Annotated in this window: 103 protein-coding genes and 4 pseudogenes (2 of these 107 running past the window's edge); 54 read left to right on the top strand and 53 right to left on the bottom strand. The window is 65.9% G+C overall.

The genetic code is table 11. From position 1 onward, the window contains the following. On the bottom strand, positions 1–1,655 hold the 5' portion of the coding sequence (locus AC5RT3_RS03125; protein ID WP_494009598.1) for a BCCT family transporter. The gene continues 19 nt to the left of window position 1, outside the view; 1,655 of the gene's 1,674 nt are visible here — the first part of the coding sequence; the start codon lies at positions 1,653–1,655; the stop codon falls past the left edge of the window. Positions 1,656–1,772: 117 nt separating this feature from the next. Beyond that, positions 1,773–2,723 (bottom strand): flavin reductase, encoded by a 951-nt coding sequence (locus AC5RT3_RS03120; RefSeq protein ID WP_494009597.1) that lies wholly within the window; start codon positions 2,721–2,723, stop codon positions 1,773–1,775. Between the two features lie 117 nt (positions 2,724–2,840). Between AC5RT3_RS03120 and AC5RT3_RS03115 the strand changes: the two genes are divergently transcribed. From AC5RT3_RS03115 to AC5RT3_RS03085, 7 genes are read left to right on the top strand one after another with little or no spacing between them, the layout of a single operon-like run. Next, the gene (locus AC5RT3_RS03115) at positions 2,841–3,548 is read left to right on the top strand and encodes a GntR family transcriptional regulator (protein WP_494009596.1); all 708 of its coding nucleotides are present in this window, start codon (positions 2,841–2,843) and stop codon (positions 3,546–3,548) included. Positions 3,549–3,601: 53 nt separating this feature from the next. Further along, on the top strand, positions 3,602–4,267 hold the full coding sequence (locus AC5RT3_RS03110; RefSeq protein ID WP_494009595.1) for an amino acid synthesis family protein: 666 nt from the start codon (positions 3,602–3,604) through the stop codon (positions 4,265–4,267). Further along, positions 4,264–4,815 carry an amino acid synthesis family protein gene (locus tag AC5RT3_RS03105; RefSeq protein WP_494051839.1) on the top strand — a complete coding sequence of 184 codons (552 nt, stop codon included), beginning with the start codon at positions 4,264–4,266 and terminating at the stop codon, positions 4,813–4,815. The genes AC5RT3_RS03110 and AC5RT3_RS03105 overlap by 4 nt, the downstream gene beginning before the upstream one ends. A 5-nt stretch (positions 4,816–4,820) precedes the next feature. Beyond that, on the top strand, positions 4,821–5,552 hold the full coding sequence (locus AC5RT3_RS03100) for an alpha/beta fold hydrolase (RefSeq protein ID WP_494123468.1): 732 nt from the start codon (positions 4,821–4,823) through the stop codon (positions 5,550–5,552). Continuing rightward, positions 5,549–7,030 carry an aldehyde dehydrogenase gene (locus AC5RT3_RS03095; RefSeq protein ID WP_494051837.1) on the top strand — a complete coding sequence of 494 codons (1,482 nt, stop codon included), beginning with the start codon at positions 5,549–5,551 and terminating at the stop codon, positions 7,028–7,030. Before AC5RT3_RS03100 ends, AC5RT3_RS03095 begins: the two co-directional genes overlap by 4 nt. 9 nt (positions 7,031–7,039) lie before the next feature. Continuing rightward, on the top strand, positions 7,040–7,240 hold the full coding sequence (locus tag AC5RT3_RS03090; RefSeq protein WP_494051836.1) for a tautomerase family protein: 201 nt from the start codon (positions 7,040–7,042) through the stop codon (positions 7,238–7,240). Between the two features lie 51 nt (positions 7,241–7,291). Next, entirely contained in the window at positions 7,292–8,359 is a 1,068-nt protein-coding gene (locus AC5RT3_RS03085) for an LLM class flavin-dependent oxidoreductase (RefSeq protein ID WP_494051835.1), read from the top strand. A gap of 62 nt (positions 8,360–8,421) precedes the next feature. Here the strand turns inward: AC5RT3_RS03085 and AC5RT3_RS03080 are convergent, their stop codons facing one another. From AC5RT3_RS03080 to AC5RT3_RS03045, 8 genes are all read right to left on the bottom strand, one after another. Then, on the bottom strand, positions 8,422–9,816 hold the full coding sequence (locus tag AC5RT3_RS03080) for an MFS transporter (RefSeq protein ID WP_494051834.1): 1,395 nt from the start codon (positions 9,814–9,816) through the stop codon (positions 8,422–8,424). Between the two features lie 247 nt (positions 9,817–10,063). After that, positions 10,064–10,972 carry a carbohydrate ABC transporter permease gene (locus AC5RT3_RS03075; RefSeq protein WP_494051833.1) on the bottom strand — a complete coding sequence of 303 codons (909 nt, stop codon included), beginning with the start codon at positions 10,970–10,972 and terminating at the stop codon, positions 10,064–10,066. Further along, positions 10,969–11,841, bottom strand: coding sequence for a carbohydrate ABC transporter permease (locus AC5RT3_RS03070; protein WP_494051832.1), 873 nt, complete (start codon positions 11,839–11,841; stop codon positions 10,969–10,971). The genes AC5RT3_RS03075 and AC5RT3_RS03070 overlap by 4 nt, the downstream gene beginning before the upstream one ends. 3 nt (positions 11,842–11,844) lie before the next feature. Next, the gene (locus tag AC5RT3_RS03065; RefSeq protein ID WP_494009586.1) at positions 11,845–12,759 is read right to left on the bottom strand and encodes a phosphotriesterase family protein; all 915 of its coding nucleotides are present in this window, start codon (positions 12,757–12,759) and stop codon (positions 11,845–11,847) included. Beyond that, a complete protein-coding gene (locus AC5RT3_RS03060) occupies positions 12,749–13,528 on the bottom strand; it encodes an SDR family NAD(P)-dependent oxidoreductase (protein ID WP_494123467.1) in 780 nt (259 codons plus the stop codon). Before AC5RT3_RS03060 ends, AC5RT3_RS03065 begins: the two co-directional genes overlap by 11 nt. Continuing rightward, the gene (locus tag AC5RT3_RS03055; RefSeq protein WP_494009906.1) at positions 13,504–14,607 is read right to left on the bottom strand and encodes a pyridoxal-phosphate dependent enzyme; all 1,104 of its coding nucleotides are present in this window, start codon (positions 14,605–14,607) and stop codon (positions 13,504–13,506) included. Before AC5RT3_RS03055 ends, AC5RT3_RS03060 begins: the two co-directional genes overlap by 25 nt. 23 nt (positions 14,608–14,630) lie before the next feature. Beyond that, positions 14,631–16,196 (bottom strand): N-acyl-D-amino-acid deacylase family protein, encoded by a 1,566-nt coding sequence (locus AC5RT3_RS03050; RefSeq protein ID WP_494051831.1) that lies wholly within the window; start codon positions 16,194–16,196, stop codon positions 14,631–14,633. Next, positions 16,193–17,542 carry an ABC transporter substrate-binding protein gene (locus tag AC5RT3_RS03045; protein WP_494009583.1) on the bottom strand — a complete coding sequence of 450 codons (1,350 nt, stop codon included), beginning with the start codon at positions 17,540–17,542 and terminating at the stop codon, positions 16,193–16,195. The genes AC5RT3_RS03050 and AC5RT3_RS03045 overlap by 4 nt, the downstream gene beginning before the upstream one ends. Positions 17,543–17,661: 119 nt before the next feature. On the opposite strand from AC5RT3_RS03045, the gene AC5RT3_RS03040 reads away from it, so the two are divergent. Next, a complete protein-coding gene (locus AC5RT3_RS03040) occupies positions 17,662–18,678 on the top strand; it encodes a sugar kinase (RefSeq protein WP_494051829.1) in 1,017 nt (338 codons plus the stop codon). After that, positions 18,662–19,396, top strand: a complete 735-nt coding sequence (locus tag AC5RT3_RS03035) for an IclR family transcriptional regulator (RefSeq protein ID WP_494009581.1) — start codon at positions 18,662–18,664, stop codon at positions 19,394–19,396. Before AC5RT3_RS03040 ends, AC5RT3_RS03035 begins: the two co-directional genes overlap by 17 nt. Here the strand turns inward: AC5RT3_RS03035 and AC5RT3_RS03030 are convergent. Beyond that, the gene (locus AC5RT3_RS03030; protein WP_494009580.1) at positions 19,393–20,367 is read right to left on the bottom strand and encodes a Gfo/Idh/MocA family protein; all 975 of its coding nucleotides are present in this window, start codon (positions 20,365–20,367) and stop codon (positions 19,393–19,395) included. The two genes, AC5RT3_RS03035 and AC5RT3_RS03030, sit on opposite strands and share 4 nt — an antisense overlap. 98 nt (positions 20,368–20,465) lie before the next feature. On the opposite strand from AC5RT3_RS03030, the gene AC5RT3_RS03025 reads away from it, so the two are divergent. Beyond that, the gene (locus AC5RT3_RS03025) at positions 20,466–21,563 is read left to right on the top strand and encodes an amidohydrolase family protein (RefSeq protein ID WP_494009579.1); all 1,098 of its coding nucleotides are present in this window, start codon (positions 20,466–20,468) and stop codon (positions 21,561–21,563) included. Here the strand turns inward: AC5RT3_RS03025 and AC5RT3_RS03020 are convergent. Next, positions 21,532–22,821 (bottom strand): ABC transporter substrate-binding protein, encoded by a 1,290-nt coding sequence (locus tag AC5RT3_RS03020; RefSeq protein WP_494123466.1) that lies wholly within the window; start codon positions 22,819–22,821, stop codon positions 21,532–21,534. The genes AC5RT3_RS03025 and AC5RT3_RS03020 overlap by 32 nt on opposite strands. Here AC5RT3_RS03020 and AC5RT3_RS03015 point away from each other — a divergent pair. After that, positions 22,779–23,417 (top strand): bifunctional 4-hydroxy-2-oxoglutarate aldolase/2-dehydro-3-deoxy-phosphogluconate aldolase, encoded by a 639-nt coding sequence (locus tag AC5RT3_RS03015; protein ID WP_494123465.1) that lies wholly within the window; start codon positions 22,779–22,781, stop codon positions 23,415–23,417. The genes AC5RT3_RS03020 and AC5RT3_RS03015 overlap by 43 nt on opposite strands. Then, the gene (locus AC5RT3_RS03010; protein ID WP_494123464.1) at positions 23,410–23,793 is read left to right on the top strand and encodes a RidA family protein; all 384 of its coding nucleotides are present in this window, start codon (positions 23,410–23,412) and stop codon (positions 23,791–23,793) included. Before AC5RT3_RS03015 ends, AC5RT3_RS03010 begins: the two co-directional genes overlap by 8 nt. A 90-nt stretch (positions 23,794–23,883) precedes the next feature. Here the strand turns inward: AC5RT3_RS03010 and AC5RT3_RS03005 are convergent, their stop codons facing one another. Continuing rightward, complete coding sequence (locus AC5RT3_RS03005) at positions 23,884–24,933, bottom strand: LacI family DNA-binding transcriptional regulator (protein ID WP_494123463.1); 1,050 nt, start codon at positions 24,931–24,933, stop codon at positions 23,884–23,886. Between the two features lie 290 nt (positions 24,934–25,223). Here AC5RT3_RS03005 and AC5RT3_RS03000 point away from each other — a divergent pair, with 290 nt between their 5' ends. The 6 genes from AC5RT3_RS03000 to AC5RT3_RS02975 all read left to right on the top strand — a co-directional run bounded on the left by AC5RT3_RS03000 (position 25,224) and on the right by AC5RT3_RS02975 (position 33,968). Beyond that, complete coding sequence (locus AC5RT3_RS03000) at positions 25,224–26,588, top strand: ABC transporter substrate-binding protein (protein ID WP_494123462.1); 1,365 nt, start codon at positions 25,224–25,226, stop codon at positions 26,586–26,588. Between the two features lie 79 nt (positions 26,589–26,667). Further along, the gene (locus AC5RT3_RS02995) at positions 26,668–27,606 is read left to right on the top strand and encodes a carbohydrate ABC transporter permease (RefSeq protein ID WP_494123461.1); all 939 of its coding nucleotides are present in this window, start codon (positions 26,668–26,670) and stop codon (positions 27,604–27,606) included. Next, a complete protein-coding gene (locus AC5RT3_RS02990) occupies positions 27,606–28,535 on the top strand; it encodes a carbohydrate ABC transporter permease (RefSeq protein ID WP_494123460.1) in 930 nt (309 codons plus the stop codon). The genes AC5RT3_RS02995 and AC5RT3_RS02990 overlap by 1 nt, the downstream gene beginning before the upstream one ends. A gap of 46 nt (positions 28,536–28,581) precedes the next feature. Continuing rightward, on the top strand, positions 28,582–30,135 hold the full coding sequence (gene arfA / locus AC5RT3_RS02985) for an arabinosylfuranosidase ArfA (protein WP_494123459.1): 1,554 nt from the start codon (positions 28,582–28,584) through the stop codon (positions 30,133–30,135). An 84-nt stretch (positions 30,136–30,219) separates the two neighbouring features. Further along, positions 30,220–31,953: an ABC transporter ATP-binding protein gene (locus AC5RT3_RS02980; RefSeq protein WP_494009573.1), complete on the top strand. Its 1,734-nt coding sequence runs from the start codon at positions 30,220–30,222 to the stop codon at positions 31,951–31,953. After that, a complete protein-coding gene (locus tag AC5RT3_RS02975; RefSeq protein WP_494123458.1) occupies positions 31,950–33,968 on the top strand; it encodes an ABC transporter ATP-binding protein in 2,019 nt (672 codons plus the stop codon). Before AC5RT3_RS02980 ends, AC5RT3_RS02975 begins: the two co-directional genes overlap by 4 nt. Positions 33,969–34,049: 81 nt before the next feature. On the opposite strand, the gene AC5RT3_RS02970 is transcribed toward AC5RT3_RS02975, so the two are convergent. Both AC5RT3_RS02970 and AC5RT3_RS02965 read right to left on the bottom strand, forming a co-directional pair. Continuing rightward, positions 34,050–35,411 (bottom strand): aspartate aminotransferase family protein, encoded by a 1,362-nt coding sequence (locus tag AC5RT3_RS02970; RefSeq protein WP_494009571.1) that lies wholly within the window; start codon positions 35,409–35,411, stop codon positions 34,050–34,052. A gap of 30 nt (positions 35,412–35,441) precedes the next feature. Next, entirely contained in the window at positions 35,442–36,500 is a 1,059-nt protein-coding gene (locus tag AC5RT3_RS02965; RefSeq protein WP_494009570.1) for a phosphotransferase, read from the bottom strand. A 254-nt stretch (positions 36,501–36,754) separates the two neighbouring features. Here AC5RT3_RS02965 and AC5RT3_RS02960 point away from each other — a divergent pair, with 254 nt between their 5' ends. Further along, entirely contained in the window at positions 36,755–37,429 is a 675-nt protein-coding gene (locus tag AC5RT3_RS02960) for a haloacid dehalogenase type II (protein ID WP_494009569.1), read from the top strand. A 59-nt stretch (positions 37,430–37,488) separates the two neighbouring features. Here AC5RT3_RS02960 and AC5RT3_RS02955 read toward each other — a convergent pair whose 3' ends face one another. Together AC5RT3_RS02955 and AC5RT3_RS02950 are read right to left on the bottom strand one after the other, a co-directional pair. Beyond that, entirely contained in the window at positions 37,489–38,163 is a 675-nt protein-coding gene (locus AC5RT3_RS02955) for a GntR family transcriptional regulator (protein ID WP_494009568.1), read from the bottom strand. A 168-nt stretch (positions 38,164–38,331) separates the two neighbouring features. Then, positions 38,332–39,255, bottom strand: a complete 924-nt coding sequence (locus AC5RT3_RS02950; RefSeq protein WP_494009567.1) for an ABC transporter substrate-binding protein — start codon at positions 39,253–39,255, stop codon at positions 38,332–38,334. A gap of 323 nt (positions 39,256–39,578) precedes the next feature. Between AC5RT3_RS02950 and AC5RT3_RS02945 the strand changes: the two genes are divergently transcribed. The 4 genes and pseudogenes from AC5RT3_RS02945 (at position 39,579) to metH (ending at position 45,408) form a co-directional block, all read left to right on the top strand. Further along, positions 39,579–39,809 carry a cupin domain-containing protein gene (locus AC5RT3_RS02945; protein ID WP_494009566.1) on the top strand — a complete coding sequence of 77 codons (231 nt, stop codon included), beginning with the start codon at positions 39,579–39,581 and terminating at the stop codon, positions 39,807–39,809. A gap of 244 nt (positions 39,810–40,053) precedes the next feature. After that, positions 40,054–40,662 (top strand): annotated as a pseudogene (locus AC5RT3_RS02940) (ABC transporter ATP-binding protein); the annotation flags it as partial. 28 nt (positions 40,663–40,690) lie between these two features. Further along, on the top strand, positions 40,691–41,515 hold the full coding sequence (locus tag AC5RT3_RS02935) for an SNIPE associated domain-containing protein (RefSeq protein ID WP_494051821.1): 825 nt from the start codon (positions 40,691–40,693) through the stop codon (positions 41,513–41,515). 245 nt (positions 41,516–41,760) lie between these two features. Continuing rightward, positions 41,761–45,408, top strand: coding sequence for a methionine synthase (gene metH / locus AC5RT3_RS02930; protein ID WP_494123457.1), 3,648 nt, complete (start codon positions 41,761–41,763; stop codon positions 45,406–45,408). On the opposite strand, the gene AC5RT3_RS02925 is transcribed toward metH, so the two are convergent. Continuing rightward, positions 45,398–48,274: an ATP-binding cassette domain-containing protein gene (locus AC5RT3_RS02925; RefSeq protein WP_494123456.1), complete on the bottom strand. Its 2,877-nt coding sequence runs from the start codon at positions 48,272–48,274 to the stop codon at positions 45,398–45,400. The genes metH and AC5RT3_RS02925 overlap by 11 nt on opposite strands. After that, a complete protein-coding gene (locus AC5RT3_RS02920) occupies positions 48,271–48,828 on the bottom strand; it encodes a hypothetical protein (RefSeq protein WP_494123455.1) in 558 nt (185 codons plus the stop codon). The genes AC5RT3_RS02925 and AC5RT3_RS02920 overlap by 4 nt, the downstream gene beginning before the upstream one ends. 362 nt (positions 48,829–49,190) lie before the next feature. On the opposite strand from AC5RT3_RS02920, the gene AC5RT3_RS02915 reads away from it, so the two are divergent. The 10 genes and pseudogenes from AC5RT3_RS02915 to AC5RT3_RS02870 all read left to right on the top strand — a co-directional run bounded on the left by AC5RT3_RS02915 (position 49,191) and on the right by AC5RT3_RS02870 (position 57,639). Further along, positions 49,191–49,544 (top strand): ArsR/SmtB family transcription factor, encoded by a 354-nt coding sequence (locus AC5RT3_RS02915; protein ID WP_494123454.1) that lies wholly within the window; start codon positions 49,191–49,193, stop codon positions 49,542–49,544. Positions 49,545–49,821: 277 nt separating this feature from the next. After that, positions 49,822–50,430: a gluconate 2-dehydrogenase subunit 3 family protein gene (locus AC5RT3_RS02910; RefSeq protein WP_494123453.1), complete on the top strand. Its 609-nt coding sequence runs from the start codon at positions 49,822–49,824 to the stop codon at positions 50,428–50,430. Next, entirely contained in the window at positions 50,423–52,141 is a 1,719-nt protein-coding gene (locus AC5RT3_RS02905; protein ID WP_494123452.1) for a GMC family oxidoreductase, read from the top strand. Before AC5RT3_RS02910 ends, AC5RT3_RS02905 begins: the two co-directional genes overlap by 8 nt. Positions 52,142–52,156: 15 nt before the next feature. Beyond that, a pseudogene (locus tag AC5RT3_RS02900) lies at positions 52,157–52,366 on the top strand (tautomerase family protein); the annotation flags it as partial. Between the two features lie 83 nt (positions 52,367–52,449). Further along, positions 52,450–53,262, top strand: coding sequence for a cyclase family protein (locus tag AC5RT3_RS02895; protein WP_494009558.1), 813 nt, complete (start codon positions 52,450–52,452; stop codon positions 53,260–53,262). 64 nt (positions 53,263–53,326) lie between these two features. Further along, a complete protein-coding gene (locus AC5RT3_RS02890; RefSeq protein ID WP_494123451.1) occupies positions 53,327–54,736 on the top strand; it encodes an MFS transporter in 1,410 nt (469 codons plus the stop codon). A gap of 72 nt (positions 54,737–54,808) precedes the next feature. After that, positions 54,809–55,219, top strand: coding sequence for a GlcG/HbpS family heme-binding protein (locus AC5RT3_RS02885; RefSeq protein ID WP_494009556.1), 411 nt, complete (start codon positions 54,809–54,811; stop codon positions 55,217–55,219). A 9-nt stretch (positions 55,220–55,228) separates the two neighbouring features. After that, positions 55,229–55,984 carry an SDR family NAD(P)-dependent oxidoreductase gene (locus tag AC5RT3_RS02880; RefSeq protein ID WP_494009555.1) on the top strand — a complete coding sequence of 252 codons (756 nt, stop codon included), beginning with the start codon at positions 55,229–55,231 and terminating at the stop codon, positions 55,982–55,984. A 125-nt stretch (positions 55,985–56,109) separates the two neighbouring features. Further along, complete coding sequence (locus AC5RT3_RS02875) at positions 56,110–56,628, top strand: OsmC family protein (RefSeq protein ID WP_494009554.1); 519 nt, start codon at positions 56,110–56,112, stop codon at positions 56,626–56,628. A gap of 537 nt (positions 56,629–57,165) precedes the next feature. Next, a complete protein-coding gene (locus AC5RT3_RS02870) occupies positions 57,166–57,639 on the top strand; it encodes an SRPBCC family protein (RefSeq protein ID WP_494123450.1) in 474 nt (157 codons plus the stop codon). A 127-nt stretch (positions 57,640–57,766) separates the two neighbouring features. On the opposite strand, the gene AC5RT3_RS02865 is transcribed toward AC5RT3_RS02870, so the two are convergent. After that, a complete protein-coding gene (locus tag AC5RT3_RS02865; protein WP_494123449.1) occupies positions 57,767–58,771 on the bottom strand; it encodes a matrixin family metalloprotease in 1,005 nt (334 codons plus the stop codon). Positions 58,772–59,059: 288 nt separating this feature from the next. Here AC5RT3_RS02865 and AC5RT3_RS02860 point away from each other — a divergent pair, with 288 nt between their 5' ends. After that, a complete protein-coding gene (locus AC5RT3_RS02860) occupies positions 59,060–60,136 on the top strand; it encodes a response regulator (protein ID WP_494123561.1) in 1,077 nt (358 codons plus the stop codon). Between the two features lie 74 nt (positions 60,137–60,210). On the opposite strand, the gene AC5RT3_RS02855 is transcribed toward AC5RT3_RS02860, so the two are convergent. The 4 genes from AC5RT3_RS02855 to AC5RT3_RS02840 form a co-directional block, all read right to left on the bottom strand. Further along, positions 60,211–62,091, bottom strand: a complete 1,881-nt coding sequence (locus tag AC5RT3_RS02855; RefSeq protein WP_494123448.1) for a pectinesterase family protein — start codon at positions 62,089–62,091, stop codon at positions 60,211–60,213. After that, a complete protein-coding gene (locus tag AC5RT3_RS02850; protein ID WP_494051810.1) occupies positions 62,091–63,458 on the bottom strand; it encodes a pectate lyase family protein in 1,368 nt (455 codons plus the stop codon). The genes AC5RT3_RS02855 and AC5RT3_RS02850 overlap by 1 nt, the downstream gene beginning before the upstream one ends. A 265-nt stretch (positions 63,459–63,723) precedes the next feature. Next, a complete protein-coding gene (locus AC5RT3_RS02845; RefSeq protein WP_494123447.1) occupies positions 63,724–64,197 on the bottom strand; it encodes a GNAT family N-acetyltransferase in 474 nt (157 codons plus the stop codon). A gap of 32 nt (positions 64,198–64,229) precedes the next feature. After that, the gene (locus AC5RT3_RS02840) at positions 64,230–64,589 is read right to left on the bottom strand and encodes a VOC family protein (RefSeq protein WP_494051809.1); all 360 of its coding nucleotides are present in this window, start codon (positions 64,587–64,589) and stop codon (positions 64,230–64,232) included. A 77-nt stretch (positions 64,590–64,666) separates the two neighbouring features. On the opposite strand from AC5RT3_RS02840, the gene AC5RT3_RS02835 reads away from it, so the two are divergent. After that, complete coding sequence (locus AC5RT3_RS02835; RefSeq protein ID WP_494009547.1) at positions 64,667–65,410, top strand: GOLPH3/VPS74 family protein; 744 nt, start codon at positions 64,667–64,669, stop codon at positions 65,408–65,410. A gap of 3 nt (positions 65,411–65,413) precedes the next feature. Here the strand turns inward: AC5RT3_RS02835 and AC5RT3_RS02830 are convergent, their stop codons facing one another. The 4 genes from AC5RT3_RS02830 to AC5RT3_RS02815 form a co-directional block, all read right to left on the bottom strand. Further along, positions 65,414–67,099: a DUF5671 domain-containing protein gene (locus tag AC5RT3_RS02830; protein ID WP_494123446.1), complete on the bottom strand. Its 1,686-nt coding sequence runs from the start codon at positions 67,097–67,099 to the stop codon at positions 65,414–65,416. After that, complete coding sequence (locus AC5RT3_RS02825; protein WP_494009545.1) at positions 67,096–67,563, bottom strand: LpqB family beta-propeller domain-containing protein; 468 nt, start codon at positions 67,561–67,563, stop codon at positions 67,096–67,098. The genes AC5RT3_RS02830 and AC5RT3_RS02825 overlap by 4 nt, the downstream gene beginning before the upstream one ends. Before the next feature lie 170 nt (positions 67,564–67,733). Beyond that, entirely contained in the window at positions 67,734–68,519 is a 786-nt protein-coding gene (gene surE / locus AC5RT3_RS02820; RefSeq protein ID WP_494123445.1) for a 5'/3'-nucleotidase SurE, read from the bottom strand. Next, positions 68,516–69,502, bottom strand: coding sequence for a PfkB family carbohydrate kinase (locus tag AC5RT3_RS02815; RefSeq protein ID WP_494123444.1), 987 nt, complete (start codon positions 69,500–69,502; stop codon positions 68,516–68,518). The genes surE and AC5RT3_RS02815 overlap by 4 nt, the downstream gene beginning before the upstream one ends. Positions 69,503–69,895: 393 nt before the next feature. Here AC5RT3_RS02815 and AC5RT3_RS02810 point away from each other — a divergent pair, with 393 nt between their 5' ends. From AC5RT3_RS02810 to AC5RT3_RS02800, 3 genes are all read left to right on the top strand, one after another. Further along, entirely contained in the window at positions 69,896–71,251 is a 1,356-nt protein-coding gene (locus tag AC5RT3_RS02810) for an MFS transporter (protein WP_494009542.1), read from the top strand. A 51-nt stretch (positions 71,252–71,302) separates the two neighbouring features. Next, positions 71,303–72,556, top strand: a complete 1,254-nt coding sequence (locus AC5RT3_RS02805) for a M24 family metallopeptidase (RefSeq protein ID WP_494009541.1) — start codon at positions 71,303–71,305, stop codon at positions 72,554–72,556. A gap of 84 nt (positions 72,557–72,640) precedes the next feature. Beyond that, positions 72,641–73,465 (top strand): IclR family transcriptional regulator, encoded by an 825-nt coding sequence (locus tag AC5RT3_RS02800; protein ID WP_494009540.1) that lies wholly within the window; start codon positions 72,641–72,643, stop codon positions 73,463–73,465. A 9-nt stretch (positions 73,466–73,474) separates the two neighbouring features. Here the strand turns inward: AC5RT3_RS02800 and AC5RT3_RS02795 are convergent, their stop codons facing one another. Then, entirely contained in the window at positions 73,475–75,043 is a 1,569-nt protein-coding gene (locus AC5RT3_RS02795; RefSeq protein ID WP_494123443.1) for a PucR family transcriptional regulator, read from the bottom strand. A 106-nt stretch (positions 75,044–75,149) separates the two neighbouring features. Here AC5RT3_RS02795 and AC5RT3_RS02790 point away from each other — a divergent pair, with 106 nt between their 5' ends. From AC5RT3_RS02790 to AC5RT3_RS02775, 4 genes are read left to right on the top strand one after another with little or no spacing between them, the layout of a single operon-like run. Further along, complete coding sequence (locus tag AC5RT3_RS02790; RefSeq protein ID WP_494123442.1) at positions 75,150–76,685, top strand: purine-cytosine permease family protein; 1,536 nt, start codon at positions 75,150–75,152, stop codon at positions 76,683–76,685. Positions 76,686–76,741: 56 nt separating this feature from the next. After that, positions 76,742–77,689: a polysaccharide deacetylase family protein gene (locus AC5RT3_RS02785; protein ID WP_494051802.1), complete on the top strand. Its 948-nt coding sequence runs from the start codon at positions 76,742–76,744 to the stop codon at positions 77,687–77,689. Between the two features lie 13 nt (positions 77,690–77,702). Further along, positions 77,703–77,981, top strand: coding sequence for a hypothetical protein (locus tag AC5RT3_RS02780; protein ID WP_494009536.1), 279 nt, complete (start codon positions 77,703–77,705; stop codon positions 77,979–77,981). Continuing rightward, positions 77,978–78,187, top strand: coding sequence for a hypothetical protein (locus AC5RT3_RS02775; RefSeq protein ID WP_494051800.1), 210 nt, complete (start codon positions 77,978–77,980; stop codon positions 78,185–78,187). The genes AC5RT3_RS02780 and AC5RT3_RS02775 overlap by 4 nt, the downstream gene beginning before the upstream one ends. Before the next feature lie 208 nt (positions 78,188–78,395). Here the strand turns inward: AC5RT3_RS02775 and AC5RT3_RS02770 are convergent, their stop codons facing one another. The 5 genes from AC5RT3_RS02770 to AC5RT3_RS02750 form a co-directional block, all read right to left on the bottom strand. Beyond that, on the bottom strand, positions 78,396–79,769 hold the full coding sequence (locus AC5RT3_RS02770; protein WP_494051799.1) for a DUF3100 domain-containing protein: 1,374 nt from the start codon (positions 79,767–79,769) through the stop codon (positions 78,396–78,398). Beyond that, complete coding sequence (locus tag AC5RT3_RS02765; protein ID WP_494123441.1) at positions 79,766–80,992, bottom strand: amidohydrolase; 1,227 nt, start codon at positions 80,990–80,992, stop codon at positions 79,766–79,768. Before AC5RT3_RS02765 ends, AC5RT3_RS02770 begins: the two co-directional genes overlap by 4 nt. A gap of 30 nt (positions 80,993–81,022) precedes the next feature. Then, entirely contained in the window at positions 81,023–82,570 is a 1,548-nt protein-coding gene (locus tag AC5RT3_RS02760; RefSeq protein ID WP_494123440.1) for an aldehyde dehydrogenase family protein, read from the bottom strand. Positions 82,571–82,602: 32 nt separating this feature from the next. Then, positions 82,603–83,466 (bottom strand): NAD(P)-dependent oxidoreductase, encoded by an 864-nt coding sequence (locus tag AC5RT3_RS02755; protein WP_494123560.1) that lies wholly within the window; start codon positions 83,464–83,466, stop codon positions 82,603–82,605. Positions 83,467–83,545: 79 nt separating this feature from the next. Then, positions 83,546–84,451, bottom strand: a complete 906-nt coding sequence (locus AC5RT3_RS02750) for a MurR/RpiR family transcriptional regulator (RefSeq protein WP_494123439.1) — start codon at positions 84,449–84,451, stop codon at positions 83,546–83,548. 150 nt (positions 84,452–84,601) lie between these two features. On the opposite strand from AC5RT3_RS02750, the gene AC5RT3_RS02745 reads away from it, so the two are divergent. Then, positions 84,602–85,240, top strand: coding sequence for a GOLPH3/VPS74 family protein (locus tag AC5RT3_RS02745; RefSeq protein WP_494123438.1), 639 nt, complete (start codon positions 84,602–84,604; stop codon positions 85,238–85,240). A gap of 129 nt (positions 85,241–85,369) precedes the next feature. Here AC5RT3_RS02745 and AC5RT3_RS02740 read toward each other — a convergent pair whose 3' ends face one another. Next, on the bottom strand, positions 85,370–85,792 hold the full coding sequence (locus AC5RT3_RS02740; RefSeq protein WP_494123437.1) for a universal stress protein: 423 nt from the start codon (positions 85,790–85,792) through the stop codon (positions 85,370–85,372). A 115-nt stretch (positions 85,793–85,907) separates the two neighbouring features. Next, complete coding sequence (locus AC5RT3_RS02735) at positions 85,908–87,230, bottom strand: HNH endonuclease (protein ID WP_494123559.1); 1,323 nt, start codon at positions 87,228–87,230, stop codon at positions 85,908–85,910. A gap of 323 nt (positions 87,231–87,553) precedes the next feature. On the opposite strand from AC5RT3_RS02735, the gene AC5RT3_RS02730 reads away from it, so the two are divergent. Both AC5RT3_RS02730 and AC5RT3_RS02725 read left to right on the top strand, forming a co-directional pair. Further along, a complete protein-coding gene (locus tag AC5RT3_RS02730) occupies positions 87,554–88,372 on the top strand; it encodes an oxygenase MpaB family protein (protein ID WP_494123436.1) in 819 nt (272 codons plus the stop codon). Beyond that, on the top strand, positions 88,365–89,264 hold the full coding sequence (locus AC5RT3_RS02725) for a DUF817 domain-containing protein (protein WP_494123435.1): 900 nt from the start codon (positions 88,365–88,367) through the stop codon (positions 89,262–89,264). The genes AC5RT3_RS02730 and AC5RT3_RS02725 overlap by 8 nt, the downstream gene beginning before the upstream one ends. Positions 89,265–89,433: 169 nt before the next feature. Here the strand turns inward: AC5RT3_RS02725 and AC5RT3_RS02720 are convergent, their stop codons facing one another. Further along, positions 89,434–90,813 (bottom strand): LLM class flavin-dependent oxidoreductase, encoded by a 1,380-nt coding sequence (locus tag AC5RT3_RS02720; protein WP_494123434.1) that lies wholly within the window; start codon positions 90,811–90,813, stop codon positions 89,434–89,436. A gap of 317 nt (positions 90,814–91,130) precedes the next feature. On the opposite strand from AC5RT3_RS02720, the gene AC5RT3_RS02715 reads away from it, so the two are divergent. Next, the gene (locus AC5RT3_RS02715) at positions 91,131–92,294 is read left to right on the top strand and encodes a PQQ-dependent sugar dehydrogenase (protein ID WP_494123433.1); all 1,164 of its coding nucleotides are present in this window, start codon (positions 91,131–91,133) and stop codon (positions 92,292–92,294) included. 12 nt (positions 92,295–92,306) lie between these two features. On the opposite strand, the pseudogene AC5RT3_RS02710 reads toward AC5RT3_RS02715, so the two are convergent. Continuing rightward, positions 92,307–92,713, bottom strand: a pseudogene (locus AC5RT3_RS02710) (MmyB family transcriptional regulator); the annotation flags it as partial. 2 nt (positions 92,714–92,715) lie between these two features. Here AC5RT3_RS02710 and AC5RT3_RS02705 point away from each other — a divergent pair. The 3 genes and pseudogenes from AC5RT3_RS02705 to AC5RT3_RS02695 form a co-directional block, all read left to right on the top strand. Continuing rightward, a pseudogene (locus AC5RT3_RS02705) lies at positions 92,716–93,435 on the top strand (NAD(P)-dependent alcohol dehydrogenase); the annotation flags it as partial. Positions 93,436–93,615: 180 nt separating this feature from the next. Next, on the top strand, positions 93,616–94,389 hold the full coding sequence (locus AC5RT3_RS02700) for a hypothetical protein (RefSeq protein WP_494009527.1): 774 nt from the start codon (positions 93,616–93,618) through the stop codon (positions 94,387–94,389). Positions 94,390–94,442: 53 nt separating this feature from the next. After that, positions 94,443–94,622, top strand: coding sequence for a hypothetical protein (locus AC5RT3_RS02695; protein ID WP_035753009.1), 180 nt, complete (start codon positions 94,443–94,445; stop codon positions 94,620–94,622). A 9-nt stretch (positions 94,623–94,631) separates the two neighbouring features. Here AC5RT3_RS02695 and AC5RT3_RS02690 read toward each other — a convergent pair whose 3' ends face one another. The 13 genes from AC5RT3_RS02690 to AC5RT3_RS02630 all read right to left on the bottom strand — a co-directional run bounded on the left by AC5RT3_RS02690 (position 94,632) and on the right by AC5RT3_RS02630 (position 106,889). Beyond that, on the bottom strand, positions 94,632–95,228 hold the full coding sequence (locus tag AC5RT3_RS02690) for a GNAT family N-acetyltransferase (RefSeq protein ID WP_494123432.1): 597 nt from the start codon (positions 95,226–95,228) through the stop codon (positions 94,632–94,634). Continuing rightward, a complete protein-coding gene (locus tag AC5RT3_RS02685; protein ID WP_494123431.1) occupies positions 95,225–97,315 on the bottom strand; it encodes a penicillin acylase family protein in 2,091 nt (696 codons plus the stop codon). Before AC5RT3_RS02685 ends, AC5RT3_RS02690 begins: the two co-directional genes overlap by 4 nt. A gap of 126 nt (positions 97,316–97,441) precedes the next feature. Beyond that, a complete protein-coding gene (locus tag AC5RT3_RS02680) occupies positions 97,442–98,473 on the bottom strand; it encodes a nitronate monooxygenase (protein WP_494123430.1) in 1,032 nt (343 codons plus the stop codon). 149 nt (positions 98,474–98,622) lie between these two features. Beyond that, complete coding sequence (locus tag AC5RT3_RS02675) at positions 98,623–99,102, bottom strand: carboxymuconolactone decarboxylase family protein (RefSeq protein ID WP_494123429.1); 480 nt, start codon at positions 99,100–99,102, stop codon at positions 98,623–98,625. Between the two features lie 121 nt (positions 99,103–99,223). Continuing rightward, positions 99,224–99,913, bottom strand: coding sequence for a TetR/AcrR family transcriptional regulator (locus AC5RT3_RS02670; RefSeq protein ID WP_494123428.1), 690 nt, complete (start codon positions 99,911–99,913; stop codon positions 99,224–99,226). Between the two features lie 38 nt (positions 99,914–99,951). Continuing rightward, positions 99,952–100,980 carry a LacI family DNA-binding transcriptional regulator gene (locus AC5RT3_RS02665; protein WP_494102640.1) on the bottom strand — a complete coding sequence of 343 codons (1,029 nt, stop codon included), beginning with the start codon at positions 100,978–100,980 and terminating at the stop codon, positions 99,952–99,954. A gap of 133 nt (positions 100,981–101,113) precedes the next feature. Further along, on the bottom strand, positions 101,114–101,959 hold the full coding sequence (locus AC5RT3_RS02660) for a CPBP family intramembrane glutamic endopeptidase (protein WP_494123558.1): 846 nt from the start codon (positions 101,957–101,959) through the stop codon (positions 101,114–101,116). An 82-nt stretch (positions 101,960–102,041) separates the two neighbouring features. Then, on the bottom strand, positions 102,042–102,986 hold the full coding sequence (locus tag AC5RT3_RS02655) for a tetratricopeptide repeat protein (protein WP_494123427.1): 945 nt from the start codon (positions 102,984–102,986) through the stop codon (positions 102,042–102,044). Positions 102,987–103,113: 127 nt separating this feature from the next. Beyond that, on the bottom strand, positions 103,114–103,311 hold the full coding sequence (locus tag AC5RT3_RS02650) for a hypothetical protein (RefSeq protein ID WP_494123426.1): 198 nt from the start codon (positions 103,309–103,311) through the stop codon (positions 103,114–103,116). A 187-nt stretch (positions 103,312–103,498) separates the two neighbouring features. Continuing rightward, positions 103,499–103,678, bottom strand: a complete 180-nt coding sequence (locus tag AC5RT3_RS02645; RefSeq protein ID WP_494009518.1) for a hypothetical protein — start codon at positions 103,676–103,678, stop codon at positions 103,499–103,501. A 216-nt stretch (positions 103,679–103,894) separates the two neighbouring features. Next, positions 103,895–104,710, bottom strand: coding sequence for an ABC transporter ATP-binding protein (locus AC5RT3_RS02640; protein ID WP_494123425.1), 816 nt, complete (start codon positions 104,708–104,710; stop codon positions 103,895–103,897). Between the two features lie 2 nt (positions 104,711–104,712). Then, positions 104,713–105,816 (bottom strand): FecCD family ABC transporter permease, encoded by a 1,104-nt coding sequence (locus AC5RT3_RS02635; protein WP_494123424.1) that lies wholly within the window; start codon positions 105,814–105,816, stop codon positions 104,713–104,715. Next, a complete protein-coding gene (locus tag AC5RT3_RS02630; RefSeq protein ID WP_494123423.1) occupies positions 105,813–106,889 on the bottom strand; it encodes a FecCD family ABC transporter permease in 1,077 nt (358 codons plus the stop codon). The genes AC5RT3_RS02635 and AC5RT3_RS02630 overlap by 4 nt, the downstream gene beginning before the upstream one ends. A gap of 125 nt (positions 106,890–107,014) precedes the next feature. Here AC5RT3_RS02630 and AC5RT3_RS02625 point away from each other — a divergent pair, with 125 nt between their 5' ends. From AC5RT3_RS02625 to AC5RT3_RS02615, 3 genes are all read left to right on the top strand, one after another. Next, positions 107,015–108,025 carry an ABC transporter substrate-binding protein gene (locus AC5RT3_RS02625; RefSeq protein WP_494123422.1) on the top strand — a complete coding sequence of 337 codons (1,011 nt, stop codon included), beginning with the start codon at positions 107,015–107,017 and terminating at the stop codon, positions 108,023–108,025. Between the two features lie 8 nt (positions 108,026–108,033). After that, entirely contained in the window at positions 108,034–108,945 is a 912-nt protein-coding gene (locus tag AC5RT3_RS02620; protein ID WP_494123421.1) for a siderophore-interacting protein, read from the top strand. Positions 108,946–109,036: 91 nt separating this feature from the next. Next, positions 109,037–109,771 (top strand): GAF and ANTAR domain-containing protein, encoded by a 735-nt coding sequence (locus AC5RT3_RS02615; protein ID WP_494051775.1) that lies wholly within the window; start codon positions 109,037–109,039, stop codon positions 109,769–109,771. Positions 109,772–109,784: 13 nt separating this feature from the next. Here the strand turns inward: AC5RT3_RS02615 and AC5RT3_RS02610 are convergent, their stop codons facing one another. After that, positions 109,785–110,537 (bottom strand): type 1 glutamine amidotransferase family protein, encoded by a 753-nt coding sequence (locus AC5RT3_RS02610; protein WP_494051774.1) that lies wholly within the window; start codon positions 110,535–110,537, stop codon positions 109,785–109,787. Positions 110,538–110,639: 102 nt separating this feature from the next. Between AC5RT3_RS02610 and AC5RT3_RS02605 the strand changes: the two genes are divergently transcribed. Beyond that, on the top strand, positions 110,640–110,972 hold the full coding sequence (locus AC5RT3_RS02605; RefSeq protein ID WP_494051773.1) for an ArsR/SmtB family transcription factor: 333 nt from the start codon (positions 110,640–110,642) through the stop codon (positions 110,970–110,972). A gap of 12 nt (positions 110,973–110,984) precedes the next feature. After that, on the top strand, positions 110,985–111,482 hold the full coding sequence (locus tag AC5RT3_RS02600) for an SRPBCC family protein (RefSeq protein WP_494051772.1): 498 nt from the start codon (positions 110,985–110,987) through the stop codon (positions 111,480–111,482). A 43-nt stretch (positions 111,483–111,525) separates the two neighbouring features. Here AC5RT3_RS02600 and AC5RT3_RS02595 read toward each other — a convergent pair whose 3' ends face one another. Next, positions 111,526–112,041 carry the 3' portion of a PaaI family thioesterase gene (locus AC5RT3_RS02595; RefSeq protein WP_494051771.1) on the bottom strand. Its footprint extends 18 nt past the window's final position, so only the last 516 of its 534 coding nucleotides appear in the window; the start codon falls outside the window, past its right edge — the gene reads right to left on this strand; its stop codon occupies positions 111,526–111,528.

Genomic DNA, 112,041 nt, shown 5'->3' with positions numbered 1-112,041 from the left:
TCCGGAGCGAGGAGCTTGTTGAGGTCGCTTTGGGTCAGGACGCGGGTCCGCTCGAATCGGGGGTCGTTTCGGAGTTCGATGACCAGGCCGATGCCGAGCAGGGCGACGATGACGGTGAACGGCAGGGCTGAGAGCATAGCTGCCTGCTGGAGTGCGCCCAGGCCGCCGACGATGAGCAGTACCACTGCGCACAGGCCGGTGAGTAAGCCCCATGTAGTGAGGATGGGCTTGGTGGGTTTGAGGGTTCCGCGGGAGGACATCATGCTCAGGACATAGGTGTTGGCATCAGCACCGGAGACGAAGTACATGACCACGAGGCAGATCGAGATGACCGAGGTGACACCGGACAGCGGGAGTTCGGCGAGGGTGGCGAAGAAGGCTGAGTTGACGTCCTCGAGGGCCGCTGCGCCGATCTGGCCGCCGTTGTCCATGTCGAACTTGATGGCGGAGCCGCCGAAGATGGTGAACCAGGCGAAGAAGACGACGCTGGGAACGATCATGACGCCGGCGACGAATTCACGGATGGTGCGTCCCTTGGAGATCTTGGCCAGGAAGACGCCCACGAAGGCACCCCAGCTAAGCCACCAGGCCATCATGAAATAGGTCCACCACTGCATCCACTGGACGTCTTCGGGAGTGCTCGGGGTGAGCAGGCTGACGGCGAAGAATTCGCTGGCGTACTGGCCCAGGGAGCGGAAGAACAGGTTGGAGATGAAGTTCGTGGGGCCAGTGAACAGTACGTAGAGTCCCAGGCCCGCGGAGAGAACCATGGTGGTCTGGCTCAGGTATTTGATGCCCTTGTGCACGCCGGAGAGGGCGGACAGGGTGAAGAGCACGGTGATGACGGCGATGATGATGATCTGGCCCACGAGGTTCGAGGGGATGCCCAGGACGCGGTCGATTCCTTCGCCAATCTGGGAGGCGCCCAGTCCAAGGGATGTGGTGGTTCCGAACAGGGTGGCGATGATGGCGAAGACGTCGATCATCTTGCCGAACCAGCCGTCCACCAGCTTGCCGAAGATCGGGCGGAGCATCGGTGAGACCAGGCCGGCGTTGCCGCGGCAGTGGGTGGAGTAGGCGATGGCGAGGCCGAAGACACCGAATACTGCCCAGGCGTGGGGTCCCCAGTCGAAGTAGGAGAACTGCATGGCCCGGACGGCGGCTTCCATCGTCCCGGCCTCGGCCAGGCCGTGGGGCGGTGAAGCGAAGTGGGAGATGGGCTCGGCGACGCCGTAGCTGATGAGGCCGATTCCCATGACGGCGGAGAGGATCATGGCCAGCCAAGCCCAGGTGCTGAACTCGGGTTTGGCGTCCTGGGCGCCGAGTCGGATGCGTCCGAAGCGGCTGGTGCCGATGTAGATGAGGAGGCCGATGCAACCCAGGGTGACAACGAGGTAGCTCCAGCCGACGCTCTGAGCCACCCAGTCCATGGCAGTAGTCATGACGCCGCTCAGGCTCTCCGGTGATACCGATGCCCAGATGGTGAAGGCCCCGATGAGTCCAATGGAGGCCCAGAAGACGGCTCCAGGCCTGTTCCGCAGGCGGTCTGCCGTTTCCATAGCAGTTTCGCTGGCATTGGGGGAGTTGAGGGGATTGCGGGTATCGCCGGAGGCTGTGGTGTCCATCAGGTCTTCGGCATTTTTGGTATGGCTCATGGGGGGCTCCAGATTGCGACGCTGCAGTGGGATGAAGTGGGGGCCTTCACGAATGGAAGTGATGGCGGGCCGGCCCGGGGGACTGGGGGCGCCGGGGCCGGTCCGCTTGACGGTGGATCAGAGTTCCTCGAGGCGTGCGCCGTCGAAGAAGTGGCCGGCTTTGTAAATCATGGGGTCGACGTCGGCCACTTCGGCGTGCCGTACGCGGCCGACGAAGATGGTGTGGGTTTTGGCTTGGAAGCGTTCCTTGATTTCCGCTTCGAGCGAGGCGGCGGAGCCGTCGATCAGGGGGACACCGTTGGGTCCGGCGTGCCATTCCAGGTCGGCGAACTTGTCCGGGGCCTTCGAGGCGAAGGTCTTTACGGTGCCGAGCTGATCGTTGCTGAGGATGTTGATCCCGAAGTGGGTCGATTGGAAAAGCGCCGGGTAGGTGGACGATGTCTTCTGGACGCAGACCAGGACCAGCGGCGGGTCAAGGGAGATCGAGGCGTAGGAGTTGGCGGCAAGGCCTCGCGGCGTGCCGTCCTCATCGGTGGTGGTCACCACGGTGACGCCGGTAATGAACTGCCGGTTGAAGCCCTTCATGATCTCCAGCGGGAGGTTGCCGGAGAGATTGTCGACGACTACTTCCGGGGTTTCCTCCTCGAAGGCGGAGCCAAGGGACGGAATACCAACGTGGGCAAGGAGTTCGACGGCGTCCCACGTCACCTGTTCGTAGGCGATCCGGCCGTCGCGCAGGGTGAGGGCATTGGAGCCACGGGTTTCCACGACGCGTCCTGTGGGCGGCACTCCCCGCAGCGGGCTGGTGAAAGTTCCGGTGGAGGTCCAGAAGATGGCCATGTCGTCACCATTGGCGATGACCTTCTCGATCCGGGTGGTGAGGTCCGGGAAGGCGGCCCGGACGTCGAGGATTTCCTGCTGCAGCTCTTTCAGGCCGGACACCTTTTTTGTGCCGGCGCTTTCCCGCTGGTAATCGGGGGTGACGATGGCGTCAAAAGCGGTGACATCCCCTTCGTCCCACGCTGCTGTCCAGGCGGCGGTCACGGTGTCATTGATTGTCTGTTGCATGCCACAACCGTAAGACGTCATGTGATCTGCGTCAATAGGAAGCTCAGAATCTCATACTGAGCCGCGACTTTTGGGGAACTCTTGACGGCCTTCTTGTATGCAACGTAGATTTGATGCATGCAAGAAACCACCCAGTTGCGGAAAGACCCGCAGGCGAACGGAAACCAGAGCAGCCTCCTGGCCAAGCTGCGGAAGCTGGTGCTAAGCGGTGAATACCCTCCCGGCGCGCCACTACCGGAGCTTTTCCTGGCAGAGGAATTTGAGGTAAGCCGTACCCCGGTGCGGGAAGCCCTCAAGCAGCTGGAAAACGAGGGCCTAGTAGAAATCAGGCCCAAGGTGGGGACCTTCGTGCGGATCCCCACGCGGCGCGAAATTGTGGAACTCTTCCAGTTGAAGGAAAGCCTCGAGGGCCTGGCCGCCAGCCTCCTCGCCCGGCGGGGACCCGTTCCGGAGTTGGACATCCTGAAACGCAACATCGAAGAGTCAGAGCGGGCCGAACGAAGGGCTGACACTGCCCGGTACGCGGAACTGGTCCACGAGTTCCACTGGACCATCGTCAAGGGCTCGGACAACTCCAAGCTTGTGGAGCACTACGGGCGGCTCATGAATCAGCTCGCCTACCACCGGATTGTCCTCGAAACCGTGGAGCGTCCCGCCCGCATGCGGGCCTCCATCCGCGAACACCAGTCCGTCGTGGATTCACTCCTGGAGAAGGACCCTGTAGGTGCCGAGCTCGCCATGCGCGGGCACGTCAACGCCTCTAGCCTGGCCGCAGCGCGCGGCGTAGATACCGGCACCGTCGCCGGTTCTGAAAACGAAGCTTAGCCACCGAAAGGAACCCCATGACTGTCGCTAATTACCCAAAGAAGGGTTGAACCGTGCCCGAAACAACTACCCCCGTCGCTGAGGGAAACAAGCCTGCGTCCCACATCGATGATCTTGCGCGCGCAGTGGGTGTCCGCAAAATCACCGTCCTGACCGAAGAAGTCCTCCGGGATGGTTCCTGCGCACTGCCCGCCAGCGTGACGCGGGCGGCCGCGGCGGCCGTCATCCGGAACCCCTGGATTGGCTCGGCTGTCTCCACCGACCTTGCGCCCGAAACGGAACGCATCGCCCCCGTGCTGGCAAAGATCCTCACCGATCGCCTCACCGCCGCCCTGGGCGGTGCCGGAGAAATCGAGGCCTTCGGAAAGTCCGCTGTGGTGGGGCTGAAGGGCGAGGTTGAGCACGCCGCGGCGCTGATCCATACACCGTACTTTGGCAACCTCGTTCGGGAGTTCCTCGAGGGCACGTCAATCCTGTCCTTCTCGGATGACCGGGCAGAACCGGGAATTTCCATCGCCGTCCCCATGTGGCACAAGGAAGCGGCCTCAACCCGCAGCCACTACCAAACCATCACGCTGAGCCTGAATGACGCCCCGCATCCCAACGAAATTGTTGTGGTTGCAGCCGCGTCAACGGGTTCGCGGCCGCACCCACGCATCGGCGACCGCACAACTGACCAGCCCGTAACCGCCCAGATCCTCGAAGGAATCCTGCAATGAACATCCGCAAAATCGTAACCCTGTCCGAAGAGATCCTGACCGAAGGCGGCCGTCCCGTAGAGCCCGGAGCGCGGGTGGCCATCGCCGTCGCGGTCCTGGAGAACCCGTGGGCCGGGCAGGGCTTCGTGGAGGACCTGACCGAGGGCATTGACGCCACCGCCTCGGACCTCGGCGCTCTCCTGACCCCCAAAGTCATCGAAGCGCTCGGTGCACCCGTCGAGGCCTACGGCAAGGCCGCCATCGTGGGCATCGAGGGGGAGATCGAGCACGGTTCGGCGCTGATCCACACCCTTAAGTTCGGTGACCACTACCGCAAAGCCGCGTCAGCCACCACGCTGCTTCCCGCCGTCGAAAAGCGCGCCCCCGCAGGGACAGTCTTCGACATCCCGATGAAGCACATCACGGACGCCACCATCCGGTCCCACCACCAGAGCGTGGAGGTCAGGATTGCCGATGCTCCCCACGCCGGGGAAATCCTCATCGCCCTGGCCGCGTCCGCCCAGGGCAGGCCGCAGGAGCGCCTGGCACCCTTGTCCACGGAGCAATGAGCCCCATGCCCGAAACGCCCGTAGCCCTCCTGCACGGCGTTGGCCTCGACTCCACCATGTGGGAGCCCGTCCGGGACGCCCTCAAACGGAACTCTGTGGCCATCGACCTGCCCGGCCACGGGCAGCAGCCGGCACTGCAGCATGAAACCTCGCTCGCCGAACTCGCCAGGGACGTGCTGGTCCGCCTTCCCGAGAAGAGCCACCTGGTGGGATTCTCCCTCGGGGCACTGATCGCACAGTACATCGCCCGGTTCAACCCGGAGCGGGTGGAGACCCTCACATGCGTGAACTCGGTCTGCCGCCGGACAGAGACCGAAGCCCAGGCAGTCCTGGCCAGGCTTGCCTCTGCGGAGCAGGACTTCCCCGCGACCGTTGAGGCCTCCATCGACCGCTGGTACGCCGGCACTTCCGTCCCCACGGACCTGGTGGAGGCAACCCGCCGCACCCTGGCGGCAAACGACGTCGGCTCCTTCGTCCACGCCTACCGCGTCTTCGCCACTGGAGATGCGGTGATCGGCCCGGAACTCGGCAACATCACCGTCCCTACCCTGGCCGTCACGGGCGAGCTGGACCCCGGATCAACACCGGACATGACAAGGCGCCTGGCAGAGGCAGTTCCAGGCGCAAAAAGCCTCATTGTGCCGGGCGCCCGGCATATGCTGCCCGTCCAGGACGCCGATGTCCTGGCCGGAGCCATCAACGACTTCATCCAAGAATCCGAAGGAGAACGGGCATGACGCTTCGACTCGACCACTTCATCGGTGGTACCTGGTCCGCTCCCGCTGGCGGCGAATACTTCGCCAGCACCAACCCCGCAACCCTGGAGGTCCTCTACGAGGCCGCCCGCGGAACCGAAGAGGACGTCCGCCGCGCCGTCGCGGCCGCTAAGACCGCTTTCGAGTCCCCGCTCTGGCGCGGACTCACGGCCACCAAGCGCGGGCACCTCCTGCGCCGTCTCGGCGACCTGATCGGTGAGCACGCAGAGGAGCTCGCCGAACTTGAAACGCTGGACAACGGCAAGCTCCTGCGCGAGATGCGCGGCCAGCTCGCCGGCCTGCCCGAGTACCTCTACTACTACGCCGGGCTCGCGGACAAGGTCCAGGGCAGCCAGATCCCCACCAACTCGGTCACCATGCTCAACTACACCCAACGGGAGCCGCTGGGTGTCGTCGGGGCGATCACGCCGTGGAATTCCCCGCTGACGCTGACGACGTCGAAGCTCGCCCCCGCACTGGCCGCCGGCAACACCGTGGTCATCAAGCCCAGCGAGTACACGTCCCGGACCATCCTCCGCGTGGCCGAGCTGGCCTCCCAGGCCGGTTTCCCGGACGGCGTGGTCAACGTTGTCACCGGGTTCGGCCAGGAGGCGGGAGCCGCACTGGTCAGCCACCGCGACCTCGCCAAGATCTCCTTCACGGGATCCACGCAGACCGGAGCCCGCATCGCCGCGGAAACCGCGTCACGGTTCATCGGCTCCACCCTGGAGCTTGGCGGCAAGAGCCCCAACATCGTGTTCAACGACGCGGACGTGTCCAACGCCGCGATGGGCGTCATCGCCGGGATCTTCGCCGCCGCAGGGCAGACCTGCATCGCCGGCAGCCGGGTCTTCGCGCACCGCAGCATTTATGACGAACTCGTCGAACGCGTGGCGGAGCGGGCGGCATCGATCATCATAGGTGACCCGCGGCTGGCAGAGACCGAGCTGGGCCCCCTGGCTTTCGGCGCCCAGCTGGACAAGGTCAGCTCCTACGTGGACATCGGCGTCAAGGAAGGCGCCACGGTCCGCACCGGCGGCCACCGCCCGGAGATCGACCTCCCGGGCTACTTCTTCTCGCCCACGGTCCTGACCGACGTCGACAACTCCATGCGGGTTGTCCGGGAAGAGATCTTCGGGCCGGTCGCCGCGATCATGCCGTTCGATTCCGAAGACGAGGTGGTTGGCCTGGCCAACGACACCGAGTACGGGCTGGCCGCAGGGGTTTGGACCCAGAACCTGGCACGCGCCCACCGGATGGCCCGCCGTCTTGAGGCCGGCACGGTGTGGGTCAACACCTACCGCGCCATGTCCCCGATGTCACCGCGCCAGGGTTTCAAAAACTCAGGCGTAGGCATCGAGCACGGCCTCGAGTCCATGCATGAATACACCCGGCTCAAGAGCGTCTGGATCAACACCGACGAAGGCCCGGTGTCCGATCCGTTCGTCCTGCGCAGCTAAGGAAACCCAATGCCACTCATCGAAGTCTCCATCGCCCGCGGCCGGACCCCCGAGCAGCTCCGCTCGCTCATCGCCGAGCTGCACAAGGCAGCCGAAACCTCAGTGGGAGCGGTGCCGGAAAACACCACCGTCATCGTCCGCGAAATCGAGCACGAACACTGGTCCCGCGGCAACCAGACCATCGCCGAACGCAACGCGGCAAACCGCTAAGCAGCAGCCAACCGCCACCGGCGAACGCCACACATCACAAGGAGCCACCACATGCGCTTTTCACTTTTTGTCCACATGGAACGCTGGGACGAATCCGTCTCTCACCGCGAATGCTTCGAGAATCTGACCGAGCTCACCCTCATGGCTGAAGCGGGCGGGTTTAGCACGGTCTGGATCGGTGAGCACCATTCCATGGAGTACACCATCTCACCCAGCCCCATGCCCCAGCTCGCCTACCTGGCCGCCCGTACGTCCAAAATCCGTCTGGGTGCCGGGACCATCATCGCGCCCTTCTGGAATCCGCTCCGGGTAGCTGGGGAGTGCGCGCTCCTGGACGTCATCAGCAACGGGCGGATGGAAGTGGGGCTTGCCCGCGGCGCCTACCAGTTCGAGTTCGACCGCCTGCTGGACGGCATGCCGGCGGTCGACGGCGGCAAGCACCTCCGCGAGCTGGTCCCGGCCGTGCGGAAGCTCTGGGAAGGCGACTACGCGCACGACGGCGAGGTGTGGAAGTTCCCGACGTCCACCAGCGTCCCCAAGCCGATCCAGAAGCCGACGCCGCCCATGTGGATCGCCGCCCGCGACATCTCCTCGCACGAGTTCGCGGTCGCCAACGGCTGCAACGTCATGGTGACCCCGCTCATGAAGGGCGACGAGGAGGTCGAGGACCTGGCACGCAAGTTCGATACCGCCGTCGAAAACAACCCCGGCGTCCCTCGCCCGGACCTCATGGTCCTACGGCACACCCACGTCCACTCCGCGGACGACCCCGAAGGCTGGCGCCGGCCCGCCGAAGGGATCAACAAGTTCTACCGCACCTTCGATGCCTGGTTCGGCAACAAGGCCACTCCGGTCAACGGCTTCCTCGAGCCCAGCCCGGAAGAGAAGTTCGCCGAGCGCGCGGAGTTCACGCCCGAGTCCCTCCACCGCACCGCCATGATTGGAACGCCGGAAGAGGTGATCGAGCGGATCCGCCATTACGAGTCGCTCGGCGTCACCGAGTTCAGCCTCTGGTCGGACAACAGCCTCACGCACGAGGAAAAGAAGCGTTCGCTCGAGCTCTTCATCGAGCACGTCGTGCCGGCCTTCCAGGAGCAGCCGGCGGTTGCCGCGCAGTAGGGTTCAAAAAGCAGGACGGCCGGCTGGTATCCACCAGCCGGCCGTCCCGCTTTTTCCGGCAGTTAGCGCGCCGTCCCCGCCAGCTCATCCGGCTGGACAGATTCGTTGGCCTTGCGGTCCTCGAGGTCATCCAGCGACTTGCCCCGGGTATCGGGGGACAGGAGGGTGGCCAGCGCGGCCACGGCGCAGATGCCGAACGTGGTCAGCCCGATGACCACGGGAATGTTGGTGGAGCCCGGGGGCGCCACCGCCGTGAAAATGCTCGGGAAGAACGAGGCGATCATGAGGCCCAGGTTCTGCGACACCGCGAAGCCGGTGACGCGGATCCGCATGGGGAACTGCTCCTGGAAGAACGTGGCGAAGGTGGCGTTCCACATTTGGAAGAAGAGGCCCTGCACAATGACGATGCAGACGAAGACCATAGCAAGGCTGCCCTGTTCGATGGCCCAGAGGTAGCCGCCGGCCAGCGCGCCGCCGCCCAGTCCGCCCGCCACCATCAGCATCCGCCGGCCGATCTTGTCCGAAAGTGCACCGAACAGCGGAATGGTGGCGACGGCGGCGATGTTGGCCACAAGGGTCACCCACAGGAAGTCGCTGCTGGAGAAGCCGTTGCCGTAGCCCTTCTGCGTTGCGTAGGAGACGCCGAAGATGAGGGTCGCCATGCCGATCACGTTGGTGAAGGTCATCAAGATGCAACGGACCAGGACCCATGGGTAGCTGCGGACCAGGTCAACGAGCGGGAACCGCTGCTTGGCCTTGCCCTCTGCGGACTGTGCCGCATACGCCGGCGGCTCCTGCACGCGGCGGCGGATCACGTAGCCGGCTAGGATCACGAAGGCGCTGAGCAGGAACGGGATGCGCCAGCCCCAGGACTGGAACTGGTCGGCGGGCAGGATCGCGGCAAGCGGGAGCAGGACCGCGGTGGCCAGGATGGAGCCCACCTGCGTGCCCTGGAGGCTGAAGCTTGCGAAGAAGCCGCGCTTGGCGTCGGGGGAGTGTTCCACGATCATTGCGCTGGCGCCGCCCAGTTCACCTGCGACGGCGAAGCCCTGGATGAGCCGGAGGATCACCAGCAGGATCGGCGCCAGGATGCCCACCTGGCCGTACGTGGGCAGCAGGCCGACGGCGAAGGTGGCGAAGCCCATCAGCAGCATGGCGAAGACGAGCACCTGCTTGCGGCCGTGCCGGTCACCGTACGCACCGAGAACGACGGCGCCTACCGGGCGGGAGACGTAGCCCACCGCATAAGTGGCGAGCGACGCGATGATCCCCACGGTGGGGTTCTCAGTGGGGAAGAAGATGGCGGGGAAGATGAGCGTCGCGGCCAGCGAGTACAGCGCAAAGTCGTAGTACTCGAGTGCGCTGCCGATCCAGCCGCTCATCGCGGCTTTCTTGGGGTCCCTCTTGCCGGGACTGGCTTCGGGGACTGGGGACACTGCCCCGGGGGTGGTGCTCATGTGGTGATCCTTCGTCGTCATTGGCAAGGAGCCGGAACCTGGTTCCGTACGGTCAATATGACCTTTGTCGTCCTGCAACGGCTCGTGGAAAGCCCGGCCTTTGAATCGTTTCATCAAGAATACGGCGTGATCCGGGTTACGTCAAAGGTGGATCGTCCGAGACATTCCCGGACGATCCACCTGACTTCCAGTTGTGAAATTCTGCGGCAGAGCCGCGGCGTCGACGAAACCCCTCTCGGGCTACCTGTCAGTCGACGAGGCCGCCCGAAAGTCCCTTCCCCAGCCACTTACGAGCGAGAATGCCGAAGATGACAGGCGGAAGGATGCCAAGGGTGCTGGCCGCGAACATTGATCCCCACTCGACCTGGAAGGCGCCGAAGTATCCGGGGATCGTTGTGGGGAAGGTATTCGCCGTCCGCTGGGTCAGGACGAAGGCGTAGAAGAATTCGTTCCACGTGAGAATGAAAACCAGGGTGGCGGTGGCTATGACACCCGATGCGGCCATGGGCAGTGAAAGCTTCCGGAAGACGCCCCACTCCGAGAGGCCGTCCACCAGTCCGGCCTCTTCGACTTCAGACGGGATGTCCAGGAAGAAGCCGTGCATCATCCAGATACCGAAGGCAAGGTTGTAGACGATGTAGACGGCGATGATTCCAGCGTATGTATCGATGAGGCCTGCGCCTGCTGCCAGCAGATAGATCGGCAGTGCGAAGACCACCGCAGGACCCATGCGTGTGCCCAGGACCAGGAAGAGGAAGCGGTCCTTGTGCTTGCCCTTCATCCGTGCGAGCGCGTGGCCTCCCATTGCGGACAGCACGACGACGATGGCCGTGGTGACCAGTGCGATAAGGAAGCTGTTGAGCAATGCACGGGGGAATGTGCTGCCCAGAACGCGTTCGAACGAGGACCAGTCAGGTGCCTGCAACCAATCGATGGGGATCTGGCGCCAATCGACCTGGGGAGTGACTGCGATGCGGAGCATCACCGCCACCGGCACCAGGCACACCAGGCTGACCAGGATCATTGCAACATAGTTGGGGATGTCCCAAATCTTCCGGGAGTGGAACTGCCGGGGAGGGGTCGACGCGGCCGGGCTGGGACTCCGGGGCGGGACCTCGGCGGCGGTCCTGCGCCTTGAGGTGGTGTGCGAGGTCATTCTGATACTCCCTTGCTTGCTCGGAAGAATTTGACGATGAAGGTGCTGACAACGCTGATGATGACCAGCACTACGAAGCCGACGGCGGCTGAGAAGCCGAGATCCAGATACTGGAAGGCGTTGCGCCAGAGATAGATCGGAAGGGTTTCTGACGACGTCCCGGGCCCGCCGTTGGTCATGATGAAGAGCTTGTCGAACTCACGGAAGCTGTCCATAAACCGAATGAGGGCAACGAGCACCAGCAGCGGACGGATCTGCGGGAGGATGAAGTGCCACAGCTCCTGCCAGGCGTTGGCGCCGTCGATCTTTGCAGCCTCCATGACGTTTTTGGGGACCGTTTCCATGGCTGCCCCCACCACAATCGCCACGAAGGGAGTCCACTGCCAGGCGTCCACGAACGCGACCGTGACCAGTGAGACGCCCGGGATGGACAGGAAACTCGGAGCTGTGAGCCCCACCAGGCTGAACATCCAGGGAATGAACCCGCCCGAGTCAAGGAGGAACCGGAACATGGCTCCGACGACGAGGGGTGCCAGCACCATGGGAACGATCAGGATGATGCGGAAGAGGCCGTGCCCGCGCAGTCTGCGGGCTACCAGCAGGGCGATGGCAATGCCCACGGGGATGCTTACGGCCATCGAGACGGCTGAGAAGGCCGCAGACTGGCCTGCCGCTTGCCAGAACCTCTCGTCCCCGGCAAGGCGGGTGAAGTTCTCGAAGCCGATGTAACGGTTCCCTGCAGGAGCTGTGAGGGTCTCCCGCTTGAACATCAGATTCATGATGTAGATGGTGGGGAAGACCAGGACGACCAGGAAGATCAGTGCTGAGGGTGTCAGCGAAAGAAGCGTGTATCCCCGGCTTGTTTTCATTTCCTATTTCACCTCGTTCGATGCCAGCCACTTCAGGGGGTTGGCTATTGTGAGCTGCGCGAAGATGTCACGTTGGAGTCCAGCCTCCAGCGCGCGGTGCCGGAAGGACTCCGGCAGGTAGGAGATATCGCTGAAGGTGTGGCCTGCAATCGCCTCCGGACCCGTGAACTGCTGGACACTGTCGTGGCTTAGCAGGATCCTGCCGTCCAGTCCCTCGGCGGCGAGCTTCTGGATGAGTTGGATCCAGTGATCGTCGCTGTGGGAGGTATGCCCGATCCTGTCAAAGCCGACGAAAGCTCCCCGCCGGGCTATGTCGATGGCGTATCCAGGAGGTTCCTCGTCGGCGCACACGTGCGAGATGAGGACTTTGGCCAGGTCCACGCCAAATTCGGAGTAGAGCCCGGCCTGTTCGATGCCCAGCGAGCCGGTTGTATGGCTCACTATGGGCGCGCCGGTTTCCCGGTGGGCTTGCGCCGCGGCTTTGATGGCTTTGATCTCGTTGTCCGTAGCTTCACCCTGGCTCGTAGCTACCTTGATGACCCCGCAGCCGCGGCTGAGCTCGGCGGTGAAGGCAGCAGCCAGGTCTTCGACGGCGGCGCGGCGCACCCACGCGGGCTGGTCACTCCACTGCTCGCAGAACGTCCCTGTGCTGGCGATGATGTGGACGCCGCTCCGCTCGCTGACGCGCTGCAGGAAGTCCAGGTCCCGTCCATAACCCGGCGGCGTGCAGTCCACGATGGCCTGGACGCCCATCGTCGGGAGGGCCTTGAGGGCCCGTACGCAATCGTCCTCCGTGGCAAGCGTGGGCGGGGGTGCGTCTCCTTCCTTTTGCCGGTAGTCGATGATGACGTGTTCGTGGGGCAGTACAGCCAGGGCGGGGTCGAGTTCGGCCATGCCCCGTACGGTCTTAACGTGCATATGATCCTCCTCCGGAGAATGAGTCGCCGTAGTCGAACGAAGCGGTAAGGCCGCCGTCGACGACGATGTTGGTGCCGGTCATCGCACCTGCTGTTTCGGGAAACAGCAGGTGCACGATCGAGGGTGCGATGTCCTCCGGGGTGAGGAGTCGGCCAAGTGGATGGCGCCGGGTCAGATGCTCCTGCGCCTGGTCCCCCGCCGGGATGCTCTTGAAGTGGCGTTCCAACAGGGGAGTCATGGTGGTGCCGGGGCACACCGAGTTGACCCGGACGCCGTAGGGTGCCAGCTCTATCGCCAGTGCGCGGGTAAGGGCGACCACGGCGCCCTTGGAAGCCACATAGGCTGCGGAGCGGTCCTGCCCGACGAGGGCCGCGACCGAGGCGACATTGACGATGCTTCCCCGCGATGCGGTGAGGAGGTCCCACAGTTCCCTGGTGCCAACGAGTACCGAGCGGACATTCGTTGCGTAGGTGGCATCAATCTGGGCGTTGGTGGTCTCGGTGAGGGGCGCTATCGGGGCAATGCCGGCGTTGTGGACCAGGGCATCGAGGCGGCCGTACTTCTCGCCGAGGTGACTGGCGAATCCTGCCCAGGCCTCGGCGTCGCCCACGTCAAGGCGGTAAGGGGACAGGCCCTCTTGTTCAGCGGCGGCAAGCGCGGTCCCATCGCGGTCGGCGACGACGGTGGGGCCGTCGGCGACGAGCCTGCGTGCAACTGCCAGGCCGATGCCGCTGGCTCCGCCGGTTACAACTGATACTCGTGGAGCCACAGGTCCACCTCCTTCGCGCCGGCGGGGTCGTTGAGGACCGAACCAAAAAATTCGTCGACGCCGGTGCCCGGCGGAGCGGGCTCCCAGCCCGTAAGGGTTTCCTTCACGCCTGAGCCGGTGAGGATGCACACTGATTCCTCGCCGCCCAGCCCCGCGGCGATGAGGGCTGTCACGGCGGCGCAGGATGACAGTTCGACGTCCAGCCCGTCATAGCGGGCAAGGTCAGTCCTGATGTCACGGAGCAGGGCGTCATCGGCGGCGCTCATGGTGCCGTTGCTGGCCCGGACGCGGTTCAGGAAGAACGTGCCCTCGGGGGCGTACCCGGTAAGCCTGTCCGCGATCGAGGTGGCCTTTGTCAGGACGGGCCCGTCCCACGGCTGGACCTCCTGGCGGCCCTCGGAAAAGGCAGCGGCAATCGGGGCGCAGCCCGCTGCCTGTCCGGCCACCAGGCGGGGGGAAGGCCGTCCTGATTCGGTGAGCCCGCGGGCCGCACCCAGAAGGACCGGGCCCACGCTGACGGCGGCGGCGAGGGAGGCAACGTGCCGATCCTTTAGCTGGGCGGAGATTTCGTGTCCGATGGATCTGCAGGCCCACTCGCAGCCGGAGGCGCCGAAGGTGGAGGCGAGGTTCGGCAGGCCGTATTTGTCTGAGACGAGTTTGGCCAGGTGATGCGCGGCCGCAGGGCCTTCGCCCACGCGGAGGGTGGTGCCCCCGCGCAACTGCACCATGGCCACGATGGGGGTGGGGACCTGTTCCGGGACCAGGACGAGGAGGGGCAGGCCCGCGCGGGCGCAGTGCGTCGCGGCGGCCACTGCCGCGTTGCCTGAGGAGGCGACGACGGCTCCAGGGGCTCCTTCGGCCACCGCTTCACGAACGAGTACGTCCATGACGCGGTCCTTGAAGGACCCGCTGGGATTGGCCCCCTCGACTTTCAGCCAGGTGCCTTCGAGTCCCGGGATCCTGCTCCGGACCAGCGGCGTGTGTGAGGGGGCGCTGTCCGGCCGGGCAGTCCACGGGTCCGTCCTAAGGCACACTCCTCCACACACGGCGCAGTGCCCGGAGGTGCCGGGAAACGCCATTCCGCAGCTCTGGCAGACGGTTTTCATGCCGGCACTTCCCTTCTGGCCGCGAGGCCGGGGAGCTTGGAACCCTGCCACGATCCCTGGCTGATGACCGGAACACCCCCAATAAAGGAGTGCTGCAGTGCGCGGGGGGTGTAGGGGCCCATGGACGGGCCTTCTTCAAGCTTCTCCGGCTGGATGACCAGGACGTCGGCGGGCATCCCGGTCGCAAGGCGCCCGGTGGAAAGACCGAAACGTGCCGCGGTGCGGGACGTCATCCGGGCCACCATCTGCTCGACGGATACATCCAGCAGGCCGCGGTGTGCCCAGTCCAGGAACCGGTAGAAGCTGTTGGTTGCCCGGGGGTGGGGGATGCCGGAGCCGAGGATGCCGTCGGACCCCACGAGGTGGTTGCCGGTGCTGGCAAGGGTTCGGATGTTGTCCGTATGGCCCTGGTCCACCAGTACGCATGCGCGGCCCTGCGCTTGGACGAAGAGCTGCAGGACGGCCCGGCCGCAGGAAATGGCTGCCTCTTCGGCAATGCGCGCAATGGACCAGTAGTCCCAGCGTTCCAACGGGGTCCCCTGGAGGCCTGCCACAAAGATGGCATCCCAGCCCGCCGCGAAGGTGGGGCCGGGACCGCGGACATCCAGCTCAGCAGCAAGGTCCGCTGCCCAAGCCGCGTCGCCCGTGCGGGCGAGGAGGTCCGGCGTGTTCAGGGACTGGATGGAGCGTGGCAGAAGCGCGCCGATGAAGGTGCAGCCGGCTGTATAGGGATAGGTGTCCCACGTGACCTCCTGCCCGGCACGGTGGAGGCGCTCAACGAACTCCCCCGCCATGCCGGCCCGGCCGGGACCGGAGATATGGAAATGTGACAGATGCAGTGACAGGCCGCTGCTGCTGCAGACCTTCAGTGCCTCCTCCAGCGACTCCTCCAGGCCAGGCCCGTAGTCCCGCAGGTGGGTGACATACGGTGTGCCCCTCGGAAGCTCGCCGGTGACATCGATCAACTCGGTGGTTGTCGCGGCCAGCGCCGGGGCATAGCTCAGCCCCGTGGACAGCCCGACTGCGCCCTGGTCCATTCCGGTCTGGAACAGGCGGCGCATCGCTGCGCGCTCTTCTTCTGATGCGTCCCGGAGCCGCCTGCCCATGACCTTTGCGCGGACAGTGCCATGCGGAACCAGGGTGGCCACCCGTGCGAAGGCTCCGCGGTCGGCGAAATCGAGGTAGGACTGCGTGTCGGGGAATTCCTCGTCCGGGAGGGTCCCGGCGATCGGCTCAAGGGTGTCCGCCATGATCCGGCGCGACCCACCATTGGCGAAGGACAGTCCCAGGCCGTCCTGCCCCACTATCTCGGTGGTGACCCCCGCCAGGGCCCTGGCTTCCATGCTTTCCCCTGTCAGCACCGCCGCGTCGGCGTGGGAATGGGCGTCGATGAATCCGGGCACCACCCACAGGCCTCCGACGTCGATGCCGGTGCTGCCATCGACCGGCAGGTCCGGGCCGAGCTCGGCAATCCCTCCATCGACAATTCGCAGGTCTCCCGGGAACCTGCGCGGGGAGACACCGTCAAACACGGTGCCTCCCCGGAGCAGGTAGCTGGTCACTTCAGGTGCCCGGCGTTCTTCATGATGGTGGTCAGCTCCGACTGGGCAGTTTCCAGCGCGTCGTCCACAGACTTGCTGCCGGCGATGGCCGCCGAGATCTCCTTGGTGAAGGTGTCACCAATGGAGGTGAACTCCGGGTAGAAGGGCCAGTGTTCTGCCGTGGTGCCTTCCCAGCTTGCCTGGAGGGCGGTGCTGAATTCCTCGAGGCCCTTCGAGGCCATGTAGTCGGAGTACTCCGTGCTCTGCAGGACGTTCAGGTTTGGCACGTCAGTACGGTTCAGCTGAGTCAGCTCCTTCATGGTGGTGTCCCGGGACATCCGCCACTGGAGGAACAGCCAGGCGGCGTTCTTGTTCTTGCTCTTCGCCGTGATGGCCAGGCCCTCGTTGTACAGCCACTGAAGCTTCTTGCCGCTGGGGCCGGTGGGAAGGGTGTACCCGACCTTTCCGGCCACCTGGGACTGCTTGGCGTCTTCAAAGATGGTGCCGAAACCGGAAGTATCGAACATCATCGCTGCCTGGCCGGAGGAAAATTTCTCACCGGCCTGCGTGAAGGTCAGGGTCGCGGCGTCGCTGGGCCCGTAATCCTTCATGAGCGTGACAAAGTCGGCCATGGCCTTCTTCATCTCCGGACTGTTGGCCTGCGGATTGCCGTCCTTGTCGAACAGGAGTGCGTCGTAGCCGTAGGACCAGCCGATCTCGGTGCCGAGCGAAGCGAAAGTGGAGGCTCCGCGGGCGCTGAAGGGGATCAGGTCCGGGCGCCTTTCCTGGATCACCTTCGCTGCGGCGAGGATCTCGTCTGTTGTCTGCGGCGGCTGGATCCCCAACTCCTGGAAGACGTCCGCGCGGTAGAAGAACATACCGCCGATGATGGTGTGCGGAAGGGCGTAAAGCTTGCCGTCGATCGTCATGGAATCGAGTGCACCCTTGGGGATATCCCCCATTTCCAGCCAGTCATCCTTAGCCTTGCTCACATACTCGTCGAGGGGCTCCAACCAGTTGGCCGAGACGAATTCAGGCATGTTCCAGAAGGATCCGGATGTGATGTCGTAGGTTCCCGTTCCCGATGTGGAATCCAGGACGAGTTTCTGGCGGGCAGTGGGCTCGTCGTACACCTCAAGATCGACTTTGATCCCGGTGGCCTCCTCGAATTCCCCCTTGAATTGCTGGATGGCCTGGATCTCGTAGCCCTCCTTGAGCAGCACGCGAAGATTCGTGCCCTGGAAGGACTCCCGACCGCCGGTGGGGGTGGTCTCTGTGACGCCGCCGCCTGCGCATGAAGTGATCATCAGGGCGCTGCTGACAAGGGCCACCAGGCCAGTCAGCAACCCCTTTTTTACTGATTTCATTTAGCCCTCCCGAGCTATTGCATATGATGCAACGGCTGTTGCAAAAGGATGGTTCCATGATTACAGTCGTGGTTTGTAGTGTCAATCACACGCGCGGAGCTGAAACCCAGGGAGTGTTCTTGGAAGAAAAGTCCGGAAAGTCCGCGGCAGACGTCGTCTGCGTGGGCGAGTCCATGGCGATGCTTGTGCCCGAAAACGCTGGTGCGATGGGCTCCGGAACGGCTTTCCGGCTTTCGGTGGCCGGAGCGGAGTCGAATGTTGCGGCGTACCTGTCCATGCTTGGTGCCGATGTCTCATGGATCAGCAAAGTCGGAGCCGACCCCTTCGGCCGCTTCCTTCTGGATGAGATCCACAGCTACGGCGTTGACGTTGGGCACACGGATCAGGACCCCCAGCGCCCCACCGGTGTGGCCTTCAAGGACCGGTCCGAAGCCCAGACCAAGGTCTGGTACTACCGCTCGGGATCCGCGGCGAGCACCATTGGCCCCGAAGCGGCCCGTCTTGTCGGCTCCCTTGGGGCCAGGGTGGTCCATCTCAGCGGGATCACGTCCGCGCTGTCCCCGTCATGCAGGGAGTTCCTGTCTGAGGTCATCAGCACGAGGGCAGCAGGCACCGCTGTGTCGTTCGATGTCAATTGGCGGCCGGCGCTGTGGAAGGGCGACGACGGCCCGCCGGCCATGCTTGCAGTCGCCCGTGCCGCCGACATCGTGTTCGTCGGGCTGGACGAGGCGAACGACCTTTGGGGATCGACACATCCACTGGAGGTGCGGCGGCTCCTCCCCGGCCCTGAGTTCCTTGTGGTGAAGCAGGGCGCTGAAGGCTGCACTGTCTTCCGCCGTGACGAGCAGGTCTTCGTACCCGCCCTCGTCGTCGACGTCGTCGAACCCGTCGGTGCCGGTGACGCATTCGCCGCGGGGTTCCTCTCGGGCTATCTCCGGGGGATGACGATCCGCGACGCCGGGCGCCTTGGGACGATCGTGGCCAGCTGCTCGCTCAGCGTAGTAACAGACATAGGCGCCCTTCCCGGGCGACAATACATAAGTGAGCTGTTGCAGCTCACTGACGAGGCCTGGAGAGGCCATCGGTTCGCGCCCGACCTTACAGAAAGCAGTAGCACACGTGTCCCAAACCGTTGACCGCGCCCTGCAGATCCTTCCGTTCCTGGGGGAGGGCGACAAGGATCTTGCCGAGACCGCGGAGATGCTGGGGGTGCACAAGTCCACCGCCCTGCGCCTGCTCCAGACGCTCGAAGCCCAGGGTTACGTCAGGCACAGCGACACCCACCGCTACCGCCTTGGTCCCCAGCTGTTCAAGCTGGCGGCAGTGGCATTGGGCAGCCTGGACATCCGCCCGATCGCTGCCCCGTACATCCGCATGCTCGGAGAGAAAACCCAGCAGACAGTCCACCTTGCGGCCTTCGACGAAGGCGAGGTGTTCTACATCGACAAGTACGAAGCGCAGACCGCGGTACGCATGTACTCCCGCATCGGGGCCACCGCCCCCCTCTACTGCACCGGCGTAGCCAAGGCGATCATCGCCCAGCGCCCCATCAAGGAGCAGATCGAGCTGGCACACAGGATCAAATACGTCCGGCATACCGAGCGCACCATCGTGACCGCCGAAGCCTATCTGGCGGAACTGGAACAGATCCGCCAGCGCGGTTACGCCATCGACGACCGGGAACACGAGGACTACATCCACTGCGTTGCCGTAGCCATCAGCACCGGATCGGGCACGGTTTCACACGCCATCTCAGTGTCCGCGCCGGTGATCACGTTTCCCCGGGACCAGCTTCTGGAGATCGAACCCCTCCTTCAGGAGGCAGCCGCGGCCATCAGCAGGGAATTCACCTAGGCGCCCGACGCCTGCCGCTGTACTTCGAGGGCCAGCCGCACCGACCAGAGTGCATCTTCAAGGGTCACCGCAGGCTCCTCAACAGTTCCCCGGGTGTGGGCGGCGAAGTACCGGAGCTGATTCGCCAGAGCCCCGGCCGGCACACCATAAACAGACCCCTCAAGCTCGACGGCGGGAGCATATTCTCCCGTGGCGGTCGCAAACGACACCTCTCCCCCGGGGAGGGAAAGGACGGCAAGGGTTTCGTGCGATGAGGCTTCCAGACGCGCGTCGATGTACTTCCGGGTGTGAGGCAGGGTCCAGAGGTTGTCAACGGATGCGATCGTCCCGTCTGCGAACCGGAGGTGGACGAAGACGGCCTGCGGATGGGGCAGGGCCGGGTCGATCCACGATTGGACGGAACTGACATGTTCCAACTCGGAAGGGACCAGGGCACGGATGAGGTCGAAATCGTGGACCATGGCACTCAGGGCGGGATGCGACTCCCCGTGCATCGCCAGGCGCTCACGGGGGACATACCGAACGGCCCGGATGGCCCTGACCGTCTCGCCACGCATCCGCTCCCGCAAGGCGCAGAACGACGGAAGGTAGCGGCTTATGTGGCCCGGGAGTACCAGCCGCCGGAGCTGGGACGGCAGGTTCTCCAGCCCTGCCAGGTCCGCTTCGCTCGTAACCACCGGCTTCTCGACGAGGACCGGAAGACCACGGTCCAGCGCCAGGAGGAGATCCGCCATATGGGCGGCAGGGGGAGTGGCGATGACGACGGCGTCGATCTCGAGCCCTGCGAGGACCGCCTCCAGGCTGCCGAAGGGGCGGGCCCCGTGCAGTTGAGCGGCCTCAAGAGCAGCTGCCTCGTTGCGATCCGCGACCGCGACCAGGTCAAACTCCGGAAGGGCGGCGAGTGTCGCAATATGCCGCCTGCCGAAGTCTCCGGCGCCTACTACCGCGACCCGGATTGATGTGCTGGTCATGGAAACCTCCGATGATTGGTAGGGAGACAATGCATAACGGCATCCGCTTCAAAAAAGCATTCCTCGGCCCGGATTTGGAACCGGCGGACGATGTCTGGATGACCATCAGTGATGGCCTCATTAAGGACCTGGGAACGGGTAAGGGGCCAGGCGACATCCCCCGCCACACCGCCGCCGCGGCCATCCCGGGCCTCGTGGACTGCCACGTGCACCTTGCGCTGTCCGGCGGGGCGGACGTGGAGCAGGAGGCAAGAGCCTCGGACTCTGCTGCCCTGCGAGGCCTGATCGAAACCAACGCCTTCCGCCATCTCCAGTCGGGAGTGACGACAGTTCGGGACCTCGGCAGCCCGGAGGATGCGGTGCTGCATGCGGTAAGGGGCGGCGGTCTGGGTTCCGCGCAAGCCCCGCGGATCGTGGCGGCCGGTGCCATAAGCTCCCCCACCGGCCACGGCAACTTCCTCTCCCGCTGGGCGACGACGCCCGGCGAATATGAGGAAGTTATCGGGGCCATCTCCGGTCTCGCCGCACACTGGATCAAGCTCTTTGCCACTGGCGGTGTAATAACCACCGGCACAGTACCTGGCGCCACCCAGATGGAGCCTTCCCTGATCAGCCACGTGACGGAAGCAGCGCACCGTGCCGGACTGGCGGTGGCAGCCCACGCCCACGGGCGGGACGGGATCAGGAATGCCATCGATGCCGGGGTGGACTCCATTGAACACTTCTCCTACCTCACGGCAGACGAGGCCGCCCTGCTGGCCGGGAGCCGCAGCACGCTGGTCAGCACGCTGGTGGCCACCGAGCGTTTCGTCTCGTCTGACCAGCGGGAGACGGCGAACCCTGAAACCCTGGCCAAAATCCTCGCCCATGCCCCTCACGAGCGCGCCGCGCTGGAACTGGCGGTAGGGACGCACCTGCCCCTGGCTGTGGGAACGGATGCCGGAACAACGTTCAACCCCCACGGGTTCGGGATGCAGGAGCAGGCGCTGCACCTGCACCGCGCCGGCATGGACCCGGCCTCGGTACTTCGCGCCATGACCGTCAACGGTTCCAGGCTCCTGGAGAACGGCACGGGATACCTCGACGTCGGACGGCCGGCGGACATCCTGTGCCTTGACGCCGATCCGCTCGAAGACCTGCGGGCGCTGTACAAGATCAATGAGGTCATCCTGAGCGGCCGTCCTGTTGGTAGGTGACATCGTAGGCCTGGGCAAGGGAGGCATATTTCCCTGAAACCGTCCCGCTGATGGCGCCCATCAGCCGCCGGGCTGCATCCACGAAGTCCACCCGCAGCGGGACGTGACGGAAGTCGATGCCGGACCAGGATTCGTCCACGGCCCGCAGGCACTCCTGCAGCCCCGCCGCGGCAACGAAGTCCCGGTACCAGTCCCTCTCCCGCAGGTCCGCCCGCGGTATGTCGATACGCCGGATGCCTTCAACCTCGGCCCGGAGCACTTCCTCCGAGTGGCGCCACGCGATGAACTGCCGCGCGGCCTCTTCGTTGCGGCAACCGGCAGTGATGCCCAGGCCTTCGGCATAGACGAACTGCGCGGGGCGTGCATCGCCGACGATGGTGTAGCCCATCCGCCCCCGCACCGGCGATCCGGGGTCCTCGAACTGGAAGGCCCAGGCGCTGGTGTCGAAGAGGTGGGAGGCGTGACCGTCGCTCACCAGGTTCCCGACGCCTGCATAGTCCAGCTCTGCCAGGTCCCGGGTTCCACCAGCCAAGGTTTCCACGAGGTCCCCGGCGCCGGCTTCCAAATCCCGTAAGGCGGGTTCACCGGCGTCGGGTAGGAGCTTCACGCCCTTGGCCGCGGCCCAGCCCGAAAAGGTCTCCAGCGAGGAAAACTCTGCGTTGCAGCGTGCCACCAGTCCCATGCCCCGCTCCCGCAGCACAGCGTGTGCGTTGAGAACATCGGTCAGCGACCGTGGGTGCCCCAACCCGGCTGCGTCGAAAGCGTCCTGCCGGTAGGCCAGCATGCCCCCGGTGAGGGTATGGGGCACAGCCCAGAGCAAGCCGTCCCGCCGCAGCGCTCTCAGCGCATGGGGAATGAAGGCACTTTCGTTCAGTCCGACGTCGTCCGTTGCTAGCGGCAGCAGTATGGCTGCGGCCCGCAATTCCTCGACATACCAGAGAGGCACGGTTACCACATCGGCCAACGAGGATCCCTGCACCAGGGCATCATGTGCCACCCCCTCGGGAACTACCTCGAGGGCCACCTCGAGTCCCGTGGAAGCGCGGAATTCCGGCAAAAGACGTCGGATAATTTCGACAGTGTGCCCTGCCTTCAGCCAAACCCGAAGTGACTGCACAATTCCTCCGTTGCAATATGCGCAATGCTCTGGACAGCATGTGCAACAACTATATAGGGTAGTAGCCGCACAGTCTCCCCAAGAATCAAGGAAGCGCCGTGGCCAACGATTCCGACTTCTTCCTCCGCCACCTGCTGGCATCGCCTGTGATCGCGATCCTCCGAGGCCTGCCGGCCGCGGAAACAGTGGAGATGGCTGTCCGCTGCTGGGACTCCGGGATCCGCTTGGTGGAGGTCCCGCTCCAGTCCCAGGAAGCGTTCCTCGCGTTGAAGGAAGCCGCAGAGGCTGCTGCAGGCGGTCCCGACCGGCAGATCGGTGCCGGCACCATCTGCACCCCCGAGGACGTTGACCGTGCGCAGGAGGCAGGCGCCCTGTTCCTGATCGCACCGGGGTTCTTCCCGCCGTCCATCAAGCGGGCCCAGGAGATCGGGCTCCCCATTTTGCCCGGGGTGGCAACGCCCACCGAGATCCACGGTGCGCTCAGCATGTCCCTGAACGTCCAGAAGCTGTTCCCTGCGGACATGGCCGGTCCGGGCACACTGAAGACCCTGGCCGGGCCGTTCCCACAGGTAAGTTTCGTGGCCGTCGGCGGTGTCACCCCGTCCAACGCCCAGGATTTCCTCGATGCCGGCGCGGTGGGCGTGGGGGTGGGCAGCGCCCTCAGTAAACCGTCCGCCCTTGAATACTTCTCCCACCTGGAAAGCCCAACGAAAAGGAAGAACAGTGCAGATGACTAAGCGGGACATCGTTACCGACCTCGCCCCGACGCCCGTTGCCTCCTATTCGCAGGCGGTGAAAGTTGGAACCACCCTGTACCTCGCGGGACAGGGCGGCTTCGACGCCAAAACCGGCGAGCTCGTTGGGGAGGGCATCAAGGAGCAGACCCGCCAGACGCTCCAGAACCTCAAATACGTGATCGAGGCCGCTGGCGGCAGCATGAACGATCTCGTCACGGTACGTGTGTTCATCAGCGAGCACGGGGAGTTCCCCGGCATGAACGAGGTCTACGGGGAGTTCTTCGACAGGCCCTATCCGGCCCGCACCACAGTCTCCGCGGGGCTGGGACCTGGAATGAAGGTCGAGATCGACGGAATCGCCGTGCTCCCGGACTGACTTTAAGGAGACCCTTGCTTCCCGTGTCCCTTAAGTATCCGCCACACCGGGCATAGAGATGGGAAGCTGTAACTGCTGGCAACCAGCGGCCTAGGATGCCTGGGGTGCGGGGCCGCTGCTCTCGCGGATAACGAGTTTCGTGGCGAGTTCGATGCTGCGCGGGTGGGGGTCGGTGCCGCGCGCTATGTCGAGAACCATCCGGACGGCCGATTCTGCCATCTCGGCGAGCGGCTGGTTGACGGTGGTCAGGGACGGGGCCACCCAGGCCGCGAGGGGGAGGTCGTCGTACCCAACAACGGATAGGTCGCGCGGGACCTCTATGTTCTTGTCCCGGGCGGCCCGGAGCACCCCGAGCGCCTGCATGTCGGAGCCGGCGAAGATGGCCGTAGGCCTTTCGGCCCGGGCGAGGAGGGCGGCGCCGTGTTCAAACCCGCCGGCCACCGAGAAGTCGCCCCAGCGGATGGCGTCCTCAAGCAATGGAACGCCTGCTTCGGCGTGCGCGGCGCGGTATCCGTCCACCCGGGCGCGTGAGCACAAAACCTCTTCCGGTCCCGAGATCATGGCGATCCGGCGGTGACCCAGTGACAATAGATGACGCGTGGCCGACAGGCCGCCATACCAGTTGTTGGATCCCACGGCTGGAACGTCACTGGGAGGCTCGCCATCTGTATCGAGCACAACGTAATGGATGCCCCGGGTGTCGAGTTGGCGCCGCTGTTCGGGTGTGAGGGTTGAAAGCACCAGGATCACGGCGAGCGGGCGGCGGGCGAGGACTTCATCCATCCAACCTGGCTGCGGACTGTGCTGTCCGCCGAGGTCGGACAGTGAAACACCGAGCCCGTTCCGCCGGGCGGCATTCTCCACGCCGCGAATGATCTCGATGGACCATGCGGAGTCGAGTTCGTGGAACACCAGCTCCACCAGCGGACTGGAAGGGGTGCCGGTCTGGCCCACGTGGCGCTGGTAGTTGTGCTCCTGAAGCGCCTTCTCGATCTTTAGCCTGGTTGCCGGAGCCACGTCCGAGCGTCCGTTGAGAACCTTCGAGATGGAGGGAGCCGAGACGCCGATTTTCTCAGCGATTTCGGTGATCGTCGGCCGGCCGCTGCCTGTGCCCCGCTTTCGCGATCTTTCGGGTGACATGCGTCCAGTCCTCTTTTTTCGTTTTCGAAAGTTCTGAGGAAACCGTAGCAGTGTTTTGGGCTGTTTCGAGCAGTCGTTTTTCGGACATTCGCAACGGAAGTGGCAGAAAAGCCTTGACAAGGTTAGCGCTAACAATGAGGATTACATCACACGTTTCGCAAAGATTTTCGAAAATTAATACCGGCTCCATTGGCGACGCGTCATACGACAAGCATTTCTCGCGCAGCAACTGCGGCACTCAGGTGTCGCCGACAACGGTGTCTTTGCACCGCGGAAGGACCAGCACCACGATGAACAAGAAAAAAGCCCTGCTTGCAGCGGGGATGACCACGGCTCTAGCCGTAACGCTGATCGGCTGCACCGGTAACAACGGTGGCAATGGCGGAAGCGGCGCCGGAGCGAGCAAAACGAACTGCAGCAACGAGATTAAAGTGCAGGACGTCCCGGTCGTCACGTACTGGGGCTGGTTCGAGGACACCGCCCAGACTGTGGACAACTTCAACGAGAGCCATGACGACGTACAGATCTGCTGGACGAATGCGGGCCAGGGGGCTGATGCCTACACCAAGCTCTCCACGTCACTTCAGTCCAAGTCGGGTGCGCCCGACATCGTCCAGGTTGAGTACGACTGGCTGAACAGTTTCCTCATCCAAGGCGGCCTCGTCGACATGACAGAGCACGGCATCGAGGAGTACAAAGACAACTTCACCGAAGGGGCCTGGCGCGACGTCTCGAGCGGCGACGGCGTTTATGCAGTACCAGTCGACCTGGGGCCGGTCGGAATGTGGTACCGGCAGGACCTCTTCGAAAAGCACGGCATCAAGATTCCGACCACGTGGGACGAGTACGCAACCGCAGCCGAGCAGCTGAGCAAGGCAACGGGCGGTGAAACTCTGATCGGCAACTTCGCGCCCAATGGCCAGGGCCAGCACTACGCATTGCTCGACCAGGCAGGTGCCGTACCCTTCGAGTTCGACAACGGAAACCCGACTGAAATCAGCATCAACCACAACGATGAAGCCAGCAAAAAAGTCTACGAGTACTGGCTTGACCTGGTCGACCGCGGCCTCGTGGGCACTGACCAGGCGTGGACCCCTGAGTTCAACACGGGCCTTGGCGGGGGTCGGTACGCCACCGCCATTTATCCCGCTTGGTACAGCATCCACATTCCCGCGTTCCAGGACGGGGACGCCGATGCCGTGTGGCGCGCCGCTCCGATCCCGCAGTGGGACGCAGCCAAACCCAAGCAGGTGAACTGGGGCGGCAGCACGTTGGCCGTAACCACCCAAGCGGACGATGCGGCGCTGGCCACGAAGGTAGCAGCTGAGCTCTATGGTCCCGAAGAGAACAAGAAACTTGGGGTCGAGGTTGGTGGGCTGTTCCTGGCCTACCCGGAGATGATCGAGTCCGAGTACTTCCAGGAGCGTGGGTACGAATTCTATGGTGGCCAGAAGCTTAACAAAGAGGTCTTCGGTAAAGCCGCCATTGAGTATGAGGGCGTGACGTTCTCACCGTTCTCGCAGTACTACTACGACGAGTCGCAGCGTCTGCTTTCTGAGGCGATCGCCGGCAACATCTCGGCTCCAGAGGCGGCGGACCAGCTCCAGAAGTCGCTTGAGACCTACGCCACCGATCAGGGTTTCACCCTTAAGTGAGCTTGACCCTGTGCGGGCGGGGGAGCATCTCGCCCGCCCGCACAGCAGTCCTCCCATTTGCGTCCCAAGGAAGTGGCACATGTCAACCACCGCACAACTGCAAAAGCCAGACCGACCCCCCATCGTCAAGAGGGGAACAAGTCTGGAACGTAAACACGCACGATTCGGGTGGGTGTTTCTCGCTCCGTTCGCGATCGTGTTTCTGGTATTCCTCGTCCTGCCGCTCGTCTACGCGTTCTGGATGAGTCTGCATACCAACACCCTCGCGGCGGGTGAGAAGTTCGCAGGGCTGACCAACTATGTCGCTGCGTTCAACGACCAGCGCTTCCTGTCGGGAATGGCGCGGGTAGGGGCCTTCGCCGTCGTCTTCGTACCACTGCAGATTGGGCTGGCACTCTTCTTCGCACTGATCCTCGACGAGGTCAAAACTCGGCTCTCCCGGTTCTCCCGGCTGCTCATTTTCGCGCCGTACGCTATCCCCGGCGTGATCGGAGCACTGATGTGGGGATTCCTTTACAGCCCGTCGTTCGGTCCGTTGGTGTCATTCTTCGACTTTCTGAATGTGCAGGCGCCGGACATGCTCAGCCGGGATTCGATCTTCTGGTCCCTGACCAACATCGTCACGTGGCAGTGGACCGGTTACTACATGATCATCATCTACGCGTCGCTTCAGTCGATCGACTCGTCTATCTATGAGGCGGCAAAGATCGATGGGGCATCCAAGCTGCAAACCGCCCTGCAAATAAAAATTCCAATCATCGCGTCATCACTGGTCCTGACAATAGTCTTCGCACTGATTGGGACGCTGCAATTCTTTACCGAACCGCAGGTGCTCGCCCCACTTGCCGGGAACGCGATCGACGCTGCGTATACCCCGAACCTGTACGCATACAACCTGGCGTTCTCATACCAGCAGTTCAACTACGCCTCGGCCATCTCGTTCGCCCTCGGACTTATGGTCTTCCTCGCCTCCATCATTTTCCTGATCGCCACTCGCAAGAAGAGCGGACTCCGCTGATGACGACTTCACCTGCACCACTCCTCGACAAGGCCACCGCCGCGGGCACCCGGAAGCAAAGCAGTAACCCCAGAACGGGGCGGCGCGGCAAATCGGTCGGGCTGCATATTCTGCTCGCCGCCGTGTCCCTCTATTTCCTTCTTCCGATGTGGTGGCTGATCGTTGCGGGAACCAAGAGCACCCAAGGGCTGTTCGCCGGAACGGGAGGACCTCTCTGGTTCGACCGGAACTTCGCCCTCTTAGACAACATCGCCCAGCTGGCGACCTACAACAACGGCATCTACCTGCGGTGGCTCGGAAACTCGTTCCTGTACGCGGTTGCCGGTGGAGTGGGCGCCACGATCCTCGCCGTACTCGCGGGCTATGCCTTCGCCAAATACCGCTTCCGGGGCCGCGCCGTCAGCTTCATGATCCTCCTCGCATCGGTGATGGTCCCGGCGACGGCACTCGTCATCCCGACGTACGTGTTGTTCAATAACCTCGGCCTCACCAACACGATCTGGGCGGTGATCCTCCCGTCTCTGCTGAGCCCGTTTGGGGTGTACCTCATGCGCGTCTATGTCCAGGATGCGATTCCGGACGAACTGCTCGATGCTGCCCGGGTGGACGGCTCCGGAGAACTCAGGACGTTTGCCACCATCGCGCTGCCGCTGATGCGTCCGGCGGTGGTCACGGTGCTGCTGCTTTCGGTGGTGGGCGGGTGGAACAACTACTTCCTGCCGCTCGCAATGATCTCGGACCCGACGTTGCTTCCCGTCACCGTGGGACTCAATGCCTGGCAGGTTCAGTCGAACTCCGCCACCGCGAACAGCCTTATCTGGAACCTGGTCACGAGCGGGTCACTGATCTCCGTGATACCGCTCATCATCGCCTTCCTCATGCTGCAGAAGTACTGGCAGGGTGGGCTGTCGGTCGGCAGCCTCAAGTAACAGCAGTAACCCTGGAACGTCCCGCCACCAAGAATGAAGGAGCAGTATGTCCAAGGCTCTCGTGACTCTCGACCCGAATTTCGTCGTCGGTCCCATCAACCGCCGGCTCTTCGGGTCCTTTATCGAGCACATGGGACGCGCTGTGTACACCGGGATCTACGAGCCCGGGCACCCCACCGCAGACGAGGAGGGCTTCCGTCAGGACGTCATCGAGCTCGTTAGGGAACTGGGTGTCACCGGCATCCGCTACCCCGGCGGCAACTTCGTCTCTGGCTTCCACTGGAGGGACGGTATCGGGCCCAAAGACCAGCGTCCCCGCCGGCTCAGCCTGGCGTGGCGGGCCACCGAGACCAACCAGGTGGGTTTGCACGAGTTCGCCTCCTGGGTGGAGAAGGTGGGCGGTGAACTCCTGTATGCGGTCAACCTTGGTACCGCGGACACGAGGGGCAGCCTCCAAGTGCTCGAGTATGGGAACATTCCGAAGGGGTCCACCCTGGCTGACGAGCGGATCACAAACGGCCGGACCAACCCCTTCGGCATCAAGATGTGGTACCTCGGCAACGAAATGGACGGCCCCTGGCAGCTGGGGCACTCACCGGCCGATGACTACGGCAAGAAGGCCTCGCGCACCGCCAAAGCCCTCCGGCAGCTGGACCCCCAGGTTGAACTCGTGGCATCCGGTTCCTCACACCCAACGATGCCGACCTTTCCATACTGGGACCGTGTGGTTCTGGAACACACCTACGACGACGTTGACTACATCTCCTGCCACGGCTACTACGAGGAGAAGGACGGCGACCTCGGATCCTTCCTGGCCGCCCCGGTCAAGATGGACCGGTACCTTGATGCAGTCATTGCGACCGCTGACCATGTCAAAGCGGCCAAACGCAGCGAGAAGACATTGAACATCTCCTTCGACGAATGGAACGTCTGGTACCTCGGTGAGAATCTTCGGCAGTTTCCACGCCAGGCGGACCGGTTCTATCGGACCGACGAGACCGAAGGAAACGATTGGCCGGAGGCCCCCCGGCTTGCCGAAGACGTTTACTCCGTGGCGGATGCGGTGGTGGTTGGCGGGTTGCTCATCTCCCTGCTCCGGCATGCAGACCGCGTCACTTCAGCTTCCATGTCGATGCTGGTAAATGTCATCGCGCCAATCACCACCGAACCTGGCGGTCCCGCCTGGCGGCAAACCACCTATTATCCGTTCGCTGTCACCGCCAGGCTCGCGGTTGGCGTCGCACTCGACATCCGCGTCGAAAGCGAGCACTACGACACCGATGAACTCGGCAGTGTTCCGGTGGTTGATGCCGGGGCAACCCACGATGCCGACAGCGGACGTGCGGCAGTCTTCCTCGTCAACCGGTCGCTCACTCATGCCGTCACTGTCACGGTGAACCTGGCAGCGCTGGGGGAACTGTCCCTGCTTGAATCCCTCATGATTTCCGATCCGGACGTTTACGCAAGGAACACCAGGGACGCCCCGAACCGGGTGACGCCTTTACCGAACTCCACGGCAAAGCTGGCCCAAGGCATCCTCACGCTGACACTGCCGCCTGTCTCCTGGACAGCGGTGGAACTGGGTAAGCCAACGGCATAATTTTTCCCGCCGCGGGCACGGCCGCCGGAAGTAAACTGACCCTCGCACCACGTTTGTGGACAGACCGTCAGCCGGGAGCCGCCCATGCTCTGGAAACTGCTTGTTGAATACCTGCGGCCGCACCGCACGCTGCTGCTCGTCGTCGTGGTCTTCCAGCTGGCGCAGTCCATCGCGTCGCTGTACCTGCCCACCCTGAACGCGGACATCATTGACGACGGCGTTGCCACCGGGGACACCGGCGTCATCCTCCGGCTCGGGGCCCTGATGCTCGGCATCACGCTGCTGCAGATCGCCTGTGCCATCATCGCCGTCTACTTCGCGGCGAAGGCCGCCATGGGCGTGGGCCGGGACCTGCGCGGCGCCGTCTTCCAAAGGGTGGGGGAGTTCTCCGAGCAGGAGGTCACCAAGTTCGGGGCACCCAGCCTCATCACACGGTCCACCAACGACGTCCAGCAGGTCCAGCAGCTGGTCCTGATGTCCGCCACCATGCTGGTCACCGCGCCCATGCTCAGCATCGGCGGCGTGATCATGGCTATCCGGCAGGACGTGCAGCTGTCCTGGCTGATCGCCGTCGCCGTCCCGGTGCTGCTCATCGCCGTCGGCCTGATCACCGCCCGGATGGTGCCGCTGTTCCGCAAGATGCAGAAGCGGATCGACACCGTGAACCGCGTCCTCCGCGAGCAGCTCACCGGCATCCGGGTGGTCCGCGCCTTCGTCCGCGAGGACATCGAAACGAACCGCTTCGCACAGGCCAACGAGGACGTCACGGACACCGCCCTCCGTGCGGGCCGGCTGATGGCCCTCGCGTTCCCCGTGGTGATGCTGGTGCTGAACGTCTCCAGCGTGGCCGTCATCTGGTTCGGTGCGTTCCGCATCCAGGACGGCTCCATGCAGGTGGGCACCCTGATCGCGTTCCTCAGTTACCTGCTGCAGATCCTGATGTCCGTCATGATGGCCACGTTCATGGCCGTGATGATCCCGCGTGCCGCCGTCTCCGGCGACCGCATCGGCGAGGTGCTGAAGACCGAGTCCAGCGTCCGCCCGCCGGAGCGCCCCGTCACCACCAAGGTGAGGAACGGCGAGCTGGAAATGCGCGACGTCGGATTCGCCTACCCGGGTGCCGACCAGCCGGTCCTCACCGGGATCAGCTTCACCGCCAAGGCGGGGCGCACGACGGCGATCATCGGCAGCACCGGCTCGGGCAAGACCACCCTGGTGAACCTGATGCCCCGGCTGTTCGACGCCACCACGGGCTCTGTTCGGATCGACGGCGTGGATGTCCGCGAGCTGCACCCGGACCTACTCTGGGGGCACATCGGCCTGGTCCCGCAGCGACCCTACCTGTTCAGCGGCACCGTCCGCAGCAACCTGCTCTACGGCAAGCCGGACGCTACCGAGGACGAGTTGTGGGAGGCGCTGGAGATCGCCCAGGCCCGGGACTTCGTGGAGCGGATGGACGGGGGCCTGGACGCGCCCATCAGCCAGGGCGGCACCAACGTCTCCGGCGGGCAGCGGCAGCGGCTGGCCATCGCCCGGGCCCTGGTGAAGCGGCCCGAGCTGTACATCTTCGACGATTCGTTCTCCTCGCTGGACACCGGCACCGACGCCCGCCTCCGGCAGGCCCTCGCGCGCAGTACCGCCGGCGCCACGCTGGTGATCATCGCCCAGCGCGTCTCCAGCATCGTGGACGCGGACCAGATATTAGTGCTCGACGACGGCAGGATCGTGGGGCGCGGAACGCACAGCCAGCTGCTGGAGACATCGGAGACGTACCGCGAGATCGTGTCCTCCCAGCTCGCGGCGGAGGAGACGGTATGAGCCCGGAACCCGCTTCCTCATCCGGTACCAAGGCCGCGCCCGCGTCCGCAACGGGAGGCGCCGCCGTCGTACGCATCCCACGTCCGGCAGGCGGCCCCGGACGCGGGGGACCGTTCGCGGGGATGAACGTCCCGGCGGAGAAGGCGATGAACTTCTGGCCGTCGGCCAGGCGGCTGCTGGGGACGCTGCGGCCGGAACGGGCGTGGCTGCTGCTGGTGTTTGTGACGGCGGTGGCCGGCGTGGCGCTGTCCGTGATCGGGCCGCGGCTGCTGGGGGAGGGCACCAACCTGATCTTCGCGGGCGTCGTCTCCCGCGAGCTGCCGCCCGGCGCCAGCAAGGAGCAGGTGATCGCGCAGCTGCGGGCGGCGGGGGAGAACCAGCAGGCGGACATGCTGACACCCATGGCGCTGACGCCGGGGCAGGGGATCGATTTTGCCGCGCTGGGGAACGTGCTGACGTGGGCGCTGGTGCTGTATGTGCTGTCGTCCGCGTTTATGTGGGTGCAGGCGTATGTGCTGAACGGGGTGGTGCAGCGGACGGTGTTCGGGCTGCGCGGGGAGGTCGAGGCGAAGATCCACCGGCTGCCGCTGCGGTATTTCGACTCGATCCAGCGCGGTGAGCTGCTGAGCCGGGTGACCAACGACGTGGACAACATTTCGCAGAGCCTGCAGCAGACCATCAGCCAGGCGGTCACGTCGGTGCTGACGGTGCTGGGCGTGCTGGTGATGATGTTCATCCTCTCGCCCACGCTGGCGCTGATCGCGCTGGTGACCATTCCGCTGACGCTGGGGATCACGGCGCTGATCGCTAAGCGCTCGCAGAAGCTGTTCGTGGCGCAGTGGAAGCACACGGGGGAGCTGAACGGGCAGATCGAGGAGACCTACACCGGGCATGCGCTGGTGAAGGTGTTCGGCCGGCAGCAGGAGGTGGGCGAGCGGTTCCGGCAGAAGAACGCGGAGCTGTATTCCGCCAGTTTCGGGGCTCAGTTCATTTCCGGGCTGATCATGCCGGCCATGACGTTCATCGGGAACCTGGTGTACGTGGGGATAGCCGTGGTGGGCGGCCTGCAGGTGGCGTCCGGGGCCATGCAGCTGGGTGACGTGCAGGCTTTCATCCAGTACTCGCGGCAGTTCACCATGCCGCTGGCGCAGCTGGGGTCCATGGCCAACGTGCTGCAGTCCGGGGTGGCCTCTGCCGAGCGGGTGTTCGAGCTGCTGGACGAGGAGGAGGAATCGACTGAGCCCGCTGCTTCTGCTTCGCCGGTGTTTGGGCGCGGGCGGCTGGTGTTTGAGGACGTGTCCTTCTCGTACTCGCCGGACAAGCCGCTGATCTCTTCGTTGTCTTTGGTGGCGGAGTCGGGGCAGACGGTGGCGATCGTGGGGCCCACCGGTGCAGGAAAGACCACGCTGGTGAACCTGATGATGCGGTTCTACGAGCTGGACGCCGGGAGAATAACGCTCGACGGCGTCGACGTCACCTCGGTCCCGCGGCGCGAGCTGCGCTCGCGGATGGGGATGGTGCTGCAGGATACGTGGCTGTTCGGCGGGACCATCCGCGACAACATCGCCTACGGCCGGCCAGGTGCTTCCGAATTTGAAATTCTCGAAGCCGCACGCGCGACGTATGTGGACCGGTTCGTGCGCTCACTGCCGGACGGGTACGACACCGTGCTGGACGACGAGGGCGCGAACGTCTCCGCGGGGGAGAAGCAGCTGCTGACGATTGCGCGGGCGTTCCTGGCCCGGCCGTCGGTACTGATTCTGGACGAGGCGACCTCTTCTGTGGATACCCGGACCGAGGTGCTGGTGCAGAAGGCCATGAGTGCGCTGCGGAGCGACCGTACGTCCTTCGTGATTGCGCACCGCCTCTCCACCATCCGCGACGCCGACCTCATCCTGGTGATGGAGGCCGGCCGGATCGTGGAGCAGGGCACGCACGCCACACTGCTGGCCGCCGGTGGGGCATATGCCCGGCTGTACGAGGCACAGTTCGCGGCGCCCGTGGCGGAGGTTTGACCGGCGGGGGTACCGCGTGATGGGCGGCACCCCCGCGTTGGCATCGACGCCAGGATGTCATGTGCTTTCCGGAACTTGCGTCTACCGCAGCGCCTTGAAAGCGCGGCCGATTCCATCCAGGAGGCGGTCGGCGTCGTTGCTGGAGAAGGGCATTGGCGGCCGGAGTTTCAGGACGTTTCCTTGGGCTCCGCAGGCGGAGATGAGGATCCGATCCTCGCGGAGGGCGTTCACGATGCCCGCGGCGGCGTCCCCGTCGGGTGTGAGTGAGGACCGGTCAGTGACGAGGTCAACGCCGATAAAGAAGCCGCTTCCGCGGACTTCTGCCACCTGGTCCAGGCCCTGGGCGAGGTCCTTCAACCCGGTGATGATCTTCTCGCCCACCTTCAAGGCGTTGTCGATCAGGGATTCCTCGCGGATCACGTTCAGGACGGCCTGGGCGGCTGCGATGGCTACAGAGTTGCCGCCGAATGTGTTGAAGTAGCGGATGTTCCTGCCGAACTCCACGAGCAGTTCGGGTTTGAAGATGGCCGCAGCGACGGGAATGCCGTTGCCCATGGGTTTGCCGATGGTGACGATGTCCGGAACGATTGCGTGGCGTTGGAAGCCCCACCAGTCCTGGCCCGTCCGGCCAAAGCCTGGCTGTACTTCATCGGCGATGTACAGGCCGCCGGCGGCGTGAACCTCTTCGATGATCGGGCGCAGGAAGCCTGCCGGGCCCGCGAAGACGCCGTCGGAGGAGAAGATGCTGTCGGCGATGAAGGCCGCCAGTCCAATGCCGTGCCGGTGGAGATCGGCGATGGCTGCACGCACCTGGTTCCGGAGGTGGTCCTCGAGGGAGACCTGATCCGATGAGTATCGCAGGGCGTCCGGGGCGTCGATGACGCGTACGTTTGCGCCAAGGGGCACGCCGATACCCAAGGACGGCGAGAAGGACGCGACCTCCGCTGTCAGGCCGTGGTACGCGCCGGAGGTGACGATGATGCCCTGGTTTCCGGTGGCGTATTTTGCCACGCGCATGGCGAGGTCATTGGCCTCGGACCCGGTGCAGGTGAACATGACATGGCCAAGCCCGGCGGGAAACGTGGACAGGAGGTCCTCGGAGTAATCAAGGATGGATTCCTGGACGTAACGGGTGTTGGTGTTCAGGGTCTGCATCTGTTCGTGGACAGCCGCGATGACCTTCGGGTGGCAGTGGCCCACCGAGGGGACGTTGTTGTATACGTCCAGGTATTCGTTTCCGTCCCGGTCAAAGAGTGTGACGCCCTTGCCGCGGACCACTTCCAGGGGAGCGTCGTAGAAGAGCCGGTATCCGGGTCCGAGGCTCTGGTCCCGTCGCCGGATGTTCTTCCGGATCTGATCCGGGAGCTCATCGGTGCGGTTGGGGTCAAATCCGTTGACCATGGCCTTGGAAGGCTTGCGGATGCTTTGGACGGTATTGCTCATCATTTCTCCTTGACGGCTTGGGTGTCTGACTCAGGGTGTGAAAGGGCAGTTTGGTGCAGGGGCTGCGGCTGTGGCGGCGAGCCGGTCCCAATCCGGTTTCGAGTGGGAGAGGAGATAATCGCGCCTTTGGGGCAGGTGTCTGGCCCGCCACTGCGTAATCAGTGCCCGCAGCAGGAGGCGGGCCTGGGCCGAGACCACCAGGGCTTCAAACTCCTGTCCCGGCAGCGGGTTGACGCTTTGGTATCCGTCCAGGACGGACAGTGCGCGCTCCCAGGGGCTTTCGGGGTCTGCCCCCAACAAATTGGCCATGGTCACGCTGACGTCGAAGATCACGGGAGTTCGGACCACGTCGCCGAAATCGATAATCCCCGTCACGTAGGCCGGGCTATTGGGGTTGACGAGGACATTAAACGGACTGAAATCCCCATGGACAACCTGCGAGGGAAGGGTATCCAGTAGTGGAACTACTTTTGCATCGAACTGGTCGAAAATGCCCTCGGCCAGGGAGCGCTTTTCCTTGTCATCAACGTAGCCAAGTAGCGACCGCATCCTATGAAAGTGCTTGAGGTCCCAAAGGAGCAGACGGTCCGCCCGCGGATGGTCGAAGTCCTGCAAGGCGAGGCCAACGCTTGCCAGGCTTGAGCCAACCAGCTGAAGATGGCCAGCGGACGCGTCGTGCTTGGCCAGCAACTCTCCCGGCATGAAGCGCATCACCCGAAGCACCCTGTCGAAGGGGCCAGTAGGCGCCGGGATGAGGACTTCCGCGGCTCCACCAAGGCTCCTGACAAGGCGCTGGACCGGCAACCCGGGAGCGGTCCGCTCCAGGTGAACCATGCACGCCGTCTGCAGTTGGACAATCCCTGGATCCTCTTCAGGTGAGGAAACCTTCACCAGAAAGGCCTCTTCTCCGCCTTGAAGGCGGAACGTCTCGTCCTTTTCCGTGGGAATCCGTACCAGCTTCCCCTGCAGGCCGTAGAAACGCTCAAGGAGTCGCTTCACAGTCGAGTCAGTGAGCTGCGACTGCTCTGTCAGGAGCCCGCTTTCTGCAACCACGGCATTAAAAAAATCGGAGTCGGTTCGGACGTCCATGGCTCTGGGCTCCTGTCGCTTGGTGAATAGATTCGACATGCTCGGTGCTCTGCTGTTCAACAGTTCTACAGAGTATGACACCGCGCACCCCGCCTGCGCAATGAAATGCCCGGCAGGTCTACTGTTCAACTGTTGACAATTTTGCTTGTGGAGTTTTAAAGTCGTTCTATGAGCGGACTCCCTTGGAGGACCGTAGTGATCACCATTCATCCGCCCTGTGCAGGGCCGCCTACACCTCAACGAACGGACAAACCATGGCTGACAACAACTCCCGGCCGAAGTACATCTCCTTCGATATCTACGGCACGCTGATCAACTGGGACACGGATTCCACTACCCGCCGCCTGCTCGCGGGCAGGCTGCCGGAAGAGCAGTGGCCGGCGTTCAAGAAGGTTTTCCGCGGATACCGCTTCGACGAGGTCCTCGGTGACTACAAGCCCTACGAGGAGATCCTCCAGAATTCCTTTGACCGCGTTTGCAGGTTCTTCGGCATTGGCCCCACTCCCGGCGCCGGCGCGGAGTTCGCTGAGACCGTCCGCGGCTTTGGTGCCCATGATGACGTACCGGCTCCATTGAAGCTCATGGGCGACAACTACAAGCTGGTTGCCCTGTCCAATGCGGACGACAGCTTCCTGGACATCAGCATCCCCAAGCTGGGCGCTAACTTCCATGCGGTGCTGACTGCTGAGCAGGCGCAGGCGTACAAACCGCGCTACCAGGCGTTCGAATACATGCTGGACACCTTGAACGCAAAGCCGGAGGACTTCCTGCACATCGCCTCGCACACCCGCTACGACATGCATCCGATGCACGATATGGGCTTCCGCAACCTCTGGGTGCTGGACCGTGGCTACGACCCCATTACCGGCGGCTACGACTACAACACGGTAAAGTCCCTGGACGAGATCAACCAGCATCTCGGCCTCTAGTTCCAGCCGACCTGGACAGAAAAGTAAAGACCGCGGCCCCAAGGCCGCGGTCTTTACTTTTACGTCGTTGAGTGCCTCTTGGCGATAACGTCGCGGATCGATTCGCGGTACTGGATGATCGTGTCCGAGATGACCTTTTCCGCCAGGACGGGGTCGCGGGAGTCAAGAGCGTCCACGATGTTCTGGTGCTCGGCCTCGAGCGCGTCCGGGTCCTCGTATTCGTGGTGCTCAATCGAAAGCACGAACATGAAGTACCGCAGCTCGGTCACCAGCTGCTGATAGAACGTCCTCAACTTCTGGCTTCCGAGGATTCCCACGATGGCGCTGTGGACCGCAAGGTCCTTTTCGACAATCTTGAAGGGATCGCCAGTTTTCAACACTGCCCGGAACTCCTCCATGGCGGCGTGAACCTCATCGAGGGAGGTGCTTTCGGAGATGCTCCGCGCGGCAGTGGTTTCCAGATGATAGCGCGCGTTATAGACGTCCATGATTTCCGCGTCGGTGGGGTCCCAGACGATGGCTCCCTGGTTTGCCCGGTGGCGGATGAGGCCGCCTGCCTGGACGATGCGGACCGCCTCGCGGACCGTATTCCTGGAAAGGCCGAGGTTCTCCGCAAGGAGGCTCTCCCGGAGGCGCTCACCGGGCTTGAGCCCTCCGCTGAGGATCATGGCTGTGAGCCCGTCCGCAACCTGTTGCACGGTGGACGAGTGCACTATCTTGATCTGCTCAACCATGCGTTTCATCCTACAGTCGTGGTCAACTGTAGGGCAGTGGACCATCTTTTCGGTAGTTTCTCTGGCCGTTGCCCGCCAGGGCCAATGCCCCGCATGCGCGAACGGGTCCGGAGCCAAAGCCGAGGCTTCAACTCCGGACCCGTCCCGCTTTAGGGTGGCACGCAGCCGTTAGCGGATTGCTGCTTCTGAAATAGCCGATTCGGCCAGGCCCCAGTACTCGAGGGATTCCTTGTACTCCGGGCTCTCGAGAACCGACTGGATGGCTGCCTGCAGGGCCGGCGTCAACGGTGATCCCTTCTTCAGCCCCATGGCAACATTGGTATTCGTCCGGGTATCCATCCTGGGCTCCAGGATGGAGAAATGGTCCGGCTGCTGGGCGTCCGCCCAGGCCAGGCCGCTGGCGTCGTAGAAGACGCCGTCGATCCGCTTGGAGTCCAGCTGTGTCAGAGCCTCCTGGACGTTGGGCAGGGTGATTGCGTTGATTGCGGGCTGCCCCTTTTCCTCACAGGTCCACTTGGAGACGTTGGGCAGGTGCTTGAGTTGCTGCGTGGAACCCTTGGTCACGCCGATGTTCCTGCCGCAGAGGGTGTCGTTGGTCAGGTTGAGCGGGTTGCCCTTCGTTACCGCCACGGCCGAGCCGCCCTTGAGGTAGTTGATCATGTCCATGACCTTCAGGCGCTCTTCCGTGGCGGACATGGTGGTCGCTGTGAAGTCGAAACGGCCGCCGTCGATGCCGGGGATGATCGTATCGAAGGCCGTGTTTTCGAACTTCAGCTTCAGCCCCAGCTTCTTTGCCACCAGGCGGGCCAGGTCAGGGTTCACGCCAATGGGCGTCAAATTGTCCTCGGCGAGGAATGTCATGGGCGGGGAACTCAGATCCATCGCGACCGTAAGCTCGCCCTTGGCTTTGTAGGACTCGGGGAGCAGGGCAACTGCCTCCGCATCCGGCTGGACACCTTCTGAGATGTCACGGGTGTTTTGCGTCTTGGGAACGTCAGTTGCCTCGGTGCCCGTGGCCGCGCCGCCACAAGCGCTCAGGGCCAGCAGGACTGCTAGTCCGGCGGCCACCGTCTGGATCTTTTTTCTGCCCATTATGTGCTTCCCTTCAGTGGGCTCAGCGGCAAGTGCCTACTGAGAATGCAGTTCTATCCATGCCTGCCGCTCGGGTATCGATGCGGCACCACGAGGGCTGCTAACCGCCGGCGCAGCAGCGAAGGTGTGATTCAGCTCTCGTTCCAGACACCAATAAAACTCCGCCGGGCGTCGGTTGTCAACAGTAGAACAGTTGAGCTACGGGGGATGTCGCATGTATCCGAGGCCTCGGAGGTTGGGAATATGCATTGGTAGAAGCGCTGCCGGATAGTCCTCTACAGAGCTCAGTCGTCTCCCGGCCGGACGGAAGTTTCCCACCAAATGTGGGCCAGGGAGGATCTCAGGACGGGGATCTGGGAGGTTACCTCGGGCGAAGTCAAGAGCACTGGCCTGGCTACGACGAGATCTGCCAAATCCTCAGCGGGAGCGGAACCATCGCTGAACCGGACGGCAGCAGCTTTGAGGTCGGCCCCGGTACCCTCTTCGTGACTCCCGCCGGCTGGGAGGGTCACTGGACCATCCGCGAGACTGTCCGCAAGATGTGGGTTTGTTAAGAACGTCCCGGCAGCCGCCGAACAGTAAACGTCAAACCTGAGAACGGAGGGCATGGTGCAGCAGTTGCTGCCCATGCCCGCCTTTCTGTGTCTCGCCCTGCCCAACGCGGACTCCAGTTTCCTGGACAGCAGCATTCCCAAGCTCGGCTGCCGTTAACGTCCGGGGCGATGTCCCGGCGTTCATCACGCGGCAGTTCAACATGCCGCTGGCGCGTGGGGCCATGGCCAACGTGCTGCAGTCCGGTTGGTGGGGGAGCCGGGGCAGGCGGCGGCCATTGTGGGGACCACCGGGGCGGACAAGACCAGGCTGGTGAACCTGATGATGCGGTTCTACGAGCTGGATGCGGGACGGATAACGCTCGACGGCGTGGACGTCACCTCGGTGCCGCGGCGAGAGCTGCGCTCGCGGCTGGGGATGGTGCTGCAGGTGGCTGTTCGGCGGGACCATCCGGTACAACATCGCCTACGGCCGGCCAGGTGCTTCCGAATTTGAAATTCTCGAAGCCGCACGCGCGACGTATGTGGACCGGTTCGTGCGCTCACTGCCGGACGGGTACGACACCGTGCTGGATGACGAGGGCGCGAACCCGCGGGGGAGAAGCAGCTGCTGACGATTGCGCGGGCTTTCCTGGCCCGGCCGTCGGTGCTGATCCTGGATGAGGCCACGTCTTCCGTGGACACCCGTACGGAGGTGCTGGTGCAGAAGGCGATGAGTGCGCTGCGGTCCGACCGTACTTCTTTCGTCATTGCCCACCGCCTGTCCACCATCCGCGACGCCGACCTCATCTTGGCGATGGAGGCCGGCCAGATCGTGGAACAGGGGACGCACGCTTTATTGCTGGCCGCAGGGTAGCAAGTTCGTTCGCGACCTTTCTGCCCTGTTGCTTCGTGCCTACAACGCTGAGGCCGAGAACTGTGTAAAGACCGTGAAAGCCGGAAACCTTCACACTGCAGCAGCCCGCCTCGAGAAAGCGCGGGAGCAGATCGCAAAGCGGGGCACAGTGATAGGTCTGCAAATAACCAACGCCTTCCACTCATTGCGCGAGAAGGAACTTGAACTCGCGGCACGGCACCTGGAAGCCGTGGCAATTCAGAAGCAGATGGAAGCCGAGGCGAGAGCCGAAGCCAGGGAGGCTGCCAAGGCGCAGCGAGAGTGGGAAGCGCTAAAGGCCAAGCAGCAGAAGGAGGTCGACCACTATGCCAACGTTCTCATGCAGCTCCAGGCCGCGGGAGACCTTGAAGGTGTCCAGCGTGTCCAGGAGCAGCTCGAGGACGCAGAAGCAAAGCTCGCCGACGCAGAGGACAACGCGCTCAACACTCGCGCTGGGTATGTCTACGTCATCTCTAACCTAGGCGCATTCGGTGAAGGGGTAGTCAAGATTGGAATGACCCGCCGCCTCAACCCCATGGAACGAGTGCGCGAACTTGGCGATGCCTCGGTCCCGTTCCTCTTTGACGTCCACGCCCTGTTCTTCTCCAAGGACGCTGTGGGCATTGAAACGATGCTCCACCAGCATTTTGCTGGCCAGAGAGTGAACTTGGTAAATCTGCGCCGTGAGTACTCTTACGCGTCCCCTTCCGACGTGAAAGACGCCTTGGTGGAGCATCACGTGGAACTGGTGGAATACCACGAGAACGCACCCGCCGAGGAGTTCGCCGCATCCCAAGACCTGCGTGAGGCAGGGCTAATACCGGCCGCCGTCTAACACCACCTGCGGCAGTGAAGTGGAGCGGACTACGGCGGGAAGTTCCGACGTCGTTCGCTCCACTATCTGAGAGACGCACACTCTTGGTCCATTAGAGAGAAGTTACGCGGCCATCCCCGATGGCATCACGCTGCAGTTCGCCATCCGCTCTGAGCCCGCACGACGATCAGTTCGATGCAACCATCCCGACGTAGCACACAGAAACACTAAGCAATGTACTTGGCCTCCCCGCGTAACCTTGTTTGATGCCCCGTTTTGCGCTCGACATCGAATCCGTGCCCCGCCCTGCCCGCGCGCAGGAACTCCTGGACGCCGTGAACCACAGCGTGGTCATTGCCGACGGCGCCATGGGCACCATGCTGCAGGGCCGGGACCTCACCCTCGAAATAGACTTCCAGAACCTGGAAGGCTGCAACGAGATCCTCAACGACACCCGGCCGGACGTCATCGCCGACATCCACGACGCCTACTTCGCCACCGGCATCGACGCCGTGGAAACCAACACCTTCGGCGCCAACTGGTCCAACCTCTCCGACTACGGCATCGACGACCGCATCGCCGAGCTCGCCCTCAAGGGCGCCAAGATCGCCCGCGAACGCGCCGAAGCGGCCGAAGCAACAGACGGCCGGATGCGCTGGGTCCTCGGCTCCATGGGTCCGGGCACCAAGCTCCCCAGCCTTGGCCACACCAGCTACGACTACCTCAAGCAGACCTTCGCACTGCAGGCCGAGGGCCTCATCGACGGCGGCGCGGACGCGTTCCTCATCGAAACCAGCCAGGACCTCCTGCAGACCAAGGCCGCGGTCAACGGCTGCAAGCAGGCCATCGTCTCCCGCGGCGTCCGGCTCCCCATCTTCGTCGAAGTAACTGTCGAGACCACCGGCACCATGCTCATGGGCTCCGAAATCGGCGCCGCGCTCACCGCGCTCGAGCCGCTCGGCGTCGACGCCATCGGCCTGAACTGCGCCACCGGCCCGGATGAGATGAGCGAGCACCTCCGCCACCTCTCCAAGCAGTCCTCCGTCGCCATCGCATGCATGCCCAACGCCGGCCTGCCCGTCCTCGGCGCCAACGGCGCGCACTATCCGCTCTCACCCACCGAACTCGCCACCGCGCACGAGCAGTTCGTCCGCGAATTCGGCCTGGGCCTGGTGGGCGGCTGCTGCGGTACGACGCCGGAACATATGGCCGCCGTCGTCGAACGCCTTGCCCCCTTCCGCGCCCAGGCGACGAAAGCCGGCAGCGGCAAGACGCAGCCCGCCCGCGTGCCCACCGAGCGCGAGGCCGGCATCGCCTCCCTCTACCAGCACGTGAACTTCGACCAGGAATCCGCCTACCTGGCCATCGGTGAGCGCACCAATGCCAACGGCTCCAAGGCGTTCCGCCAGGCCATGCTCGAAGAGCGCTGGGACGACTGCGTGGACATCGCCCGCGAGCAGATCCGCGTCGGCGCGCACCTGCTGGACGTCTGCGTGGACTACGTGGGACGCGACGGCGTCGCCGACGTCAAGGAGATCGTCTCCCGTTTCGCGTCCGCCTCCACCCTCCCGCTGGTCATCGACTCCACTGAGCCGCCCGTCCTGCAGGCCGGCCTGGAACTCATCGGCGGCCGCCCGGTGGTCAACTCCGTCAACTACGAGGACGGCGACGGCCCCAACAGCCGCTTCGCCCGCATCATGCCGCTGGTCAAGGAACACGGCACCGCCGTGATCGCCCTGACCATCGACGAGCAGGGCCAGGCCCGCACCACCGACGGCAAGGTGGCCATCGCCTCCCGCCTCGTCGACGCCCTGGTGGGCGAATGGGGGATGCGCGTCGAGGACATCATCGTGGACGCCCTGACCTTCCCAGTCGCCACCGGCCAGGAGGAAACCCGCCGGGACGGCATCGAAACCATCGAGGCCATCCGCCAGATCACCGCCAAGTACCCCGGCATCAACACCACCCTGGGCGTCTCCAACGTGTCTTTCGGCCTGAACCCGGCCGCGCGCATCGTCCTCAACTCGGTCTTCCTCCACGAGGCCACCGAAGCGGGCCTGACCAGCGGCATCATCGACGCCGCCAAGATCGTCCCGCTCGCCTCGATCCCGGAAGACCAGCGCAAGGTGGCCCTGGACCTTGTCTGGGACCGCCGCGAATACGACGCCGACGGCAACACCACCTACGACCCCCTCGCCATCATGCTCGACATGTTCGCCGGCGTCGACACCGCAGCGCTCAAGGACCAGCGCGCCGCCGAACTCGCGGCGCTGCCCACGGGCGCGCGCCTGGAACGGCGCATCATCGACGGCGAAGGCAAGGGCCTTGAGGAGGACCTGGACCTGGCCCGCAGCGAGGGCCTGACCCCGCTCGGCATCATCAACGACCACCTGCTCGAGGGCATGAAGGTGGTGGGCGAACGCTTCGGCGCCGGCGAAATGCAGCTGCCGTTCGTGCTGCAGTCCGCCGAGGTGATGAAGAACGCCGTCGCCCTGCTCGAGCCGCACATGGAAAAGTCGGACTCCTCCGGCAAGGGCACCATGGTGATCGCCACCGTCCGCGGCGACGTGCATGACATCGGCAAGAACCTGGTGGACATCATCCTCACCAACAACGGCTACAAGGTAATCAACATCGGCATCAAGCAGGGCATTGCCGAGATCATCGCCGCAGCGGAGGAGCACGACGCCGACGTGATCGGCATGTCCGGCCTGCTGGTGAAGTCCACCGTGGTGATGAAGGAGAACCTCGCAGAGCTGCAGTCCCGCGGCCTGGCGAAGAAGTGGCCGGTCATCCTCGGCGGCGCCGCCCTTACCCGCGCCTACGTGGAGCAGGACCTGGCGGAGCAGTTTGACGGTACCGTCCGGTACGCCAAGGACGCCTTCGAGGGCCTCGCCCTCATGGAACCGCTGGTGCGTGTGGCCCGCGGCGAGTCGCCCGACGACGTCGGCCTGCCGCCGCTGAAGAAGCGCATCCACAAGGGCGGTGCCAAGTTCACAGTCACCGAGCCGGAGGCCATGCCCGGCCGGTCCGACGTCGCCGACGACAACCCCGTGCCCGCCCCGCCGTTCTGGGGCACCCGCATTGTGCGCGGCGTGGCGCTGCACGACTTCGCCGCGTTCCTTGACGAGCGCGCAACCTTCATGGGCCAGTGGGGCCTCAAGCCGGGCCGCGGCGAGGACGGCGCCTCCTACGAGGAACTGGTGGAACGCGAGGGCCGGCCGCGCCTGCGCTACTGGCTGGACCGCATCCTCGCCGAGGGCATGTTGGACGCCTCCGTCGCCTACGGCTACTTCCCCGTCGTTTCCGAGGGCGAACAGGTGGTGGTGCTGCACCACGGTGAAGACCGCGACGGCGTCCTCGGCACCCCGGGACTGCTCGCCCCTGACGGCGGTTCCGGCGGCCCGATCGGCACCGAGCGGCTGCGCTTCGATTTCCCGCGCCAGCGCCGCGACCGGCACCTGTGCCTGGCGGACTTCGTGAAGTCCCGCGAATCCGGGCAGATCGACGTGCTGCCCGTGCAACTGGTCACCGCCGGCTCGAAGATCGACGAGTTCACCGCCGAGATGTTCGCCGGTAACCACTACCGCGACTACTACGAGCTCAACGGCCTGGTCATGCAGCTCACCGAGGCACTGGCCGAGTTCTGGCATGCCCGTATCCGCAAGGAGCTCGGCTTCGCCGCCGAGGAGCCGAAGGACACGGCAGGGTATTTCAAGCTCGACTACCGCGGTGCGCGGTTCTCGCTGGGCTACCCCGCATGCCCGGACATGGAGGACCGCCGCAAGGTGACCGAGCTCCTGAAGCCCGAGCGCATGGGCGTGATCCTCAGCGACGAGCTGATGCTGCACCCCGAACAGTCCACGGACGCGTTCGTGTTCCACCACCCGGAGGCGAAGTACTTCAAGGTGTGAGCTGGTGCCGGTCCCCGGCCTTTGCGGACTGGTCCTGGGCGGAACGCCTTTCGGTGCTTCCGCCCGGGCCGGCGACCGGCTTCACCCGCCGGAACGCGGCCAGCACGGCCCGCCCGATGACCGTAATCCCTACGATCGTGGTGACCGCGCGCAGTGTGTCCCAGCCCGCCGTCGACGTGACCAGCGAGTAGAGCAGGAAGCTGCTCAGGTTGGTGGCCAGCGGTGCGCCCGGCTCGTAGGAGATGCCGGTGCCGGTGCCCACCGCGAAGGGCCAAAACCACAGGTTGAGCAGCAGACCGTACAGGTAGGACGCCACCGCACCGTACGCGCAGAGCATCCACAACTCCGCTTTCCCGCGCACCCGCCGGGGGAGCAGGCCGGCCCCGGCCCCCACCCACGCGCAGGCGAAGATCTGGAACGGCGTCCACGGCCCGATCCCGCCCCACAGCACGCTGGAGACGGCGATGGTGGCGGCGCCCAGCAGCAGGCCGAACCGGGCACCGAACGCACGGCCGGCCAGGATCAGCAGGATAAAGACCGCCTCCACGCCGCCGACACCGGTGCTCGCCACCCGCACCGCCGAACCGACGGCTGCCAGGACGCCGAGCAGCGCCACCATGTGTGCCGAGCGGACGGACCCGTCGAGGGACAGGACGACGGCGACGGTGGCCAAGGGTGCGATGGCCAGCGCTGCGTAGGGGACGGCTGCGGCGGCATCCTGCGGGAGGGCCGTGGCGAGCAGCGGCCAGCAGAAGGCGCCGAGGGCCAGCAGGTTTGCGGCCGCGAGGACCGGAAGCTCGACGGCGCGTGGCAGCCGGATGCGGCGCGGTTTCATGGCGCCGGGAAGATCGGTCCGCCGGTCTGTGAACTGCGGTGCCGCGATGGGTGCCGGGGCCGCGCTGGCTGCCGTGGCACTGGACGGGGCTGCTTCGACGGCGGGTGCGGGCGCGACGCCGTCACGCATCGGCAGGATCCGGGCGGCGAGGCCCTGCGCGTAATCGAGGTCGTGGGTGGCAATCAGGACGGCCGCGCCCGCGTCAGCTGCCGCCCGCAACGCAGCCGCGACTGCCGTGCGGGCCGCCGGATCAAGCCCGCGGGTGGGTTCATCGATCAGGAGCAACTGCGGATCATCCATGGTCTGCAGCGCGATGGCCAGGATCCGGCGCTCGCCAGCTGAAAGATCCCGGGGATGCTGGTCCCCGATGGGGATTGCCACGTCTCCCCGCAGCCGGGCAAGGTGGGACGCCGCAAAGCCGGACGCGGGCTGGCCGCCGTCCATTCGGCGTGCAAGGCGGCGCTCTGCCGCGCGGAGCTCGCCGGCGACGGTGTCCCGGGTGAAAAGGTCGTCCGAGGCGTCCGGCACCAGGGCCACCCGGCCGCCGTCGGACGTGATGTTCCCGCTGATAGCGTCACCCGCCTTGCCGTCACGCAGGGCGAGCGCCACCAGCAGGGACGACTTTCCGGCGCCGTTCGGTCCCACGAGGGCAACCACTTCGCCGCGGTGCAGGGTGAGGGACGCGTCGCTCACCAGCGGCTGGCCCTTGCGGTGCACCGCGAGGTTTGCCGCCGTCAGCACGAGGGTTTCCTGCGCCGGCTCGGCCTGGGACGGAAGGACTTCGGCAGCCCGCGGGGAGGCGGGCGGCGCGGCAGCCGGGACCCCTGCAGTTGGGATCAGGGCGCCGTCGTCGATGGTCCACCAGGAGTCGGCGACGGGGATGAACGGTTCCGCGCGGTGCTCCGCGACGATGACGCAGACGCCGGCGTCGCGGGCGAGGGCGTGCAGCACGGCGGTGACGCGTGCGCGTGCTGCGGTGTCGAGGTCGGCCAGGGGCTCGTCCACCAGGAGCAGGGCGGGATGTTCGACGACGGCGGCAGCGATGGCCACGAGCGTAGCCTCGCCCGCAGAGAGGGTGCTGAGGTTGCGGTCCAGCAGCGCGGTCACCCCGACGCTCTCCGCCACCTCCAGCACCCGTGCCTTTGAGGCTTGGGAGGGCACGCCGCGCAGTTCAAGGGCGAGGGAGATTTCGTCCCGGACCCGGGTGCTGGCGAAGGCAGCGCGGGGGTTCTGCAGGACGACGCCGACCAGGCGTGCGGTATCGCGCGGGGGAGTGGCGGCGCGGTCTACCCCGGCCACGCGCACGGTGCCGCCGATAGCGCCGCCGTCGGCATGGGAAAGGAGCCCGGCGATGCCGCGGAGGATGGTGGACTTCCCCGAACCCGTGGGCCCGGTGATGACCGTGATGGACCCGGGTGGCGGCGCGAATTCGCAGACGTGCACCTGCGCGTCACCGATACGGAAGTGCGCGTCCCGGATCAGGACGGGTTCTGCGGTGCCGCGTGCGGGCTGGTGGGACGCCCGGCTGCCGAAGCCGCGCAGCTCGAGGGCGGCGGCGACCCGGCCGGCGTGCTCGAGGGTGCGTTCAAGGATGGGGACAAGGGCGCGGGGCCCGAAGCGTTCGCCCCGCAGCCGGAAGGCCAGGCGGACGGAGTGCACGGCGTCGGCGAGGGCCGGCAGCGCAGCCCACGCCACCACCAGCATCCGGGCGATGCCCTGCATCGGGCCGCCGCGGGCCAGGTGGACGAAGCCGCGGGCCACGTCCACGAAGGAGTTGAGGATGCCGAAGCCCAGGATGATGCCGGCAATCGGCAGGGCGGAGAGGACCGCCTCCCACAGGCCGGATCCTGTGACCGGGCCAAAGAGGACCACATGGGCGTAGGGGGCGGGCAGCCGCACCGGCGGCAGGTCGAGCAGGACCGGGGTGCCCCTGCTGGCGCCGTTGAAGAGGACGCGGTAGATGACCCGCGCCGCGATGAAGATGGCGGCCAGGGCCACCCCAGCACGTAGCGGCGCGGGTCGGAAGGTCATGCCTTGGGTGCGGCCGGTTCGCCGTCGACCGTGTAGAGCAGTTCCAGGCTCTCGCCGGGGCTCACCTTTAGGGTGGCGAGGCCTTCCTGGGCGTAGGCCCACTCACCGTCGGCCGGCTTGACCCAGAGGGACCAGTACGCGAAAGCGGCGGGCATGCCCTTGCATCCTTCCCGGTACGTGCCGGCCTTGTGGGTGATGTCGAGGTCCGCGGCGGGCACGCCGTTCACCCGGCAGACCAGCTCGGTGGGGTACTGCTCGGTGCCCTCGGTTTTGATGTCTGCCTCGGCGAGAATTTCAGATGCCACTGTGGGCTCGGTGACGTCCACGCAGGTGGAGGTGTCGGCGGCGTCCTGCTTCAGGGCGCCGGAATCAACGATGACCTGCACGCCGTCGCAGTCCTCAGAGGCTGCGGCGGACGACGCCGCGGGCGTGGTGGCCGGTGCGGAGGTGGCGGGCTGGGTGGCGGCCGGTGCTGAACAGGCGGCGAGGGAAAACAGGAGACCTGCGGCGGCGAGGGAGCTCGCGGCGGCGGTGCGGAGGTTAGTCAAAGTCACCTGATAAGGGTAGGGCGTGGCCAGGCAGGATCGGGATGCCGCCACGTTGTGTGACGCCGGGCTTCACGTCAGCCGGCGGGACGCCCCATGCGGAACAGAACCGACGACGGCGGGAGGTTCCGCCGTCGACCGCCGGAACGTGCGGCTTCCTGGCTCATACCGTGATGTCTGTACCTGCTCCTCCCCGTCCCACCGGCAAGAACCGGAAGGCGAAGACCGTCCCACAGGTAGGCGGAAGGTCGCATTGATAAAACTGCCCTCTGCAGGTAGGACCCAATCTTGCGATAATGGCATCGGCAGCAGCAACGGCTGGTCGCAGCCGAGCCAGCTGCCTTTGTCCAGTTGATGAAAGCAAGCGCGCTATGACCGAACCGACGCGGGCAGTAGGCGTCCGGCACCCGGTCGAACAGGACCGGCGACGGGTCGAGATGGCCTCCGACACACTGCGGATGCTCGCCGAACCAACGCGGCTGCAGCTGCTCTTGGCGCTGACCGCCGGACCGGCCACGGTCTCGGAGCTGATCGAGGCCACCGGAGCCGGCCGAACCCGTGTGAGCCAGCATCTGGCTAAGCTGCGTGTGAGCGGCTTTATCGATGCCCGCAAAGTCGGTCGCAATGTTATCTACTCCATTCAAGACCGACACCTGAACCGGCTGATTGAGGAAGTCCTGATCTACGCCGGCACCCGCCTCGCAGACGAGTCTGAAGGCGGTTGACTGGCTCCCTGGCTAACGCGCTTTCAGACTTCTGCCCCGGATAGCAGACCCCCGTGAGGGTCAGTCAGAACCTCGTCTTGCGGTCTGTTGACTTATGGTTTGGAGGGGAGCAAAATTCTGATCATATCCGATAGGTGCGCCGGCGCTGTCGTGTTTCTTTGGTAGCCACGCACCGCGCAAACCTCTCGTCCGGGCCTTTTGCTGGTAGTGCCGGAGCAGCCATTGCCACCGCCCTTATCCTGACGCGACGCGGACGACGCTGAAGGAGGCGCTGTCCATGAACGCGATGAGTGGCTCTTCGGGTGCCATCACCTTCCTCAACGCCCATGAGGCGGCGACCCTCGATGTGCTGGCGGGGTTGATAATTCCCGGTTCGGAGGATGATCCCGGGGCCCGCGAGGCGGGAGCTGTCACGTACATTGACCGGGCACTGGCCGGCCCCTACCGGCACCTGCAGCGGTTGTACCGTGCTGGCCTTGCCACCCTCGATAGCAGCTGCCGTGAGCGACAGGGCCGCACGTTCATTGAGCTTGACGAAGGCGAGCAGAACTCCATCCTGGAGCGGCTTGCCCAGGGTGGGCTGGATACTGCCGTTGCCGCCGAACGTTCGGAGGCTGCGGGTGAGGAGATGTTCGGCATCGGATTTCTGCCGTATTTCTTTGCGGTCGTGCGGCAGCACGTGGTCGAGGGCACGTTCGGTGATCCGGCGTACGGGGGCAACAGGAACGCCGCCGGATGGCGCCTGCTGGGCTTCCCCGGAGCCCATTGGGGTTACGGCGAGGAGGAGATGCGATACGGGTTTGATGCCTCCGCACTCCCGATCGTAACCCTCCAGGATCTGCGGAACGAGCGAGAGCAGCGGAAGGGAGAGCCTGATCGTGGCTGAGCATGCTGACATAGTGATCGTCGGTCTGGGAGCTGCCGGCGGAGTGCTGGCGAATGAGATGGCGCAGGCCGGAATGCGCGTCGTCGCCCTGGAAAAGGGTCCGCGCTATGCGGATGAGGATGTCGAGGTCAAGCACGACGAGCTGCGGTACTTCGTCCGTCAGGAAATCTCCCCTCATATGTCCAGCGATCCCATCACCTGGCGGCCTAACGCGGACACGACGGGACAAGTCCTGCCGTGGTCCTCAGGGCCGCTTGCGCTCGGACCTCTGTTCGTCCCTCCGTCCATCGGAGTGGGCGGTGGAACTATCCACTGGGCGGCCTGGGCCTGGCGGTTCCGGGACGCCGAGCTTCGCCTCCGGTCAACGTTGATCGAGCGTCTCGGAAAGGACGCCGTGGCGGATACGGCCATCGTCGATTGGCCGATGGGGTATGACGAGCTGGAACCGTACTACGAGCGTGCCGAGTACGAGATCGGAGTGGCCGGTAAGGCCGGCAACCTCAATGGGGAGATTCAAGACGGGGGCAACCCATTCGAACCACCACGAAGGCGGGAGTATCCGATGCCGCCGCTGCGTATGACGGCCGGGGACAGGCCGTTCTCCGAAGCAGCCAAGCGGCTCGGCCTACACCCGTTCCCCGCCCCGGCCGCGGTGAACTCGGTGGAGTACCAGGGGCGAAGCGCCTGCGTGTACTGCGGTTTCTGCAGGGACTACCCTTGCCACGTCCGTGCCAAGTCCAGCAGCGCAGTGGCGCTCCTTCCCAGGGCCCTGGAGACCGGGAACCTCGACATCCGCCCTTATTCGCGGGTCTTCGAGGTGAAGCGGGACGCGGCCGGGCGGGCCGCCGGGGTCCGTTACCTGGACCTTGTTCGGGAAGAGGAACGTGAGATCGACGCCGGGTACGTGGTGCTGTCGGCGTACGCGCTGGAGAACACCCGGCTCCTGCTGGCTTCGGGCATCGACGGGAACGGCATCGTCGGCAAGTACTTTATGACGCACAACTACGGCTGGTTCACGGGAACGCTGCCAGACTGGAGCAACCCGTTCGCTGGTCCCGCAGTTGCGACCAGCGTCGTGGATGACTACACCTCGGAGCTCGTCACCGGGGACGGCGCGGTCTGGGGCAGCCCCATCATTGGCTTTGGCGGGGACGTCCAGCCGGTGGAAGCCACCAGGAACATGCCCGATTCCGCGCCTAAATTCGGGCAGGGATTCAAGGACTGGATGCGGGACAATTACCGCCGCACCTTCAGCATGTACCATCAGACCGCCACGTTCCCGCGCGAGGAATTCTTCTGCGACCTCGATCCGAAGGTCAAGGATGCCTACGGTCAGCCCGCGCTGCGTATCACCCATGACTGGACCGCCCGGGATCAACAGGACGTGGAGTTCATGCAGGGCAAGAAGCGCCAGATCGCCCGCGAAATGGGAATGCGCGAGTGGTGGGAGGCGCCGAGCGCCCCGCCGTACCACGTCTCGACCCACGAGGTGGGGACTCATCGCATGGGTGATGACCCGAGCACCTCGGTGGTTGATCGACACGGCGAGTGCCACAGAGTGCCCAACCTGTACGTCCTGGGCGGGGGACAGTTCCCCACCTACGGCGCCTACAACCCCACCCTGACGATCTACGCCCTGGCCTACCTTGCAGCCGATCACCTTCGCGCGGAGGCTGGAGCGAAGGCCGCAGGGGAAGCACGTAGCAGCTGACCGGAGAGGTGCAAGGCAGTGCCAGTCGTACAGGTCCACATGCGGGCAGGCCGCTCGGTCGAGGAGAAGCGCCGGCTCATCGAGGCGATAACCGACGCCGTGACTGGGGTCCTGGGCTCAAAGCGGCAAAGAGTGGTGGTCATCCTTGATGAGATCGACCCGGAAAGCTGGGGACAGGGCGGCCAGCTATTGGCTGACGAATTATCAAATCCGGAGAAGGCATGACAGATGCTACTCATGGCCTGGGTATCGGGAAACTATTCACCGGCGTTATCCCCTCTGAGGGGTGACGCGGGAAGTGTCGTGAGATGACTGCCGAATCGGTGGCTTCGCTGCTCACGACGTTCAGCCACGCTACCCTTTATGACCTTGAGCAGCCCCGCTACGCAGGGGCCCCGATCTTCGCTGCACACCGTCCCGGCTTCGTATACACGCTCCACCGCAGGCATGAACCCGGAACAGGTGAACCCAGGACCAGCGCCTCGGGCCTGATCATCACCGCTGAACACTCCGGGACACACATTGATGCCCTCTGCCACCAGGCTCTGGGCTTGCAGATGTTCGGCGGACGCCAAGTGGATGCGCAGGTGCAGACTCCGGCAGGTTTCGGCGAACTCGGGGTGGAAACCATCGCACCCATGGTCACCCGGGGAGTCCTCATCGATGTCCCCCGGTACCGGGGAGTGGACCGGCTCCCGGAAGGCACCACCGTGGGGGCGGATGAGCTGGAGGCAGCCGCCTCCGTCCAGCATGTCTCGGTAGGAGCAGGTGATGTCGTCCTCGTACGAACCGGAGACGGATCACAGTGGCAAGACCCCGAGGCATACCTCCGGGGCTCGGGTATCTCCGCTGAAGCGTCCGAGTGGCTCGCCGGACAGCGCGTGCAGGCAGTAGGAGCCGACAACGTAGCCTGGGACTCCACCCAGCCAGATCCCCAGCGCGGGAGCCTCCCCGGCCACGTGGTCCTCATAGTCCAAAACGGAATCTACATTCTTGAAAACCTCCAGCTCGAAGGGCTTGCCGCATCCGGGCACCAGGAGTTCCTCTTCGTGTGCCTCCCGCTGAAAATGGTCGGCGTGACAGGATCCCCGGTCCGCCCCCTGGCGGTGGTGCCAGCATGAGACCCGGATCTCCATCCAACCAACAACAGCACGGTGACAGCCTGACCTGAGAGGAGAAGGCAAAATGGCAACGGAACAGCCGGCCGGCGGGCCGGAGCGGGCAACTCCCAGGGACCGAGGCCGCGTTCCGGCAACCGCGGTCGGGGCGCTCATTTTCCTGTGGCTGGTCTACGCAATGAACGCCAATACCCGCCAAATCTTCTACTATGTGCTGCCACCGATGGTTGAAGAGTTCGAGCTGTCGCCGGAGGAGGCAGGCATCGTCAGCACAATCGTGACCGTGGCCACGGCAGCGCTGGCAATTCCGGCCGGCGCCTGGTTCGACCGGGGCGGGCACGGCTGGGCACGCAAGTACCGCAACGCAATCGTGGCGGCCGGATATTTCCTGTTCTCCATACTCACCGGCATTGCCGCGCTGACGAAGACGATCTGGAACGTCGTCGTGATCCAGTCGATCAAAAATGCCTTCGGCGGCGCCGGCGAAGCGGTCGAAGTGACTGCAATGGTCGAGTGGTACCCGGTGGAGAAGCGGGGTCTGGCACTCGGGATACAGCACGCCGCCTATCCATGGGGAACGGGTCTCGGCGCCATCGCTACGGGGGCAATCCTGGCAACCTTCGGCCCCGAGAACTGGCGCTACGTCTTCCTGATCATCCCGCTGGCGATGATCCCCATCTGGATTAGCTGGTGGTGGTACAGCTCCCCGAAACGCTACCGGAAGTTCGAAGAGGAAACAGAGGCGGCAGGGCTAACGAAGCCTCTCGCCGCTGGAGCCGGCGGCGCAGAGCAGCAGCACGCCCAACCCGGTGCCTTGCGCCGAAGCCTGGCTAATCCGAACATCCTGGTTCCGGCGCTGGCATCCATGTTCGGGATCATGATTTACACCGGGATCAGCTTCTGGCTGCCCGCATATATCGCCTTCGTGGGCGGCTTCAGCTTCGCGGAAGCCGCCGCCTACAGCGCCGTGTTCACCATCACCGGCGGGATTGGCCAGATCTTCTGGGGCATTGTCTCCGACTACATCGGACGAAAGATCAGTCTGATCATCGCGTTCACATGGCTGGCACTCGGCCTCTACCTGCTGCGGTTCTCTGCGGTGAGTTTGACCGTGCTGATTGTGGTCCAGCTCATCGCGGGCCTGGCCACGAATGCCATCTTCCCTGTCCTCTACGCCTTCGGCTCGGACTCCGCAGAGAGAGGCGCGGTAGGGACTGCGAACTCGATCCTCCTGTTCTTCCTTTACCTTGGAGGTGTCTCCCCCCTCGTCATCGGATGGCTGATCGGACTTGGAGGAGGATTCGCAAATGAAACGGGATACTTCTACGCCCTCTACTTCCTCGTGGCTGTTTCGCTCATCTCTGCAATCCTCATCGCGCTGTTCACCCGCGAAACGGTAGGGCGCTTCAAGGACCGTGACCGCGCCCTGGTCTCCCGCGAACGGACTAATGTGCGGCCGGGACTTCCCCAAGAGTGAGGCCCTTACCTGCCGCCCCCGGGCTGAGGCCCATGTCATTGATCTGATCCGATGAACAAGGAGGAGAAACCGATGGGAATGAGTTACGAGCAGGCACGTCAGGCATTGGACGCGGCACTGGCCAAGGCCAGGGAGATTGGCTCTCCCTCCAGCGTGGCCATCGTCGACGCAGGACGTGAGCTCCTGGCCTTCGCGCGACAGGACGATGCACTCCTGGCCAGCACCGAGATTTCGGCGGGGAAGGCCTACACCGCTTGTTCGATGAAGATGGCAACCAAAGACATCGGGCCGTTGACCCAGCCGGGCCAGCCTCTATACGGCCTAGAGCACACACACCAGCGTCCCCTCATTACCTTCGGAGGCGGACGGCCCTTGGAAATCGGCGGTGAGATTGTTGGGGCCGTTGGAGTCGCCGGCGGCACCGTGGATCAAGACGACGAGATAGCGGCCGCCGCGGCCGCAGCGTTCAGCCAGCAGCCTTAGGAGGACTGGATGCAGCTCGAAGGAAAAAGGGCGATCATCACCGGTGCCGCTACGGGCATCGGGGCAGTCACCGCCCAGATGTTCGCCCGGGAAGGTGCGGCGGTTATCGTAGCGGATATCAACCAGGAGAACGGTCAACGCACCGTCGAGGAGATCCGTAACCAGGGCGGCGCAGCGCACTTCATCCAGACCGACGTGACTAAGGAGAGCGACGTCGAGGCGCTCATCCAGCAGGGAGTAGAGGCACTGGGCGGCCTTGACATCCTATTCAATAACGCAGGAGCACAGCGCTCGGGCCCGATAACCGAGTTCGATCAGACCCAATGGGACCTGCTCATGGCAGTAAACCCCCGTTCTTGCTTCTTCGGAATCAAGCATGCCGTCCCTGTCCTTCGCGCCCAGGGCGGCGGTTCCATCATCAACATGGCTTCCCTGGCCGCCGTGAAGGGAGGCGCGGGCCTGACCGCATACGCCGCGTCAAAAGGTGCCATCGTGGCCTTCACCAAGGCATTGGCCCCGGAGCTTGCCCCGCACGGGATCAGGGTCAACTGCGTATGCCCCGGATGGATAGACACCCCATTCAACAGGCCCGCGATCGATTACATGGGCGGGCCGGAGGAACAGGAACGCGTCGTCAAAAAAATCGTCCCGATGGGCCGGCAAGGAAAGCCTGAGGAAATCGCGCCGATAGTCGTATACCTCGCCTCGGAAGGCTCTTCCTATATGACCGGCCAGGCGCTCGTGGTGGACGGGGGCGTGTACTAGCGTCAAGCAGCTACCGACCGGCTTCAGAAGGTCCAGCATTAGAGCACCGTGATGCTGCACATCAGTGGTTGGAATGATGGGTGCGGGAAGTCCCGGTCAAACATGAACCTGCCGAGGGAGAGCAGATGAGCGAATCACGGATTGCCGAGGCGATTGCATCCGTCAAGGCCTACCTGACTGCCCACCCTGACGAGGCCCGCTACCGGGACTCGGCTGCGTCCGCCGTCGTAGAGGACGGCCTCCGGGTCCGCGTAACCGGAGTCGACGGTGCATCGCTCGTCACGGACATGGTGGCGGGGGTCGGTGGAACGGCATCGGCGCCGTCGCCGGGTTGGCTTTTCCGTGCAGCTTACGCGTCGTGCACCGCCACCTTGATCGTGATGCGCGCCGCCGAACAGGGGGTGGCTTTGTCAGGTTTGAAGGTTGACGTGGACAGCGAGTCTGATGACCGGGGGATCCTCGGGATTACGGAGGAAGTCCCTGCTGGTCCTGCCAGCATGAAAGTCATAGTTCATGCAGCCTCGGACGATGACGAAGGAGCGGTCCGGGAAGTTATCACGTGGGGGCTCAACCATTGCCCTGTGGACGATGCGGTTCGGCGCCATGTTCCGGTTGAGCTCGAGGTCCAAATAACCGAAGTCTAGAAGGAAGGTGCCCCTTTCCTAGGCATTCCTCCTTCCTGTTCTGCCGCATAAATATGGTAAGCACACTTGGTATCTGTGGGGCTAGGGGGATTCTCCTCCCGCCGTCGATTATTTTCGGTTGGACTCCATTTAGCAGCTAACGACGCTTGGTGTTCACGCTGTTGGAACCGGTGCGACCTTGGCCGTTCTTTTGTAGCCGGAAGTCTCATAAGGCATGGCAGCCTGGAGTCCCGTCGCTGGACTGCAAACATCCCTGCTGTTACAAGGAGTACTCCGCCAACGCCACCAACTACGTCCGGTTCAGCGTCGCAGGCAGCTCGGACGGTGCCGAGGTCCTGAGCTGGGAAAAGGCCCCCTTCAGCTCGTAAAGCCGGCACGTCAGTAAGGTAACGACGGCGGGCGCCCACCCGCCGTCGTTCGGGGTCTGGACACGGGCGGCGGCCGGATTTATGGTGCAAATGTGGCGGCTGCCTGACTGGCAGGAAGGCAAATGCTGCCAGTCCGCTGTTGCTGCCGCCCGTCAGAAGGAGGAAGCAGATGGAACACGTCGAAGAGACCGTGGAAGTCGATGTCCCGGTGCGGACCGCGTACAACCAGTGGACCCAGTTCGAATCCTTTCCGCAGTTCATGTCCGGTGTGGAATCCGTAACCCAGCTGACCGACAGGACGAACCACTGGGTCACCAAAGTGGGTGGTGTCAAACGGGAATTTGATACCGAAATCGTTGACCAGGAACCCGACGACCGGATCGCCTGGCGCAGCACCGACGGCAAGTCCCACGCCGGCATCATCAGGTTCACGCCGGTGGATGCCAACCACACCAAGGTCAGGGTCCACTTCGAATGGGCCCCGGAGACCGTCACCGAAAAAGCTGGCGCGGCACTGAAGATCGACGAGATGCAGGTGAAGGCCGACATGCGCAAGTTCAAGGCCTTCATTGAGTCGCGCGGCAGCGAAACCGGTGGCTGGCGCGGCGAAGTCAAGGACACCGGCCCCACCGGGCAGTTCTAGGAGTGCCGGCGGGACCAAGTGGGGAAGCAATGCCCCACAAACAGGAAGCGGACGACGGCGGGTGCCCACCCGCCGTCGTCCGTTTTTCTTTTGTCCTGGTTGCCTTCGAGGCAATTCCAGCCACAGGTTACAGCTGCGGGACGCACTCTCCGGTCCCCAGCAAGGCCAGTCCCGCCCGGTCGCCTGCGCCGAAGTCCAGCTGCCCGGAGTTCTCTGCGTACATCAGCTGGGTGTGGTCGTCCACGTGGTCCAGCCCGATCACGTGCCCCAACTCGTGCATGATGACCGCCCTTACCAGGGCGGGGCCGTCCGGGTATGCCAGTGTTTCTGCCAGGCCGGGCGCGTCGAGATGCACCTGGCCCGTGACGTAGACGTAGGGCTCGCCTTCGACCTGTATGGCTGAGCTGCCGCCGGTTCCCGCAATTTTTCCCGCCAGCCCGGGTGTTTCTTCCGGTGTGGACCACGCGATCAGGATCGGGGCCCACTTCTTGCCGTAGCGGTCGGGCTGGTAGGTATCGCGGGTATCCGAGGGCGCCTCATCGGTGGATCCGTCGAACACGAACTGCAACCCCGTGGCAGCGGACACGGAGGCCACAGACTCATGAATGAGCTGCTCCGATCCCGGCAGCGCGAAGTCCTGCCGGACCACGTAGTGGAGGGGCCGGCACGGGTCGTAGGCGACAAAGGGCTGGCCGGGGTCCGGCGACTCCTGCAGGACATAGGCCGATGAGCCGGTGGTGGCAGCAGGGACACCCAGTGGAGAGGATGCGGCTTCAAACCCCGGCGGAGGGACCTCGGAGCCGGGCAGATGGGGCAGCGCTGCCGAGAGGACGAACCTGTTGAACAGCGTGGGAGTGAAGTAGAGGCCCACCACGAGCGCGAGGCCCAGGACGGTGGCTGTCCTTGAGCTCCACCTGCGGGTGCGCGCCGGTCTTGTTCTACGGAAACCGCGGCGTTTTCCGGTGCCTGCTGCGGGAGGTGTCCGCCAGGGATCAGGCGAATCAAGCTTTCCGAGGGCCTCGTCAATTGCCCACTGGGGGATGCGTCCGCTCGGGGACCGCCGTACCCCAGGGGTTCCGCCCGGGTTGCCGCGCCCCCCGGAAGAATTGCTCCCGCCAAAACCTGCTGCCACCAGCGCCCCCTTGTTCCCCCAAACCATCTCCTTCAATGGTCCGCTCAGCATAGTGGCCCTTCGTCACAGCCGCGAGGAAAGTGTCATAACGCCAAACGCACCGTCGCCGCCCCGGCAGGGCTTTTTCCGTGGGACGATAGCACCAGCGGGCCGCTGGGTGGCCGTGCATGACGATGAATGGCCGGGGGCATCATGGCACTTGATTCGAACTGGACTGCGACGGGAAGGCCTGCGCTTGACATGGCAGCCGTAAAGGCTCCCGGCGTGCCGGACGATCCCCAGGCATCAATGACGGTGCTGGTGGCCGACGACGATGCAGGATCGCTGCTGGTGGCCAAGGCCGCCGTCGAGAAGTACGGGCACCAATGCATCGTGGCCGCGGATGGCGCGACGGCATGGCAGCTGTTCCAGGAGTGGCGCCCGCAGGTGGTAGTCAGCGACCTGGTGATGCCGGGGCTCAACGGGTTTGACCTCTGCCGCGCCATCCGGGCCTCGGAAGCAAGTTCCTACACGTACGTGGTGCTGCTGACCTCCCATGGCGCGCAGGAGGACGTGCTGGAAGGAATGCGGGCCGGAGCGGACGACTACATCAGCAAGCCGCTGGACCCCTTCGTCCTTCACACGCGCCTGCTGGCCGCCCGGCGTGTGACAGCAGTCCACCACGCCCTGGCCGACGCGCTGGATGAGGCCAAGGATAGCAATGAACGGCTCGCTGAATTCACCGGGCGGGTCAGCCATGACCTTCGAAATCCGCTCACGTCCATCCTGGGCTATGTCGAGCTGGGTGCCACGGACGCAGAATCCGGCCACACCGAGGAGGCGGCCGAGTACCTGGAAATCGTGGGTGGCAGCGCGCGTCGGATGCTGTCCATGGTCGAGGAGCTGCTGGCATTCGCTTCCATCGGCGGTTCGCTGTCCAGGGCCCGGCTTTCGCTGGCCAACCTCGTGGAGGAAGTCACCCAGGACCTGCGGCTGGGCCTGCGGGAAGCCGATGCCGTGGTGCACTGTGAGGATTTCGCTTTCGACGCTGACGAAAGCCAGCTGCGCGTGGCCCTGCAGAACCTGATCCAGAACGCCGTGGCCTACCGCCGTCCCGAAGTTCCCCCGGTCATCACCGTCACGGGCCACGCCGCTGGAGCGGGCGTCGCAGTGCGGGTACAGGACAACGGCAAGGGCATCGACGCCGGGGATCGGCGCAAGGTGGTTGAACCGCTGGTCCGCCTGCACCGCGACGGCGATCCGGCCGGCACGGGGCTGGGCCTGGCCACCTGCGCCCGGATCGCCGCCGCCCACGGGGGAAGGCTGGAGATTTCTCCCAGCCCCATCGGCGGGACCACCGTCAGCATCTACCTCGGATCGCCGTAGGGCGCACCTTTCCACCCGCCAGCGATAAAGGGGAACGGACGACGGCGGGAGGTCCCGCCGTCGTCCGCCCCGGCTTAGGCGCCTGCGGCCACTGGCACCAAGCTGCTGTCCGCCGCGGTGCCGGCGAGCTGCGGCGCCCAGCCGTCCGTACGTTGCAGATAGCTCCGGACCGTGTAGTTGCCCGCCTCGCCTGCGGGCAACTGCGGGCGGTCGGCGGTCACCTGCGCGCCGGGGCCGTTGTTGTTGTATTCGTGGAATCGCGCCTCCCGCCAGGAGAAGCCGCTCATGTCCGTCCACGGCGTCCCCGAAATGTGGGCGCCGAGCCAGGAGTCCCTGACCAGGACCTGGGCGACCGCGCGGGGATCGCCGCCGGGGTGCCACGGCCTGCCCAGGTGGACGCTGTTGGCTCCAGCATCCGAGACCAGCCGGCACTGGTCAAAGAGGTAGCCGTACTTGATGGACAGGTCCTGGCTTCCCGCCGTGACGTACCCGTTGTTCGTCGCCGAACCGCGGTCCAAAGACTTGATCTCGCAGCCGCTGAAAACGGCAGTGCCGCGCCCGAAGATGAAGTCCACGTCCCCTTCCACATAGCACTTGTCGAAGTAGAAGCGGGCCGGGACCCCCGTGCCCGGCGAATTGACCAGCAGGGTGTCCTGGTTGCCCAGCATCCTGACGTTGGACAGCACGGACCGGTCGGCCGTGATGTGCAGCGCCACCGCTTGCCGGTCCTTCATGCCCATGTTGGCGGCCTCGTCGAAATCGTTGCTGATGGTCAGGTTCCGGGCCTCGAAGTCGGGGCCATCGATCCGGACCGAGGCACTGCCGGAGGTGCCGTAATTTCCCGTGCCGTCCGGCTTGGGTGTGCCGGAGGCGTTGTTGAAGACCAGCACCACGTCCTCCGGTCTGCCGCCCTGCCCGATGAACGAGATCCGCGGCTTGCTGCTGGGCACCCGGATCATCTCCCGGTAGGTGCCGGGATGGATTCGGATCACGGTCCGCTGGGTGCTGTTGGACGGAACGGAGTCGACGGCGGCCTGCACGGTCGCGAAGGTCCGGCCCGGTCCGACGTCGAGTGTCACCGGGAGGTCGACCGGGCGTTCAGCAGGCCAGTACATGCCGAGCAGGGGGTCCGTGCCGGCGTCGATGTTCAGGAAGTAGCCCGGCGGGACGATCTGCTTGGCCTGGAGTTCGCGGGCTACCAGCTTGGCAACGGCCAGGGCGCCGGCGGCCTGGAAGTGCGTGTTGTCCTCCGAGCCTTGCGGATACTGCGGGTGCTTGCCCGGAGCCAGGAAGAGGAAGTGTTCCTTGGTGCCCTCCGGTCCCAGCTGCTGCCACAGCTGCTTGGAGGAAGCCGTCAGGTCCACCAGCGGGGTACCGGTGGAGGCAGCGAGTTCCCGCACGGCTTGCGGGTAGGCACCGTGCGAATCCTGGGCGGTTCCAAAGGAATCGAAACGGCGGCGTTCCACGCTGGTGACCAGCACGGGCTTGCCCCCGCGGGCCCTGGCACCGTCGATGTACCGGCTCAGATACTCCTTGTAGGAGGTGTCCGGGAGCGTGCCCCGCGCCGGGTCCGCCACCTTTTCGTCGTTGTGGCCGAAGGAGATCAGCAGATAGTCGCCCGGCTGCATCAGCGCCAGCACCCGGTCCAGCAGGCCGGCGTCCGCAAAGCTCTTCGAGGAGGCGCCGGACCAGGCGTAGTCGAAGACGGTGGCCTGCGGCCCCAGCAGGAGCGGCAGCGCCTGCCCCCATCCGGCGCGGGGCCGCTCGGACTGCTGGTACGCCGACGACGTCGAGTCCCCGACCACGAAGATCACCGGCCTGGTGCGGGGTTTGGTTGGATCCGTGTTCGCTTTGGCGATTGCGCCGGCCACGCCCGTGCCGGAGAGGGCCATAACCCCTGCGGTCAGCCCCAGGGAGGTGAGGACAGCCCGCCGGGTGGGCAGAATCGCGGCCATCAGTGTCCTCCTCCTGCGGTGAAGACCGGTCCGGTGTTGTTCTGGAGCAGGGCCGGGACGGCCTGCGCCGGGTGGACCTGCGTACGCAGAGTCGGGGTCCAGGATGTGTCTTCCGCCAGCTGGTCCGCGGGCGCGGCAGCGGCGTTGTAGGCGGCGCGAAGGTCGGTGATCTTCCCGTTGACGGCGTTGCCTACTGTAGTGATCGCGGTTCCCTTGAAGCGGGTGATGAGGTCCGCTGTCTCCACGCCGGCCGGCAACGTGAACGCGTTGGCCTCCGCGTACAGGTGGGAATCGAACCCGGCGCCGAAGGTGTAACCGTAGGGGACGGTGCTGTCCGCGTTCACCTTGAAGTGGTTGTTGTAGACGTCCACCTGGCCGAAGCGGACCCGCGGGGCGCGCTGGCCCACATTTTCGAAGACGTTGTGGTGGATGGTGACCCGCAGCTTGCCCGGGTCGCCGCGTCCGGGTGAATCGGTGGAGCCGATCAGGAGCAGCTTGTCATGGTCCGCGAAACGGTTGTAGGACATGGTCACCAGGTCCGAGCCGTTGGTGACGTCCACCGCGCCGTCATGCACCTGGTAGGGGCGGCCGAAGTAGAGCGGCTGGGAGCTGTCCAGGTTGGGGGCGTCGGTGAATTCGGAGTGGTCGATCCAGACATTGGTGGCTCTGTTGACCACTTGGAGCATGTCGTATTCGCTGTTCCAGTTGCCTTCGGCGCCGTCGGTCGGATCCCAGGACGGGAAGCAGTCGTGGGCATCCCTTACCGTGAGGTTGCGGACGATCACGTTGCTGGCGCCGTTGATCCGCAGTGCTGCGCCGGTGATGGTGCTCTCCGGGGTGGCGCCGACGATGGTGGTGTTGCTGGGAATGTCGATGCGGATGTTCAGGGCCTGCTTAGTGGCGGCTGCCTTCCGGGCGGTTTCCTGCGCGCCGACGGGACCCTGGCTGCGCCCGTAAGTGGCGGGGTCGTAATCCTGAAGGTACTGCTGCAGGCTGTAGCCGGTGCCTTCGGCGTAGTTCTCACAGGTCATGGCGGAACCGTCGGGTGCCGTGTTGGCATCAATAGTTCCGTGGACCCGCACGATTTTCGGGGCGGTTCCGGTGGCCGCGAGTGCGGCCTGAAGCTCTGCTTTGGTGGAGACGTCATAGACGTTGGCGTCCGTTGCCGCGGAACCTCCGGTGGTGCCAGTTCCGGCAGATGCCCAGCCGTTCCCCTCGGCGAGAACCTGGCGCTCCAGCGGCGTCTGTGCCGTCTGGGCTGCGGGGTCGGACGCCGAATTGGGCGACGCTCCGGCCGGAGCCGAGACCATCAGTGCTGCAGCTACTGCCACGGCTGCGGACATGGATAAGGTGCTGCTTTTTCGCATGTTCTCTCTTCCGTCATTGGAATGAACTCGCGCCCCTGCCGGCGGCTGCTATGACGCCGGTTCTTGTTAGCGCTGACATGGACACTACCGAGAAACCGCTTTCTCAGCAAGCGTTTTCCCAGCCTGAGTTGTCACGCTGGGAAGCCACACGCGGTCATGCCGCCACTGCACTCCACCGCCTGGCTTGGGCCATCGAGCCGGAAACGGACCGCATGTCCTGACCGGGCCGCCGTCGAGCCTGACCGGGGCCTGTCATCCGGCTCGGTTAGAGCCGGAGCTCCATGAACACGCTGTTGGGATCCAGCGAGTAGTCCGCAAACGGCAGGCATTCGGTGAAGCCGTGCCGCGCATACAGGCGCCGGGCGGGCGCGAAGTAGTCCTCGGTTCCGGTCTCGAGGCAGACGCGTTCAAGGTTCCGCGCGCGGACGTCGTCGAGGATGTGCCGGAGCATCAGGGTGGCAACGCCCCGTCCGCGTGCGCCCGCCGCGGTGCGCATGGACTTGATCTCGCCGTACTGGGCCGCGCCAGGCGCCAGTCCCAGGAGCTTGAGGGCGCCACACCCCAGCAGCGCTGCGTTCTCGCGGGCGGTCCAGAACGTGATGGAGGGTGCGGACAACGCGGAGTGGTCCAGTGCGTGGACGCTCTCTGCCGGCGAGGTGGCTAACATATCCGCCAGGTGCTCGCTCAGGAGCTGGCGGACGTCAGCGCGTGCGGGATCGTCCCGGTCAATCGAAATCATCGTCTCCAATGTACCGGCAGCGGCCCGGGCAGCTACCCCGCGCTCTTGTCGATCACGCAGAAGCGGTTCCCGTCGGGGTCTTCGAGGACAAGGAAGTCCGGGTCCTCCGGGTACAGGTCCCAGTCCACCCGCCGGGCTCCGAGTGAGACCAGCCGCTCCACCTCCGCCACCTGGTCATCCGCGTACAGGTCCAGGTGGACGCGCGGGTGCTCCTGGACCGGCGTCTCGCTGCGCATCAGCGAGAGCTGGGCTCCCGGGCCCGACGCCGGAACAAGGGTTACCCAGGTGTCGTCACCGGGTTCGCGGGGGACATAGCCGAGGGCAGCGTGCCAGAAGTCGGTGGCGCGGGCGACGTCATTGACGCCGAGGACAAGGGTGCCGATGGTCAACATTTGCCCAGCCTAAACCGGCCGGGCAGAACCTGTCTGCGGGCATTGTGGGAGCGGCGCGCCGGGAGCACCATGGTCATATGGACGCCCAAACACCCGGAACCGTAGAGCTGAACCTGCCCCAGGCCTTCCTCCTGCTGGCCACGAACGATCAAGACGGAAAACTCGAAGTGCCGGTGTTCGCGCTGCGGACCACCCTGGCCGGGGCGATCCTCGCAGAGCTGGACATGATCGGCGCTATCCGCCTGCAGGGAAAGCACGTCCGGGCCACGGGCACCACCCCCGCCACGGATTTCCAGCACGAACTGGACCTCATTCGCCGTAAATCAAGGCCGCACACGCCCAAGGCCTGGGTTTCCATGTTGGAGGGCCGGGCGGAAGTGCAGCGGGTCTACGAGGGAATGGTGTCCCGGGGCATCGTGGAGCATGTGGGGGAGAAGCACCTGGGCGTTTTCCAGACCGTGCGGTATCCGGAGAAGGACCATGCTCCTGAAGCGGCACTCCTGAAAAAGCTCGAAGCCGCATTCAGCGATACGTCGGCACCTCCCCAGGTCCCGGACTCCACGGAAGCAGTCAACGCTGCCTCTGCCGCCGGAGTTCCTGACGCTGCCCCTGCCTCTGCAAAGCCTGCCGCCAAGGCACACGAACCCAGGACCCTGGCCCTGATCGCGCTGCTCGAGGCGGCCGGGCTGCTCCCCAAGCTGTTCCCGGCGGCGGACAGGGTATGGGCGGACGAGCTTGCCAAGGATTATTGGCCGGCCCGCGCTGTGGAGGATGAGCTGCGCATGATCAGGCTCGCTGAGGAAGAAGCCGCAACCCTGTAGCCGTTACGCGCCCCTTCCCTCCAGCGGGATCACCTCCACGCGGGCATCGCCGCCAAGGATCACCAGGACGTGCCGGGCTGTGATGCCCTCGAGGGCTTGTTCCAGCCGGCGCACGCCCTCTCCGGTGGCAGGAAAGGTGCCAGGCCCCGGAGGTGCCGTCCCGCCGTCGTCGGCCCGCCGCCACACCGTAACCCTCGCACCTCCGGTGATCTCGATGAGGGCCTTTTCCATTGCCTCGGAACCGGAACCGGCCACCAGGGTGACCTGGTCGATCATCCGTTTGCGGACGGGACCGGCTGCGGCGAGAAGGGCGCGGTCACGCCGCCACAGCGCGAAGTGGTACCCGGCTACCAGCCCGGCGGCCACCAGGAGCCCGAGCGGTCCGCGGATCCGGTCAACCACGCTGCCGCCCAACACCCCGCCCAGCAGGAACTCGAAGATCCGGTACGCAATCACCAGCAGTGCGATCAGTGCCACCACCGCGCTCACGCCGAAGAACGCGATGAGGTAGATCCGCCTCCCCGGCGGAATCGCATCCGCGCTTGGCGGCTGCTTGTCCGGTTTCCACGCCAGCCACCAGGCCGGGCCACCTACCACCAGGGAACTGATGCCGCCCAGGAGCAGGGTCCGCTCCGTGCCGCCGGCCAGCGGTGATACCGCTGCGGCCAGAAGTGAATTGATGATTACGCCAATCCCGGAGGCTGCCGCGGCCAGGGCAACAGCTGAGGTGACCAGGAGGCTCGCGCGCCGGTTTTCAACGGAACGGTGGACCGCCACCGCCCGGTGGTAGCGCCACACCACCGCCCCGACCAGGCCTGCAGCCAGGGCTGTTGCCAAGGGCTCCAGGATGTCACCGGTCGGATCGGTGGGGTCAAAGGCCAGCCTCAGGAGGACAAACAGCACCACAGCGCTTCCACCCAGCGCGGTAATCCCGGCCGCGAAGATTCCGACGGCGATGGTGCTGACGTCAACGAGCCCTGTCCGAAGCCGGCGTCCGTCCTCGTGAATCCAGTGCCACCACCAGACCGCACCTCCACCGGCCGCCCACACAACAGACCGGAGCACGGCATGCCACCACGGCGCCGCTCCGGTCAGCGAAAGACTGCCGCGGATGGCGGCGTCGAAGAGCCCACCCAACGCGGAAATCGCGGCGATAGTACCGACTACGAGGCCGAAAACCGTTCCGATGGTGGTGCGGATGTCCGCCAGGTGGGCGGCCCCTTTTTCCGGGTGCTGCCACATCCAGCGGTGCCAGACCCAGACGGCGGTCCAGACCAGGCCATTGGCCAACGGGGACGCCCACTGAGCCCGTGACGTGCCGATCCAGGAGGCCGCAAATTCCAACAGCGACGTGGTGGCGATGATCAGCGAGACCGCGTACATCCCGGCCAGGTACAGGCCCCAGCCGGTTGCCGTGCGCTCCGCCTCGTCCAGCCTGCGCCACAGAAACCACCACAGGAGCAGGGCCAGCGGCCCGCCGATCAGGGTGAAGGAAAGTCCGCCGGCGAGCCCCTGCGCATCGGTGGTGGCGAGTACGGACGCGGACTCGAACAGGAGTTCCAGCAGCCCGCTGACGCCGGAGGCTGCAATCGCCACCAGGGCAAACAGGAGGGCGTACTGGATCAGCCGGCGCAGTGTCATCTGGGCGTGGGACAGTGACGAGGTTCCCGGCTGCAGCTGGAGGTTCATGGCCTTGACGCTGTTCCGGTGCAGGAAAGCAGGGTGTACGGGGCCGCGGCGATCTTCCACGCTCCGCCGTCTTTCACGAGCGAGAAGGAGTCCTCTGATTCAAACTCGGACGGGCCGAAGGGGCCGCCGCCGGAAGACTCGACGATGGAGACCGTCACCGTGGCCGAATCCGCCCGTTCGTTGGTGTCCACCAGGACCACCCGGTCGGGACGGGGCATGCCGATGTATTTTCCGTCGCCGCACTGGGCCCGGGCTTCTTCTGTCAGATAGGCGCTGCCCGCTGCGGTGTCCCCGTCGATCACTGCCGCGCTGTACCGCTGGACCACGCCGGCGGGGCTGTTCTCGTCCAGCGGCTTCGGGTCACCCCGCAGGAACACCACGGCCAGCGCAACGGCCACCAGCACGCCAATGACACCGAGCAGAACCGCGAGGATCCGGTCGGGTTTTCCCGCTGCACCATCCATGCCGCAAGTATGGGCTATGGAACGCACATCGGCTGTTGGCTTTCGGGAGCGATTTGGTCACCTTTTCAACACCCGCGGAACGCCTTTGGAAGGCGGGCACGGCAAGCGTACGACGGTGGGAGGCGCCGCCGTCGTACGCCTCCGCCGGGTGTACGCCCGGTTGGGCTGGGTTACCTCCCAGCCGCGGCGCGGGGCAATGCGTCAAGGGACGGCAGCGCCGTCCCGGTAACCGCCTGGAGGGCCGTCACTGTGGCGAAGCCTGCTGCCAGCAGTGCCGCATCGCTGTCCGGGTCAGGCGTCTCGGCCGTGTCCGCGATAGCCAGGCGCACGTGCTGCTGGCCGCGTTCGGCAAGCGTGGTCTGCACGATGCCGAACCTTGTCAGCGTGGCCGTGCGGTACTCGGGCAGCTCAGGGCCTGCGCTGTTGGGGACGTTGAGGTTCAGGACGCTGCCCGGGTCCTGGTCCATCAGGAACGGCAGCAGGCCGGTGGCCAGCTGCGCGGCCGTGTCCCAGTGGATCGTGTCGGGGTTGAGGCCGGTGTCCAGGGAGACCGCCAGGCCACGGACATCATTGATGCCGGCTGTGAGCGCAGCCCCCACGGTTCCGGAGTGCAGGATGGCCCGCCCCACATTGGCCCCGCGGTTCACCCCGGACAGGACAATGTCCGGCGGGGGGCCGAAAGCGCCGTGGGTGGCGATCATGGTGATGAACGCCGGGGCGCCGTGGACGGCGAAGGCTTCAACGCCGTCCAGGTCCTCCAGTTGCCGCTCTTCGATGGAAATCTTTCCGTCCTCTTCCACTGCGGTGATCGAGGAACTGCTGCCGCTCGCCTCGGCGGCAGGTGCCGCGACCACCACGCTCAGGCCCGCGCGCACTGCCCCGGCAGCCAGGGCGTGCAGGCCGGGGGAGCCGATGCCGTCGTCGTTGGTGATAAGGACGCGCGTGGGCTGGTTCATGATGTCCTGACCTTTCGTGCCAGCTCGTCGGGGCTCACCTGCTGCGCCGGTTCGTCCCCGCCGCTGTCCTCCAAGGGAACGATCCGGACAAGCTTGGCCACTTCGTGGATGGCTCCCGCCTCGCCCGATCCCAGGCCGTGGCGGGTGACGTTTTGGGCGCCAGCGGCGGTTCCGAGCACAACGGCGTCGTGCAGGTTTCCACCGTCGGCGAGGACGGCGGCCACGCCGGCGGTGAGGGAATCACCGGCACCGCTGGTTTCCACGGTCTCGAACTGTGGAGCGTGGATCTCGCTGACTTCGCCGTCATGGAGGAGGAGCGAGGGCTGGTTGGCGCGGGTGATAATGACAGTTTCGGCGCCCTCGTCGGCCAGCGTGTGCATGGCCTTGATGAGCTGGTCTGTCTCGGCTGCCTCGGCGCGGCCGCTGTCCACCACTTCGGAATCGGACATTTTGATGACTGCCGGTTTGCCGGCCAGGACGCCCTTGAGCCTTTCACCGGCAAGGTCAGCGATAACCGTGCATCCGGCGGTGCGGAGGTCTGCGGTCAGCCTCCGGTACAGATCGGGTGGAACCGAATCCTCGCGGCCGGTGCCGCTAAGGATCACGGTCCCGACCTCCATCCCTGCCTGCAGCGCCACCCCGTACAGCTCATCCAGCTCATGGCGCGTCAGGCGGTGTCCGGGCGATTCCGCCACGACATCCCGCTCGCCGCCGCGGCGGTCATGCACGTAGGCGCCACTGTTGCCTTCACCGGATACGGCAAGGACCCCGACCCCTTCGTCGTCGATGAGGTGCCGCAAGATACGTCCGGTTTCCCCGGAAAAGACGGCACACATGGTGACGGTGGCGCCGAGCGCCTTCAGCATTCGGGCCTGCCACACGCCCTGGCCGCCGGCATGGACGTGGATGTCGGCGGTGTCCTCGACTTCCTCCACCGTGACGGTGAGGACCGGGGACGGCGCAAAGATCACTACGGAACCCATGCGTCCCCCTGCCCCCTCAGTGCTGCAACTGGAACCGATGCCATGGTTGCCCCTTCCCCGGAGTCCTCCGGTTGTCGTCGGTAAGACACGCCCTTTAATACTAAGCATCCTTAGTAGTTGCCTTGCCAGAGCGTATCGCGGAAGAGGGTACCGGTGCGCCTCCCGAAACAGGATCTCGGTCCGTCATTCTGATGCCCAAGAGCGCTTATGTGGCAACGCGGTTGCATTCCAAGCAACGCATGGGACAGCGCGGGCTGCAAGCCGGGCTGGCCATATCGTCGGAATAACCGAAGAACAACTTTCCTTTGAGCCCTTGACTGTGCCGCACATCACGATCTACCTTTGAGCAACAAGGTTGCAAAGAATGCAACTCCAAATTTTCTTGGTGGTCACATGAGTAACGAATCAACCCCGGCCGGGGCAGAGGTGCTTGCCAACAATGCCAACACCGCTGCCCTGAACCCTGCACCGACGGCGAACAAGGACGTTCGCCGCCGGGTGGTCACGGCCAGCTTCATTGGCAACTTCGTGGAATGGTTTGACTACGCGGTCTACGGCTACCTCGCCGTCACGATCGCGACGGTCTTTTTTCCCGAATCGGATCCCCAGACCGGCCTCCTGCTGACGTTCGCCCTCTTCGCGATTTCATTCCTGGTCCGCCCGCTGGGCGGGTTCGTCTGGGGACACATCGGAGACAAGGTGGGGCGGCGGACAGCCCTCTCGCTGTCCATCCTGATCATGTCCGGAGCAACGTTCTGCATAGCGCTGATCCCCGGCTACGACACGATTGGTATCTGGGCGCCTGTCCTGCTCCTGATCATCAGGGTTGTCCAAGGCTTTTCCGCGTCCGGTGAATACGCCGGGGCGTCAGCCTTCCTGGTGGAGTACGCCCCTGCGGGCAAACGTGGCCTCTACGCTGCGGTGGTACCGGCCAGCACCGCCGCCGGCCTGCTCCTCGGTTCACTGATCGCCGGCCTGCTCACAACCCTATTGTCCGCCGAAGCATTGCACAGCTGGGGCTGGCGGCTTCCGTTCCTCTTGGCAGCCCCGATGGGCCTCATTGGCCGGTATATCCGGAACAAGCTCGAAGACACCCCGGTATTCCGTGAACTGGCCGCCGAGGACCATGCTGACAAGGCGCCCGTGTCCAGCCTGTTCCGGAACCACTGGCGGCAGCTGCTGCAGGCCGTCGGTGCGGTGCTGCTCAACGCCGTCGGCTTCTACGTGATCCTCAGCTACATGCCCACGTACCTGTCCTCGGAGCTGGGCTTGGGCGAAACCGAGTCATTCCTGGCCACAACCATCGCGCTGATCACCTACATCGGCTTCATCTTCCTTACGGGCATGCTCTCGGACCGGTACGGGCGCAAGAAGGTGCTCATCAGCGCGTCCATCGCCTTCATCGTCCTGACCGTCCCTGCCTTCGCGCTGCTGGGGACCGGAAACTTCCTGGTCATCGTCCTGGTTCAGGTCCTCCTCGGCGCCATGCTCACCCTCAACGACGGCACCCTGCCCAGCTTCCTGGCGGAAATGTTCCCAACCCGCGTCCGCTACAGCGGCTTCGCCGTGAGCTTCAACTTGTCCAACGCCCTCTTCGGCGGCACGGCTCCATTCATGGCAACGCTGCTCATTGCGGCCACCGCCAGCGACCTGGCTCCGGCCTGGTACCTCGTAGCTGCCGCCGTCGTCTCCCTGGTGGCCGTGGCTCTCTCCAGGGAAACCGGCAAAGAACCCCTGCGCCACGAATAGCTTCCTTCCAAACCAACACGCATCAAACGCACGATAGAAAGGCAACACCCCATGACCACCACCTTCGACAACGCTTCCTCCATCGCCGAACTCGAGCGCCTCAAGGTCCTCCACAACGGCACCAAGGGCAAGCTCACGTTCTCTGATGCAGAATTCGAGCGCCGCCTGCGCGGCCTCCGCCAGATCATGGCCGCCAAGGACCTGGACGCGGTCATCCTCACCAGCTACCACGGCATCAAGTACTACTCCGATTTCCTGTACACCACGTTCGGCCGCAACTACGCCCTGGTGGTCACCGCCAACGACTCCGTCACGGTCACCGCCAACATCGACGCCGGCATGCCGTGGCGCACCTCGTACGGCGAGAACATCGTGTACACGGACTGGCGCCGCGACAACTTCTACTTCGGCCTGCAGGAGGCCCTGCGCCAGCGCGGCGTCAAGGCGAACCGGCTCGGCGTCGAGGACGACTTCCTGCCGGGCCTGACCCGCGAGAAGATCGCCGCCGCCTTCCCGGGCGCCGAACTCCTGGACGTCTCCCAGGACGCCATGCGCCAGCGCATGTTCAAGTCCGCCGAGGAGATCGAGGTCATCAAGCACGGCGCCCGCATCGGCGACCTCGGCGGCGAGGCCATCCGCGCCGCGATCCGCGAGGGCATCACCGAGTACGAGGTGGCCCTGATCGGCACCGAGGCCATGGTGCACGAGATCGCCAGGACCTTCCCGGACCGGGAAGTCCGCGACACCTGGGTGTGGTTCCAGTCCGGCATCAACACCGACGGCGCCCACAACTGGGCCACCACCCGGAAGCTGCAGCAGGGCGACATCCTGTCCCTGAACTGCTTCCCGATGACCTCCGGCTACTACACGGCCCTGGAGCGCACGCTCTTCCTCGGCCAGCCGGACGAGCGGTCCCTGGAGCTGTGGAACATCAACGTTGAGGTCCACAAGCGCGGCCTGGAACTCATCAAGCCCGGCGCCGTGTGCAAGGACATCGCCGCCGAGCTGAACGAGATCTACATCAGCCACGGCCTGCTGGCCAACCGCACCTTCGGCTACGGACACTCCTTCGGCGTCCTCAGCCACTACTACGGCCGCGAAGCCGGACTCGAGCTCCGCGAGGACATCGACACCGTCCTGGAGCCCGGCATGGTGGTTTCCATGGAACCGATGCTCACGGTCCTGGACGGCCAGCCCGGCGCCGGCGGCTACCGCGAGCACGACATCCTGGTGGTGGGCGAGGACAGCGTGGAGAACATCACCAAGTTCCCGTTCGGCCCCGAGCACAACATCATCGGCGCGTAAGCGCCCAACACCCAGGCGGCGCTGCGGTCCACGCGGCGCCGCTTTCGGCGTCTCCGGCGAAGATAAGGAAAGATGATGCCTACCATGACTCCAGCAGCAGCCAAAGAAACCGACGTCAACGGCACCAACGGAAGTGCGGACACGAAAGGCGCCTCCGTCGTCGTCAATGCCATCGCCGTGCTGCGCACCTTCACCGCCGACGAGCCGCTGCTGGGCGTCACCGAAATCGCCAACCGCGTGGGCATGCACAAGAGTTCCGTCTCCCGGATTTTGGCCACCCTGGAGCAGGAAAACCTGGTGGAACGCGACCCGGAAACCCGCCGCTTCCGCCTGGGCCTTGGGTTGATCGCCGTGGCCGGGCCGCTGCTGGCGGAGATGGAGGAACGCCGCGTGGCCTACCCGGTCCTCCGCCGGCTCACCGAGCAGACCGGCGAAACCAGCGCGCTCATGCTCTGGAACGGCGACGAAGCCATCTGCGTGGAACAAATCGCCAGCCACCACCAGATCAAGCACACCACGCCCCTCGGCGCCCGCTACCGGGACGCCATGAGCGCCTCCGTACAGGTCTTCCTCTCAACCCTGCCCACCGAACGCGTCCGCGAACTGCTCCGCAGCGGCACCATTACCTTCCCCGGAATGGACGACGCCGGCCTGGCCGCCTACGCGGCCCGGCTAAAGGAAGTTGCGGGCCGTGGTTGGGCGGAAAACTACGGCGAATCCTCCATGGACGAGGTGGGGGTTGCCGCGCCCGTCTTCGACCACCGCGGGGACGTTGTTGCCGTCGTACTCATCCCCGCGCCGCGTTTCCGCGTCTCCCGCGAGCGGCTGGAGAACCTGGCCGAGGCCTGCGTCGCTGCGGCTGCGCAGGTGACCACCCGCATGGGCGGACGCGCCGTCGCCGCCAGTTAGGCCGGTGCCCTAAGGCAGGCCCGCCATCCGCACCGCCAGGTGCAGCGCCGCCAGCCTGCCCGTGCCGCGGGGATCGCCGCCGCACAGCTCGAAGATCCGCTGCAGCCGGTGGTGCATCGACTGCCGTTCCAGGTGCAGTTCCCGCGCGGACTGCGCCGTGTTGCACCCGGAGTCCAGCCACACCTGCAGGGTCTCCAGCAGCTGCGACTGGCGCTGTGCATCATGGTCCAGGACGGCCCGCAGCTGCCGGTTCACGAACGCGTCCCGGGCGGAAGCACTAATTCCCTTCAACGCAAGGCTCTCCACGGCGGTGTCCTCGGCATCCAGCACCACCAGCCCATGGGACGGATGCCGCCTGCGCGCTGACGCGTTCCGGCGCCGGATCTGGCGGACATCCAGGGCGCGGCGTGCTTCCGCCAGCGACCAGGCAGCCTCCGCCACCGTGCCTGCCGGTGGCCCCAGGGCAATCGTGGCATCCTGGTCACCGTCCAGCCCCTGCAAGGACTCCAGGAGCTTGCGCCGTCCGCCGGTGGTATCGGTCCCGACGAGGGCCATCATCACCACGAGCTCCGCGTCGTCCTGGTACGCGGCACTGGGAATCCGGCTGGAGCTCAGGAACGATTCGATGGCGCGGCGGAGTTTCTGCGGCGCCGCCGCGTGAATGGCGGCAACTACGGCAGGGGATTCCGGCGGGAACCCGGCGGCCGGAGCCAGCTGCTCCAGCCGCCAGGCAGGCGCGGCCGTCAGGACTGCCCGCATGAGTTCCGCGCCGGCCTGGGCATGGAGCCCGGGTGGGGTGTGCTGCAGGAGGGCCAAACCCAGGATGTCGACGGCGCGGTCACCGGCCACGCGGGCCAGGCCGGCGTCCACGCCGGCCGGGATCTCGATCTCCAGCCGGCCCATCAGCACGCCGCGCACGGGGATGTCCACGTTGATTACCGTCCGGGCGGCCGTGTCCGTAAGGTGGTCCGGCCCGCCCGGGCTGCTGCCGTCGTCGTCCTTTTCCTGCCAGCCGGCGGGGACGGCGCTGCCCAGGGCGACGCCCCACGGCGAGACGAGGCTGACGGCCGAACTGATGATGCCCGCCAGCACGCCCAGGATCTGGTCCAGCGACGCGCCGTGGGCCAGTTCGGCAGCCATGGCGCGGGTGGCGGCATCGGCCTGCTGCAGGTGGCCCGCGGATTCGCTCACCAGGATGGAGTTGATGGCCTGCATGATGCCGACGAACGGCACCACTTTCCGCAGCTCCACCACGGCCAGGCCGTGCTCCCGCGCCGCCTCCAGCATGGCCGGCGGGATCTCCGGCAGGACGCCTCCGGTCTCCACCGCCAGCGCGGCGATGCCGCGCTGGGCAAGATCGCGCACGTAGGCGGCGCGTTTCTCCGGCGTTGCGGACGCCAGCGTGATGCCGCCGCACAGGAGCAGCTCGCCGCCGCGCAGCAGGGGAGCGATGTCCAGCACTTCGCTGGAGTGGACCCAGCGGACGGGCGGGTCCGCTGAAAGGCCGGCGGAGTGCACCACCGGATCGGCGGCGGAAAGGACGGGGTGGGCGAGGATTTCGCCAAGGGAGACTGACATGACATTCCGTACGGTGCTAGAGGTATCTGTTAGACACATCGTATCTTGTTGCTTGTGATGAGGGCCACATAGCCTTGAGGTACTCATTCACCTCATGGAGGCTCCTATGCAAGAAAAGCTTTCTTCAGCAGCGCAAAGACGCGCTGCTGCCGCAGGAACCCAGAGCACGCAAGGCCACTCCGAAGACCACGAGGCCTGGCTCCAGCCCATCCCCGAGTCCGCGCGCACCCGCAAGGTCTCCGGCCAGTTCTGGATCTGGGCGGGCGCCAACCTGGCACCCATCAACTGGGTGCTCGGCGCCCTCGGAATCCACCTGGGACTGGGGTTCGCGGACACCGTGACTGTCTTGGTGCTCGGCAACCTGATCGGCATGCTCCTGTTCGGCTGCTTCGTCCTCCTGGGCCAGAAGACCGGCGCCACCGGCATGGTCCTGGCCCGCGCAGCCTTCGGCCGGAGGGGCAACTATCTTCCCGCCGCCATCCAGGCCCTGCTGGTCATCGGCTGGTGCGCCGTCAACACCTGGATCATCCTGGACCTGGTGATGGCCCTCTTCGGCACCCTCGGCTGGGTGGACCCGAACGCGCAGAACTACGCCTGGAAGATCGCGGTTGCCACCGGCATCATGGCGGCCCAGGTGGCCATCGCCTGGTTCGGCTACAAGGCCATCGCCGCCTTCGAAAAGTGGACCGTCCCACCCACTATCGTTATCCTGGCCGTCATGTCCGCCGTGGCCTGGTTCGGCATGGAGATCGACTGGGGCTACGCCGGGCCTGCCGGCAACATCCTTGAAGGCTCGGAACGAATTGCGGCCATGAGCGCCGTGATGACGGCGATCGGCATCGGCTGGGGCATCACCTGGTTCACCTACGCCGCCGACTACTCCCGCTTTGTCAGCACCGAAGTTCCCAAGAAAAAGGTCTACCTGGCCTCCGTCCTGGGCCAGTTCATCCCGGTGGTCTGGCTGGGCATCCTGGGCGCCAGCCTGGCAACAAACAGCGGCGAGGTTGATCCCGGCAAGCTCATTGTGCAGAACTTCGGCGTCCTGGCACTGCCGGTGCTGCTGATGGTGCTCCACGGACCCATCGCCACAAACATCCTGAACATCTACACCTTCTCCGTGGCCACGCAGGCGCTGGACATCTCCATCAGCCGGCGCAAGCTGAACCTGTTCGTCGGCGTCTTCTCGCTCATCGCCGTCGTCTTCTTCATCTTCCAAGAGGACTTCGCAGCGGTCCTGGACGCCTGGCTGATCGGCCTGGTGGCCTGGGTTGCCGCCTGGGGCGGGGTCATGCTGGTGCACTACTTCTGGCTGGACAAGCGCTGGCCGGGTGACCCCGAGCGGCTGTTCGACGGCGTGGGCACCCACCGGCTTCCCGGCGTCAACTGGGCGGGCGTCACCTCCCTCCTGGCCGGCATCTTCGCCACCTGGCTGTTCATGTACGGGCTCATCCCCGTCATGCAGGGCCCCATCGCCGTGGCCCTGGGCGGCTGGGACCTGTCCTGGCTGGCAGGCGGCCTGACCAGCGCCGGCGTCTACGCGGTCCTCGGCCCCCGGGCCCACGTCCGCTACATCGGCCTCAAGAGCCCCGCCGCTTCCAAGTCCGAGGGCAGCGGCACCACCGCGGTCCTTCCCGTCCTCTAACTTCCTCCACTACTCCCGGGCGGGCGCGCCGGCCGCGCCCGCCGAAAGGATCCATCGTGAACCAGCCCGCCATCGCGGACCTCCTGCATCCCATGACCTGGCCTGAGGGCTTCAAGGCTGCAGCATCCTTCACCTTCGACGTGGACGCCGAGTCCTGCACCATTGCCCACGACCCCGCCAGCACCCGGCGGATGTCGCTGATGACCCACCAGTCCTACGGGCCCAAGGTGGCGGTGCCGCGGCTCCTGAAGATGCTGGAGCGGCAGGACATCCGGGCAACGTTCTTCATCCCCGGCTTCACCGCCGAGTCCTACCCGGACGTGGTCCGCGCGATTGTGGACGGCGGACACGAGGTGGCACACCACGGTTACCTCCACGAGCCGATGCAGGGGATCGACGCCGCCACCGAGGCCCGCTACCTGGACCGGGGCCTGGAGGCCCTCGCCAAGGTGGCGGGGATCCGTCCGGTGGGATACCGGGCGCCGTGGTGGGAGCTGAACTGGCACTCGCCCGGGCTGCTGGCGGACCGCGGCTTCCTCTACGATTCCAGCCTGCTCGACGGCGATGCCCCCTACCGCATGGCCGTCGCCGCCGATGATCCCCGGGACATTGTGGAGATCCCCGTGGACTGGGCCCTGGATGACTGGGAGCAGTACGCCTTCTATCCCGGGGTGACCGGCAGCGGCGTGATCGAAAGCCCGGCCAAGGTGCTGGAGATGTGGACGCTCGAGGCCGAGGCGCACCATTCCCAGGGCAGCTGCTTCGTCCTGACCAACCACCCGTTCATCTCCGGCCGGCCGTCCAAGGCCGTGGCGCTGGAGCAGCTGATCGAGCGGGTCAAGGGCATGGAGGGCATGTGGGTGACCACCATGGAGGAGATCGCGCTTCACACCAAGGCAGCCGTTGACGCGGTCCACACGCACGGCCGGATCGACGTGCCCACCTACCCGGGCGCCGGCGCCCGCCTGGAACCCGCGACGGTGCGGGAGGGCGCGCTGAAGTAGGACCGCAGAAAAGGTGGGCGGACGACGGCGGGCATGCACCGCCGTCGTCCGCCTCCTGCGCCTTCCCGCCGCCCCTGCCGGGTGGGACGATGTCACTATGCAAGAGAAAAAGACTGGCGGCCCGAACGACGCAGGCCCGCACCTGCATGCGCATACGGCACCCACCACGGACCAGATACGTACAGTGGGCCAGCGCCGCCGTGAGGCGGAGGAAAAGCTGGAACAGCACCTCCAGGAGGCGCGCCATAAGAATCAGCAGCACGAGGACGAGCCGGAAGGGGACCCCCAGTGAATGACGACGACAACCTGCATGAAAGCTCCCACATCGCCACTCCGGAAACCATCGCGGAGGAGATCAAGGACGAGATCCACCTGGGTCATGTGCAGGACGACGTCAGCCACGTGCTCGAGGAACGCCTGGAGGAGGAGGGCATCGACATGCGCCCCGAAGACGTGGACGAGCTCGCCGAGGAAATCGAACGGGACGCGTCAACCTGAGTACGCCTGCCTAGTATTGAAGGGCGGGCACGAAACGGCAGGGAACAACCTGGACTAGTGCGCTGGCCGTGTTGGGCGCATGGCTCCGCCAGGAGTCATACCGGTGGTCCAGGTGGCCCGCGCCCCGCAATAGATGGCGATGCGGACGGCGGCGGGAGCCCCGCCGCCGTCCGCATGCCTTGCCGCGCGAAGCGGCGCGCGCCGTGCCCTACTGCCAGAGCCCCAGCGCAAACTCGGCAATCACCGTGGAGAGCAGGAACGATGCCGTGATGGCCACCAGTCCCACGGGGATGATCTTCCAGCCGATGTTCTTCAGCAGCGGGATGTCCTTGCCGAGGGACAGGCCGGCGAGCGTCAGCATCACCGTGGCGATGGACAGGAAGTCAACGGTCTTGACCGCGGCGCTGAGCGGCTCGGCCCCGAAGAACCACGGGCTGGAAATGTACGCACCGATGGTGGTGATAAACACGATGGCCGAGATCTTCCGGGTGGCCTTCGCCAGCGCGATGCTGAGCAGCACCAGGCCAAGCATGACGGCGTACCCGGCCACAATGTCCAGGCTGAAGCCCTTGGCAGCCACCGAGGCCGTGCCGATTCCCAGGATGGTCAGCACGGACAGGGACAGCCACAGGGGAAGCCGGATCGCGGCGGAGGACTCGGCAACGCGCTCGCGGAACCGCCGGTTCTCCTCCGCCTGCGCGGCCTCGCGGTCCAGGTCCGCGGCGGTGCGTTCCGCCGGTGCGCCGGCCGTTACGGCAGCAGCCTGCCGGGCTTCCTGCTTGCGGGTCAGCGCCCGGTAGAACTTGTCCGCCAGCGGCAGGGCGATGTAGATGCCCACGTACACTCCCAGCACGGTGGTGATCAGGTTGGACACCGCGGCCATGCCCAGGATGGCCTCCTGGTCCGCCGGGTAGGCGGCCACAATGCTCGCCGCCGACGCCGCCATCATCGAACCGGATCCCACGCCGGCGCCCATGGCCAGGGCCAGCGGATCGAAGATCTTCCAGTTGGCCACGAGGGACGTCAGCAGCGTGATGAACACGGCCCCGAAGAGCGTGCCGAACACGTACATGGCCAGCACGCCGCGGTACTGGTCCGAGTCAGGCCCGTACTTCTCCGACACCATGGCGAAGGACGGCTCGCGGTCCAGCGAGAACGTGGCGCCAACCGTCGCCTTGCCCATCCGCAGCAGCACGGCCAGGGGGAGGGCCAGCGCAATGGTGCCCAGCAGGTGGCCCACCTCCTGGAGCAGCAGGGCGGGGCCAGCCTTCAGCAGGGTGGGCAGGCTCGGCCCGATATTGAACGCGAGCCGCGCCACGAGCAGCAGCACTGCGACGCCCACCAGGGCGGCCGCGACGCGCTGCAGGTCAAGGCCCAGCGGCTTGAACTTCTGGACCGAGACCAGCAGGCCCAGGATGAGGCCCCAGACCATGGGGAAGATGATGATGGCGCCGATGCCCAGGTCGATCTTCGCCTGGCCGATGAACTGGACGGCGAGGGCGATCACGAATGCGAGGGCGGCGATCGGGACCGTGAGCTTGGTGCCGGCCTTGTCAATCCTGGCCGCTTTGGTGGTGCTCATGATGTGCCTTCCTGGGTGAAAGAACGACGGCGGTACGCCGCTTGGGTGAAGCGTTCACGTTGGGTGGGGGTTGAGGCGGCTCCCGCGACCGTCCAGGCCAGCGCGGTGGCTGCCTCGAACATCACGCCGTACGCCTCGGAGGTGTCCGCAAGCGCGGCAAACGCATGCGAATGGATGGGCACGTCCGCACCGGGAATGCTCAGCCAGGGATGCAGTGACGGGATCACCTGGGAAATGTTGCCCATGTCCGTGGATCCGCCGCCCAGGCCGGCCGACGGCGTCGTGTCCTTGCCGAAGGAAGCCATCGCCCCGGTCCAGTGCGCCGCCAGGTCGTCGTCCTGCAGCAGCGGCTCGTAGAGCGGTTCGGTGTCCTCGAAAACCAGCGTGGTTCCGGTGGCCACCGCCGCGCCCTCGAAGCAGCGGCGGACCCGCTCCAGCAGGGCGTGGAACTCCGGCAGGGTGAAGGCCCGGCACTCAAACTCCACCACGGCCCGCTCGGGGATGATGTTGGTGACGTGCCCGGCTTCGGCAACGTAGCAGGCTATCCGGTGGTCGCCGGGGATCTGTTGCCGGAGCAGGCCGATGGCCACCTGGCTCAGCACGGCGGCGTCGGCCGCGTTCACTGCCTGGTGCGGGGCCGCGGCCGCGTGCGCAGCCTTGCCCGTGAACGTCACCTTGTACCTGCCCACTGCCTGCGCGCTGGTGCCGGCGGGGTTGTACGTGATCCCGTCCTGGACAGGGTGGACCATCAAAGCCAGCCCGACGCCGTCGAACACTCCGCGTTCCAGCATCAGTGCCTTTCCGCCGCCGTGCTCTTCCGCGGGTGTGCCGATGGCCTTCAGCGTGATGCCCAGTTCGTCCACGAATGGCCGCAGCGCCAGGGCGGCGCCTACCGATGCGCCGGCGATCAGGTTGTGCCCGCAGGCGTGCCCGATGTTCGGAAGCGCGTCGTACTCCACGCACAACGCCACGGTGAGCTCACCGGTGCCGGCGCTCGCCGTAAAGGCCGTGGGCAGCCCGCCGGTGCCGCGTTCCACCTCGAAGCCGCCCTCTTCCAGCAGGGCCGCGAGGGCCGCAGACGAGCGGACCTCCTCGAACGAGATTTCCTTGAGGGCGTGGATTTCCCGCGCCACCGCCTGCACCCGCGGTTTCCAGTGTTCGACGCCGTCCGCCAAGGCGCTGCGCAGGGCACCCAGCGCTGGGGTTGTGTCAGTCAGTTCCATAGAAGCGCCTGCCTGTTCTGTTGGGTGGCTTTAGTAGGACAGCGACGGGAACGGGGAACCTGCCGCGCGGGTGGGCACCCAGATGGCCTTGGTCTGGGTGTACTCGTCCAGCACGCCGGGACCGGAGGAGCGGCCGTGGCCGGAATCGCCGAAGCCGCCGAACGGGACCGCCACGTGGATGGTCTTGTACGAGTTGATCCAGAACGTGCCGGCCTTCACCTCGCGGGCCACATGATGGGCGCGGGACACGTCCGAGGTCCACACTGCGCCGGCCAGGCCGAAGTTGGTGTTGTTGGCCCGGGCGATCGCCTCGGCTTCGGTGTCGAAGGCGTCGGCGCCCACCACGGGGCCGAACACCTCGGTGGTTTCGAGCCGGTTCGCGGGGGTGACACCGTCCAGCAGGGTGGGCATCACCCAGTGCCCGCCGGCGAGCCCGGACCCGGCCAGTTCCTTCGGCAGGGTGGCCCCGGTAACCCGGCGGCCGCCGTCGCTCATTCCTGCCTGGATGAGCGTGGTGATGGTGGCGAACTGCTGGGCGGTGATGATGGGGCCCACCTCGGTGTCCGCGTGCAGCGGGTCGCCCACCCGCAGCCGGGCTGCCTTGGCGGCCACCATGTCGACGAACTGGGCGTGCACGCTCCGTTCCACCAGCAGGCGCGACCCCGCCACGCAGGACTGCCCGGCGCCGGAGAAAATGGCCGAGATGGCACCGTCGGCCGCCCGGTCCAGGTCGGCGTCGGCGAAGACGATGTTGGCGCTCTTCCCGCCGAGTTCCAGCAGGGCGGGAATCCCTGCCTGCGCGGCGGCCACTGCCACCCGGCGGCCGGTGGGGACGGATCCGATGAAGCTGACCTTGCCCACCCGCCGGTCCGTGGTCAGGGTGGCGCCCACCGTCTGGCCCAGCCCTGCGGCAACACTGAAAACGCCGGCCGGCAGCCCGGCACCGTGCGCGATCTGGGCGAGCCGGACTGAGGAGGCCGGAGTGAACTCGCTGGGCTTGATGATGACGGCGTTGCCGGCAGCCAGGGGCGCGGCCGAATTCCACCCGGCCGTGAACATCGGGGCGTTCCAGGGGGTGATGGCAACCACGACGCCCCACGGCACCCGCTCCGTGTAGGTGTGCCAGTTGCCCGGGACGGGAATGGTCTGGCCGGTGAGCTTGTCCGCCCAGCCCGAGTAGTAGCCGAACATTTCGGCCACTTTTGCTGCTTCCACGCGGGCATCGCGGATGGGCTTGCCCGTGGTGGCCGATTCGAGGATGGCCAGTTCCTCAGTGTGCTCCTCCACGGCACGGCTGACATCCCGCAGGATGGCCGCCCGCTCAAAGCCGCTCATCGCGCCCCACGTGGCGGCGCCCTCCGTCGCGCTTTCGAGGATGGCTTCGGCACCCTCGGCGCCGGCATCGGCGAACGTGGCGAAGGCTTCGCCGGTCGCCGCGGCGGTGAGGGTGATGCTTTCGCCGCTGCCGGCCAGGATCCGGCCGTCAACGAACGAGCCGAGGCCGGCGGGGAACGAGTCGTCCAGGACTGCCCTGGCGGTGGCTGCCGAGGACGAGGTTGGTGCTGTGGTGATGGTCAAGGTGGGGGTCCTTAGCTGATCTGCGCCTGGGTTCAGGCGGCGGGGGTGGTACCCGGGGCGCCCGCCGGAGTGACCGCCGGGGCAACGGTGCGGGCGATTTCGGTGAAGTCGGCGCGCGGGCCGAGGATTGACAGGGCTTCCTGCCACTGGCTGGCGACGGCGGCGAGCAGAGACGGCGTTTCGCCGATCTGTGCGGCGACGTCCACCGCGAGGGCGGCGTCCCGGGCCATCAGGCCCATCGAGAAGCCGGAATCGTGGGTGCCGGTGAGGACCCAGTTGGGGTACATTGCGGCGGAAACCTTGCTGCCGCCGGAGGCTTCGCTGATGCTGGCCGCAGCTTTGGCTGGGTCGATGCCGTAGGCCTTGGCAACACCCAAAGCCTCACCCACCGAAACCAGGTTGGCCGCCGCCAGTACATTGTTGAGGAGCTTGACCACGTTGCCGCTGCCGGGGCCGCCGATGTGGCTGTACTTGCCGCCCGTGAGGGCGAGCAGGACAGGTTCGGCGGCGGTGAGGGCGGCGTCGGTGGCGCCAACGAAGGCGCTCAGGGATCCGGTGGCTGCGCCGTCACGGCCGCCCGACACCGGGGCGTCAACGAAGGCCGCTCCCTTTGCCTCGGCGAGTTCTGCCATCTGCTTGCTGGTGGCGGGTTCGGAGGTAGTGGTGTCGATGATGGCTATGGTTCCGGGTGCGGCGAGAAGTTGCGGGACGGTGGTCTCCACGATGCTGGCCGCGGGGAGGGAGAGCACCGCGAAGGGGGTGCCGGCAACGTCACGGAGGTTGGCGGTGGTGGCGATGCCAGCTGCTTCTGCGGCAGCGCGGGCGCCGTCGAAGGGGTCGAACCCGGTGACCTCCCAGCCTGCCTTGCGCAGGGTCGAGGCCATTGCCCCGCCCATGGCGCCGAGGCCGATGACGGCGATCCGACGGCTGTTCGTGTGATTCAAGGGGGTACTCCTGAAAGTCTGGGTAGCGGTGTCAGTCGATATAGATGTCAAGGTCTTTCCACAGCTGCTGCGTCCGCCGGATGGCTGCGCGGCTCCGCTCGGGATGCGCCGCCTCCATCCCGGCGAGCAGGCCGTAGACCAGGGAGTTCGCGGCGGTGACGGACTGGAAGAAGGAAATCCCTTCGGAAGCCACCACCAGGAGGTGGTCAGCCGCCGCTGCCAGCCGGCCGCGGCGCATGTCGCTGATGGCGATGACCGTGGCACCGGCCTGCTTGGCCGCTTCGGCAGCCAGGATGATCTGCTTGACGGAGCGCCACATGTTGATAACCACCAGCACGTCGCCCTTGCCCAGGGTGTTGGTGCTGGACGCCAGGTGCACGCCGCCCCGGTTCTCGAGGGAGATGGGGTAGCCCATGGTGGCGCCGAGGTGGGCCATCACGCTGGCGGGGCCGGCAAAGGAGCCAATTCCGACGACGGTGATGGACGTGGCGGCGGCCATCGCCGCGATGGCGGCCTCGGCGTCGTCCGCGGTATTGGAGTCGAGCGTCAGGCGGAGGTTTTCAATGTCGTGGTTCAGGGCGTCGTGGAGCGGGCTGCGGTGTTCCCCGTGTTCGGTGAGCGTGTCCTCGGTGGAGATCATCACCAGGTACCGCGACCGCAGTTCCCGCTGCAGGTCCGGCCAGCCGCGGTAACCCAGGTGCTGGGCCGCCCGGACCACGGTGGAGCTGTTAACGTCCGCGCGCTTCGCGATCTCGGCGATGTCCGCGTAGGAGGAGAGCTGGGGATTGCGGGCGATAACTTCCACCACCCGGCTCTGGGATTTGGTCAGCGGAACGTCCGGAAGCGCGTCGCCAAGCCATGCCTGGGAGCTGTCGGTGGAGCCGGGAACTCCTGCGTCGGCTTCGGCGGCTTCCACTGCTGCGGCATTCGAGTTCAAGGGACGGAACCTGTTTCCTGTAACGCAGATCACTCTGCAAGTGGAATTGCATTAAATGTACTCTGCAATTCTTCTTGCGGCTAGTGGTTATGGGTTTCAGCCGTGTAAATCCTCGTTGTGGTAAGCGCCCGGCAGCGGGACCATGGACATATGGATGCTCAAACTCCGAAGGACTGGGACCTGAGCCTTCCCCAGGCATTCCTTCTCTTGGCTACCAACGACACCGACGGTGAGCCCGAGGTGCCGCAGCCCGTCCTCCAGGCCGGTGTGGCGGGGGCGATTTTGGCTGAGCTTGATCTGCTCGGCGCCATTGAGCTGCGGGGCAAACACGTCTGGGCCACCGGCGTCGACGTGGAGTCCGACTACCACGAGCAGCTGGAACTGATCCGCCATAAGGCGCGGCCGCACACGCCCAAGCGCTGGGTGTCCATCCTGGAGAGCCGTGCCGTGGTGCACCGGATCTACGAGGGAATGGCGGTGCGCGGCATCGTGGACCACGTGGGCGAAAAGCACCTTGGCTTGTTTCGCACCACGCGGTACCCGGAGAAGGACCACGCCCCGGAAGCGGCCCTCCTTAAGCAGATCGAGGAGGCCCTGCGCGGCGGCGGGGCCGATGCCCGGACCAATGCCCTGACTGCTCTGGCGTCAGTGACGGGACTCCTGGACAGGCTGTTCCTGGACGCCGATCGCAGCCGGGCCAGGGAGCTGGCGGCCGACCATTGGCCCTCGCATGCGGTTGCTGAGGAAATCCGCATGATCAGGGTGGTGGAGGCGGAAGCCGCAAGCTAGGGATGGCCGGGGCTCGCCACAAGGGCAGAGACGAAACAACGGCAGAGGCGGACGGCGGCGGAAAAGTTCCGCGGCCGTCCGCCTCTAAGCTTCCTTTGTGATGCGGGGTCCTGTGATTTGGTGGCGAGCCTAATCTTCGTAGGTGTTGGCGATGTAGACGTCGCACGGGGCGTTGTGCGCCACGCTGTTGGCCACGCTGCCCAGGAGCCGGCCGATGCCGCGCATCCTCCGGTTGCCCACCACGATCAGCTTCGCGTCCAGGCGCATGGCTTCCTTGATCAGGGCGTCTGCGGGCTTGCCCCGGGCCGCGAAGTGGGTCACCTGCATGCCCGGACGGGACCTGGACAGTTCCTGTGCCACGATTTCGGCGCTGTCTGCCTTCGAGATCCGGACCTGGTCGGACCCGGCGCCGAATGTCTCAGCCTTGTCGACATCGAAGGCGGTCACCACGTGCAGCGAGGCTTTCAGCGATTCGGCCAGATCTAGGGCCATTTCCGCTGCTTTCCTCGCGGACGCGCTGGCATCCACCCCTACAACCACTACTCCACTCATGATGTTGCCCCTTTGCTCGTTGGTGTTCCTGGCGTCCTTCCCCGTGCCCGACCTTACTAGAGGACGCACTGCAATCAACGGACCACGGAGGCCTGGCCTGCCCCCTGCAGGTTAGTCAGGGCCCTCCGCTTGGTTCAAATAAGGGCGCAATTTTGCGTTGCCGGCTGGAGGATGCACCTGCAGCGCGCCATGGAGTCCCGGGGAGCGGGGGTGCCGTTGATCGGTAGAGATGCCCGGTGGGTGTCCGGGTTTGGACTGTGTGCCGGAGGCCCGGTGTCAGTAGCGGTTTTGCTGTCCAGCCTAGGGCTTCTTTGGTGTGGTTGCAGGCTTCGCAGAGCCCTTGGCCATTCTTCGCGGTGGTGGTTCCGCCGTTGTGCCAAGCGGTGATGTGGTCGTGGTGGCGGATGGGCGCGTCGCAGTACGGTGTGCGGCAGGTGTCATCCCGGACCTGGAGGACGCGTTTGAGCCCTGCCGGGAAGAGCCTGGCCCGTAAGTCCATCGCGACCAGTTCTCCCGCTCCGGGTGCGGTGAAAAGCCGACGGACCCAGAGGGCCAGGTCTTGCCTGTCATGCGCTCCGGTGCCGGTGCCGGTGCTGGTGCTGGTTTCGGTGTCGGCTGCAGCCGCGTTCGCCCTGCCAGCTTTCCTTGCGTCGAGGAGGAGGCTGCGGGCGGTTTCGGCGGGGATGATGCCGTAGCCGGGGATCCTGGCCGGTTCGCTGTCGCCCTGGAACAGGGCCCGGTCGGTCATGACGACCTGGAGCTCGATGCCGGTGATCCCGCCCCGGGTGCCGGTGACCCGTTCAACCAGGGTGTCAGCCATGACCTGCCCGCGGGTCCGTGCCTCCCCCGCCGACCGGGCAGCATCGGCGTCCCGGGCCAGCGCGGCGTAGGCGGCCACGCCCTGGGCGACGGGCAGAAGCGCGGTCAGGTACGTCATGGTGTCCGGAGCCGGCCGCAACGACACTGTCCGCTCCGTCACAGCATGGGCTGCTCGCTTCGCAACAGAACGCGGGTCACGCCGGTAGGCCGCGGTGCGGACGGCGTTAGTGATGGCGCGGTCCCCGGCCCCGTCGAAAGTGCCGGTATCGGCGGCGAGTTCCTCATCGACCGCTGCCCGGTCCTCGGTGGTCAGGCAGGCTGTCTCTTTCACCACCAGGGTGGTCCGCCACTCGTTCAGCTGCCCGGACCTGAACGCCGTGAACGTCCGCGGCATCCCCGTGAGCGCCTTCGCCATCCCAAGAAGTCGTCCGCCCCGGGCGGGGGATTCCCGGCGTGCCAACGCAATCTGGGCAGCAACACCCGTGCCCCGCTCCTCGGCGGGGACACCGGCCGCGGCCTGCTCCCGCCGCTGGTACACATCAAAGGCAACAGCGATCTCGGCCTGCCGGGCGGCGGCCAGGGACTTCAGATCCTCCAACTGACGCAACTGCCCGATCATCCCCGCACCATCAGAGGCGACAGGCACAGCAGCCAGGATCGCCAGGGCATCGGCGATCGCGGCGACACCACAATGCCCCCGCCACCGTACCGTTCTTCGGCCCTGCCGCTGCCCCAACCGCCTCCATGAATAGAGTCTTCCAGCGACGCCTGACGATCCGGTTCAGGCAAGAACGCTATGTGGAAAACCGCGGTCAACGGGATTAGAGGAGCTCCACGCTACAACCGATGCCGCGAAATCAGCAGCCCCAAACACCAAGGTGGGTTTCCACATGCCGGGCATCCGGCATCGTCCGTTGATGCCCCCTCCGGTAGCCTGTTGAAATGGTGCGAGGAATGGCCGACTACGGCGCAGAAACCATCCTGCTCGCGGGGGCGGGAAGGGCGCTGCTGCTGCAGCTTGCAGACCCCGCCGTGGGGCGCGGCGTGGACGAGCACAGCTCGTTTGTCGGCCGCCCGGTCAACAGGCTCAAGGGCACACTGACCTATGTCTACGCCATCGTCTACGGCACCGAAGAGCAGGTGAAAGAGGTCCGGCGCAGGGTGAACCTCGCCCACGTGCCCGTCCGCAAAGCCGATTCCGAGGCATCGCCTGGCTACAACGCCTACGATCCGGAACTCCAGCTCTGGGTGGTTGCCACGCTCTATGACACCGCGGTGACCATCATCGAGAAGATCTACGGCCCGCTCGACGACGAATCAGCCGATGCGATGTACCAGGACTACGCACGGATCGGGACGGCCCTGCAGCTGCCCCGGGAGCTATGGCCGGCAGACCGGGACGCCTTCCGCCGCTACTGGAACGGGCGTATTTCCACGCTGCGGGCGGAGGCCGGCGGCCTGCGGGTGGGCCGCGGGCTTCTCTATCCCAAGCACACAGCACTCTGGTACCGCGCCATCATTCCGTCCGCCAGGTTCCTCACCGCCGGGCTCCTGCCGGAGCAACTCCGTGAAGACTTCGGCCTGCCGTGGAATGAGCGCCGGCAGCGCCGGTTCGACCGCACCATGAAGGTCCTGGCCGTGGTGTATCCCCGGCTTCCGCGGCGAATCAGGCACTGGTTCAAGGACTACTGCCTGGCCGAACTCGATAAAGACCTTCGCAAGAACCGCCAGCCCATACAGCGTCAGGGAGCCAGTGCGTAGTTCCACTTCAGTTGAGCAGCGGATCGATGAACGCGCCCGCCGCTTCCTGGCCACCGCCCCTACCGGCGGCTATAGAGCGAAACTCACCGAGTTTGCGGTGTTCGGCCTCAAGCAGGGCTGGGCATGCATCTTCGGTGCCACGCTCCTCGCCGTCCTGATGGCCGCACGGGTCTGGTACCCCGACACCGCGGCCCTGGCCCGGAATGATTTCCTGACCCTCGCCGCCGTCGCCATCCAGGTCCTCATGGTGCTGTTCAAGCTGGAGACACTCCGCGAACTGCGGGTGATCATCCTGTTCCACATCGTGGGTACCGTGATGGAGCTGTTCAAGACCGACGCCGGCTCCTGGTCCTACGAGGCCGAGGGATTCCTGCGCATCGGCGCGGTGCCCCTGTTCAGCGGCTTCATGTACGCCGCTGTGGGTTCCTACATGGTCCGGGTCTACCGGCTGTTCGACCTCCGTTTCGCGGCGTACCCCCGGCGCTGGATCACAGCGGTCCTGGGCGCGGCCATCTACGCGAATTTCTTCACCCACCACTACATCTGGGACCTACGCTGGCTGCTGCTGGCCGCCGTCGTCATCATTTATGGGCGGTGCGTGATGCACTTCCGGGTGTTCCGCAGGCAGTTCCGCATGCCGCTGGTGGCCGCGTTCCTGCTGGTGGCGCTGTTCATCTGGATCGCGGAGAACATCGCCACCTGGTCCGGAGCCTGGCTGTACCCGAGCCAGCTGGCCGGCTGGCACCCTGTGGGGCTGGAAAAGCTCGTGGCGTGGTTCCTGCTGATGATCATCTCGGTGGTGCTGGTGGCCTGGGTCTACAAACCCCAACCGCCGGAGGACGAAGACGGACGACGGCGGGAAGTCCCGGCGGCAGCAAAGGTGCGGCAGTAAGGGGCACTGCCGTAACCCGTTTCAGCAGGGCCCTCGCTGGAACTTTGGCCCCGGGGTTTGATGAAGGCTATGGACCCCACTACATCCGTCATCAGCAGCAAGAAGGCCCCGGCGTCGGACCTCCGCGACCATCACCCGGCGCACTGGGGCGGCGTCTTACTGTGGGGTTTCAGAATGCCGCACCGATTGAGGCCAGCTGCGCAGCCGCGGCGTCGGCGTACTGGTTCCCGGGCCGTGCCAGGCCGTAGTGCTCGCGAAGCGTACGGCCGGTGTATTCGGTGCGGAACAGCCCGCGCTCCTGGAGGATGGGCACCACCCGGCCCACGAAGGCGTCCAGCCCGGAGGGCAGCACCGGCGGCATGATGTTGAAGCCGTCGGCCGCCCCGCCGTCGAACCATTCCTGGATGGCGTCCGCCACCTGCACCGGGGTGCCGGCGAAGGTGCGGTGCCCGCGGCCGCCGCCCAGCCGGCCGATCAGCTGCCGCACCGTGAGCTGCTCGCGGCGGGCCAGCTGCACAATCAGGGTGTAGCGGCTCTTGGCGCCCTCGATCTCATCCTCACTGGGCAGGTCGGCGGGCAGCTGGCGGTCCAGCGGCAGGTCCTCGGGGTTGACGCGGAGGGTCTTGGCCAGCTGGATCCGGGCGTACTCGGGCTCGATCAGCCGGTCCAGTTCGAGCTCGAGCTCCAGGGCCTCCTTCTCCGTCTCGCCGATCACAGGCACGATGCCGGGCAAGATCTTGATGCTTTCCGGGTCCCGGCCAACAGCGGCTGTGCGGGCCTTAAGGTCCCGGTAGAACTCCTGCGCGTCGGCGAGGGTCTGGTGGGCGGTGAACACCGCATCCGCGTACCGGGCGGCCAGGTCCTTGCCGTCCTCGGATGAACCCGCCTGGACGATCAGCGGGTGCCCCTGCGGGGAGCGGGGTAGGTTGAGCGGGCCGCGGACCCTAAAGTGCCGGCCCTCATGGTCAATGGTGCGGATCTTTTCGGCGTCGCCCCACACACCGTCGGCCTTGTCCGCGAGTATGGCGTCATCCTGCCAGCTGTCCCAGAGTTTCCGGGCCACCTCGATGAACTCGGCGGCCCGCTCGTACCGTACGGCGTGGGCGGGCTGGTCCTCCACGCCGAAGTTCCGGGCGGCGTCCGGGCCGGCTGTGGTCACCACGTTCCAGCCGGCGCGGCCACCGCTGACCCAGTCCACGGAGGCGAACCGGCGGGCCAGGTTGAACGGCTCATTGTAGGTGGTGGAGGCGGTGGCGATGAGTCCGATCCGCTCCGTGGCGCCGGCGATGGCGGTGAGCAGGACGGTGGGTTCCAGCTTGCCGGCCGGCCGGCGTCCCACCTCGCCGAACAGGACGGGGGAGTCGGCGAAGAAGATGGAGTCCAGCTTGCCCCGTTCGGCGGTGCGGGCCAGCTGCTGGTAGTGCTCCACGCGGCTGCCGGCATGGGGATCGCTCTCCGGGAGCCGCCACGAGGCCTCGTGGTGCCCGGTGCTCATGAGGAAGGCGTTGAGGTGCAGCCGGCGCTGCGGGGACGGGTTCTGGGAAGCCATGCGGCTACTCCTTCGGAAGTGGGAAGAGGGGTCAGTGGGAGGCGTGTACGACGCCGGACGCCGGCCCGGAGGAACGGCGCGGGAAGGCGCGAAAAGGGATGAAGGTGAGTGCCGGCGTCGGACGATTGTGCCCGACGCGCCGGGTGTTCAAACACCTAAACACGGCCGTTGCGGCCTTGGCCAGCACCGTGAAACAGGAGGAAACGGCGCTACTTATTGCGGCATTCCCGGTTCAAACCAGGCAACGCGGCGCCATGATCCGCAACGGGGGTTAATGTGGGCTGGAAGGGTTGGATATGGGTCGATGGGAGAAGCGCATGCGTCACGGGGTCCCTGCTGCGGCTGCCGTCTTTGGCGCAGGAATTTTGCTGGCCGGGTGCACCGCCGCCCCGGCGCCTCCGCCGGGAACCACGTCCCCTGCACCGGTAAGCACGCCTGCCCCCGAGACCTCCGCCGCACCGCCGTCCGCTCCGGCTTCCTTCAGTCCCGCCACCGAAGCTCCCACAGCGGCCGCCACCATCGCCGGCGCCCCGCAGCAGGTGGCGGCGGACCTTAACGCTCCCTGGTCGGTGGTCTTCCGGAACGGGACGCCGCTGGTCAGCGAGCGGAACAGCGGGCAGATCCTTGAACTCCGCCCGGACGGCTCCTCGCGGTCCATCGGAACGGTGGAGGGGGTGGCGGCCCGCGGCGAGTCCGGCCTGCTGGGCCTTGCCGTGGGCAGCCAGGGCGACCTTTACGTGTATTCGACGGCGGCGGACGGCAACCGGGTCCAGCGCTTCCCGGTCAGCGGCGAACCGGGGTCCCTCACGCTGGGCCGGCCGGACACGCTCCTTGACCGCATCCCGTCGGCGAGCATCCACGACGGCGGCCGGATCGCCTTCGGCCCCGACGGCATGCTGTACGTGACGGCGGGCGATGCGAGCCAGCGTGACAGCGCCCAGGACCGCGGCTCCCTTGCCGGCAAGATCCTGAGGATGACGCCCGACGGCGACGTTCCGGCGGACAATCCCTTCCCCGGTTCGCTGGTCTACAGCTATGGCCACCGGAACCCGCAGGGCATGGCCTGGGCGGACGATGGAACCATGTTCGCCACGGAATTCGGCCAGAACACCTGGGACGAATTGAACATCATCACGCCCGGCGCCAACTACGGGTGGCCCACGGTTGAGGGAATCGCTGGCCGGGAAGGCTTCGTGGATCCGGTCCAGCAGTGGCGGCCCGGTGCCGCAAGCCCCAGCGGCATGGCCCACGCCGGCGGCACCTTGTTCGTGGCCAACCTGCGCGGCCAGGTCCTACGGTCGGTCCCCGTCTTGGATCCCGGCACGTCCACGGAGCATTTCAGCCGCGAATACGGCAGGATCCGGGACGCAACGGTGGCGCCGGACGGCCGGCTGTGGTTCCTGACCAACAACACCGACGGCCGTGGCGACCCCCAACCCGGGGATGACCGGATCCTCGCCGTCGACCTGGCGGACGGGTGAGCCGGCACCCCGTCAGCTTCGCGCGCCGGCCTGCGCCAGTTCCACGATCTTCTCGGTGGCGGCCCAGGAGGCGAGCAGCTTGAGCGCCTCGTCGGAGGGGCTGCCGGGTACACGGTGAGGGAGTGCCCGGGGTCCTCCTCAAGGCCCAGCACCTGGTAATTCAGTTCCAGGAGTCCCACCACGGGATGCTGGAAGAACTTGGTTCCGGCGTAATGGCGGCGGACGTTGTGCGCAGCCCACAGCGTCCGGAATTCCTGGCTGCGCATGGACAGCTCACCAACCAGTTCGGCGATGCCCTTGTCGTGCGGGTTCCGGCCCGCCTCGCGGCGGAGGATGGCAACGTTGGTGTTGGCTGCCCGCTCCCAGTCCGTGTAAAAATCACGGGACCGTCGGTCCAGGAAGATGAAGCGGGAGTGGTTCCTGCCTGAAGGGCATGGTGGGCACCTACGGCGCGGAGGACCGCGACGGCACCATCACCCAGGGCGGCTACTCCACCCACGTCGTGGTCACCGACCACTTTGTGGTGAGAATTCCGGACGGCCTGGAGCTGGACGTCGCAGCCCCCCTGCTGTGCGCCGGCATCACCACCTACTCGCCGCTGCACCGCTGGGGTGCCGGCCCCGGCAAGAAGGTGGCCGTGGTGGGCCTTGGCGGGCTGGGCCACATGGCCGTCAAGCTCGCCGCAGCCATGGGCGCCGAGGTCACCGTCCTGTCCCAGTCCCTGAAGAAGCAGGAGGACGGCCTGCGCCTGGGTGCAACCAGCTACTTCGCCACCAGCGATCCCGGCACCTTCGAGCAGCTGGCCGGCAGTTTTGACCTGATCATCAACACGGTCAGCGCGTCCATCGACATCAGCGCCTACCTGCAGCTGCTGACGCTCGACGGCGCACTGGTCAACGTAGGTGCCCCCGCGGAGCCGCTCCCCGTCAACGCTTTCGCGCTGATCGGCGGCCGCCGGTCCTTCGCAGGATCGATGATCGGCGGCATCCCCGAGACCCAGGAGATGCTCAACTTCTGCGCCGAGCACGGCATCGGCGCCGACGTCGAGGTCATCCCGGCAGAGAAGATCAATGATGCATACGAACGTGTCCTTGCCTCTGACGTCCGCTACCGCTTCGTGATCGACACCGCCACGCTGTAGCCGGGAACCGCGTAACGGCGGGCCGGCCCCGGAAGGTGCCGGCCCGCAGTCGTGCGTGGGGCGCTAAGTCCTTTTGTTATGCCCCGCAACGGTTCTGCGGCAATCAGCCCGCTCGGGGGTCCGGATTCCAGCTCCAGTTCCACAATTGAAGGACCAGTTTTCCAAGCCCCGGAGGGTGTGATGAAAAGGTCCGGCGGGTTGCTTCCCGCGTTGATCCTGGTCGGTGCGGCGGTGGCCGGATGCGGCCCGCAGGCAGGACCCCCGGCGTCGTCGCCCACCACAACGGCAGCGTCCGCCTCCCCAACTCCCTCGGCGGCGTCGTCACCGGCGGCCACGGCTCCCGTCACCGAAACCGCAACCGCAACGGCCGCAAGTCCCGCGCCCGCCACCACCGCCACGAGGGGGTCCCTGAAGACCTTTACGACGGCGGACGGCCAGTTGGCGTTCGACCTCCCCGCCACGTGGAGCGTGCGCGATCCCGCCGGGGAACTTCCCGAGGGCGGCGGTGCCTTCGCGGAGGTGACCAACGAGGCCGGCAGGCCTATGGCAACGCTGCGGACCAACATGGCCACGGGCTCCACCTGCCTGGAGAAGTACCCCTATGAGGTCCTGGAGTCGCAGGAGCTGCCGGCCCTTGCGCAGGACGGTGAGGTGCCACGGTTCATCTACGAAACCCGGGGCAACGCCGCAACGCCCGGTCCCGCTGACACGCCGGCCGCCGCCTACGGCATCGTTTCCGTTCCCGCCCCCACCGGTGACCTGGCCTGCCCCATGTTCCACTTCTTCACCTGGCCGCCCACCGCCGCCATGTTCGGTGCGTTCTACAACCCGGAGAACAACAGGACCCCGGGCGCCGAGTCCCTTCCCTACCTGGAACAGGCCCGCAGGTACATGGATACCACCGAGTACCAGAACATCCGCAGGATGATCACCTCGCTCCGGCCGGTGGGCTAGAAAACCCGCAGGAATCCCGCCATCCGTTCCCGCAGCCACAACGAATTACTGCCATGAACTACTACACCCCGGCGGCGCAGGAAAGAGTCCGGGACGCCGCATATGACGCAGTGGAAAAAGTACTCGACGGCATGTTCTCGCCGTTGAACAGGCACGCGCTCAACGCGCGCTGGAACCAGGCCTGCGAAGCCATGGCAAAGTACCTGGAAGCCCAGGACACCGGCGAGGAGTAGGGTCCGCCCCTACTCCGCAGCCCGGAACTCGAATGCTTCCCGGCCCAGGAACACCAGCTGCGCTTCCTTTTCGGGCAGCCGGACCTTGGGCCCGGCTTCGAAGCCGAAGCTGGTGAAACGGCGAATGGCTTTGGCGTTCCGCGCATCAGGCTCGGCCACCACACGGTCCTTCGCCGGATCCGAGAGCACGAACCGCACCAGCCCGGTCAGCAGGGTGGCCGTGAAGTTCGGGACCGGGCGCGCAGCCGGGGCCAGCAGCAGGTGGATGCCGGCATCCCCGGCACCGGCCGGATACACCTCGCCCACGGGATCGTGCAGCGGCTCGTACGTCTGGAAGACGCCGGCGGGCTCGCCGGCAACGGTCATCAGGAATCCGTGGTGCGTGTCCAGGCTGTCCAGGAACGCGTAGACGTCCCGGACCTCGTCCCGGCTCCAGCCGTTCATGCCCCAGAACCGGGCGCGTTCCTCCCGCACCCAGCTGTGCACCAGGTCTGCGTCCTGTTCAGGTGCCAGGCGGAGCAGCCGGAGGCGGCCCAGGCCCGGGAGGTCCTCCTCGTAGACGGCGTCCCGGGTTGTGTGCGGAAGTCCGGACTCGATGCTTGTCATGGGGTCTCCTTGGTGAGCTGGTCCCAGTCGGTGGTGACGGGGATGAGTTCGCCGGCGGCCCAGAGCGGCAGCTGGCTGAGGAAGTTCGGGTCATCGGGTTGTCCGGACGCGCCGAACGGCACGATCCACCGGCTCTTCGCACGATCGGAGAGGTCCCAGACGTAGCGGGCCACGGGTCCGCGGAAGGACGCATCCGTCACGCCCGGCAGGCTTTCCGTGCACAGCACGCAGCTGGTGTCCCCGGACAGGGCGGTGGCCGGCACGGCGGGCGCGGCGGCGCACGCGCCCGGGAAATCCGACAGCGAGTGCAGCGGCAGGACCGTGTGGCTTTCGCCCCAGGCAGCGGACGACGGCGATGCTGCCGCCGCCTCCAGCGCCCGGCCCGCCGCGGCTGCCACGTCCAGGCCGTGCCCGGCGCCCTTGGCAATGATGGTTTCCAATGCGAAGCCAACCCGGGACACCGGGTTCAGCCAGGGTGCGAACAGGGCCGAGTGCCCGGCGGGGGCCGCGAGCGGTGCCAGCAGGGGAGCGCCGGCCAGCGCGGCCACAAGTGCCGAGCGCCAGGCCGCGAAAGCTCCGGCGTCCGTGCTCGCGGCATGCATGTCTCCGTCCCATCCCAGCAGCCGGTCCCGCAGGTCCCCGGCAGGGGCGGAGAGGCGGACCCCATTCTCCCCGCCCAGTTCCGCCAGCAGGGCACGCAGCGCAGGCCAGGCCCCCAGCCGGCAGTCCATGTGGATCCGCTGCATGTCCTCCGCGTCCAGGTTGTCCCCGGCTTCTTCCAGCAGCTGGCGGATCCGGCGTGCCCGGTGGGCGGGGGCGAACTCCAGCCCGGTCAGGCTGCCGCCGCCGGACTCACGGTCATTGGCGTTCACCGCCAGTGTCTCCACCCGTGACACCGGCAGATCCACCCATTGGCCCGTCCACCGGTGCTGCGGCGACTGGGCAGGGACGGGACGGACCCGGTTCGCCGGGTTCCGCACCGGAACCTTGCCCGCCACCAGCTGCCTGACGTCACCGCCGGCATCGGCGGCCAGCACGCAGTTGACCGGCTCCACCCAGGCCTCCAGGGCAGCCTCAATCTCCGCGGCGCTGCGGCTCCGCAGCAGCGGCAGGAGGGCCTCGAAACCCAGCCACCAAGCGGCCCGCGACGGTGCCCGCAGGCTCAGCGCACCGCCGTCGGGCCCGCCCGAGATGACGGGGCCGCGGGCTGTTTCAATCACGTCCACCGTCTCCGTGGCGGCGCCGCGGACCAGGATCTTCTCCTGGTGGTCGGCAACCACCGGCTCCCAGCCGTCCGGGCCGAGTGCCTGGAGGGTGTCGCCGTCCCGCCTTAGCTGTTCACGGTAAAGGTCCTGGTAGTCGGCCATGGCATTGGTGACGGCCCACGCCGCCGTCCCCGTGTGGCCGAAGTGCGGCAGGCCGGGTACGCCGGGAAAAGCCAGCCCAACAACGTCGAACTCCGGGCAGGCAAGCCGCACCTGCTGGTAGACGCCGGGAAGTTCCAAGAGCCGGTGCGGGTCGCCGGCGAGGAGCGGTGCGCCGGAGCCGGTCAGGCCTCCCGCGGCGGCCCAGGCGTTGCTGCCCGCCCAGACCGGGGCCTCGATGCTGAAAAGCTCCACGGCTTCCGGGCCAAGGGTCCGGGCCACGTGGTCCCGCCACAGCTTGTTGGGAAAGGTGCTGAACAGGATGTGGTGGACCAGGAAAACGCCGAGCGGAGTCCACGGCTCCCAGCGGGCAGGCGCCGTCGCCGTGTCCCCGAACTCCCGCGCATCCCGCCGGCCCGCTTCCAGGGCGTGGTTCACGCCATCCACGTAGGCCCCGCACCACTGCTGCGTGGCCGGATCCAGGTTGTGGAAGCAGCGGCGGGCGGTGTCATCGATCCGCGCCTGCCGGGCAAACCGGTCCCATACGACGCCGTCCGGCCCCAGGTGTTCCGCTGTCCTGCCCTCCGAGCGCCAGCGCTCCATCTCGATCTGCCAGGAGCGGTCGGTTGCAGCGTTCTCACCCTGCAGGAACGCAAGCTCCGTGGCCGACCCGGCACGCAGGTGGGGGATGCCCCACGGGTCGCGGAATGTCTCAGCGGCCATGGTGTGGACTTGGGGCAGTGGTGGGCACAGGTCTTTTCCTTCTCTTAGGTAAGCCAAACCTAAGTAAGGGTACGGTGGCGGGCGGGCCATCCCCAAAACCCGCGGCGCAACAAACGGCCCCGCAGCCTAAGGCGTGAGCGCGGCCAGGATTGAGGCGGCGGGTCCTTCCTCGGCGTGCCGGAACCCGGTGCCCGCCCAGAGGTTCAGCCAGTCCGGATCCCCGGCCGCGGCGGCCGCTGCGCGCAGGGCAGTGGTCAGGTGGTGGATCTCCGGGTAGCCATAGGGTGCCTCAGCGTCATGCCGGCGCATGAATTCGTTTGTGAGGCCGCGGGCATTCCTGCCGGAAAAGGACCGGGTCACGGCGGTGGCGGTGAAGCTCCCGGAAGCCAGCGCCGTCCGGTGTGCGGCCTTGGTCCCGGCCTCGTCCGCGCACAGGAACGCCGTGCCCGCCTGGACTGCTGCCGCACCCAGGGCCAGGGCCGCGCGGACATCCGCTGCGGTGGCAATCCCCCCGGCGGCGATCAGTGGCAGCGGAAGGTCCGCAAGCCCGCCCAGCAGGGTGTGCAGGGGCTGTGTTTCATCGGCGGCGGGATCGAAGGTGCCGCGGTGGCCTCCCGCTTCCGGCCCCTGCACGGCGAGCGCGTCCACGCGGGCGTCGAGCGCCTGCAGGGCTTCAGCGCGCGAGGTGACGGTGGTGGCGACGACGGCGATCCCCCTCTGCTGAAACGCCTCGATGACAGCGCTGTCCGGCAGGTCGAAGGTGAAGGAGACGACGGCGGGCGCCAGCTCCAGCAGGACGTCCACCTTGTTGTCCCAGTCGTCATCGTCGTGCCGGGGATCCCCCAGCCGGATGCCGAAGCGCTCCGCGTCGGGCGCCAGGGCCTCGGCATATGCGCGCAGCGCATCGGGGTTGCTGAACGGGGGCTGGGGAACGAACAGGTTGACGCCGAATGGCCTGCCCGTGAGGCTGCGGGTGGTCGCAATATCCGCCCGCGTGGCATCCGCCGTCTTGTAGCCCGCGGCCAGGAAACCCAGTCCGCCGGCTTCGCTCACCGCGGCCGCCAGCCGCGGCGTGGACGGTCCGCCGGCCATGGGCGCCTGGATGACGGGAACCGGCAGGGAAGCGGGATCGAATCGGGACATGGGCTGGTTACTCATGGATTCCTTGTGGTGCCTTGGCGACTCCGGTGGACGCCGCCTGTATGCCAAGCTGCTTGAGGAGTCCCACGATACCCAGGATGGCGGTAACGGCAGCACCCCAAAACACCCGGAAGCCTTCTGGCACTGGGGGAAACGCCCTAGTCCTGTCAGTGCTGGCCGCGGGGTGCCACCTTGTAGGAGCCGCTGATGGCCATGCGGTTGAAGGTGTTGATGACCATGGCCACCCAGGTGATGGCTGACACCTGCCCCGGCGTCAGGACCGCTACGGCGCTTTCATACTGGCCCACCTTGGAGTGGGACTCTTCGATCCGGGTGATGTACTCGGCCAGGGCAAGTGCAGCCTGTTCCTGGTCGTCGAAGTACCGCGTTTCCCGCCAAGCCGGCAGGACACTCAGCCGCTCCGGGTCCTCGCCCTTGGCCAGGGCGTCCGCAGTGTGGATCCGCAGGCAGTAGGCGCAGCCGTTGATCTGGGACACCCGGATCTTCACCAGTTCCAGGAGCAGCGGGGAGATGCCTTCCGCGAGCGCCGCCCGGTCCGATTCCTGTGCCAGCGTGGCCAGGGTGCTGTACAGCCGAGGATGCCTGCTGCCGACGTTTGTCCGTGCCGCGGTGGTGGTGATGGTCATGGTTCCGGTCCTTCTGCCAAGTCGGTGAAGCGCCAGTTCCGGCGCCTGTTCAACTATGGTTCGGTCCGGATACCAGGGGCCACGGAATGGAACGAAGTGGCACTGAACGTCCCATTCCGCATCACCCGGAGCAGGGCTGCTGCAGGTAGGCGGCGGTGGCGCAGCTGCGCACGGCGAGGCCTGTCAGCTGGCGAAGGAAGGCAGGATCGATCGGGTCCCCGGTGCCCACCAGGCGGTGGTAGACCGCGCCGTACACGGCGTCCACCACCGTGCCCAGGTCCACATCCGGGCGGACCTGCCCGCGGGTCCGCCCGCGCTCCAGGACGGCCAGGAAACCGTCCCGGCGGTCCCGGAGCAGTGTCTGGCGGTACAAGCTTGCGAACTCCGTGCTCCTGATGGCTTCGGCAAGCAGGTTGGCCACGGTGGACGCAGTTTCTCCCTCATCCAGGCACTTGGTCAGCGCCACCAGGTAGGCGTACAGGTCCTGCCGGACATCCCCGGTTTCCTCCACGTGGGTCAGCAGATTGGTCTTGAAGGTAAATGCCTCCAGCACCAGAACCTGCCGGGACGGCCAGTGGCGGTACAGGGTGGATCTGCTGACGCCGGAGGCCCTCGCTACCGCGTCGATAGTGACGTCGTCGTAGCTGAGCCGGTCGATCAGGCCGCTGGTGGCCGCCAGGACGCGGAGGCGGATTTCCGATTCGCGGGAGCCGGCGGCCGGCCGCGCAGGGTCAGCGGCCCGGCGTGCCGCGGCGGATACCCCGCGGCGTCCTTGCCGGGGTTCGCCGGCTGTTCCTTGCATGGTACCCATGGGGCCCTCCCGCCGTCGTCGTGCCTTTGTCCCCAAGGTCAGCTGCGGACCGGTCCGGTCGATTCCCGGATGACAAGTTCCATGGACGGGAGCGGCGGGGCTTCCGACGCCGGCTGCCCGCCGCGGAGGCGTGCGATCAGTTCCGTCATGCTGCGGGTTCCGAGCGCCTCAAGGTCCATGTGGACCGTGGACAGGGACGGGATGTGGAACTTTGATTCCGGTGTGTCATCCCAGCCGAAAACGCTGACCTGGTCCGGTACCGGGATGTCCTGGTCATGCAGTGCGCGGATAACCCCGATGGCCACCTGGTCGTTGGCCGCCACCACCGCCGTGACGTCCCGGATGGCCGCAACCTTGAGCCCCGCCTTGTAGCCGGAGGCTGCGGACCAGTCAGTCGCTTCGATTCCGTGCGAGGTGAGCCCGAGGGCCTGGACGGTTTCCTCGTACGCAGCCCTGCGGTTGCGGGCCGACGGCCACCCGGCGGGTCCCGCAACGTGGAAAAAGTCCCGGTGGCCCAGCGAGGCCAGGTGCTCCACGATCCTCGCCGCAGGTGTCCCGTCCGCGAGGCTGCCCAGCGCCCGCATCCTGTTGTCGTATTCCCCGGCTACCACCAGCGGAACCTTGGGCGGCTGCCGGTTTCCGGCCGGTCCCGGCCAGGGGACGAAGGACAGGATCCCCGCAATATCCTCGGCGGCCAGTAGCGCGTCCAGCTGCCGTCCGCGGGCGTCTGCAGTCCCCTCCATGGCCACCACGTCCACCCGGTAGCCCGCGGAATGCGCGGCCGCGGCTGCACCGTTGAGCATTCGGCCCGGGAAGTACAGGGACGCTTCGGGCACTACCACAACCACGCGGTACAGTTCGCGGGACCGGAGCGAACGGGCAGCGAGATTGGGGGTGTAGTTTAACTCCGCCAGGGCCTTTTCAACGCGCTCCAGCGTGCTCGGCTTCAGCGCGTTCCTGTCCCTCAAGTAGCGCGAGACGGTCTGGTGGGAGACGCCGGCCAGCGCCGCGACGTCGTAAATAGTGGGCGCCTTGGATCGTCCCGCGCCAACTGTTTCCTGCACCATCTTCGTGGCGTCCCTTCACATGCCGTTCCCGCGCAGGCGGGAGGGATCCGGCTCCCAGCCTAAACCCTCCCGGCTGAACCCTGGCCGGAGCTCTGGCCGGAGCCGGACTGCCGGAGCCAGGCCAGGGGCGGGTTCAGTAGAGGAAGATGTCGATCCATTCCCGGTTGTGGGCGTGGATCAGCACGAGGAACAGCACGAAGTCGAACAGCAGGTGCACACTCACGATGTAGGAGAGGGACTTTGTCACCGTGAAGAGCCGGGCCTGGAGCAGCGCGAACGGGAAGATGAAGAACGGCGCCCAGGCGTGGAAGCCGAGCTCCCAAAGGAAGGACGTGAAAAGGACGGCCTGGAGCAGGTTGGCCTGCCAGTCGGGGAGGTGCCGCCGCAGCAGGGTAAAAGCGGTGCAGATGAAGAACAGTTCATCCCAGATCCCCAGCACATTGGTGCCCAGGAACAGCCGGGCGATGCCATCCACGTCGCTGACGGCCGGCCAGTTGTTGTAGACGCCGGTGCGGATCATGTACACGGGCATCAGCGCGTACCCGATCAGCAGGACGGCGGGCAGGTACCACTTCTCCGCGCGCGTCCACGGCTGTCCGGTCCTGACGGGGAACCGGATGGCATGGTCCTTGGTGATGAACCGGGAGACGGCGTAGGGGATGCCCACCGCCAGGATCATTGCGGTTCCCATGACCGCCATATGTTCGGTGCTGATATCCGTGGTGATGGGCACCAGGCTCATGGCGGTCAGCCCCACGGCGATCAGCGCCAGGTCGATCAGGAGCCGCCGGCTGATGATGCCGGCGAGGACCAGTGCGGCGGCCAGGAGGAGGAAGCCGAAGAGCCGGTCCTCCCGGGCGAACAGCAGGAAGCCCGACACCGAGACGAGGGCCGATGGGACCACCGCCAGTGTAGTGCGGGCGGGCTTTCCTGTTTCCGCGCCCTGGAGATCGGCTTGCGCCTGTGATTGCTGCCTCATCACGTCCCTATGCTTCAGTGGCGCTTCCGGTGGATGCTCAAAATTCTACTTGCCGGCCGGGCGCGGGACGAGGTGCGGCGGTTCACCACAGCAGCGTCAGCTCCAAGTCCACGGTGGGCCGGGAGTCCAGCCAGGCGTCAAGTACCGGGCTGAGCCGGGATTCGGCGCCGGCCAGCCCCAGCCGCGTCGCGTCGGACGATGCCGGCACGTGGTGGTGCCCGTCGTCGGGAGTTCCATGGGAGCATTCCGAGCACAGGAGGCGCATCCCGGACCAGTCATCGGCGCCCATGCCGTGCTGCTCCAGGAGATCGGAGAGTTCCTGGAGGTCGTCCGGTGTTGCCCCGGCCACCTGGGCCTGCCACGTGGGCAGGCCCGAGTCCTCCAGCCGCAGGAGCTGGTCGAATACCGCCACGTCCTGCCCGCCCAGCCTGCGGAACCCCTTCGGTTCGCCGTCGTGCAGGACGACGTCCCTGAACCGGTGCCCGGATTCGGGCAGCGGGACACTCGCGATGACGGCGTGGGCGGGGCTCCTGCGCCAGCACCAGACCACTTCAGTGGCGCCGGCGGAGGGCAGCACCTGGTGGGGAAGGCTTGGCTGGTCCGGATTCAGCCGGACCGGCGCCAGGCCGAAATTGGAGTCGATGGGATCGTAGCCGGTTCCCATGCCCTTGATGCCGTAGGCAGCCCAGGCCCGGCGGGCGGTTGCCCAGTCCCCCAAGGCCGTGGAGGCGATTCCCAGGTTCCAGGCTGCGGGGTTGACGCCGTCGAAGTCCGCCGCCTCCACGGGCGTGAAGAGCTCAACGGCCCGGGCGTTGCGTTCCAGGCTTTCAGCCCATTTGCCCAGCGCCTTCGACAGCAGCCCGGCATGGAACCAGGCGTGGAAAGAGTCCGGCGCGAGGCGCAGCATTTCGCCCGCCAGCGCCCTTGCCTTGTCGGTTTCGCCGGCGTCGTCCGCGGCTGTCCAGTCGGACCACACATCCCGGGGCCCACGCTGCTCCCCATGGCCCTGCCATTTGCGAACCGTCACCCGTCCAGTATGCAGGGGCCGCCGGGTGCGCACCATGGCCTTCCGGCCCCCTGTCCGGATTAAGGCAAAGCGTACGACGGCGGGCGGGGCCGGCGTCGTACGCTTTGCCTTCGAAGCGGGTTGCCGCTTAGGCGCCCACCAGGGCGTTGTCCTCGCCGCGCACGCTGAGCGTGAAGGTGTTGGGGCCGCTGCAGGTCACCGCAACCCGGCATGTGGTGGTGTTGTGCCGTGCCGAAAGGTCGCTGATCGCGGAGTCCAGGGTGTTGTGGAGGGAGGCTTTGTCCCAGATCTTCAGGGTCACGGTGTCAGTGGCATCGAACGTCATTATTCAACTTCCATTTATTGCGGTCTGACGGCCTGATCATGTCCGGCCGTGTCCTCGTCGGCGAGGACAATCATTTGGGAAAGCGCATTCCCATGTTCCAGTGGCAGGGCCCCTGGATGATTGGCAACAGGAACGGGGGTTATGTGAGCAAGCACACCGGAAGGCGGGAAAGCCCGCCCGGCTGCGGCTAAAGGGCGGGATTCAGGCTGAGGGTAAAGGTGTTGGGGCCGCTGCAGGTCACGGCGATGCTGCCCTTGTCAGTGTTGTGGCGGGCGGAGAGGTCCTCCACAAGCGTGTCCAACGTGGCGTGGACGGCGGAGCGGTCCCAGATTTTGAGGGTCACGGATTCGGCAGTTTCAAACGTCATTGTTCAGTACTTCCTTGCATTGGTCCGGCGGGTAAAGCCGGAAAGTCGGCCTGCTCGCGCCGTGTGGCGTTCGGCCGCCCGCTGGGCATGCCGGCGCGCCTCATTGCGTCACCAGGATGGGTAAGGGCCGGAAACACCTCCTGCCCTGCCCTTCCATGGTGCCGAAACCGAAAGGGTGCTCTCAACCAAATCGCCGTTTATTGCAAGTGAATCTCATCACGTATGGACGGGCGCCGCCCCCACCGTTCCCAGCGGGATGACGTGCGGACGGCCTTCGGTGGGTTCGGCCACCACATGGGCGTCCAGGCCGAAAACCTCCAGCAGGCACTCGGGGGTGATGACCTCCGACGGGCTGCCCTGCGCCACAATGGCGCCGTCCTTCATGGCGATGATGTGGTCCGAGTAGCGGGCAGCCAGCGAGATGTCGTGGAGCACCATCACGATGGTCCGGTGGTGCTCGCGGTTCAGCCGGCGGACCAGTTCCAGCACATCCACCTGGTGGGCCAGATCCAGGTACGTGGTGGGCTCGTCCAGCAGCAGGATCCCCGTTTCCTGCGCCAGTGTCATGGAAATCCAGGCCCGTTGCCGCTGTCCGCCCGAAAGGTCCTCAAGCGGTGAATCCGCCAGTCCCAGGATGTCGGTGGCCTCCAGGGCAGCCTCCACTACCCGTTCGTCGGCAGCGGAAAACTGCTGGTACCACTTCTGCCGCGGGTGCCTGCCCCGGGAGACGAGGTCGGCCACCGTCAGTCCAGACGGCGCAATGGGGGCCTGTGGCAGCACGCTGATGCGGGTGGCGATGTGCCGGGTGGAGTGTTCCCGGAGCGGGATGCCGTCCAGCAGTACGTTGCCCGACCGGGGGTTCAGCAGCCTGCCGAGGCCCCTCAGCAAGGTGGACTTGCCGCAGCCGTTGGGGCCGATGATGGAGGTGACCCGGGCGTCGGGGACGTCGAGGGTGAGGCCGCTGATGATGTCTGCGCCGTCGTAGCCGAGACTGAGGTCCCGGGCACGGAGGCCCTGTTGCCGGGTGGACATGTTCAACTCAGCCTCCGCTGGTATTTGAGGATCAGGTAGATCAGGAACGGTGCCCCCACCACGGCGGTGGCCACGCCCACCGGAAGCGGGGCGGCGAGGGCATTGGCGGACAGGGTGTCCGCCAGCAGCACGAAGATGGCGCCCACCAGGGCGGACACTCCCACCGAGGGAATCACGGTGGATGTCAGTGCCCGGGCAATCCGGGGGCTTGCCAGGGCAACAAACACCACGGGTCCCGCCGTCACGGTCGCCACCGACGCGAGCAGGACGGCGAGGGCCAGGACTACCAGGCGGACCGCGCCGATCCGGACACCGAGCCCGACGGCGGTGTCCTCACCCAGGCTGGTGAGCAGCAGCCACCGGCCGCTTAGCATCGCAGCCAGGAGCAGCACCGCAGCACTGAGCGCCATGGGCTGGACGGTTTCCCAGTCCTTTCCGTTGAGCGAGCCCATCATCCACGTGAGCGCCTGGGCGGCGCTTGTCACGTCGCCCAGGGTGAGGATCCACGTAGTGAGGCTGGCTGCCAGGCCGGAGATGCCCAGGCCGGCCAGCACCAGCCGGTAGCTGTCCAGCCCGCGCCGGTAGGAGAGCAGGTAGACGGCGACCCCGCTGACAATGCCTGCGGCGAACGCGGCGGCGGGCATGCCCACCGTCGCGGCCAGCCCGCTCAGGCCCGCGTGGCCCCCGCCCGCGATGACCAGCACGGCCACTGCCCCCAGCGAGGCGCCGGCCGTTACTCCCAGCAGGTCCGGGCTTGCCAGCGGGTTGCGCGCAACCGTCTGCGTGATGGCGCCGGCGGCAGCCAGGCAGGCTCCGACTACAACGGCGGCCACCATCCGCGGTGCGCGGAACTCCGTTACTGCCAGGTGGATCCGGGTGTTGGAGTCGTCGCCCAGCAGGGCCCGGAGGACGTCCGGGTAGGCCATGGGTGTGCCGCCGAAGGCGACGTGCAGCGCCATGGCGGCCACCGTTGCCAGGACCAGCAGGACCACCACCAACAGCACGCGGACGTTGAAGCGGAGGGAAACGGGGCCTGCCCGCAGCGCCCTGATGCCTGTGGGGCCAGGAGAATTTTTTCGGGGCTGTGCCTTCTGGAGGACGGTCATAGCGTCTGCAGCCTCTTACGCCGGGCCAGGTAGATGAAGAAGGGTGCGCCCACCACGGCAAGGACTACCGCGACCGAGAGTTCGCCGGGCCTGGCGATCAGGCGTCCCGCCGTGTCAGCGAGCAGCACCACGGTGGCCCCGGTGAAGAGCGAAACCGGCACCAGCCAGCGGTAGTCCGGGCCGGTGATGGTACGGGTGAGGTGTGGAACCAGGAGTCCGGCGAAGGCGATGGGGCCTGCCAGGGTCACGGCAGTACCGGCAAGGAGGGTAACCGCGCCAATGCCCACGGCGCGTGCCCGCAGCACCGGGATGCCGAGCGAGACGGCGGTGTCCGTTCCCAGCGCCAGCGCGTTCAGGGCGCGGATGTTGAGCAGGGCAAGCAGCACTCCGGCAGCGATGAACGGCCACACCAGCTCGAGGACGCCGGTCCTGCCGGCCAGGGAACCCACCTGCCAGAACCGCAGGGTGTCCAGGGCCTGGTCGTTGAGCAGGACGATTCCGGCCACAAGTCCGGAGCATAATGCAGTGACGGCGGCACCGGCGAGCACCAGCGTCACGGGGGTGGCCCCGTAGCGGGCCGCCGAGCCGATCATGAACACCAGGACGCTGGCCGCGAGGGCACCGGCGAAGGCCAGCAGTGCCTGGGCCAGGGCGGGAAGGTCACCGGCAAGGGCGGTGGCAGCCACGATGGCCAGCGCGGCTCCCTGGTTGATCCCCAGCAGGCCGGGGTCCGCCACGGGATTCCGGGTGTGGCCCTGGACCAGGGTTCCCGCCAGGCCGAGGCAGATACCGGCGCAGATTCCCAGCACGGTGCGGGGCCAGCGCAGTTCGCGGATGGTCACGTCCATGACGTCGCCGGTGGGAGTGAACAGGGCGTGCCAGGCTTCCTGCAACGAGGAGGGCTGCCCTCCGATGCAGATGCTGAGCACGCTGGCCAGGAACAGGGCCAGCACCGAAGCCAGGAACCAGGCTGCCCGGTTCCGGGGAGCCTTCCGCGGCGGGGGAACGGGCGCAACGGGTCCTGCCGGCGCCCGTTCCACCATGAGGCCCGGCTCAAAGTTCAGCGTTTTCACATCGGACTTTCTATTACGTCACGGGTTTGTGAGCTATTCCTCCAAATGCTGCTACAGTCTACGGCAGACGCAGGTAAGCCTTACCTAATGCGTCGCAGACCCGTTCCGTTTATGAAGGCATCCCCGTGAAAACTCGCATCTCCAGGCAGCTCACTGCTGCCGCCGCCGGCGTGGTCCTCCTGGCCACAGCGGCCTGCGGCTCCCCGGCCGCCACCACCAGCAGCACCGCCACCACCGCCGCTGCCGAGGCCGCCGGATTCCCGCTGACCATGGAACACACCATGGGCTCGACCACCATCGAAGAGGTCCCGAAGCGCGTAGTTGCGCTTGACCCCAGCTACATCGACGCGGCGCTCCTGCTCGAGGCTGACCTGGTGGGCTACGTGCAGTACCGGCAGGACCCCAAGGCCCCCTTCGCCCCTTACCTCGGCGACGTTGCCGATGCCACCAAGGATGCGGTGAACGTTGGAACCCTGGCCGAACCCAACTTGGAAAAGATCCTGGAACTGCAGCCGGACCTGATCGTGTCCGCGAAGGTCCGCCACGAGGCGCTCTACTCGCAGCTGTCCAAGATCGCGCCCACCATCTTCTCCGTGAGCACCGGTCCCACCTGGAAGGAGAACGTTGTTTTCCTCGGTGAGGCACTGGGCAAGAAGGCCAAAGCCGAGGAACTGGTCAAGGCCTACGAGGACCGTGCGGCAAAGGTCGGCGCCGAGATCCTGGCAAAGAAGCCGGACGCCACCTACTCGCTGATCCGCTTCACCGGCGGTGACACCGCACGCCTGTACTCCTCGAATTCCTTCATCGGCGAGATCATGGCGGACATGAACATCCCGCGGCCCAAGGACCAGCCGGACAGCGACAAGGAGATCTTCGTCCCGCTCTCCGCCGAGCAGATCCTGCAGGGCGACGCCGGCCTGGTGATGGTCAGCGCCTTCACCCCCGCCGGCGCCGAGGGCGACAAGGCCCGCGCACAGCAGGAGGCCTTCCAGTCCAACCCGCTGTGGCAGCGGCTGCAGGGCGAGGTCAAGAACGTTGACGACGCCACGTTCCTGGCGTCGGTCAGCATCCAGGGCGCCCACGCCGTGATCACCGAGCTGGCCAACCACTACGGCGTGGATCCCCAGCTGCCGTAATGCCCCTGATGGCTGCTTCAGCACCGGTTTCCGGGCACCCTGTGCGGGTGTTCGAAGCAGTGGTGGCGGAAGTGCGGGACCTGTCCCCGCACTTCCGCCGCGTCACGTTAACCGGTCCTTCCCTGCTGGACTTCGGTGTGCCGGGGCCCACCCTTGACCTCCGCATCAAGCTGCTGCTGCCCACCCCCGGCCATCCCCTGCAGCTCCCAGGCGGTGCGAACGGCGTCCTCCAAACGGGCTGGTACCAGGACTGGCTCCGGCAGGACCAGCCCGGCCGCGGCTTCATCCGCAGCTACACGGTCCGGGCGCTGCGCCGGACCCCCTCATGCCCGGAAGTCGACGTCGACTTTGTCCTGCACCGGGGACCGGGGAACCAAGCGGGGCCGGGATCCGCTTGGGCGGCGGAGGCAGCCGCGGGCTGCCCGGCCTGGTTCGTGGGCCCGGATATCACGGCGGTGACAGCCGCCACCCCCTTGCCCGAGGCCGGGATCAACTGGCACCCCGGCCGGTCGGAACGGGTCCTGCTCGCGGGGGATGAAACTGCGGTTCCCGCCATCAGTTCCATCCTCGAAGCACTTTTGCCGCAGATCGGCGGACACGCCTTCCTGGAAGTCCCCGACGCCGCGGACGTCCTTCCGCTCGCCACACAAAGCGGGGTGCGGGTCATCTGGCTCCATCGCGGCTCCGGCGCCGTGCCGCGCGGTGTCCGGCTCGTAAAGGCTGTGCAGCAGGCAGTTGCCTCCGGCGCCAACGCCGGATACCCCTATGCCTGGGTGGGCGCCGAAGCGGCAACTGTTAAATCCCTCCGCCGGTGCCTCACGGATTCGGGCGTGGACCCCAGGGCGTCGGAGTTCCGGGGCTACTGGAGCCTTGGCAAGGCCGGCTCGGGCGTCAACGGGATTCCCGTGCCCAAGCCCTGAACCCGGAACTGTTCGTCGAAGCAGGTAAGGCGGGATCCCTTGAGCCCACAAAGGGGCGGCGCCTTTTCCCGGCGGACAGTAAGATGGGCCCATGTCGACTTCCGCGGATAACGAGTCAGTACTGCAGCTGCAGGAAGTCCTGGTGGGCGCCGAGAACGCGGTGGAATTCCTCTCCGGACTTTCCGGCTTGGCGGCAGCCGCGGTATCGGAAGCGGCCAACGACCAGATTGAATGCGCGGTCACCCTCAAGCTGCGGCGCAGGCCTGCCACGGCTGCCGGGAGCAGTCCGCGGGCCGTGGAGCTTGACCGTATAGAGCAGGCGTTGGGCGATGGTCCTTGCATCAAAGCACTGCGCGAGATGTCCCCGGTGATAATCGATGACGTTTCCGAGGACCCCCGGTGGCCGGAGTTGAATCAGAAGTTCAAGGAGCACGGCGTGCACAGCAGTCTGGGGGTGCCGCTGGAAATCAGCGGGGACTCCCGTGCGGCCCTCAATTTCTTCGCTGCAAAACCGCGCGCCTTCAACGCGGACGTCTATGACAAGGCTTTGGGATTCGCCGCGGCCGCCCACAACACACTGAATCTCTCCGTCCGGATCAACACTGCCCAGAACCGGGCGGAGGACCTCGAAGCAGCCTTGCAGAGCAGGACCGCCATCAATCTGGCCTGCGGTGTCATCATGGCGCAGAACCGCTGCTCCCAGGCCGAAGCCATGGACATTCTTACCAAGGTCTCCAGCAACCGGAACCGCAAGCTGCGTGACGTTGCCGCCGAACTGATCGAACAACTGTCCGGCAACAACATCCAGACCCACTTCGACGGGTAGCGGCAGCCCGCTGTCAGCCCGCCCGCAGGACAGAGACGACGGCGGATCCGCCGGCCGCGTTTGCGTCGCCTGACCCCCGTCCCCGCACATCCCAGCAGTTGCCGCTGCCGATCACCTCGAAGTCCTCCGAGCCCGCCGCGGGCAGGATGAGGGCCGTGCTTTCGTCAATGGCAACAGCCCTCGCCACCAGGCCTGCCGCCACGGCACCGACAGCCCGGCCAAGTGTTCCGGCCTGCGCCGCATGGACGTCCACGGCAAAGGGGGCAAGGCCAAGACCCTCGCGGATGTCCAGCGCGTCCAGTCCTTCCGAGCACTCTTCACCGCACACCTCGATGCCATGCACCCGGTAGCCGCCGATCAGTGCCTGCGCCGGTGCCACCATGGCGCCCGCGGAAAAGCCAAGGTAGGAAGCGCCGCCGGCAACAATGCGGGTAAGTGCCGGCATCGCGGGATGAAGACCCGCCAGGTAGGCCGGGGTCAGTCCGCCGCCCACCACCACCGCATCCACGCCGTCGAACAGCGCCGGGTCCGCGGACCGCACCTCGCCAAGGAGCACCGGAACCAGCTCGAACGGCAGCCGTGCACGCAGCGGCTCAACATACTCGGCCAGCAGGCCAGCGGGGTTGCCGGCCTGGTCATGGACCACCACGGCAATCCTCGCGGAGCGGGCAGCGCCCGGTTTCTGTGACACTTCCGCGGCAAAGCGGTCAAACACTTCGGGAAAGGCCAACGGGTCCGGCCCGGCACCGGCGAGGAAAATGCTCATGCGCTTCAACCTACCCGCCGGGCCCGGGCGTTGTGCGGACGGCGCAGAAGAGGGGGAAAAACCCCTTGACCCGCGCCCGGGACGGGAATATCGTACAACCAAATGGTTGTAGATAAGCTCCGTGATTCCGAACTGGACCGCCTCTTCCAGGCGTTCGCCGATTCCACCCGCCGGGACATTGTTCGGCGCGTGACAGTGGGCGAGTACTCGGTCTCGGGTCTCGCGGCCCTCTACGCCATGAGTTTCGCCGCAGTCCAGAAGCATGTGGCGGTGTTGGAGCGCGCTTCCCTGGTCACCAAGGAAAGGCGCGGAAGGGAGCAGATTGTGCGGGGTGATCATGAAGGCCTGCAGAAAGCCCGGCGGCTGCTCGACGAATACGAACAAATCTGGCGGCAGCGTGCCGCCCGGATGGCCCACATTCTCACTGAAGGTTAGGAAGGCATTGCCATGACAGTCATCAGTATGGTCAAGAATCCCGAGGCCCTGAGCATGACGCTCGTTGCCGAGTTTGATGCCGGCGTGGATCGGGTCTGGCAGCTCTGGGAGGACCCGCGCCAGCTTGAGCGCTGGTGGGGTCCGCCCACGTACCCGGCCACGTTCCACAAGCACGAGTTCGTGCCGGGCGGCAAGGCCAACTACTACATGACAAGCCCCGAGGGGGAGAAGTTCCACGGCTGGTGGGAGTTCACCGCCATTGAAGCGCCGCGGCAGCTGGAATTCAACGACGGCTTCGCGGACAGCGATGGCAACCCCACTGGCGAGCATGGCACCTCGCACGCCCTGGTCACGATCGAACCGCTGGGGGAGCGGACCCGGATGACCATCCTGTCCACGTTCGAGTCCGAAGAACAGCTGGAACAGATGGTGGCCATGGGCATGATGGAGGGCATGAGGGAAGCAGTCGGCCAGATCGATGCGATCCTCGCGGAGCACGCCAACGCCTGACGAAAGGAAAGCGTACGACGGCGGGACCTCCCGCCGTCGTACGCTATGCGTTGGGTGCCGCCTGTTGTGGCGCGGCGGCGGCGAAAACCAGCAGCGAACTGGTGGCGGTGGCCAGCGGGCCGCCGTCCGGAGCGAAGACGCGGCCCTCGGCAAAGATGACCCGGGACCCCGACTTCACCACCGATCCTTCGGCGCGCAGGACGGCATGCTGCAGCGTAATGGGGCGGAGATAGCTGACCGAGAGGTCAATGGACGTGTAGCCGAAGCCGGCAGCCAGCGTGCTGTGCGCCGCGCACCCCACCACGGTGTCCAGCAGGGTGCACGCCAGGCCGCCGTGCACCACACCCAGCGGGTTGTAGTGTGCCTCGGCCGGCCGGCACTCGAACTCCACCCGCCCGTGTTCAACCGCCACCAGGCGCAGGTTCATCAGCGAAGCCATGGGCGGTCGCGGAATGCTGCCGTCCCGCATGCCGGACAGGAAGTCCAGCCCGGACATGGTCGGCAAGTGCTCCAGACCCACTTTCGGGTCCGTCCAGCTGAAGGTCTCCGAGCGTTCCGC

This window comes from Arthrobacter sp. Y3221159 (assembly GCF_059089885.1).
Note: the sequence above shows the minus strand (reverse complement) of the source record. Positions and strands in the feature narration are given on the sequence as shown.

What these genes read in the sequence shown, in the direction of transcription:
- AC5RT3_RS02960 (WP_494009569.1), top strand. Translation starts at nt 36,755, where the DNA reads ATGGCTGACAACAACTCCCGGCCGAAGTACATCTCCTTCGATATCTAC.
- AC5RT3_RS02850 (WP_494051810.1), bottom strand. Translation starts at nt 63,458, where the DNA reads ATGCGAAAAAGCAGCACCTTATCCATGTCCGCAGCCGTGGCAGTAGCT.
- AC5RT3_RS02600 (WP_494051772.1), top strand. Translation starts at nt 110,985, where the DNA reads ATGACAGTCATCAGTATGGTCAAGAATCCCGAGGCCCTGAGCATGACG.
- AC5RT3_RS02895 (WP_494009558.1), top strand. Translation starts at nt 52,450, where the DNA reads ATGACTGCCGAATCGGTGGCTTCGCTGCTCACGACGTTCAGCCACGCT.
- AC5RT3_RS02635 (WP_494123424.1), bottom strand. Translation starts at nt 105,816, where the DNA reads ATGACCGTCCTCCAGAAGGCACAGCCCCGAAAAAATTCTCCTGGCCCC.
- AC5RT3_RS02680 (WP_494123430.1), bottom strand. Translation starts at nt 98,473, where the DNA reads ATGAGTAACCAGCCCATGTCCCGATTCGATCCCGCTTCCCTGCCGGTT.
- AC5RT3_RS02970 (WP_494009571.1), bottom strand. Translation starts at nt 35,411, where the DNA reads ATGAGCAATACCGTCCAAAGCATCCGCAAGCCTTCCAAGGCCATGGTC.
- AC5RT3_RS02690 (WP_494123432.1), bottom strand. Translation starts at nt 95,228, where the DNA reads ATGACAAGCATCGAGTCCGGACTTCCGCACACAACCCGGGACGCCGTC.
- AC5RT3_RS02650 (WP_494123426.1), bottom strand. Translation starts at nt 103,311, where the DNA reads ATGACGTTCGATGCCACTGACACCGTGACCCTGAAGATCTGGGACAAA.
- AC5RT3_RS02700 (WP_494009527.1), top strand. Translation starts at nt 93,616, where the DNA reads ATGAAAAGGTCCGGCGGGTTGCTTCCCGCGTTGATCCTGGTCGGTGCG.
- AC5RT3_RS03055 (WP_494009906.1), bottom strand. Translation starts at nt 14,607, where the DNA reads ATGGCGTTTCCCGGCACCTCCGGGCACTGCGCCGTGTGTGGAGGAGTG.
- AC5RT3_RS02840 (WP_494051809.1), bottom strand. Translation starts at nt 64,589, where the DNA reads ATGTTGACCATCGGCACCCTTGTCCTCGGCGTCAATGACGTCGCCCGC.
- AC5RT3_RS03020 (WP_494123466.1), bottom strand. Translation starts at nt 22,821, where the DNA reads ATGCCAGCAGGTGGCGGAGGAAGAAGTCGGAATCGTTGGCCACGGCGC.
- AC5RT3_RS03065 (WP_494009586.1), bottom strand. Translation starts at nt 12,759, where the DNA reads ATGCACGTTAAGACCGTACGGGGCATGGCCGAACTCGACCCCGCCCTG.
- AC5RT3_RS02875 (WP_494009554.1), top strand. Translation starts at nt 56,110, where the DNA reads ATGAGCGAATCACGGATTGCCGAGGCGATTGCATCCGTCAAGGCCTAC.
- AC5RT3_RS02925 (WP_494123456.1), bottom strand. Translation starts at nt 48,274, where the DNA reads ATGACCTTCCGACCCGCGCCGCTACGTGCTGGGGTGGCCCTGGCCGCC.
- AC5RT3_RS03115 (WP_494009596.1), top strand. Translation starts at nt 2,841, where the DNA reads ATGCAAGAAACCACCCAGTTGCGGAAAGACCCGCAGGCGAACGGAAAC.
- AC5RT3_RS02790 (WP_494123442.1), top strand. Translation starts at nt 75,150, where the DNA reads ATGCAAGAAAAGCTTTCTTCAGCAGCGCAAAGACGCGCTGCTGCCGCA.
- AC5RT3_RS02685 (WP_494123431.1), bottom strand. Translation starts at nt 97,315, where the DNA reads ATGGCCGCTGAGACATTCCGCGACCCGTGGGGCATCCCCCACCTGCGT.
- AC5RT3_RS03100 (WP_494123468.1), top strand. Translation starts at nt 4,821, where the DNA reads ATGCCCGAAACGCCCGTAGCCCTCCTGCACGGCGTTGGCCTCGACTCC.
- AC5RT3_RS02975 (WP_494123458.1), top strand. Translation starts at nt 31,950, where the DNA reads ATGAGCCCGGAACCCGCTTCCTCATCCGGTACCAAGGCCGCGCCCGCG.
- AC5RT3_RS02670 (WP_494123428.1), bottom strand. Translation starts at nt 99,913, where the DNA reads ATGGGTACCATGCAAGGAACAGCCGGCGAACCCCGGCAAGGACGCCGC.
- AC5RT3_RS02870 (WP_494123450.1), top strand. Translation starts at nt 57,166, where the DNA reads ATGGAACACGTCGAAGAGACCGTGGAAGTCGATGTCCCGGTGCGGACC.
- AC5RT3_RS02620 (WP_494123421.1), top strand. Translation starts at nt 108,034, where the DNA reads ATGGCTGCTTCAGCACCGGTTTCCGGGCACCCTGTGCGGGTGTTCGAA.
- AC5RT3_RS03080 (WP_494051834.1), bottom strand. Translation starts at nt 9,816, where the DNA reads ATGAGCACCACCCCCGGGGCAGTGTCCCCAGTCCCCGAAGCCAGTCCC.
- AC5RT3_RS02735 (WP_494123559.1), bottom strand. Translation starts at nt 87,230, where the DNA reads ATGATCGGGCAGTTGCGTCAGTTGGAGGATCTGAAGTCCCTGGCCGCC.
- arfA (WP_494123459.1), top strand. Translation starts at nt 28,582, where the DNA reads ATGTCCAAGGCTCTCGTGACTCTCGACCCGAATTTCGTCGTCGGTCCC.
- AC5RT3_RS02640 (WP_494123425.1), bottom strand. Translation starts at nt 104,710, where the DNA reads ATGTCCACCCGGCAACAGGGCCTCCGTGCCCGGGACCTCAGTCTCGGC.
- AC5RT3_RS03045 (WP_494009583.1), bottom strand. Translation starts at nt 17,542, where the DNA reads ATGAAATCAGTAAAAAAGGGGTTGCTGACTGGCCTGGTGGCCCTTGTC.
- AC5RT3_RS02715 (WP_494123433.1), top strand. Translation starts at nt 91,131, where the DNA reads ATGCGTCACGGGGTCCCTGCTGCGGCTGCCGTCTTTGGCGCAGGAATT.
- AC5RT3_RS02955 (WP_494009568.1), bottom strand. Translation starts at nt 38,163, where the DNA reads ATGGTTGAGCAGATCAAGATAGTGCACTCGTCCACCGTGCAACAGGTT.
- AC5RT3_RS02605 (WP_494051773.1), top strand. Translation starts at nt 110,640, where the DNA reads ATGGTTGTAGATAAGCTCCGTGATTCCGAACTGGACCGCCTCTTCCAG.
- AC5RT3_RS02645 (WP_494009518.1), bottom strand. Translation starts at nt 103,678, where the DNA reads ATGACGTTTGAAACTGCCGAATCCGTGACCCTCAAAATCTGGGACCGC.
- AC5RT3_RS03025 (WP_494009579.1), top strand. Translation starts at nt 20,466, where the DNA reads ATGACCATCAGTGATGGCCTCATTAAGGACCTGGGAACGGGTAAGGGG.
- AC5RT3_RS02910 (WP_494123453.1), top strand. Translation starts at nt 49,822, where the DNA reads ATGAACGCGATGAGTGGCTCTTCGGGTGCCATCACCTTCCTCAACGCC.
- AC5RT3_RS02825 (WP_494009545.1), bottom strand. Translation starts at nt 67,563, where the DNA reads ATGGATGGTGCAGCGGGAAAACCCGACCGGATCCTCGCGGTTCTGCTC.
- AC5RT3_RS02805 (WP_494009541.1), top strand. Translation starts at nt 71,303, where the DNA reads ATGACCACCACCTTCGACAACGCTTCCTCCATCGCCGAACTCGAGCGC.
- AC5RT3_RS02800 (WP_494009540.1), top strand. Translation starts at nt 72,641, where the DNA reads ATGACTCCAGCAGCAGCCAAAGAAACCGACGTCAACGGCACCAACGGA.
- AC5RT3_RS03000 (WP_494123462.1), top strand. Translation starts at nt 25,224, where the DNA reads ATGAACAAGAAAAAAGCCCTGCTTGCAGCGGGGATGACCACGGCTCTA.
- AC5RT3_RS02965 (WP_494009570.1), bottom strand. Translation starts at nt 36,500, where the DNA reads ATGGACGTCCGAACCGACTCCGATTTTTTTAATGCCGTGGTTGCAGAA.
- AC5RT3_RS03070 (WP_494051832.1), bottom strand. Translation starts at nt 11,841, where the DNA reads ATGAAAACAAGCCGGGGATACACGCTTCTTTCGCTGACACCCTCAGCA.
- AC5RT3_RS02855 (WP_494123448.1), bottom strand. Translation starts at nt 62,091, where the DNA reads ATGGCCGCGATTCTGCCCACCCGGCGGGCTGTCCTCACCTCCCTGGGG.
- AC5RT3_RS03105 (WP_494051839.1), top strand. Translation starts at nt 4,264, where the DNA reads ATGAACATCCGCAAAATCGTAACCCTGTCCGAAGAGATCCTGACCGAA.
- AC5RT3_RS03005 (WP_494123463.1), bottom strand. Translation starts at nt 24,933, where the DNA reads ATGTCACCCGAAAGATCGCGAAAGCGGGGCACAGGCAGCGGCCGGCCG.
- AC5RT3_RS03120 (WP_494009597.1), bottom strand. Translation starts at nt 2,723, where the DNA reads ATGCAACAGACAATCAATGACACCGTGACCGCCGCCTGGACAGCAGCG.
- AC5RT3_RS02950 (WP_494009567.1), bottom strand. Translation starts at nt 39,255, where the DNA reads ATGGGCAGAAAAAAGATCCAGACGGTGGCCGCCGGACTAGCAGTCCTG.
- AC5RT3_RS02720 (WP_494123434.1), bottom strand. Translation starts at nt 90,813, where the DNA reads ATGGCTTCCCAGAACCCGTCCCCGCAGCGCCGGCTGCACCTCAACGCC.
- AC5RT3_RS02995 (WP_494123461.1), top strand. Translation starts at nt 26,668, where the DNA reads ATGTCAACCACCGCACAACTGCAAAAGCCAGACCGACCCCCCATCGTC.
- AC5RT3_RS02660 (WP_494123558.1), bottom strand. Translation starts at nt 101,959, where the DNA reads ATGAGGCAGCAATCACAGGCGCAAGCCGATCTCCAGGGCGCGGAAACA.
- AC5RT3_RS03075 (WP_494051833.1), bottom strand. Translation starts at nt 10,972, where the DNA reads ATGACCTCGCACACCACCTCAAGGCGCAGGACCGCCGCCGAGGTCCCG.
- AC5RT3_RS02890 (WP_494123451.1), top strand. Translation starts at nt 53,327, where the DNA reads ATGGCAACGGAACAGCCGGCCGGCGGGCCGGAGCGGGCAACTCCCAGG.
- AC5RT3_RS03030 (WP_494009580.1), bottom strand. Translation starts at nt 20,367, where the DNA reads ATGACCAGCACATCAATCCGGGTCGCGGTAGTAGGCGCCGGAGACTTC.
- metH (WP_494123457.1), top strand. Translation starts at nt 41,761, where the DNA reads ATGCCCCGTTTTGCGCTCGACATCGAATCCGTGCCCCGCCCTGCCCGC.
- AC5RT3_RS02695 (WP_035753009.1), top strand. Translation starts at nt 94,443, where the DNA reads ATGAACTACTACACCCCGGCGGCGCAGGAAAGAGTCCGGGACGCCGCA.
- AC5RT3_RS02915 (WP_494123454.1), top strand. Translation starts at nt 49,191, where the DNA reads ATGACCGAACCGACGCGGGCAGTAGGCGTCCGGCACCCGGTCGAACAG.
- AC5RT3_RS02795 (WP_494123443.1), bottom strand. Translation starts at nt 75,043, where the DNA reads ATGTCAGTCTCCCTTGGCGAAATCCTCGCCCACCCCGTCCTTTCCGCC.
- AC5RT3_RS02815 (WP_494123444.1), bottom strand. Translation starts at nt 69,502, where the DNA reads ATGGGTTCCGTAGTGATCTTTGCGCCGTCCCCGGTCCTCACCGTCACG.
- AC5RT3_RS03085 (WP_494051835.1), top strand. Translation starts at nt 7,292, where the DNA reads ATGCGCTTTTCACTTTTTGTCCACATGGAACGCTGGGACGAATCCGTC.
- AC5RT3_RS02860 (WP_494123561.1), top strand. Translation starts at nt 59,060, where the DNA reads ATGACGGTGCTGGTGGCCGACGACGATGCAGGATCGCTGCTGGTGGCC.
- AC5RT3_RS02980 (WP_494009573.1), top strand. Translation starts at nt 30,220, where the DNA reads ATGCTCTGGAAACTGCTTGTTGAATACCTGCGGCCGCACCGCACGCTG.
- AC5RT3_RS02885 (WP_494009556.1), top strand. Translation starts at nt 54,809, where the DNA reads ATGGGAATGAGTTACGAGCAGGCACGTCAGGCATTGGACGCGGCACTG.
- AC5RT3_RS02755 (WP_494123560.1), bottom strand. Translation starts at nt 83,466, where the DNA reads ATGGGCGGGGCAATGGCCTCGACCCTGCGCAAGGCAGGCTGGGAGGTC.
- AC5RT3_RS02765 (WP_494123441.1), bottom strand. Translation starts at nt 80,992, where the DNA reads ATGGAACTGACTGACACAACCCCAGCGCTGGGTGCCCTGCGCAGCGCC.
- AC5RT3_RS03010 (WP_494123464.1), top strand. Translation starts at nt 23,410, where the DNA reads ATGACTAAGCGGGACATCGTTACCGACCTCGCCCCGACGCCCGTTGCC.
- surE (WP_494123445.1), bottom strand. Translation starts at nt 68,519, where the DNA reads ATGAACCAGCCCACGCGCGTCCTTATCACCAACGACGACGGCATCGGC.
- AC5RT3_RS03090 (WP_494051836.1), top strand. Translation starts at nt 7,040, where the DNA reads ATGCCACTCATCGAAGTCTCCATCGCCCGCGGCCGGACCCCCGAGCAG.
- AC5RT3_RS02615 (WP_494051775.1), top strand. Translation starts at nt 109,037, where the DNA reads ATGTCGACTTCCGCGGATAACGAGTCAGTACTGCAGCTGCAGGAAGTC.
- AC5RT3_RS02880 (WP_494009555.1), top strand. Translation starts at nt 55,229, where the DNA reads ATGCAGCTCGAAGGAAAAAGGGCGATCATCACCGGTGCCGCTACGGGC.
- AC5RT3_RS02810 (WP_494009542.1), top strand. Translation starts at nt 69,896, where the DNA reads ATGAGTAACGAATCAACCCCGGCCGGGGCAGAGGTGCTTGCCAACAAT.
- AC5RT3_RS02675 (WP_494123429.1), bottom strand. Translation starts at nt 99,102, where the DNA reads ATGACCATCACCACCACCGCGGCACGGACAAACGTCGGCAGCAGGCAT.
- AC5RT3_RS02830 (WP_494123446.1), bottom strand. Translation starts at nt 67,099, where the DNA reads ATGAACCTCCAGCTGCAGCCGGGAACCTCGTCACTGTCCCACGCCCAG.
- AC5RT3_RS02740 (WP_494123437.1), bottom strand. Translation starts at nt 85,792, where the DNA reads ATGAGTGGAGTAGTGGTTGTAGGGGTGGATGCCAGCGCGTCCGCGAGG.
- AC5RT3_RS02845 (WP_494123447.1), bottom strand. Translation starts at nt 64,197, where the DNA reads ATGATTTCGATTGACCGGGACGATCCCGCACGCGCTGACGTCCGCCAG.
- AC5RT3_RS02990 (WP_494123460.1), top strand. Translation starts at nt 27,606, where the DNA reads ATGACGACTTCACCTGCACCACTCCTCGACAAGGCCACCGCCGCGGGC.
- AC5RT3_RS02745 (WP_494123438.1), top strand. Translation starts at nt 84,602, where the DNA reads ATGGATGCTCAAACTCCGAAGGACTGGGACCTGAGCCTTCCCCAGGCA.
- AC5RT3_RS03095 (WP_494051837.1), top strand. Translation starts at nt 5,549, where the DNA reads ATGACGCTTCGACTCGACCACTTCATCGGTGGTACCTGGTCCGCTCCC.
- AC5RT3_RS02770 (WP_494051799.1), bottom strand. Translation starts at nt 79,769, where the DNA reads ATGAGCACCACCAAAGCGGCCAGGATTGACAAGGCCGGCACCAAGCTC.
- AC5RT3_RS02665 (WP_494102640.1), bottom strand. Translation starts at nt 100,980, where the DNA reads ATGGTGCAGGAAACAGTTGGCGCGGGACGATCCAAGGCGCCCACTATT.
- AC5RT3_RS02610 (WP_494051774.1), bottom strand. Translation starts at nt 110,537, where the DNA reads ATGAGCATTTTCCTCGCCGGTGCCGGGCCGGACCCGTTGGCCTTTCCC.
- AC5RT3_RS02730 (WP_494123436.1), top strand. Translation starts at nt 87,554, where the DNA reads ATGGTGCGAGGAATGGCCGACTACGGCGCAGAAACCATCCTGCTCGCG.
- AC5RT3_RS02835 (WP_494009547.1), top strand. Translation starts at nt 64,667, where the DNA reads ATGGACGCCCAAACACCCGGAACCGTAGAGCTGAACCTGCCCCAGGCC.